The sequence below is a fragment of the Streptomyces sp. NPDC004031 genome (assembly GCF_053604375.1).
Genome location: NZ_JBSGHL010000036.1, coordinates 1 through 82,055 on the forward strand (window position 1 = coordinate 1; position 82,055 = coordinate 82,055).

The 82,055-nt window shown below is 75.4% G+C and carries 70 protein-coding genes, 2 tRNA genes, 1 pseudogene and 1 riboswitch; of the genes and pseudogenes, 40 read left to right on the forward strand and 33 right to left on the reverse strand.

Annotation, left to right across the window (positions count from 1 at the left end; all coding sequences use genetic code 11):
- From ccrA to ACWERV_RS22530, 4 genes are all read right to left on the reverse strand, one after another.
- On the reverse strand, positions 1-889 hold an 889-nt coding region (gene ccrA / locus ACWERV_RS22515), incomplete at its 3' end, for a crotonyl-CoA carboxylase/reductase (RefSeq protein WP_452935733.1).
- A 366-nt stretch (positions 890-1,255) separates the two neighbouring features.
- Positions 1,256-2,047 carry a TetR family transcriptional regulator gene (locus tag ACWERV_RS22520; protein ID WP_452935736.1) on the reverse strand — a complete coding sequence of 264 codons (792 nt, stop codon included), beginning with the start codon at positions 2,045-2,047 and terminating at the stop codon, positions 1,256-1,258.
- A 124-nt stretch (positions 2,048-2,171) separates the two neighbouring features.
- Positions 2,172-4,049, reverse strand: coding sequence for a 3-hydroxyacyl-CoA dehydrogenase family protein (locus tag ACWERV_RS22525; RefSeq protein WP_452935739.1), 1,878 nt, complete (start codon positions 4,047-4,049; stop codon positions 2,172-2,174).
- A gap of 358 nt (positions 4,050-4,407) precedes the next feature.
- Positions 4,408-5,484 carry an Rv2578c family radical SAM protein gene (locus ACWERV_RS22530; protein WP_452935742.1) on the reverse strand — a complete coding sequence of 359 codons (1,077 nt, stop codon included), beginning with the start codon at positions 5,482-5,484 and terminating at the stop codon, positions 4,408-4,410.
- 131 nt (positions 5,485-5,615) lie between these two features.
- Between ACWERV_RS22530 and ACWERV_RS22535 the strand changes: the two genes are divergently transcribed.
- Together ACWERV_RS22535 and ACWERV_RS22540 are read left to right on the forward strand one after the other, a co-directional pair.
- A complete protein-coding gene (locus ACWERV_RS22535) occupies positions 5,616-6,065 on the forward strand; it encodes an SRPBCC family protein (protein ID WP_398178848.1) in 450 nt (149 codons plus the stop codon).
- A 310-nt stretch (positions 6,066-6,375) separates the two neighbouring features.
- Positions 6,376-8,844 carry an MFS transporter gene (locus tag ACWERV_RS22540; protein ID WP_452935902.1) on the forward strand — a complete coding sequence of 823 codons (2,469 nt, stop codon included), beginning with the start codon at positions 6,376-6,378 and terminating at the stop codon, positions 8,842-8,844.
- 267 nt (positions 8,845-9,111) lie between these two features.
- On the opposite strand, the gene ACWERV_RS22545 is transcribed toward ACWERV_RS22540, so the two are convergent.
- Positions 9,112-10,713: an MFS transporter gene (locus tag ACWERV_RS22545; RefSeq protein ID WP_452935745.1), complete on the reverse strand. Its 1,602-nt coding sequence runs from the start codon at positions 10,711-10,713 to the stop codon at positions 9,112-9,114.
- Positions 10,714-11,066: 353 nt separating this feature from the next.
- Here ACWERV_RS22545 and ACWERV_RS22550 point away from each other — a divergent pair, with 353 nt between their 5' ends.
- From ACWERV_RS22550 to ACWERV_RS22585, 8 genes are all read left to right on the forward strand, one after another.
- On the forward strand, positions 11,067-13,610 hold the full coding sequence (locus ACWERV_RS22550; protein ID WP_452935748.1) for a SpoIIE family protein phosphatase: 2,544 nt from the start codon (positions 11,067-11,069) through the stop codon (positions 13,608-13,610).
- Positions 13,611-13,673: 63 nt separating this feature from the next.
- Complete coding sequence (locus tag ACWERV_RS22555; RefSeq protein WP_452935751.1) at positions 13,674-14,396, forward strand: methyltransferase domain-containing protein; 723 nt, start codon at positions 13,674-13,676, stop codon at positions 14,394-14,396.
- Positions 14,397-14,407: 11 nt separating this feature from the next.
- A complete protein-coding gene (locus tag ACWERV_RS22560; RefSeq protein ID WP_398178859.1) occupies positions 14,408-15,244 on the forward strand; it encodes a M55 family metallopeptidase in 837 nt (278 codons plus the stop codon).
- 48 nt (positions 15,245-15,292) lie between these two features.
- Complete coding sequence (locus ACWERV_RS22565; protein ID WP_452935753.1) at positions 15,293-16,687, forward strand: M20/M25/M40 family metallo-hydrolase; 1,395 nt, start codon at positions 15,293-15,295, stop codon at positions 16,685-16,687.
- Entirely contained in the window at positions 16,684-18,675 is a 1,992-nt protein-coding gene (locus ACWERV_RS22570; protein ID WP_452935756.1) for a prolyl oligopeptidase family serine peptidase, read from the forward strand. The genes ACWERV_RS22565 and ACWERV_RS22570 overlap by 4 nt, the downstream gene beginning before the upstream one ends.
- On the forward strand, positions 18,672-19,586 hold the full coding sequence (locus ACWERV_RS22575) for a S66 peptidase family protein (RefSeq protein WP_452935759.1): 915 nt from the start codon (positions 18,672-18,674) through the stop codon (positions 19,584-19,586). The genes ACWERV_RS22570 and ACWERV_RS22575 overlap by 4 nt, the downstream gene beginning before the upstream one ends.
- Positions 19,587-20,352: 766 nt before the next feature.
- A complete protein-coding gene (locus ACWERV_RS22580) occupies positions 20,353-21,588 on the forward strand; it encodes a M14 family zinc carboxypeptidase (protein ID WP_452935761.1) in 1,236 nt (411 codons plus the stop codon).
- Between the two features lie 163 nt (positions 21,589-21,751).
- Positions 21,752-22,000 (forward strand): DUF1049 domain-containing protein, encoded by a 249-nt coding sequence (locus ACWERV_RS22585; RefSeq protein WP_452935764.1) that lies wholly within the window; start codon positions 21,752-21,754, stop codon positions 21,998-22,000.
- Between the two features lie 61 nt (positions 22,001-22,061).
- Here ACWERV_RS22585 and ACWERV_RS22590 read toward each other — a convergent pair whose 3' ends face one another.
- The gene (locus tag ACWERV_RS22590) at positions 22,062-22,580 is read right to left on the reverse strand and encodes a GNAT family N-acetyltransferase (RefSeq protein WP_452935767.1); all 519 of its coding nucleotides are present in this window, start codon (positions 22,578-22,580) and stop codon (positions 22,062-22,064) included.
- A gap of 85 nt (positions 22,581-22,665) precedes the next feature.
- Here ACWERV_RS22590 and ACWERV_RS22595 point away from each other — a divergent pair, with 85 nt between their 5' ends.
- The 6 genes from ACWERV_RS22595 to ACWERV_RS22620 all read left to right on the forward strand — a co-directional run bounded on the left by ACWERV_RS22595 (position 22,666) and on the right by ACWERV_RS22620 (position 27,673).
- Positions 22,666-23,496 carry an exodeoxyribonuclease III gene (locus ACWERV_RS22595; protein WP_452935770.1) on the forward strand — a complete coding sequence of 277 codons (831 nt, stop codon included), beginning with the start codon at positions 22,666-22,668 and terminating at the stop codon, positions 23,494-23,496.
- 484 nt (positions 23,497-23,980) lie between these two features.
- Positions 23,981-24,409, forward strand: coding sequence for a tRNA (N6-threonylcarbamoyladenosine(37)-N6)-methyltransferase TrmO (tsaA, locus tag ACWERV_RS22600; RefSeq protein WP_452935773.1), 429 nt, complete (start codon positions 23,981-23,983; stop codon positions 24,407-24,409).
- An 87-nt stretch (positions 24,410-24,496) separates the two neighbouring features.
- Positions 24,497-25,243 carry a Mut7-C RNAse domain-containing protein gene (locus tag ACWERV_RS22605; RefSeq protein WP_452935776.1) on the forward strand — a complete coding sequence of 249 codons (747 nt, stop codon included), beginning with the start codon at positions 24,497-24,499 and terminating at the stop codon, positions 25,241-25,243.
- Positions 25,244-25,298: 55 nt separating this feature from the next.
- Complete coding sequence (locus tag ACWERV_RS22610; protein ID WP_452935779.1) at positions 25,299-25,994, forward strand: alpha/beta hydrolase; 696 nt, start codon at positions 25,299-25,301, stop codon at positions 25,992-25,994.
- 111 nt (positions 25,995-26,105) lie between these two features.
- Positions 26,106-27,035 carry a L,D-transpeptidase family protein gene (locus ACWERV_RS22615; RefSeq protein WP_452935781.1) on the forward strand — a complete coding sequence of 310 codons (930 nt, stop codon included), beginning with the start codon at positions 26,106-26,108 and terminating at the stop codon, positions 27,033-27,035.
- 245 nt (positions 27,036-27,280) lie between these two features.
- The gene (locus tag ACWERV_RS22620) at positions 27,281-27,673 is read left to right on the forward strand and encodes a nuclear transport factor 2 family protein (protein WP_398178898.1); all 393 of its coding nucleotides are present in this window, start codon (positions 27,281-27,283) and stop codon (positions 27,671-27,673) included.
- A gap of 30 nt (positions 27,674-27,703) precedes the next feature.
- Here ACWERV_RS22620 and ACWERV_RS22625 read toward each other — a convergent pair whose 3' ends face one another.
- From ACWERV_RS22625 to ACWERV_RS22635, 3 genes are all read right to left on the reverse strand, one after another.
- Positions 27,704-28,798: a phosphatidylinositol-specific phospholipase C domain-containing protein gene (locus ACWERV_RS22625; protein WP_452935784.1), complete on the reverse strand. Its 1,095-nt coding sequence runs from the start codon at positions 28,796-28,798 to the stop codon at positions 27,704-27,706.
- A 167-nt stretch (positions 28,799-28,965) separates the two neighbouring features.
- Positions 28,966-29,289, reverse strand: coding sequence for an AzlD domain-containing protein (locus ACWERV_RS22630; protein WP_452935787.1), 324 nt, complete (start codon positions 29,287-29,289; stop codon positions 28,966-28,968).
- Positions 29,286-30,011: an AzlC family ABC transporter permease gene (locus ACWERV_RS22635; protein WP_452935789.1), complete on the reverse strand. Its 726-nt coding sequence runs from the start codon at positions 30,009-30,011 to the stop codon at positions 29,286-29,288. Before ACWERV_RS22635 ends, ACWERV_RS22630 begins: the two co-directional genes overlap by 4 nt.
- 79 nt (positions 30,012-30,090) lie before the next feature.
- Here ACWERV_RS22635 and ACWERV_RS22640 point away from each other — a divergent pair, with 79 nt between their 5' ends.
- Together ACWERV_RS22640 and ACWERV_RS22645 are read left to right on the forward strand one after the other, a co-directional pair.
- Positions 30,091-30,663 carry a helix-turn-helix domain-containing protein gene (locus tag ACWERV_RS22640; RefSeq protein ID WP_452935792.1) on the forward strand — a complete coding sequence of 191 codons (573 nt, stop codon included), beginning with the start codon at positions 30,091-30,093 and terminating at the stop codon, positions 30,661-30,663.
- A 29-nt stretch (positions 30,664-30,692) separates the two neighbouring features.
- Positions 30,693-31,535 carry a crotonase/enoyl-CoA hydratase family protein gene (locus ACWERV_RS22645; protein WP_452935795.1) on the forward strand — a complete coding sequence of 281 codons (843 nt, stop codon included), beginning with the start codon at positions 30,693-30,695 and terminating at the stop codon, positions 31,533-31,535.
- Positions 31,536-31,575: 40 nt separating this feature from the next.
- On the opposite strand, the gene ACWERV_RS22650 is transcribed toward ACWERV_RS22645, so the two are convergent.
- From ACWERV_RS22650 to ACWERV_RS22660, 3 genes are all read right to left on the reverse strand, one after another.
- Positions 31,576-32,733: a phosphoribosylaminoimidazolecarboxamide formyltransferase gene (locus ACWERV_RS22650; RefSeq protein ID WP_452935797.1), complete on the reverse strand. Its 1,158-nt coding sequence runs from the start codon at positions 32,731-32,733 to the stop codon at positions 31,576-31,578.
- Positions 32,734-32,831: 98 nt separating this feature from the next.
- Positions 32,832-32,917, reverse strand: a riboswitch (ZMP/ZTP riboswitch).
- A 63-nt stretch (positions 32,918-32,980) separates the two neighbouring features.
- Positions 32,981-33,832: an alpha/beta fold hydrolase gene (locus ACWERV_RS22655; RefSeq protein WP_452935800.1), complete on the reverse strand. Its 852-nt coding sequence runs from the start codon at positions 33,830-33,832 to the stop codon at positions 32,981-32,983.
- 98 nt (positions 33,833-33,930) lie between these two features.
- Positions 33,931-34,647, reverse strand: coding sequence for an anthrone oxygenase family protein (locus ACWERV_RS22660; RefSeq protein ID WP_452935803.1), 717 nt, complete (start codon positions 34,645-34,647; stop codon positions 33,931-33,933).
- 87 nt (positions 34,648-34,734) lie between these two features.
- Between ACWERV_RS22660 and ACWERV_RS22665 the strand changes: the two genes are divergently transcribed.
- Both ACWERV_RS22665 and alc read left to right on the forward strand, forming a co-directional pair.
- The gene (locus ACWERV_RS22665; RefSeq protein ID WP_452935806.1) at positions 34,735-35,709 is read left to right on the forward strand and encodes an AraC family transcriptional regulator; all 975 of its coding nucleotides are present in this window, start codon (positions 34,735-34,737) and stop codon (positions 35,707-35,709) included.
- A gap of 100 nt (positions 35,710-35,809) precedes the next feature.
- The gene (gene alc, locus ACWERV_RS22670) at positions 35,810-37,039 is read left to right on the forward strand and encodes an allantoicase (protein WP_452935809.1); all 1,230 of its coding nucleotides are present in this window, start codon (positions 35,810-35,812) and stop codon (positions 37,037-37,039) included.
- A gap of 52 nt (positions 37,040-37,091) precedes the next feature.
- Here the strand turns inward: alc and ACWERV_RS22675 are convergent, their stop codons facing one another.
- From ACWERV_RS22675 to ACWERV_RS22685, 3 genes are all read right to left on the reverse strand, one after another.
- Positions 37,092-37,529: an ankyrin repeat domain-containing protein gene (locus ACWERV_RS22675; RefSeq protein WP_452935812.1), complete on the reverse strand. Its 438-nt coding sequence runs from the start codon at positions 37,527-37,529 to the stop codon at positions 37,092-37,094.
- 225 nt (positions 37,530-37,754) lie between these two features.
- Positions 37,755-38,414 (reverse strand): hypothetical protein, encoded by a 660-nt coding sequence (locus ACWERV_RS22680; RefSeq protein ID WP_452935815.1) that lies wholly within the window; start codon positions 38,412-38,414, stop codon positions 37,755-37,757.
- 31 nt (positions 38,415-38,445) lie between these two features.
- Positions 38,446-39,285, reverse strand: coding sequence for a maleylpyruvate isomerase N-terminal domain-containing protein (locus ACWERV_RS22685; RefSeq protein ID WP_452935817.1), 840 nt, complete (start codon positions 39,283-39,285; stop codon positions 38,446-38,448).
- A gap of 246 nt (positions 39,286-39,531) precedes the next feature.
- On the opposite strand from ACWERV_RS22685, the gene ACWERV_RS22690 reads away from it, so the two are divergent.
- The 3 genes from ACWERV_RS22690 (at position 39,532) to ACWERV_RS22700 (ending at position 43,393) form a co-directional block, all read left to right on the forward strand.
- Positions 39,532-41,589, forward strand: a complete 2,058-nt coding sequence (locus ACWERV_RS22690; protein ID WP_452935820.1) for a DUF5107 domain-containing protein — start codon at positions 39,532-39,534, stop codon at positions 41,587-41,589.
- Positions 41,590-41,722: 133 nt separating this feature from the next.
- A complete protein-coding gene (locus tag ACWERV_RS22695) occupies positions 41,723-42,790 on the forward strand; it encodes an RNA ligase (ATP) (protein WP_452935823.1) in 1,068 nt (355 codons plus the stop codon).
- A 186-nt stretch (positions 42,791-42,976) separates the two neighbouring features.
- The gene (locus ACWERV_RS22700; RefSeq protein WP_398178942.1) at positions 42,977-43,393 is read left to right on the forward strand and encodes an SseB family protein; all 417 of its coding nucleotides are present in this window, start codon (positions 42,977-42,979) and stop codon (positions 43,391-43,393) included.
- A 57-nt stretch (positions 43,394-43,450) separates the two neighbouring features.
- Here the strand turns inward: ACWERV_RS22700 and ACWERV_RS22705 are convergent, their stop codons facing one another.
- Positions 43,451-44,947 carry a phosphatase PAP2 family protein gene (locus ACWERV_RS22705; protein WP_452935825.1) on the reverse strand — a complete coding sequence of 499 codons (1,497 nt, stop codon included), beginning with the start codon at positions 44,945-44,947 and terminating at the stop codon, positions 43,451-43,453.
- Between the two features lie 54 nt (positions 44,948-45,001).
- On the opposite strand from ACWERV_RS22705, the gene ACWERV_RS22710 reads away from it, so the two are divergent.
- The 3 genes from ACWERV_RS22710 (at position 45,002) to ACWERV_RS22720 (ending at position 48,375) form a co-directional block, all read left to right on the forward strand.
- Positions 45,002-45,673 carry an HAD family hydrolase gene (locus tag ACWERV_RS22710; RefSeq protein ID WP_452935828.1) on the forward strand — a complete coding sequence of 224 codons (672 nt, stop codon included), beginning with the start codon at positions 45,002-45,004 and terminating at the stop codon, positions 45,671-45,673.
- Positions 45,674-46,052: 379 nt separating this feature from the next.
- Positions 46,053-47,267 (forward strand): aminotransferase class I/II-fold pyridoxal phosphate-dependent enzyme, encoded by a 1,215-nt coding sequence (locus ACWERV_RS22715; RefSeq protein ID WP_452935831.1) that lies wholly within the window; start codon positions 46,053-46,055, stop codon positions 47,265-47,267.
- 91 nt (positions 47,268-47,358) lie between these two features.
- Positions 47,359-48,375: an MBL fold metallo-hydrolase gene (locus tag ACWERV_RS22720; RefSeq protein ID WP_452935834.1), complete on the forward strand. Its 1,017-nt coding sequence runs from the start codon at positions 47,359-47,361 to the stop codon at positions 48,373-48,375.
- Between the two features lie 37 nt (positions 48,376-48,412).
- Here ACWERV_RS22720 and ACWERV_RS22725 read toward each other — a convergent pair whose 3' ends face one another.
- On the reverse strand, positions 48,413-49,039 hold the full coding sequence (locus ACWERV_RS22725; protein WP_452935836.1) for a DedA family protein: 627 nt from the start codon (positions 49,037-49,039) through the stop codon (positions 48,413-48,415).
- On the reverse strand, positions 49,036-49,830 hold the full coding sequence (locus tag ACWERV_RS22730; RefSeq protein WP_452935839.1) for an MBL fold metallo-hydrolase: 795 nt from the start codon (positions 49,828-49,830) through the stop codon (positions 49,036-49,038). Before ACWERV_RS22730 ends, ACWERV_RS22725 begins: the two co-directional genes overlap by 4 nt.
- A 490-nt stretch (positions 49,831-50,320) precedes the next feature.
- Here ACWERV_RS22730 and ACWERV_RS22735 point away from each other — a divergent pair, with 490 nt between their 5' ends.
- Positions 50,321-52,486, forward strand: a complete 2,166-nt coding sequence (locus ACWERV_RS22735) for an alkaline phosphatase family protein (RefSeq protein WP_452935842.1) — start codon at positions 50,321-50,323, stop codon at positions 52,484-52,486.
- 100 nt (positions 52,487-52,586) lie between these two features.
- Here the strand turns inward: ACWERV_RS22735 and ACWERV_RS22740 are convergent, their stop codons facing one another.
- Together ACWERV_RS22740 and ACWERV_RS22745 are read right to left on the reverse strand one after the other, a co-directional pair.
- Positions 52,587-53,348: an SDR family NAD(P)-dependent oxidoreductase gene (locus ACWERV_RS22740; protein WP_452935845.1), complete on the reverse strand. Its 762-nt coding sequence runs from the start codon at positions 53,346-53,348 to the stop codon at positions 52,587-52,589.
- Between the two features lie 95 nt (positions 53,349-53,443).
- The gene (locus ACWERV_RS22745) at positions 53,444-54,025 is read right to left on the reverse strand and encodes a TetR/AcrR family transcriptional regulator (RefSeq protein ID WP_452935847.1); all 582 of its coding nucleotides are present in this window, start codon (positions 54,023-54,025) and stop codon (positions 53,444-53,446) included.
- A gap of 96 nt (positions 54,026-54,121) precedes the next feature.
- Between ACWERV_RS22745 and ACWERV_RS22750 the strand changes: the two genes are divergently transcribed.
- Positions 54,122-54,877, forward strand: coding sequence for a Clp protease N-terminal domain-containing protein (locus tag ACWERV_RS22750; RefSeq protein WP_452935850.1), 756 nt, complete (start codon positions 54,122-54,124; stop codon positions 54,875-54,877).
- Between the two features lie 102 nt (positions 54,878-54,979).
- On the opposite strand, the gene ACWERV_RS22755 is transcribed toward ACWERV_RS22750, so the two are convergent.
- Together ACWERV_RS22755 and ACWERV_RS22760 are read right to left on the reverse strand one after the other, a co-directional pair.
- Complete coding sequence (locus tag ACWERV_RS22755) at positions 54,980-55,711, reverse strand: class I SAM-dependent methyltransferase (protein ID WP_398178973.1); 732 nt, start codon at positions 55,709-55,711, stop codon at positions 54,980-54,982.
- Positions 55,712-55,849: 138 nt separating this feature from the next.
- On the reverse strand, positions 55,850-56,677 hold the full coding sequence (locus ACWERV_RS22760; protein ID WP_452935853.1) for an aldo/keto reductase: 828 nt from the start codon (positions 56,675-56,677) through the stop codon (positions 55,850-55,852).
- A gap of 228 nt (positions 56,678-56,905) precedes the next feature.
- On the opposite strand from ACWERV_RS22760, the gene ACWERV_RS22765 reads away from it, so the two are divergent.
- Genes ACWERV_RS22765 through ACWERV_RS22775 form a run of 3 tightly spaced genes read left to right on the forward strand, consistent with a single transcriptional unit; the run spans position 56,906 to position 64,396 of the window.
- On the forward strand, positions 56,906-57,586 hold the full coding sequence (locus tag ACWERV_RS22765; protein ID WP_452935855.1) for an SLATT domain-containing protein: 681 nt from the start codon (positions 56,906-56,908) through the stop codon (positions 57,584-57,586).
- Positions 57,587-57,626: 40 nt separating this feature from the next.
- Positions 57,627-62,351 (forward strand): FtsK/SpoIIIE domain-containing protein, encoded by a 4,725-nt coding sequence (locus ACWERV_RS22770; RefSeq protein WP_452935858.1) that lies wholly within the window; start codon positions 57,627-57,629, stop codon positions 62,349-62,351.
- Complete coding sequence (locus ACWERV_RS22775) at positions 62,348-64,396, forward strand: metallophosphoesterase family protein (protein WP_452935860.1); 2,049 nt, start codon at positions 62,348-62,350, stop codon at positions 64,394-64,396. The genes ACWERV_RS22770 and ACWERV_RS22775 overlap by 4 nt, the downstream gene beginning before the upstream one ends.
- A 12-nt stretch (positions 64,397-64,408) precedes the next feature.
- Here the strand turns inward: ACWERV_RS22775 and ACWERV_RS22780 are convergent, their stop codons facing one another.
- From ACWERV_RS22780 to fdhD, 4 genes are all read right to left on the reverse strand, one after another.
- Entirely contained in the window at positions 64,409-66,235 is a 1,827-nt protein-coding gene (locus tag ACWERV_RS22780; RefSeq protein ID WP_452935862.1) for an AMP-dependent synthetase/ligase, read from the reverse strand.
- A gap of 286 nt (positions 66,236-66,521) precedes the next feature.
- Positions 66,522-67,394, reverse strand: a complete 873-nt coding sequence (locus ACWERV_RS22785; RefSeq protein ID WP_398178990.1) for a LysR family transcriptional regulator — start codon at positions 67,392-67,394, stop codon at positions 66,522-66,524.
- A gap of 103 nt (positions 67,395-67,497) precedes the next feature.
- A complete protein-coding gene (locus tag ACWERV_RS22790; RefSeq protein WP_452935866.1) occupies positions 67,498-67,872 on the reverse strand; it encodes a hypothetical protein in 375 nt (124 codons plus the stop codon).
- 78 nt (positions 67,873-67,950) lie between these two features.
- Positions 67,951-68,796, reverse strand: a complete 846-nt coding sequence (fdhD, locus tag ACWERV_RS22795; protein ID WP_452935868.1) for a formate dehydrogenase accessory sulfurtransferase FdhD — start codon at positions 68,794-68,796, stop codon at positions 67,951-67,953.
- Between the two features lie 145 nt (positions 68,797-68,941).
- Between fdhD and ACWERV_RS22800 the strand changes: the two genes are divergently transcribed.
- Together ACWERV_RS22800 and ACWERV_RS22805 are read left to right on the forward strand one after the other, a co-directional pair.
- Positions 68,942-69,295, forward strand: a complete 354-nt coding sequence (locus ACWERV_RS22800; RefSeq protein ID WP_452935871.1) for a chorismate mutase — start codon at positions 68,942-68,944, stop codon at positions 69,293-69,295.
- A 69-nt stretch (positions 69,296-69,364) separates the two neighbouring features.
- Positions 69,365-69,452, forward strand: a tRNA-Leu gene (locus ACWERV_RS22805).
- 92 nt (positions 69,453-69,544) lie between these two features.
- Here the strand turns inward: ACWERV_RS22805 and ACWERV_RS22810 are convergent.
- The 3 genes from ACWERV_RS22810 to ACWERV_RS22820 form a co-directional block, all read right to left on the reverse strand.
- Complete coding sequence (locus ACWERV_RS22810; RefSeq protein ID WP_452935874.1) at positions 69,545-70,372, reverse strand: SDR family NAD(P)-dependent oxidoreductase; 828 nt, start codon at positions 70,370-70,372, stop codon at positions 69,545-69,547.
- Positions 70,373-70,489: 117 nt separating this feature from the next.
- Positions 70,490-71,011, reverse strand: a complete 522-nt coding sequence (locus tag ACWERV_RS22815; protein WP_452935877.1) for a MarR family winged helix-turn-helix transcriptional regulator — start codon at positions 71,009-71,011, stop codon at positions 70,490-70,492.
- Positions 71,012-71,048: 37 nt separating this feature from the next.
- Positions 71,049-71,414 (reverse strand): hypothetical protein, encoded by a 366-nt coding sequence (locus tag ACWERV_RS22820; RefSeq protein ID WP_452935880.1) that lies wholly within the window; start codon positions 71,412-71,414, stop codon positions 71,049-71,051.
- Between the two features lie 174 nt (positions 71,415-71,588).
- Between ACWERV_RS22820 and ACWERV_RS22825 the strand changes: the two genes are divergently transcribed.
- Positions 71,589-71,662: transfer RNA gene (locus ACWERV_RS22825), tRNA-Met, on the forward strand.
- Between the two features lie 85 nt (positions 71,663-71,747).
- On the opposite strand, the gene ACWERV_RS22830 is transcribed toward ACWERV_RS22825, so the two are convergent.
- Complete coding sequence (locus tag ACWERV_RS22830) at positions 71,748-72,071, reverse strand: DUF6343 family protein (protein ID WP_452935882.1); 324 nt, start codon at positions 72,069-72,071, stop codon at positions 71,748-71,750.
- Between the two features lie 114 nt (positions 72,072-72,185).
- On the opposite strand from ACWERV_RS22830, the gene ACWERV_RS22835 reads away from it, so the two are divergent.
- Positions 72,186-73,820: an ABC-F family ATP-binding cassette domain-containing protein gene (locus ACWERV_RS22835; protein WP_452935885.1), complete on the forward strand. Its 1,635-nt coding sequence runs from the start codon at positions 72,186-72,188 to the stop codon at positions 73,818-73,820.
- A gap of 102 nt (positions 73,821-73,922) precedes the next feature.
- Positions 73,923-74,375, forward strand: coding sequence for a hypothetical protein (locus ACWERV_RS22840; protein ID WP_452935888.1), 453 nt, complete (start codon positions 73,923-73,925; stop codon positions 74,373-74,375).
- A 105-nt stretch (positions 74,376-74,480) separates the two neighbouring features.
- Here the strand turns inward: ACWERV_RS22840 and ACWERV_RS22845 are convergent, their stop codons facing one another.
- A complete protein-coding gene (locus ACWERV_RS22845; protein ID WP_452935905.1) occupies positions 74,481-76,424 on the reverse strand; it encodes a putative Ig domain-containing protein in 1,944 nt (647 codons plus the stop codon).
- 421 nt (positions 76,425-76,845) lie between these two features.
- Between ACWERV_RS22845 and ACWERV_RS22850 the strand changes: the two genes are divergently transcribed.
- From ACWERV_RS22850 to ACWERV_RS22860, 3 genes are all read left to right on the forward strand, one after another.
- Complete coding sequence (locus tag ACWERV_RS22850) at positions 76,846-77,664, forward strand: TrmB family transcriptional regulator (RefSeq protein WP_452935891.1); 819 nt, start codon at positions 76,846-76,848, stop codon at positions 77,662-77,664.
- 49 nt (positions 77,665-77,713) lie between these two features.
- Complete coding sequence (locus ACWERV_RS22855) at positions 77,714-78,601, forward strand: DMT family transporter (protein WP_398179024.1); 888 nt, start codon at positions 77,714-77,716, stop codon at positions 78,599-78,601.
- Between the two features lie 308 nt (positions 78,602-78,909).
- Positions 78,910-79,380, forward strand: coding sequence for an ATP-binding protein (locus ACWERV_RS22860; RefSeq protein ID WP_452935895.1), 471 nt, complete (start codon positions 78,910-78,912; stop codon positions 79,378-79,380).
- A gap of 45 nt (positions 79,381-79,425) precedes the next feature.
- Here the strand turns inward: ACWERV_RS22860 and idi are convergent, their stop codons facing one another.
- Both idi and ACWERV_RS22870 read right to left on the reverse strand, forming a co-directional pair.
- Positions 79,426-80,028: an isopentenyl-diphosphate Delta-isomerase gene (gene idi, locus ACWERV_RS22865; protein WP_452935897.1), complete on the reverse strand. Its 603-nt coding sequence runs from the start codon at positions 80,026-80,028 to the stop codon at positions 79,426-79,428.
- Positions 80,029-80,222: 194 nt separating this feature from the next.
- Positions 80,223-81,230: a cation diffusion facilitator family transporter gene (locus tag ACWERV_RS22870; protein WP_452935899.1), complete on the reverse strand. Its 1,008-nt coding sequence runs from the start codon at positions 81,228-81,230 to the stop codon at positions 80,223-80,225.
- A gap of 530 nt (positions 81,231-81,760) precedes the next feature.
- Between ACWERV_RS22870 and ACWERV_RS22875 the strand changes: the two are divergent.
- Positions 81,761-82,055: pseudogene (locus tag ACWERV_RS22875) on the forward strand (hypothetical protein); the annotation flags it as partial.

The following is an 82,055-nucleotide window of genomic DNA, read 5'->3' on the forward strand; positions in this document are numbered from 1 at the left end:
ACTCCTTCGGGTCCTGGGTGTGCTCGTCGCGCCAGAAGCGGTAGCCCTCGGCGCTGCGGTCGATGACGGCCTCGGCGCCCATCGCCCGGCAGATCTCCGCCTTCTCGGGGCTGGACACCACACAGATCGGCGTCGCACCGCCGGCGAGCGCGAACTGCGTGGCGTAGGAGCCGAGTCCGCCGCTCGCGCCCCAGATGAGCACGTTGTCGCCCTGCTTCATCCCGGCGCCGTTGCGGGAGACCAGCTGCCGGTAGGCGGTGGAGTTGACCAGGCCGGGGGCCGCCGCCTCCTCCCACGTCAGGTGCTCCGGCTTGGGCATCAGCTGGTTGGACTTGACCAGGGCGATCTCGGCGAGGCCGCCGAAGTTGGTCTCGAAGCCCCAGATGCGCTGCTCGGGGTCGAGCATCGTGTCGTTGTGCCCGTCGGCCGACTCCAGTTCGACGCTCAGGCAGTGCGCCACGACCCGGTCGCCGGGCCGCCACTTGTTCACGCCCGGCCCGGTGCGCAGGACGACGCCCGCGAGGTCGGAGCCGATGACGTGGTAGGGCAGGTCGTGCCGGGCGGCGAGCGGTGAGGTGCGGCCGTAGCGCTCCAGGAAGGCGAAGGTCGAGACCGGCTCGAAGATCGACGTCCAGACCGAGTTGTAGTTGACCGAGCTGGCCATCACCGCGACCAGGGCCTCGCCCGGACCCACCTCCGGCACCGGCACCTCGTCCAGGTGCAGCGAGCGGCGCGGGTCCTTGTCGCGGGTGGCCAGGCCGGCGAACATCTCCGCCTCGTCCTTGTGCACGGTGACCGCGCGGTAGGACTCGGGCAGCGGCAGCGCCGCGAAGTCGGCGCTGCTGCCGGGGCCTTCGGCCGCGATCACGGCGTCCAGGATTTCCTTCATGTGACTCGCCTCCGGCGAAGCGTTCCGGTCGGGTGGGACGCCGGCGGAACGCTGGGGTCGGGTGGGGTGAGGGTGCCGTCGTCGGTCCGGCGAGGACGGAACGGGTGGAGCGAAGGAACCGCGCGGTGGCGCGGGAATGCCTGTGACGCAGGCGTCCGGGCCTGGGGGACAGCCGGCCTGCGGAGGGTACCGAGGGCCGTCCGCCCGGACTGGGGATACCGTATGGCACCGCGTGCCAGTCGTAAAGACACTGCGTGCCATATTTTTTCTTTTCAGTGTCACCCGGTGCGCGCGGGCAGGCAACAGCGGCCGTCCGGGTGCACCCGGACGGCCGCTGAACAGGGATTTCCCGGGGTGGGCGGCCCCTCAGGCCTTGCGGAGGGCTTCCTCGATGCTGCGCAGGATCTGCGCGGGCGAGGCGTCCGTACGCGCCACCGCGACGACGACCTCGTCCTGCCGGGTCACCGTCGCGGGCCGGGCGGCCGCGCCGCGGGACGGTATCCGGCCCGCCCCGACACCGGTGCCGAAGGTCGCCTTGATGACGTCGAAGGCGTGCTCCAGCTGCGCCTCCACGTCACCCTTGCCGTCCGCCCGCAGCCAGCGGCGCAGCACGTGGTTGTGCGCGGCGACCACCGCGGAGGCCGCGACCTCGGCGAGCAGCGGGTCGTCGTCGCCGTACCCTTGCGCGCTCTCGTCGAAGTGGCCCAGCAGATAGCGGGTGAACAGCCGCTCGTAGCGGGCCACCGAGGCGATCTCGCGCTCGCGCAGCGTCGGCACCTCGCGCGTCAGCCGGTAGCGCTCCACCGACACCTCCGGCAACTGCGCGTACATCCGCAGCACTTCGGTGATGCCGCGGCACACCGTGTCCAGCGGGTGCTCGTGCGGGTCGGCGGAGTCCAGCACCGCCTGCACGCGCACCAGCGTGTCGTCGTGGTCGGGGAAGATGGCCTCTTCCTTGGAGCGGAAGTGCCGGAAGAAGGTCCGCCGCGCCACGCCCGCCGCGGCGGCGATCTCGTCGACGGTCGTGGCCTCGTACCCCTGTGTGGCGAACAGGTGCATCGCGGCCGCCGCCAGGTCCTGCCGTACGCGCTGCCGCTGGGCGGCGGCGCGGGGGACGTTCGCGCCCTCGGGGACGCCGGACTTCGCGGACTGGGGCATGTGGGGAACGTAACACGGCGGACCGCCCCGCCCGGCACCCGGGGGAAAAGAGCCCCAGCTCCGGGCGGGAGGGGCCGCGTCCCCCACGGGTCTCCGGCGCGGGCGTCCGGCACGTCCGGGGCGCTCAGCGGCGGGCATACTCGCGGAAGCCGCGGCCGGTCTTGCGGCCCAGGCACCCCGCGGACACCAGATGCTCCAGCAGCGGCGCGGGCGCCAGGCCCGGGTCGCGGAACTCGTCGTGCAGCACCTGCTCGATCGCCAGCGACACGTCCAGGCCCACCACGTCCAGCAGCTCGAAGGGCCCCATCGGGTACCCGCCGCCGAGCTTCATCGCCGCGTCGATCGCGTCCACGCTCGCGTAGTGGTCCTGGAGCATCTTCACCGCGTTGTTCAGGTACGGGAAGAGCAGCGCGTTGACGACGAAGCCCGCCCGGTCGCCGCAGTCCACCGGGTGCTTGCGGATCCGCGCGCACACCGCGCGCAGGGTGGCCCGCACGTCGTCGCCGGTCAGGACGGTGGAGACGACCTCCACCAGCTTCATCGCGGGCGCCGGGTTGAAGAAGTGCATCCCGGCGACGTCCTGCGGGCGCCCGGTCACCCGGGCGATCGCCACCACCGGCAGCGAGGAGGTCGTCGTGGCCAGCACCGCGCCCGGCCTGCACACCTTGTCCAGCGTCCGGAAGAGCTCCTGCTTGACGAACAGGTCCTCGGCCACCGCCTCCACCACGAGGTCGGCCTCCGCCAGTTCGTCGTACGCCCCGGCGGGCGTGACCAGCGCCGCCGCGGCGTCCCGCTGCCCGGCGTCCAGCCGCCCCCGGGCCACCGCGCGGTCCAGCGCCGCCGCGACCCGGGCGACCGCCTGCTCGGCCTTCTCCGGGCTGCGCGCCGCCAGCCGCACCGGGAAGCCCGCCTTGGCGAAGACCTCGGCGATGCCCGTCGCCATCGTCCCCGACCCGGCCACGCCCACCGTGCGGACCTCGCGCGCGGGGGCCGCGTGCGCCGCCCCGCCCTGCGGGGTGCGCGGCTCGGGCACGACCGCGGAGCTGCCCGGCGCCTCGTAGGCGTAGAAACCGCGGCCCGACTTGCGGCCGTGCAGCCCCGCCGCGGCGAGCTGGCGCAGCACGGGCGCGGGGGAGTGCAGCCGGTCGCGGGTGGCCTCGTACATCGCGTCCAGCACGGTGGTGGCGGTGTCGATGCCGATCAGGTCCAGCAGCGCGAGCGGGCCCATCGGCAGGCCGCAGCCCAGCCGCATCGCCGCGTCGATGTCCTCGCGGGTGGCGTAGCGCGCCTCGTACATCGCGGCCGCCTGGTTGAGGTAGCCGAACAGCAGGCCGTCGGCGATGAAACCGGGCCGGTCGCCGACCGGCACGGGCTCCTTGCCGAGGCTGCGCACCAGGGCGGTGACCGCCGCCGTGGTCTGCGGCGAGGTCAGCACGGTGGAGACCACCTCGACCAGCTTCATGGCCGGTGCGGGCGCGAAGAAGTGCAGGCCCAGCACCCGGTCGGGGCGGCCGGTCTCGGCCGCGAGCCGGGTCACGGACAGCGCGTTGGTGCCGGTCGCGAGGATCGCCTCCGGCTTCGCCAGCCGGTCCAGCGCCGTGATGACGTCCCGCTTGACGTCGTAGCGCTCGTCGACGACCTCGACGACCAGGTCCGCGGCGGCGGCCGCCCGCAGGTCGGGAAAGGTGCGGAAGCGGGCGAGCGCGTCGGCCCGCTCCTCCGCGGTGCAGCGCCCGCGCTCCACCGAGCGGGCCGTCGAGCGCTCCAGGGCGGCGACCGCGCGGCGGGCGGCGCCCGGGTCGATGTCCACGCCGATCACCTCGTGACCGGCCCGGGTCATGACCTCGGCGATGCCGGTGCCCATGGTGCCCAGGCCCACGACGGCGACGACGGACGGGGGAGCGGCCTCGGGCGAGCCGGCGCCGGGCTGCGCGGCGGGCGCGGTGAGTGCGGGGGACGCGGGTGACGAGGGGGACGCAGGAGGTGCGGAGGGACGGGACATCGCGTGACTCCAGACGCTGGGGAGCGCGGGCGCGCCGCGGCGCGCACGGCGGGATGAGGGTGGGTGGAGTCGCGGGGCAGCCGGTGTGTGGGGGCGCGCCCGCGGGATACCCGGCCGGCCCTGTCCCGGGGCCGGGCCGCGATGATGCCGGACCGAACGTGGTCGTGCGGTGCGGGCGGCTGCGTCACCAGGCCGCCGTGCACGGTGCTTTCGAGGGTAACTGGCGAGTAACTTGAGCGCTACCCCTGCGCGCATGTGATCTGGACCGCCGACAGATGAGCGCACGCAGGCGGGTCCGGGCCGCCGTCCGTACGCCACCGTGGCGTACGCGCGGACCGGCCCGCACCCGCCCCGCGGGTCAGAGCAGCGTGAGCTGGGTGTCGCCCGGTCCGCTCCCGTCCTGCCCGCGCTCGCGCGCACGGCCGGGCTCGCGCTCCGCTGCGGCTTCCCGTTCCGGTACGGCCCCGCGCTCCGCCTCGGGGCGGCGGAAGCCGCGGGCCGGGCCGCAGCCGAACTCGGCGGCGAACTCGTGCACCTGGCGGGTGATCCGGCGCTGGTACCACGTCGGCGCGTAGGCCCCGCCCGCGTACATCGTCTCGTAGCGCCGTACCAGGTGCGGGTGCTCGCGGGCCAGCCACGCCATGTACCACTCCCGCGCGCCCGGCCGCAGGTGCAGCACCAGCGGGGTCACGGATCCCGCCCCGGCGGCGGCGATCGCCCGTACCGTCGCCCGCAGCTGCTCCGGCGAGTCGCTGAGGAAGGGCAGCACCGGCGCCATCAGCACCGAGGCCGGTATCCCGTTCTCCGCGAGGGTGCGGCAGACCGCCAGACGCGTCTGGGGGGAAGGCGTGCCCGGCTCCACGCTGCGCCACAGCTCGCCGTCCAGGAAGCCGACGGACAGCGCGATGGACACCTCGGTGACGCGGGCGGCCTGCCGCACCAGCTCCAGGTCGCGCAGGATGAGCGAGCCCTTGGTGAGGATCGAGAAGGGGTTGGCGTGGTCCCGCAGTGCCGCGAGGATGCCGGGCATCAGCCGGTAGCGGCCCTCGGCCCTCTGGTAGCAGTCGACGTTGGTGCCCATCGCTATGTGCTCGCCGCGCCAGCGCGGTGCGGCCAGTTCGCGGCGCAGCAGCTCCGGGGCGTTGGTCTTCACCACGATCTGGGTGTCGAAGCCGAGCCCGGTGTCCAGGTCCAGATAGCTGTGCGTCTTGCGCGCGAAGCAGTAGACGCACGCGTGGCTGCACCCGCGGTAGGGATTGACCGTCCACTCGAAGGGCATGCGCGAGGCGCCCGGCACCCGGTTCAGGATCGAGCGGGCGCGTACCTCGTGGAAGGTGATGCCGCGGAATTCGGGCGTGTCGAAGCGGCGGGTCACCGCGTCGGTGCCGAAGAGCGCGGCCGTCGCGTCCTCCCGCCCCAGCTGTTCCCAGCGCATCGCGCCCTCCCTGTGGTCGTCCGGTGTGCCGTGCTTCTCCACAATAGAACAAAGATTCGAAGATCGGGTGTGGTTGGCTTGTGCGGCGCGTCGCACGAAGAGCGCGCACGGACACGGACCGAGGAGAACCAATGGCGCTGGTCGAGGCCACCACCGAGCGGATCGTCGCCGCGGAGCCGGAGCGCGTCTACGCGGCTCTCGCCGACTACGCGGGCACCCGCGGCCGGGTGCTGCCTGAGCAGTTCAGCGAGTACGAGGTGCGCGAGGGCGGCGAGGGCGCCGGCACCCTCGTGCACTGGCGGCTCCAGGCCACGAGCAAGCGGGTGCGCGACTGCCTGCTGGACGTGACCGCGCCCGCCGAGCGGCAGTTGCTGGAGAGCGACCGCAACTCCAGCATGACCACCGCCTGGACGGTGACCGAGGAGGGCGCCGGCCGCAGCAAGGTCGTCGCCACGACCCGCTGGCAGGGCGCCGGAGGCGTCGGCGGCTTCTTCGAGCGCACCTTCGCGCCCAAGGGGCTCAACCGGATCTACGACGAGATCCTGGCGAAGTTCGCCGCCGAGGTCGAAGCGCGCGGCTGACGCCCCCGGGCCGCCGCCCGGCATCCTTGCCCCGTCTGTCACCCGGCCGGTTTCGCGATCTTTCACTGATACGGGTGGTTTTGCCTACTTCCTGAGAATCGCCGCGCCCCTGCTTCGTTGTCGCCTCATGGCGGAGACGGTGGCGGAGCAGGTGTGACGAGGGGAGTGACGGGTGGCAGGCAGTGCGCTCACGGCGCGGACGGCGGCACCGGCCGAGGACGGCGCGGGCGGCGGAACGGAGGACGAGGGGGAGCGGAGCGCGGCCCGCAGCCCCGCCCTGCGGCAGACCGCGGGCATCGCCGAGACCGTCGTGGACGGCACCGAAACGACCACCACGGTCGTCCTGCCGGCCGCGGACGGCGGCCCCCCGCCGGACACCGGTGACGAGGCGGAGCAGCCGGGCGGGGCCGCGCCCGTCGATCTGGCACCACGCCGGGTCCGGCTGGTCTTCGTGGGCCTCATGCTGGCCCTGCTGCTGGCCGCGCTCGACCAGATGATCGTGGCCACCGCGCTGCCCAAGATCGTCGGCGAACTGCACGGCCTGGACAAGATGTCCTGGGTCGTCACCGCCTACCTGCTGGCGTCCACCATCGGCCTGCCGATCTACGGCAAGCTCGGCGACCTCTTCGGCCGCAAGGGCGTCTTCCAGTTCGCCATCCTGACCTTCGTCGCCGGCTCCGCGCTGGCGGCCTGGTCCCGCTCCATGAACGAGCTGATCGCCTTCCGCGCCGTGCAGGGCATCGGCGGCGGCGGGCTCATGATCGGCGTCCAGGCGATCATGGCCGACATCGTCCCGCCCCGCGAGCGCGGGCGCTACATGGGCACCATCGGCGCCGCCTTCGGGCTCGCCTCCGTCGCCGGGCCGCTGCTCGGCGGCTTCTTCACCGACCACGCCTCCTGGCGCTGGTGCTTCGCGATCAACATCCCCTTCGGCCTGGTCACCCTCGCCGTCATCGCGCTGGTGCTCAAACTGCCCAAACCGGCCGTCCGCCCCAAACTGGACGTGCTGGGCGCGCTGCTGCTCGCCGCGGGCTCCACCTGCCTGGTGCTGCTCACCACCTGGGGCGGCGCCACGTACGGCTGGCGCTCCAAGGAGATCCTGGGCCTGGGCGCGGGCGCCGCGGGCTGCGCGCTGCTCTTCCTGATCGTCGAGCGGTACGCGGCCGAGCCCGTCATCCCGCTGCGGCTCTTCCGGGACGGCGTCTTCAACGTCACGGCCCTCATCGGCTGCGTCGTCGGCGTCGCCCTCTTCGGCGCCGCCAGCTACCTGCCGACCTTCCTGCAGATGGTCGACGGCGCGAGCGCCACCAGTTCGGGCCTGCTGATGCTGCCCATGATGCTCGGCGTCGTCGTCGCCTCCATCGTCGGCGGCCAGCTCATCAGCCGCACCGGGCGGTACAAGATCTTCCCCGTCCTGGGCGGCGCGCTGTCCGCCGTCGGCATGTGGCTGCTGTCGCTGATGGGCGCGGACACCCCGCAGGTCACCTACAGCGTCTACATGGCCGTGCTCGGCCTCGGCATCGGCATGGTGCTGCCGGTGCTGGTGCTCGCCGTCCAGAACTCCGTGCGGCCCTCCGACATCGGGGCGGCCACCAGCGCGAACAACTACTTCCGGCAGATCGGCGGCTCCGTCGGCGCCGCGATCTTCGGCACGCTCTTCGCCGACCGGCTCGGCAAGCGGCTCGCCGTCGAACTGCCGCACGGCGCCCGGCTGCCCGACCCGCAGTCGGTCACCCCGCAACTCGTCCGCACCCTGCCCGCCGCGGTGCGCGACGGCTACATCCGGGCATACGCCGACGCCATGCCGCGGATCTTCCTCTACCTGGTGCCGGTGCTCGTCCTCGGCTTCCTCTTCGCCTTCCTGCTCAAGGAGAAACCCTTGGTCACCCAGCACGGCCCCGGGGCCGCGACCGCCACTGCCACCGCGTACGACGGCCCCCTCGGCGGGCATCCGGACGGTACGGCGGGCGACGCGTCGCTGCCCGGCGCCCGCTCCGCCCCCTTCGCCGCGCCGCCGCACAGCGGGGTCGCCGTGTGCGGCACGGTCCAGCACTCCGACGGCAGCGGGGTCGGCCGGGCCGCGCTCACCCTCATCGACGGCACCGGACGCCAGGTCGGACGCGGCGCCACCGCCACCGACGGCCGCTTCGCGCTCAGCGCGCCCGGCGGCGGCAGCTACGTGCTCATCGCCGCGGCCGGCGGGCATCAGCCGCAGGCCGTCACCGTCACCGTCGGCGAGCACCCGGTCGACCTCGACGTCGTCCTCGGCGGCGCCGGACGGCTGGCCGGCGCGGTGCGCACCGCCGACGGCACACCGGTACGGGAGGCCGTCGTCACCCTCACCGACGTCCGTGGCGACGTCGTGGGCACCGCCCGCAGCGGCCGCGAGGGCGAGTACGTCCTGGCCGAACTGGTCGCCGGCGAGTACACGCTCGCCGCGAGCGCCCCCGCGTTCCGGCCCGCCGCCCTCCCCGTCACCGTCCAGGCCTCCCGCGAGACCCGGCAGGACGTCGAACTCGCGGGCGGCGCGGTCCTGCGCGGCACCGTCCGCGCCCCCGGCGGCCGCACGGTCGAGGACGCGCGCGTGACCCTGCTGGACGCCGCGGGCAACGTCGTCGACTCCGTCACGACCGGCCCCGACGGCACCTTCCGCTTCGTCGACCTGGCGGCGGGGGAGTACACCGTCATCGCGGCGGGGTACCCGCCGGTGGCCACGGTCCTCCAGGTCGCGGGCGGCGGCCGCACCGAACGCGACCTCCAGCTCGGCCACCCGGACTAGCCCGCCCATACCCGAGCCCCACCGCGCGGGGCGCCCGCGCGGTGGGGCACCCGTTTTCAGGGGCGCGGGGGACTGCGCGACAAGCCACATCCGTGGCGCGGGTCGTCACCGGCCCCGAGGGCCAGTTCGGTCCTCCCCCAGAGCTCCGCCTGGGAGGTGCCCCCAGGGCCACCGGCCGGTGGGTGGTTGCTCGCGCAGTTCCCGCGCCCCTGAAAACGCCCACCCCCCGCGGCAGCGGAAGCGCACCGCCCCGCGGGAGGGCGGAGGTCAGTTGCTGGGCTTGGGGCACTGCGTGCCCCGGATGTCCGTGTAGGAGCCGCCGATACGGTACGTACCGGCGGACGGCACGTACAGCCGCGTCCACTCCCCGTCCGCGGCAAGGCACCCGTGCTGGTTGTCCTTCGCCCCCTCGATGCCGAGCACCGGCGACCAGGGGATCCTCAGCAGCACGCTGCCGGCGTTCGGCATGGAGACGGTCAGCTCGGCCGGTCCGGCCTCCTCGACCGTGGCCGGCGGGTCGGCGAGCGGCTGGACCTCGCCCGCGACCTTGAAGACCTGCCAGTTCTGGTCGCTCCACACCGGGTGGAGCCAGTCCGGGGCGGAGCGGACGATCTTCGCCTCGGCGACGGCGGCGCCGTCCGGCTCGTCGGCGGGCAGCACGACGTAGTAGACGCTCCAGTGCTCCAGCCACGCCTTGTACGTGTCGGCGTTGAGCGTGCCGTCGTAGAAGAGGGGGTTGCGCTCGACGTCGGCCTGCCGGTTCCAGCCGCGGGCCAGGTTGACGTAGGGGGACAGGCCCGAGGCCTCCCAGTGGGAGCGCAGCGGGACGACCTCGACGCGGCCCCGGTCGGCCTCGACCTTCTGGAGTTCGGCGATGAGCGGCGGGGCGTGCCGCACCGTGGAGGTGACGGCGGTGGTGTTGACCTGGTCCACGATCGGCTTGGTGACCTGCCAGGCCGCGATGCCGGCGAAGGCCAGCCACAGGGCCACCAGCCGGTAGCCGGTCCACTTGCTGTCGCGGGCCACGAGGAGCATCACCGTGCCGCCGAAGAGCAGCGCGAGGCGCTCGACGTTGCTCCCGATGGGGGAGGGGATGATCCAGGTCAGCGCGACGCCGATGGCGTAGAGCCAGGAGCCTGCGTGGACCTCGCGCCACTTGCGCGGCACCACCAGGGCGGTGACGACGGCGATGGCGAACGGGATGATCGCGAAGTACCAGGCGAAGGGCTGCACCCCGTAGAAGGGGAACAGCAGCGATGTCGCGCCGACGACCAGCGGCGGCACCGCGGTGAGCACGTAGGCGTCGACCCGGCGGCCGGTCAGGAACAGCGCGGCGGCCAGCACCAGGACGAACAGGCCCGCCACGGGACTGCACATGGTGGCCAGCGCGGTCATGGTCGCGGCGGTGGCCAGCTGCGGGGAGCGGCCCCGCAGATTCTGCGCGGCCGGGAAGAGCACCAGCGTGGCGACCATCGCGAAGAGCATGCCGAGTGCGAAGGTGACCCGGCCGGAGACGACGTCACACCAAAGAGCGAACGTCGTCCACAGCACCGGCACCATCGGACGGCGGATGCCGGTGCGGACCAGGAGCGCCGCGCCGACCGTGCCGGACAGCGTGCCGGCGATCACCGCGGTCGTCCGCACGCCCAGCGCCGCCATGATGTACGGCGAGAGGATGCTGTAGGAGGCGGGGTGCATCCCGCCGTACCAGGAGAAGTTGTACGACGCCGACGGGTGGGCCCGTATGAAGTCGGTCCACGCATACTGCGCGGCCATGTCGCCGGAGTCCTTGGCGAGGTAGAAGGCCCAGAGCAGGTGAAGTACGGCGGCCACCGCGGTGGCCACGACGACCGGATGGCGTACGTTCACGCGGCGCAGCAGGTCCCTGGGTTTCCGTGAAGCGGAAACCCGCGCAGGCTGCCAGGTCGTCACAAGGCCTCTTCCGTCAGGGGGCGGTTGCGTTGCCCCGGCCGGGCGCTTCCGGCGGGGTCGGACCCCGACGCTCCAGCGGCCCGGATCGGAGTTCGAACACAGACTTCGGACGCTAGCACGCCGCGTGCGGTTGCTCGCGCGCGGGCGTACGCCGGATTCGGCGGTTGCGGCCCGCGCCACACGCTACCGGTCGTACCGTGGTATCGGCATCGCAGATCTTGCGCCGTACGGGTGGCCTCACCTGCCGGTGAAGGGGTCCGCGGCTGCCGGGGGAAGGAGCCCGACCCAGCATGGACGCCCGTATTCCGCCGGATTTCTCCGGCCGGATCCCGCTCGCGGTGATCGTCGTGGACGCGGCGGGCACGGTGTCGCACTGGAGTACGGGGGCGCGCCGGCTCTTCGGCCCCTCCCGGGTGGAAGCCGTGGGACGCCCGGCCGCCGACCTGCTGCCCGTGGCCGGCGCGCTGGAGAGCGCGGCGCCGCAGGAGCCCGCGGGCGGACCCGCGTACCCGTCCGGCGGCGGACCGGACCTCGGGGGCCTGGGCGAACTTGGAGGACTGCGCGACCTCGGCGGGCTGGGCGAACTCGGCGGACTGGGGGATCTCGGCGGACTGGGGGATCTCGACGATCCGCTCACCGGCGCGGGCCCCTACCCCACGGCGGGCCGGGCGCGGCTCTTCGGCGAGAAGCCCGCGCCGGGTGAGGCGCTCGACGTGCTCTGGTGGGCCTATCCGCTGGTCGGCCCGGGGTCCGAGCGGCTGCTGGTGCTGGCCGCGGACGCCGCCCCGCTGCTGGCCGCGCTGCCCGGCGCCGCGCAGGCGGCCGGCCTGGCGGAGGAGGGCGAGGGGACGGGGGCGGCGCCTCGCGTCGCGCCCGGCTTCGCCCTGCACACCGAATTCGCCGAGGCCGACGAGCTGGCCGGGCAGCTGCCGGAGATCCTGCCCGGGATGAACCCGCTGGACAGCGCGCGGGTCGTCGCCCAGGTGCTGGAGCTGGGCTACCCGGTGCTGGAGATCAGCCGGCACGAACGGGTGCCGGTCACGCCGGACTGGGGTGTGCCGCGCCGGGTCGAGCGGCAGGCCCGGCGGCGGGCCGCACAGCAGGCGGCCGCGGCCGACCCCCGCTCCGTACCGGCCGAGGACCTGGCGCCGGACCTGGAGCACGCGGCGGTGCGCGAGCACCTGGAGTTCCTCAACGAGGTCAGCCGCCGGATCGGCACCTCGCTGGACCTGGCCCGTACCGTCGAGGAGGTCAGCCAGGCGGTCGTGCCGCGCTTCACGGACGTCGCGGGCACCTATCTGCGGGAGCAGGTGCTCGCCGGTGAGGGCTTCCCGGACGGGCCGCCGGACGTCACCACCATGTGGTATCGCGTCGCGGTCGAGCACACCGACGAGCCGGGCCGCTGGGACGACGTCGTGCCGGTCGGCGAGTCGATGCCCTTCCCCGCGCAGACCCCCTTCTTCCAGTGCATGACCACCGGCGAGCCGGTGCTCGTGCCGCGCATCGGTGAGGAGCTGGGCCGCGCCATCGCCGAGCAGTTCCCCAAGCGCGACATCAGCCCGCTGATCACCCACCGCTCCATGCTGGTCGTGCCGCTCAAGGCGCGCGACGTGGTGCTGGGCTTCATGATCCTGCTGCGGCACCGCGAGCGGCCGCCGTTCGACGACATGGACCGGGTGACCGGCGCCGAGCTGGCCGCCCGCGCCGGGCTCGTGCTGGACAACGCCCGTATGTACACGCACCAGGAGAACGTCGCCGACACCCTCCAGGACAGCATGCTGCCGCACATCCCGCCGCGGATGCCCGGCTGCGACGTGGCGACCCGCTACCTGCCCGGCACCCGCCTCGGCCGGGTCGGCGGCGACTGGTTCGACGCCGTCAAACTGCCCGGCTCGCGGCTCGCGCTGGTCGTCGGCGACGTCATGGGCCACGGGCTGAACTCCGCGGCGATGATGGGCCAGTTCCGTACCGCCGTGCAGACCATGGCGCAGCTCGGCCTGCCGCCCGCGCAACTGCTGCGCACCCTGGACGACCTCGCGCAGCGGCTCGGCGAGCAGTATCTGGCGACGTGCCTGTACGCGGTGTACGACCCGGTGGAGTCCGAGGTGCTGATCGCCAACGCCGGGCACATCCCGCCGGTGCTGGTGCGCGCCGCGGACGGCCGCAGCGAGCTGCTGGAGCTGCCGACCGGCGCGCCGCTCGGCGTCGGAGGGGTGCCCTTCGAGACGGTGCGCGTCCCCGTCGCGCCCGGCGACCGGCTGGTGCTGTGCACCGACGGGCTGGTCGAGGTGCGCGGGCAGGACATCGGGGCGGGCCTGGCCGCGCTGTGCGAGAGCGCGGCGCACCCGGCCGCGTCCATGGACGACGCGTGCGACACCGTCATCCGCGCGCTGAACCGGCGCGGCGGCCGGGGCGACGACGTCGCCCTGCTGATGGCCCGGCTGAACGGCATCCCCCGTTCCGACGTCGCCGCGTGGGAGCTGGCCGCCGAGCCGCGCGAGGTCGCCCGTGCCCGCGCCCTGGTGCGCGGGCGGCTGCGCGAGTGGCGGCTGCCCGAGACGGCCGAGACCGCGGAGCTGCTGGTCGGCGAGGTCGTCACCAACGCCGTACGGCACGCGCACGACGGGCCCGTGCGGCTGCGGATGGTGCGGGCGGACGACGCGCTGCTGGTGGAGGTGTCCGACGACGACCACGGGGTGCCGGTGCTGCTCAGCGCGGGTCCGCAGGACGAGGGCGGGCGCGGGGTGCGGATCGTGAGCAGGCTCGCGCGCGAGTGGGGCACCAGCCGCTCCGCGCGGGGCAAGACGGTGTGGTTCGAGCAGGCCCTCCGGTAGGCGCGGCGGGCCCCGCCCGCCCACCGGCGAGTTCGTAGGTCACGGCGTGGGGAGTGTGGTCGCGTGAACGTCTCCGGCAGGTACGCGAAGGTGTGGGAGAGCTTCTGGGAAGCCGCCCCCGGCGGGCGCGGCGGCGTCCTGTGGGACGCGGAGCCGGAGCTGACGGTGGGCCGGCACCTGGCCCACTTCGCCGCGCACTTCGACCCCGGCCTGCCGCTGGTCGACCTCGGCTGCGGCAACGGCACCCTGACCCGCTGGCTGGCCGGACGCTACGACCGGGTCGTCGGTGCGGACCTCGCGCACGCCGCCGTCGCCCGCGCCGCCCGCGACGACCCGCACGGGCTGGCCGCCTACCAGCAGCTCGACGCCGTGGACACCGACGCGGTGCGCGCCCTGCACGACGAGCTGGGCGACGCCAACGTCTACCTGCGCGGCGTCCTGCACCAGAGCGAGCCCGCCGACCGCGCCCGGCTGGTCGACGGCATCGCCACCCTCACCGGACACCGCGGCCGGGTCTTCGCCGTGGAGCCGGCCGAGGCCGCCAAGGGGGTGCTGCTCACCATCGCGCAGGACCCCGCGGGTCCGCCGCCCAAGCTGGGCGCGGTCCTCGCGCACGGCATCGCGCCCGGCGAGGTCGCGGACGCCGCGCTGCCCGGCTACTTCGCCGCCGCGGGCCTGACCGTGCTCGCCGCGGGCGAGGAGCCGCTGGTGACCGCGGAGTTCCGTGCCGACGGCGCCAGGATCGAGCTGCCGTCACAGTGGCTGGTGGCGGGCATGGCCGCGTAATGTGACCTCGCATGCGGAAGATCCTCGTCTCGGCCGACATGGAGGGCGCCACCGGCGTCACATGGCCGGCCGACGTGCTCCCCGGCACCGAGCAGTGGCAGCGCTGCCGGCACATGTTCACCTCGGACGTCAACGCCGCCGTCGCGGGCTTCCTCGACGCAGGCGTCGACCAGGTGCTCGTCAACGAAGCCCACTGGACGATGCGCAACCTGCTGCTGGAGCAGCTGGACGAGCGCGCGGAGATGCTCACCGGACGGCACAAGGAGCTGTCCATGGTCGAGGGCGTCCAGCACGGCGACATCGACGGCATCGCCTTCGTCGGCTACCACACGGGCGCCGGAACCGAGGGCGTCCTCGCCCACACCTACCTCGCCAACTCGATCACCGGCGTGTGGGTCAACGGCGAGCCCGCGAGCGAGGGGCGGCTCAACGCCCTGGTCGTCGCCGAGTACGGGGTCCCCGTCGTCCTCGTGACCGGCGACGACCGCACCGGCCTCGACGCCCGCTCGTACGCCCCGCAGGCCGTGACCGTCGCCGTCAAGGACTACGTCTCGCGGTACGCCGCCGTCTGCCGCCCGCCCGCCAGGACCGCCGCCGACATCCGCGCCGGGGCCGCGCGGGCCGCGGCCCTCGCCGTACGCCACGAGCCCGTGCAGGCGGGCCCGTTCACGGTGGAGCTGGAGTTCGACGCGTGGCATCTGGTCGGGGCGGCGACCGCGGTCCCCGGTGTCGAGCGCACCGGCGAGCGGCGCGTCACGTACACCCTGCCGACGATGTACGCGGCGCTGCGGGCCTTCAAGGCCGTCACGACGCTGGTCTCGCAGGCGGTGGAGGAGCAGTACGGCTGACCGCCGCGGGGCGGACCCGGGGCGTACGACGACAGAAGCGGGAGCGGCATGGCTGAGCAGGCACGGGGGGCGGTCCGGGAGCGGTCCGGCGGCGTGGACGACACCGCGCTCGCCGAGGTCGAACGATTCACCAGCGACCTGATCCGGCTGGACACCACCAACCGCGGCGGCGGCGACGGCAACGAGCGCCCCGCCGCCGAGTACGTCGCCGAGCAGCTCGCCGGGGCGGGGCTCGAACCGCGGATCCTGGAGCGCGCGCCCGGCCGCAGCAACGTCGTCGCCCGCCTGGCCGGGACCGACCCCGGCGCGGACGCGCTGCTGCTGCACGGCCACCTCGACGTGGTGCCCGCCGAACCCGCCGACTGGACCGTGCACCCCTTCTCCGGCGAGATCCGCGACGGGGTCGTCTGGGGCCGCGGCGCCATCGACATGAAGAACGCGGTCGCGATGACGCTGGCCGTCGTCCGCTCCTGGGCCAGGACCGGGCACCGCCCCGCCCGCGACGTCGTCCTCGCCTTCACCGCCGACGAGGAGGACAGCGCCGCCTACGGCTCCGACTTCCTCGCCACCGAGCACGCCGCCCTCTTCGAGGGCTGCACCGAGGGCGTCAGCGAGTCCGGCGGCTACACCTTCCACGCCGGGGACGGCCCGGACGGCACGCCGCTGCGCATCTACCCCGTCGCGGCCGGGGAGCGCGGCACCTCCTGGCTGAAGCTCACCGCGCGGGGCACCGCGGGCCACGGCTCCAAGATCAACCACGCCAACGCGGTGGCCCGGCTCGCCGCCGCCGTCGCCCGCATCGGCGAGCACCGCTGGCCGGTCCGGCTCACCCCCACCGTCGAGGCCGCGCTCACCGGACTGGCCGCCGTCCACGGCGTCACCGCGGGCCCGGCCGACCTCGCCGACCCCGACGCGCTGCTCGACCGGCTCGGCGCGTCCGCCCAGTTCGTGCGGGCGACCGTCCGCAACAGCGCCAACCCGACGATGCTGGAAGCCGGTTACAAGGTCAACGTGATCCCCGGCAGCGCCACCGCCCACGTCGACGGCCGCGTGGTCCCCGGCGGCGAGGAGGAGTTCCGCGCCACCCTGGACGAGCTGACCGGGCCCGACGTGGAGTGGTCCTACCACCACCACGAGGTGCCGCTCACCGCACCCGTCGACACGCCCGTCTTCGCCGCCATGCGCGAGGCGCTGCTGCACTTCGACCCCGGGGCGCACGTGGTGCCGTACTGCATGTCCGGCGGCACCGACGCCAAGCAGTTCTCCCGGCTGGGCATCACCGGCTACGGCTTCTCGCCGCTGCGGCTGCCGCCCGGCTTCGACTACCAGGCGCTCTTCCACGGGGTGGACGAGCGGGTGCCCGTCGACGCGCTGCACTTCGGGGTGCGCGTCCTGGACCGGTTCCTGCGCGGGACCGGCACGACCGAGGAGAGGACCGTATGAGCAGCGGCACCTACGGGGAGTGGGAATCGCCGATCGACGCGGCGACCGCCGCCTCCCACGACGGACGGCCCGACGACCTCGGGCTGGTCGGCGCCGACCTGTGGTGGACGGCCCCGCGCCCCGCCGAGGGCGGCCGCCGCGCGCTCGTCCGGCGCCGCCCGGACGGCACCGAGGAATGCCCGCTGCCCGCGCCCTGGAACGTCCGCAACCGCGTCATGGAGTACGGCGGCACCCCCTGGGGCGGCGCGGTCGTCGGCGGTGAGCCGCTCGTCGTCTTCACCCACCAGGCCGACCAGCGCCTCTACGCCTTCCACCCGGACCGCCCCGGCGAACAGCCCTACCCGCTCAGCCCGGTCTCCGCCGTCGGCGGCGGGCTGCGCTGGACCGAACCCATCGTGCACGCCGAGCGCGGCGAGGTCTGGGCGGTGCTGGAGGAGTTCACCGGGAAGGGCCCCGCCGACCTGCGGCGGCTGCACGCCGCCGTCCCGCTCGACGGCTCCGCCGCCGAGGACCGCGCCGCCGTCCGCGAGATGGGCCCCGTCGAGCATCGCTTCGTCACCGGCCTGCGCCCGTCACCCGACGGCGGCCGCGCCGCGTGGATCGCCTGGGACCACCCGCGCATGCCCTGGGACGGCACCGAACTGCGCGTCGCCGACCTGCGCGACGACGGCACCCTCGGCCCCGCCCGCACCCTCATCGGCGGGCCCGAGGAGTCCGTCGCCCAGGTCGAATGGGCGCCGGACGGCACGCTGCTCGCCGCCACCGACCGCACCGGCTGGTGGAACCTGCACCGCGTCGACCCGGACACCGGCGAGGCGGTCAACCTGTGCCCGCGCGAGGAGGAGTTCGCCGGGCCGCTGTGGCGGATCGGGTCGCGCTGGTTCGCGCAGGTCGAGGGCGGTCCGATCGCCGTCCTGCACGGCGTCGGCGCGCAGCGGCTGGGCATCCTCGACCCGGCGACCGGCGAGATCACCCAGCCGCTCGGCCACTGGACGGAGTGGACCCCGACCCTCGCCGTCGCGGGCGGCCAGGTCGTCGGCATCGCGGCGAGCGCCCGCAGCGCCCACGAGATCGTCCACGCCCCCGCCGTCCCGCACGCCCGGGTCGAAGTGCTCACCGGAGCGCACCACGACACCGTGGACCCCGCCTACCTGCCCGAGCCCGAGGCCCGCGTCTTCACCGGCCCCGGCGGGCGCGAGGTGCACGCCCACGTCTACCCGCCGCGCCACCCCGACCACCCCGACGCCACCGCCGACGGCCCCGCCCCGTACGCGATCTGGGTGCACGGCGGCCCGACCAGCCGCACCCAGATGGTCTACGACCTGGAGGTCGCCTACTTCACCTCGCGCGGCATCGGCGTCGCCGAGGTCAACTACGGCGGCTCCACCGGCTACGGCCGCGCCTACCGCAACCGGCTGCGCGAGCAGTGGGGCGTCGTGGAGGTCGAGGACTGCGTCGCCGTCGCCGAGGGCCTGGTCGCCGAGGGCGCCGCCGACCCGCGGCGGCTGGCGATCCGCGGCGGCAGCGCGGGCGGCTGGACCAGCGCGGCCGCTCTCACCACCGTGTCCACCTTCGCGTGCGGCGCGATCAGCTACCCGATCCTCGACCTGATCGGCTGGTCGCCCGTGGGCGGCGAGACCCACGACTTCGAGTCCCTGTACCTCGAATCCCTCATCGGGCCGCACCGGGAGGTGATCGAGCGCTACCACGAGCGCTCACCCGTCCACCACAGCGACCGGATCACCGTGCCCTTCCTGCTCATGCAGGGGCTCGACGACCCGATCTGCCCGCCCGTGCAGTGCGACCGCTTCCTCGAAGCGCTCGCCGGACGCGACCTGCCGCACGCCTACCTCGCCTTCCCCGGCGAGAGCCACGGCTTCCGCCGCCTCGACACACTCGTGACCTGCCTGGAGGCCGAACTGTCCCTCTACGGCCAGGTCTTCGGCTTCCGCCCGCCGGGCGTCCCGGTGCTGGACCTCACCCCGTGACCGCGCGGCCCCGCAGGCTGGTCCCGGGCGACCGGGTCGGCATCGTCGCGCCCGCGGGGCCTGTACCGGCCGGCATGCTCACGGAAGGGCTCGCCGAACTGCGCGCGTGGGGCCTGGAACCCGTCCTCGCCCCGCACGTCCTCGACACCCACCCCTCCGGCTACCTCGCGGGCGCCGACCGAGCCCGCGCCGAGGACCTGCGCGACGCGTGGTGCGACCCGGACCTGGCCGCCGTGATCTGCGCCCGCGGCGGCTACGGAACCCAGCGCATGGCCGACCTCGTCGACTGGGACGCGATGGCGGCGGCCGACCCCAAGGTCTTCGTGGGCTTCAGCGACGTCACCGTGCTGCACGAGGCCTTCGCGACCCGGCTGGACGTGGCCACCCTGCACGGCCCGATGCCCGGCACCCCCGGCTTCCTCGCCGACGCGGCGGGCCGCGAGCACCTGCGCCGCACCCTCTTCGCCCCCGAGGAGGCCCAGGTGCTGCACGTCCCGGCCGCCACCGCGCTGGTGCCCGGCCGCGCCACGGGCGTCACGATGGGCGGCTGCCTCAGCCTCCTCGCCTCCGACCTCGGCACCCCCACCGGCCGCCCCTCCGCGGCGGGCGGCATCCTCTTCCTGGAGGACACCGGCGAGGAGCCCTACCGCCTCGACCGCTTCCTGACCCAACTGCTGCGCAGCGGCTGGCTCGACGGCGTCGCGGCCGTCGTCCTCGGCTCCTGGGAGGGCTGCGGCCCCTACCCCGACCTCCGCCGCCTCTTCCTCGACCGCCTCGCCCCCCTGTCCGTCCCCATCCTCGAATCCCTCCCCTTCGGCCACTCCCTCCCCACCCTCACCATCCCCCTCAACACCCCCGCCACCCTCGACACCCCCACCTCCACCCTGACCTTCCCCCCACCCCTGACCTAGCCCTCGCCCGGCCAGGGACGCGCTCAGCCCTCACGGGTCCGGGTTGAGGTACGCACCTGTGCGGGCGCGGCGGCTCGGTCAGGGGCGCGGGGAACTGCGCGAACAACCCCCACCGGCCTGAGGTGAGGTACGTACCCGTGCGGGCGCGGCGGCCCGGTCTGGGGCGTGGGGAACTGCGCGCTCAGCCCCCGCGGGCCCGGGGTGAGGTACGTACCCGTGCGGGTACGGCGGCTCGGTCAGGGGCGCGGGGAACTGCGCGAACAACCCCCACCGGCCTGAGGTGAGGTACGCACGCGCACGAGCGCGGCGGCTCGGTCAGGGGCGCGGGGAACTGCGCGCTCAGCCCCCACCGGCCCGAGCGCGTACCGCCCACTGCAAGGGGCAGCACGCCGCCCCTGCCAGCCCGCCCGGCAAGGGCATCGCACATCGCCCAGATGCTGTAACCGCACCCGCGCGGCCGGGCCCGGCCGCCCCCCGCCCGGCCCAGGCCCGCGCGCACGCGCAACGTCGTATCCGCCCCGGCCCGGCGGCAAGCCCACCGCACTCACCGCGCGGCGCGCGGGGCCCCTGCGGCAGCGGGGGCTGCGGGGGCGGCGCCCCACCCCACCCCGCCCCACCCCCCGCGGGAAGCGGCGTAGCACCGTTGACACCCCCGCACCGCCGTGTCGTACTAACGGGATCGCACTCGATGTCGTGAGCCGGTTCCGGGACACGCGCCTTCGCGCCCCGGGCCCATGGGGGGATTGCGGTGACGGGGATGACGGGGATGCGCTATCCGACCACCGGGGAGATCACTGCGGGTGCGCGTACGATCGCGCTGAGCTATCCGGAGGTGTGCCGGCTGGGCAGGGTGGGCACCTCGCGCGCGGGCCGCCCGCTGCTGATGCTCTCCGTCGGCCACGGCGACCGCAACGTCCTGGTGGTGGCGGGCCCGCACGCCAACGAGGCGGCGGTGGGCGGTGCGACCGCCCTGCGGCTCGCCCGCATGATCGCCCGGCGGCGCGCCGACGGCGACGACGACGGCAGCAGCTGGCACTTCCTGCTGTGCATCGACCCGGACGGCGCCGCCCTCAACGAACCCTGGCTCTCCGGCCCGTACACGCTGCGCGGCCACTACGAGCACTTCTTCCGGCCCTGCACGGCCGAGCAGCCGGAGTGGCTGCCGGCGAGCGGTGCGGGCGCGGCCCCCGCGCTGCCGGAGACCCGCGCGCTCGTCGACGTCCTGGACGCGCTGCGTCCGGTGCTTCAGTGCTCGCTGCACGGGATCGACGTCGGCGGCAGCTTCGTGCAGCTCACCAGCGAGGTGCCGGGGGTGCCGGAGCGGATCGGCAAGTCCGCGGCGGAGCTGGACATCCCGCTGGAGAGCGGTTCGTCGGACGCCTTCCAGTGGCCGAGCCCGGGTCCGGGCGTCTACGTGATGCCGCCGTGCGGCGATCCCGCGATCGGCGACGGCGCGCACTCCACGTGGGTGCACGCGCAGCGCTACCGCGGGGTGACGGCGATCGTCGAGGTGCCGATGTGGGCGTGCGACCGCAGCGCGGACACCACCCCGCACCCCGACGCGGACCGGGCCCTGCGCAGGGCGGGGGCCGCGCTGCGCCGCGACCTGCCGGCCGTGGCGCGGGTGCTGGACGCCGTGCTCCCGCGGCTGGGCCTCGAGGACGCGGACTGCCCGCTGCTGCGCACCGTCCGCGAGCTGGTCGGGCTCGGGCCCGCGCTCACCGCGGACTGGGACCCGGCGGTGCGGGCGCCGGGCGCGGCCCCGCTGCCGGACATGACGACCGCGCGGGTGACCAGCATCGAGGTCTTCGCCCAGCGCATCCCGCTGCGGGCCGCGGCGATGCTCCGCCGGGTCGCGGACGTCCCGCAGGTCGCCCGGCTGGTGGACACGTGGTGCGAGGCGTACGAGCGGGCGTACCGCCCGCGGTGGGTGCCGGTGGCCGACCAGGTCGAGCAGCAGGCGCGCAGCGTGCTCGCCGTCTACGAGGAACTGTCCGCCTGACGGCCGCGGCACCACCGCCCATGCCCCGCCGGCCCGGCCCGCCCCTCACCCGTTCGGAGCACTGAGCGGTCGTACCGGCGGCGCGGGCCGGGCCCGCCCGGGACGATGGGCCGCAGGGAGTGCGGGCGAACCGCAGCGGACCCGGCTGAGGGCAGGTGGGCGTATGGCACCCGACAAGTCCGACCAGGCGTCCCGCGGCGGCCTGCGCGACCGGCTGACGCCCGGCAGGATCGTCGTGCTGGTGCTCGGCGTCCTCGCGCTGGTCTTCATCTTCGAGAACACCCGGGACGTGCGGATCCGGCTGCTGATCCCCGAGGTCACCATGCCGCTGTGGCTGGCGCTGCTCATCCCGTACGTCATCGGCTGGCTGTGCGGCCGTTTCCTGCGCGGCTCGCGGCGCCGCCGCCGCTGACCACCGGGCCCGCGCCCGCGCCCGCCCAGCCGTCGCCCCCGCCCTCGCCGCCGTCAGGCCGTCACGCCGTCCGCACCGCGCGGGCGGCCTGCGGGACGCCGAGGGCCTTGCCCATGCAGATGCTCAGCTCCTCGTGGCGGTAGTAGCCGAACTTCTCCACCGGCACATACCCGCACGACGTGTACAGGGATATCGCCTCGGGCTGGAGCGAGCCCGTCTCCAGCACCATCCGCGTCCGCCCGGCCGCCGCGGCGCTCGCCTCCAGCTCGGCGAGGATCGCTCGGGCCAGCCCCCGCCCGCGCGCCTCCTTCACCACGAACATCCGCTTGATCTCCGCGTCGCCGTCCGCGTGCCCCTCCGGCGAGGCGTCCTGCGCGCGCCAGCCGCCGCTGGCCACCGGCTCGCCGCCGGTGTCGTACGCCACCAGGTAGAGCCCGTGCGGCGGGTCGAAGTGGTCGGCCGCCATCGGCGTCAGATCACCCTCGCCGTAGCGCTCGGCGTACTCCTGCTGCACCAGCTCGTTGAGCCGGACGGCGGCCGGCTCGTCGTATCGCGTCTTCCTGATCTCCACGTCCGCCATCGTAGAGGGTGGGTCCGACAATTCGTCGCACAGGTGTACGACCTGCGCTTTCCGGCGGGTGACGGCTGCGGGTATCGTCCCTGCGGTGACCATCGTGACCACCGTGAACGTCAACGGGCTGCGGGCCGCCGCGCGCAAGGGCTTCCTGCCCTGGCTGGAGCGGACGGCGGCCGATGTCGTGTGCCTCCAGGAAGTCCGCGCGGAGCCGGACCAGCTCCCCGTGGAGCTGCGCGACCCCGAGGGCTGGCACGCCTACCACGCGCCCGCCGCGACCAAGGGCCGGGCGGGCGTCTCGGTCTTCTCGCGGGTGGCCCCGACCGCCGTACGCGTCGGCTTCGGCTCGGCCGAGTACGACGCCTCCGGCCGCTACCTGGAGGTCGACCTGCCGGGCGACGGCACGGTCGGCGGCTCCGGCCCCGGCCTCACCGTCGGCAGCCTCTACCTGCCCACCGGGGAGGCGGAGACCGAGCGGCAGGACGCGAAATACCGCTTCATGGCCGAATTCCGCGGCTACCTCGACTCGCTGCGCGACCGCGCCGCCGCGTCCGGCGGGCACGCGCTGGTCGTCGGCGACTGGAACATCGCCCCGGCCGAGGCCGACCTGCGCAACTGGCGCGGCAACCGGAAGAACTCCGGCTTTCTCCCCGAGGAGCGCGCCTGGGTCGCCGAGCTGCTCGGCGCCGAGGGCGGCTGGACGGACGTCGTCCGGCAGCTGCACCCCGATGTGGAGGGCCCGTACAGCTGGTGGTCCTACCGCGGCCAGGCCTTCGACCGGGACACCGGCTGGCGTATCGACTACCACCTCGCCACCCCGAAGCTCGCCGCGGCGGCCGCCACCGCCGTCGTGGAGCGCGCGGCGACGTACGCCGAACGCTGGTCCGACCACGCCCCGGTCACGGTCGCGTACACCGTCTGACGCCCGACACATGGCGCCCGACACCGTCCGGGTGCGCCCTGTCCGGGTGCGCCCGTCACACCGACGGTCGCCGTACCGGCCCCATGCCCGGCGCGCGTGCGCTCCGGCGGCCGCGGTCCGTGCCGCACCGGGCCCGGAGCCCGCGCGGCAGCGGGACGGCGGTCGCGAGCGGAGGACGCGGGCGGTGACCGACAGACGGACCTTCGCCAGGAGGGTCGGCCTCGGCCTGGGCGCCGCGGCCGTACCGGCGGGCACCGCGAACGCCGCCGCCCCGGACGGACCCGGTCCCGCGTCCGTCCTCCCGGACCCGGCGGCCGGTCCGGGCGCCCCGCCGGGGTCGGGCACAACGCCCCGCGGGAGCCCCCTGGGGCCCCCGATGCCTTCGCCCGAGCCGTGGCCGACGCCGACCGGCCGCGCGCCGCCCGGCGCGGCCCGCACTGACGTCACGTCACACGGCAGGGCGTGACGGCATACGCTCGGCGGCATGAACGACGCACCGTACGCCGTCGAACCGGTCGGCCGGGTCGAGTCCCCGCTGACCGCGCGGGAGGACGCGCCGCGGCAGGGCGACGAGGGCGCGCCCGACGCGTGGCTGGTGCTGCGGCCGGACGTGGCGGACGGGCTGCGCGGCCTGCGGCCCGGCACCGAGGTCCTCGTGCTGACCTGGCTGCACCTCGCCGACCGCGACCGGCTCGTGGTGCACCCGCGCGGCGATCTGTCCCGGTCCCCGCAGGGCGTCTTCACCACCCGCTCCCCGGACCGCCCCAACCCCGTCGGACTGCACCGCGTCCGCGTCATGGAGATCGAGCCGGGCCCGGACGGGCCGCGGCTGCGGGTGACCGGTCTCGAAGCGCTGGACGGCACCCCGGTCGTCGACATCAAACCGCTGCTCGGTGACATCGCCGACCGCTGACGGCGGCGCCCGCGCACCGCGGCACCGCGCTCGCGCGGGCCCGGAAATTCCCGGGGCCGTCCGGCGCGCCGGTGGCATCCTGGCGCCGTGAACCGACCACGAGTGACCGTCAGAATCCCCGCCGGCCTGCGCCTTTTCCTGCCGTCCGACCGCCGCGCCGCGTCCCTGCCGCTGACCACGGACGGCACATCCTCGCTCGGGCACGTCGTCGAGTCGCTCGGCATCCCGCTGACCGAGGTGGGCGGGCTGTCCGTCGACGGGCACGACGTGTCCGTGCGCCATGTGCCGGCCGCGGGCGAGGTGATCGACGTGCGCGCGCCCGCCCGCCCGCAGCAGGTGCCCGGTGCGCCGCTGCGGTTCCTGCTCGACGTCCACCTGGGCACACTGGCGCGCCGGCTGCGGCTGCTGGGCGTGGACGCGGCCTATGAGAGCGAGGACATCGGCGACCCGGCCCTCGCCGCACTGTCGGCGCGCGACCGCCGGGTGATGCTCTCCCGGGACCGCGGCCTGCTGCGCCGCCGCGAGCTGTGGGCGGGCGGCTACGTCTACAGCGACCGGCCCGAGGAGCAGTTGCAGGACGTGCTGGAGCGTTTCGAGCCGGACCTGGCCCCCTGGACGCGCTGCGTCGCCTGCAACGGCGAGCTGCGGGACGCCGACAAGGACTCGGTGCGCGACCGCCTCGCCGACGGCACCCGCAAGACCTACGACGTCTTCGCCGAATGCCCCTCCTGCGGCCGGGTCTACTGGCGCGGCGCCCACCACGCCGAACTCGCGGCCGTCGTCGACCGCGCGCTGCGCGAGCACGCGGAGCGCCGCGGACGCCGCGCGGGATGACCGGCCGGGCCGTCTGACGTCAGGTCAGGTGTCCCGATGGCGGTACGGTGGCGGCATGGCGACATATGTGCTCGTTCCCGGCGCGGACGGCAAGGCCTGGTACTGGCACCTGGTGGCGCGGCAACTGCGCGACCGGGGCCACACCGTGGTCGCCGCCGACCTGCCCGACGACGAGGCGGCCGACCTCGACGCCTTCGCGGACGCCATCGCCGCGGCCGTGCGGGACGCGGCGCCGGAGCCCGCGGCGCCGGTCGTGCTGGTCGCGCAGTCCCTCGGCGGCTTCTCGGCGCCGCTGGTGGTCGACCGGCGGATTCCGGTCGACCGCATCGTCCTGGTCAACGCGATGGTCCCCCGGCCGGGTGAGACCGCGGGGGCGTGGTGGGGCAACACCGGGCAGCCCGCGGCCAGGGCCGCGTACGCGAAGGCGACCGGGCGCGACCCGGACGCCGAGTTCGACCCGCGGACCGACTTCTTCCACGACGTCCCGCCGGAGGTGACCGAGGAGGCGCTCGCGGCGCCGCCGTCCGGACCGCCGCCCGCGCTCTTCGTCCAGCCCTGGCCGCGTTCCGGCTGGCCGGACGTGCCGACGCGGTTCCTACAGGGCCGCGACGACCGGTTCTTCCCCCTGGAGTTCCAGCGCGAGGTGGTGCGCGACCGGCTCGGGATCGAGGTCGAGACCCTGCCGGGCGGGCACCTGCTCGCCCTCAGCCGTCCGCGTGAACTGACGGCACAGTTGCTCGACGAGGCGTGACGCTGCCGCTCTTCACCCGCCCCGGGTGCGAATGTGGACGTGCTGGGTAAAACGGGCGTCCGTGGGGGCTGGGTGACGGGTGGGAGCCGGGTGTTTGCGAGGATCGTACCGATGACTGCCACTCCCTCCGACGCGTACGCCGACCGACGGCAAGGCCCCGGGCCCGCAGCTCAGGCCCCCGGCGAACCGGACGGCGCGGGCGGAAACCGCGGGGACCAAGGCCGCAACAGGCACCGCAGGCCGCGCCGCCGCGCATGGCGCGCGGGGGCCGCGGCCGCCGCCGGCGTGGTCGTGCTCGCCGCTGTCGGCGCGGGCTACCTGGCCGCCACCCGGCACTCCGCCGCCACGGCGGAGGACCGCGCCGCCGCCGCCCCGCACGCCGGGGTGCCCGCGCGGGCGGAGGGGCCGCCGCCCGGTGCCGCGACCCCGGCGGTGTCGCCCCCGGGCTCGCTGCCCGCCATCAGCGGACTCGGGCCCAGGACCCGCGCCGAGATCCCGGTCGCCAGCCGCCAGGTGCTTGTCGCCTCCGGTGCGGCGAAGGACTCCTCCGACACCGTCGTGACGCTGTGGACGAAGACCGCCAACGGCCGCTGGCTGCCCGGCGCCGCCTGGCCCGCGCACAACGCGCTGCACGGCTGGACCGCCACCCACCACTCCAACGACCTGCACAGCCCCATCGGCGTCTTCACCCTCAGCGACGCGGGCGGCTTCGAGCCCGACCCGGGCACGAAGCTGCCGTACCACCACGACAGCCGCTTCCGCGCGGGCGGTGTCGGCTTCGACGGGGAGGCCCTCGACGAGGCGTTCGACTACGTCATCGCGATCGACTACAACCGCGTGCCCGGCAACTCCCCGCTCGACGGCAGCCAGCCGCTCGGCGCGAGCCGCGGCGGCGGCATCTGGGTGCACGTCGACCACGGCGGGCCCACGCACGGCTGCGTCAGCATCTCCGCCGACCACATGGTCGACCTGCTGCACACCCTGCTCCCGGCGGATCATCCGGTCATCGTGATGGGCGACCACGGCTCGCTGTCGTCCTGAGGCGCCCGCCGCCCGCGGGCGGCGGATCGGCAGGTCACGGGCACAGCGGGCCGACGGGGTGTCAGCTCCCGGTCGCAGGAGCGGCGTTCGGTTACTCCTGGGGGAGTACGCCGTTGCGGTGACGGCGCTGACCGGGGGAGTAGCGGGAAACCATGCCGTGGGCCGATGTCACATCCGCGCCGGTCGGGGAGTCTTGAGGGCAGGACGGATCGCCCGACGTCCCCGGGTGCAAGGGAGGCAACGGCATGGACGACGACCGGGAGCTGGCCGGCTTCGCGCGGCAGTGGGCCGAGGCGGAACGGCGCGGGGACACCGCCGCGCTGGACGCACTGCTGACCGACGACTTCACGGCGGTCGGCCCGCAGGGCTTCGTGCTCGACAAGAAGCAGTGGATAGACCGCTACGCCTCGGGCGCCCTCATACACGACTCCTTCACCTGGGAGGACGTGACGGTGCGCAGGCACGGCCCGGCCGCGGTCGCGGTGGGGGTGCAGGGCCAGCAGAGCATCTACGACGGGCGTGACGCGGACGGCCATTTCCGCGTCACGCAGATGATCGTCACGGACGGCGCACGGTGGAGGCTGGCCGCTGTGCACCTCAGCCCGACCGGCTGCCGGAGCGGGCTGGAGGACGACTGACCCCTGGGCGGGGCGGTGTGTCGGCCGGGCTCAGCCGCGCGGCAGCACCGTCGACTGGACCTGGGTGAGGCCGCGCCAGTCGTTGGAGGCGACCGTGGCGTGGGCCTTGGCCAGCTGGGCGACCCTGGCCTGCGCGTCGGCGGGCGCCGGGTTCACGTCGTCCAGCGCGGGTGCCACGTTCTGCGCGTCGGTCATGAAGAGCAGGTAGTGGTGGGTGTCGTACCAGGAGGTGTCGATGCTGCCGTTGAGATAGGCGGCCGCGTCGCCGTCGAAGGCCACGAACCACGGACGCAGGGAGGTGTCGGAGTAGCGGGTCCGGGGGTCGCCGGACTGGGCGTTGTGGACCGAGGGGAAGACGTTGGCCTGCGCGGTCTTGCCCTGGGTGTGCAGGTCCCGCAGATAGCCGGCGTACTCGCTGTCCGTCCACAGCGAGTCGGTCGGGTTGGACTCCTCGACCGTGCCGGGGATGACCTCCAGCACCACCTTGCCCGCGAGCTGGGCGCGGGTGGGCCAGTTGCCGGCGGTCGCGGCCTCGTCGAGGGTGGCGTACTGGCCGCCGCCCGGCTTGGCGAGCAGGTCGGCGGGCTTGAAGACCAGGCTGCCGAGGTGGGCGCTGATCGACTGGTCGAGCTTGGCGGGGCTCATCCCGAAGGTCGACTGGAAGCCGGCCTTCATCTCCAGCTTGACGTACAGCGGGCCGTGGCCGGGGTGGGCGCCCAGCCACACCCGGATGTCGTCGAGGCAGCTCTCCAGGTCCTTGTTGGCGCCGCCCGAGTAGAGCTGGGAGGCATTGCCGGCGTTGACGCAGTTGTTGCTGTTGCCCAGCGGGTTGGAGTGGCTGACCTTCCACTCCTGGGTGACGAAGTCGTCCCAGACGTCGAGCTCGATCATCGACGTGCCGGTGTCGAGCGCCTGGGCGAGATATGTGAAGGAGGCGGGATCGTAGCTGTTGTGCAGGCCGGACGTGGTGGCGCCGGACAGCGGCAGTGCGTCGGTGTCGGCCGAGGCGGCCGGGCCGGTGGCGGTGAAGGCGAGGCAGGCCGCGAGGGCGCCGAGCAGGGCGGCGCGTCCCGTCCGCGCGGCGGCGCGGCGGAGCGGAAGGCGGCGGGTGAGCGGACGGGTCACGTGTCCTCCTGTGGGGGATGGCTCTCCGTCAGGACGGTGACGGAGAGGCGTGAAGCGACGGAGACATGACACGTAACACGACCTGCATTCCTGCTGTCGCCTCCGAGTTCGGCCAACTCCTGGAGGCGGAGGCGGAGTCGGAGGCGGTGCGGTGAGCTGAGGCCCGGTCAGGGCACGGAGAGGAGGCGCAGTACGGCGGTGGCCGCCGCGGCGGCGAGGACGACGACGAGGAAGGGGGCTCTGCGCCAGGCGCACAGCGCCCCGACGGCGACACCCGCGGGCCGGGCCGGGCCCGCCAGGGCGTGCCCGTCGGTGAGCGCCGAGGTGGCGACGAGGGCGGCGAGCAGCACGACCACGGCGGTCGCCAGCAGACGTTCGAGCGCGGGCGGCAGGGTGACGCGCGAGCGCAGCGCCGGACCGGCGAAGCGGAAGGCGAAGGTGCCCGCGCCGAGCACGGCGGTGGCAGCGAGCAACTGGGCGCTGCCGCTCACCGGACGTCCTCCGGGGCGGCGGGGCGTCGGTGCCCCCCGGCGGCGACACCCGCGAGGGCGAGCAGCACGGGCAGCCCCGCGGGCAGGAAGGGCGCCGTCGCGAGCGCGACCAGCGCGCCGGTCAGCGCGGCGCGGCGGGTCCCGGCCGTGCGCAGCGAGGGGAGCAGCAGGGCGAGCAGCACGGCGGGGAAGGCCGCGTCCAGGCCGAGGGCGTCGGTGTCGTGCAGGGCGTGGCCACCGTAGACGCCCAGCAGCACGCCGGCGTTCCAGCTCGCGAACAGGCCGGTGCCGCACAGCCAGTAGGCCGTGCGCCGGTGCGGCGGCTCGCGCTGCGCCAGCGTGAAGGCCACGGTCTCGTCGACCATCAGATGGCTCCCGGCGATGCGGCGCGGCCAGCCCGCGCCGAGGGCGTCGCCCACGGCGAAGCCGAAGGGGAGGTGGCGGGCGTTGACCAGGAGCCCGGCGGCCACCGCGGCGACCGGGTTGCCGCCCGCCGCCACCAGACCGACGAAGAGGAACTGCGCCGCGCCCGCGAAGACGACCACGGACAGCAGCACCGGGAGCCAGGGCGGCAGCCCGAGGCCGACGGAGAGGGCGCCGAAGGACACGCCGACCACGGCGTCGGCGGCGCAGACCAGGGCGATGTCCCGGGCCAGGCCCGGGGCGTGAGGAAGGAGGGAGCGGGGGAAGGGCAGCCGTCTTGTTCGCTGTATCGAACGCATCGCTGCCTATACTGAACATCTGACGAAGCGTTCGTCAAGGAAAACGCATCGACCGATAGAGCGAACGAAGGGAGTGGACGTGCCGCAGGACGGGGCCCCGCGCGGCGGGCCGCCGCTGGACGTGATCGCGGCCGGGCTGCAGCGGGAGCGGCGGAGGGCCGGGCTGTCGCTCGCCGAGGTCGCCCGGCGGGCGGGCATCGCCAAGTCCACGCTGTCCCAGCTGGAGTCGGGCACGGGCAACCCCAGCGTGGAGACGCTGTGGGCGCTCAGTGTCACCCTCGACGTACCCTTCGCCCAGCTCGTGGATCCGCCACGGCCCCAGGTGCAGGTCATCAGGGCCGGTGAGGGGCCGGCCTTCGCCGCCGAGCGGGCCGAGTACGTCGCCGTGCTGCTCGCTTCCTCACCGCCCGGCATCCGGCGCGACATCTACCTGGTGACCGCCCAGCCCGGCAGCGCGCGGGAGTCCGACCCGCACATGCCGGGGGTCGTGGAGCACGTGGTGCTCAGCACCGGGCGGGCGCTCGTCGGCGTCGCGGAGGAGCCGGTGGAGATCGGGCCGGGCGACTACATCGCCTACCCGGGGGACCTCGCCCATGTCTTCCGGGCCCTGGAGCCTGGCACCTCGGCGGTGCTCGTCCAGGAGCACCGCTGACCCGACGAACGCAGACGGAAGGAGCCGCCGTGCCCGGACAGGCCGAGGGGCAGGAGCAGGGACAGGAGCAGGACCAGGAGCAGGAGCAGGCCGCCGTCCGCACCGAGCGGAACGGGCCGGTGACCACGGTCGTGCTGTCGCGTCCCGCGGTGCGCAACGCGGTCGACGGCCCCACCGCACGCGCGCTGGCCGACGCCTTCCGGGCGTTCGACGCCGACGAGGAGGCCTGCGTCGCCGTGCTCTGGGGCGAGGGCGGCACGTTCTGCTCCGGCGCCGACCTGACGGCGATCGGCACCGAACGCGGCAACCGCGTCACCGACCCGTCCGATGCGCGGGGCCCCGACGCCGACGGGCCGATGGGCCCGACCCGGATGCGGCTCGGCAAGCCCGTGATCGCGGCCGTCGCGGGCCACGCGGTCGCGGGCGGGCTGGAGCTGGCGTTGTGGTGCGACCTGCGGGTCGTCGAGGAGTCGGCTGTCCTCGGCGTCTTCTGCCGCCGCTGGGGCGTCCCGCTGATCGACGGCGGCACGGTACGGCTGCCCCGGATCGTCGGCGCGGGCCGGGCCATGGACCTGGTGCTCACCGGCCGCCCGGTGGAATCGGCGGAGGCGCTGGCCATCGGCCTGGCCGACCGCGTCGTGCCCGACGGCACCGCGCGCGCGGCGGCCGAGCGGCTGGCCGCCGAGATCGCCGCCTTCCCGCAGGTGTGCCTGCGCCAGGACCGGCTGGCCCTGCTGGAGCAGGAGGGCCTGCCGCAGGACGAGGCGCTGGCCGTCGAACTGGCGCACGGGCGGGTCTCACTGGCGCAGGCGGCGCGGGGCGTGGCCCGCTTCACCGCGGGGGAGGGGCGGCACGGCGCCTTCGGCGGATGACGCGGGCGGCGCCCCTCCCGGCCGCTTCCCGGGGCGGGCGTCAGTGCCGGAAGAGCCGCAGGCGGGTGTGGACCAGGGTGATGCCGTGCTCGCGGCAGGCGTCGGCGACGTCGCCCGAGCGGATCGAGCCGCCGGGCTCGGCGATCCAGCGCACCCCGTGCCGGGCGGCGTGGTCGACGTTGTCCCGGAAGGGCAGCGCGCCGTCCGAGGCGAAGGCGACCGACGTCAGGCCCGCCGCCCAGGCCCGCCGCTCACCCGCGCCCAGGTCGTCCGCCGGTACGGCCAGCGCCCGGCCGAAACGGGTGCGCTCGTCCGCCGTCATGTCGCCCTCGGCGAAGCGCACCTGCCAGTTGACGCGCTCCTGGCGGCGTACCGAGGGCAGGAAGTGCAGCGCGGGCACCGCCGGGTGGCGGCGCAGCCACCACAGGTCCGCCTTCGCGCCCGCCAGTCGCGTGCAGTCCACCCGGGACTGCTGCCCCGCCCCGATGCCCAGCGTGACCCCGTTCCGCACGTAGCAGACCGAGTTGGACTGGGTGTGGCGCACCACGGCCAGCCCCAGCAGCAGGTCCGCCGCGGCGGACGCGGGCAGCGGCCCGCCGCACACCACGTCGTCCAGCAGCCCGGCGTGCAGCGGCACGTCGTCCCGCGCCTGCGTCAGCCGCAGCCCGTGCAGCTCGCGCTCCTCCTGCGGCGGCGCGACGAAATCCGGGTCCGCCTCGATCACCAGGAAGCGGCCCTTCTTCTTGCGGCGCAGCGCGGCCACCGTGCCCGGTTCGAAGCCCGGCGCGATGATGCCGTCGCTCACCACATGGCCCAGCAGATCGGCCAGTTCGGCGTCGACCGGGTGCGACACCGCCGCGAGGTCGCCGTAGGAGGACTTCGGGTCGGCGTCCCGCGCCCGGACGTAGGCGCTGGTCAGCGCGCCCGCGCCCGGGTCGGTGCGGTAGAGCGCGGCGGCGCCGGCCTCCAGTGGTCCGGCGAGCGCCGCCCCGGCCGGCGAGACATGCTTGAAGGAGGCCGCGGCCGGCCGGCCCAGCGCGCCCGCGGCCTCCCTGACCAGCTGCCAGCCGCTCAGCGCGTCCAGCAGGTTGATGTACGACGGCTCGCCGTTCAGCACCCTCAGCGGCCATGCCCCTGCCCGCACGGGCGCGGCGCTCGCCGCCGTCTGCTGGGGGTTCGTTCCGTAGCGCAACCGCATGTCCAGGCCTCCTCGCTCGGAGCCCGGCGGGGTGCCCCGCGGCCGGGCCCGAAGCGTACGGGCTCACGGTGCGCGGGAGACGGCCGGGCCGCGTCGGCGGAAGGCGCCCAGGCGGTCGACGCTCACGCGAACGGACGGCCGCTCCCCGGTGGTTGGCCCACCCTCGCCAGTCGCGGCCACGGCCGACTCTAGCGGAGCCCCGGGCCGCCCGGCAGGGGAGCGGACCTGTGGGACGCGGCCGCCCCGCTCAGCGGTCCCCGAGCCCTGCCGCGAAGGCCAGCACCAGTGCGGCGACGCGCTCCGGGGCCTCCAGGATCGAGGTGTGCCCGACGCCCGGCAGCGGATCGACGCGGATGCCGGGCACCGCGCCGTAGTCGCCGTACGCCGCGGGCGCCCAGCGGCCGTCCAGCTCCCCGTAGACGGCCTGGGCGGGTGTGCCGAGCGCCGCCAGCCGCTCCGGCACCGGCTGCTCGGCCAGGTAGCCGTAGGAGGCGCGCATGGTCGTCAGGAAGGAGCGGAAGCTCATCTGGCGCAGTTCCTCGGCCAGTATCCGCGGCGCGTCGCTGCCTTCGGGGAAGCTGCCGCCGGAGAAGGCGCGGATCTGCTCGTCGGTCGGCGGCCACCGCACCTCCGCGCTGACGGCGCCCGCGTCCTGCGCGGTGAGGGCGTCGATCCGCGGGCCCGTGTTGACGAGGGCCAGCCCGCGCACCAGCTCCGGGTGCCGTTCGGCGAGGGCGACCGCGGTGTAGCCGCCGCTGGAGTGGCCCACGACGACGGCCGGTGCGGCCTCCAGCAGCTCCAGCACCCGCGCCGCCCGGTCCGCCTGCTCCGGGATGCCGTACCCGCCGTCCGCCGGCTGCGCGGACCGCCCGTGGCCCAGCAGGTCGATCCGGACGACGCGGTGGGCGGCGGCCAGCGGCGGCACCATGGCCTGCCACGACAGGGAGGACGCCCCCGACCCGTGGACCAGCAGCAGGGCGGGGGCGTCGCGGGGGCCGTCCTGGCAGACGTGGATGTCGCCGCCGTCCAGCGGCAGCAGCGCCTGCGCGGCGGTGACGGGGTCTTCCGTGCGAGGTGATGGCGCATCAGGAATCGTCATGCCGACCATTGTCGGGGCCGTGTCGGGCCCCCGCGGGCATCGCCCCCCAACGGGGGCGCGGCGCCGCCCTGTTCGTCCCGGGCCCGGCCCGCCGGGGGTCACGCCCGGCCCGCACCGGCCGCCACCCGCATCGCCCAGGCCAGGCAGCCCAGTGCGGCGGTGCTGACCAGGGTGCGCGCGATGTTCCAGTGGATCCAGGCGGATTCGAAGCGCGCCCGGACCGCCGCGATGTCGTGGATGTGTCCGGGCGCGCCCGCGTCCGCGAGCTTGTTGTTGAGCGGCACGCTGCACCCCATGGTGATCAGCAGCGACAGCGCGTAGAGCGCCACACCGGCGACGATCCACGGCAGCGCCGGGCGCCCCGGGCCGCCGCGGTGCAGCACCGCCGCGACGATGCCGAGCACCAGCGCGCCGCCGAAGGCGAGGGTGAACCAGCCGTTGAGGATGGCGACGTTGATGCGCTGCATCGCCTCCACGAGGGCCCGGTCGCCGGACCTGCCGAGGCCGGGCATCACGGCCACGGAGAAGGCGAAGTAGAGGCCGGCCATCAGCCCGGTGGTGAGGGTCGCGGCGAGCAGCACGAGGCCGCTGAGGGTGCCGTTCACGGCTGCTCCTCGGGTGGTCGGGCGGGGGTCGGGCCGCGGTACGGGCCGGGGCGTGGGTCCGGGCGCGACCCCCCACGGCCCGGCGGCGGGCGCGCCGCCCTGCGGGCCGGGGCCCGGGGACTGCGGCGGCCCGAAGAGGGCGGGTGCGGCGGGCGTCCGCGGTGCGTACGGGGCGGGCCGGGCCGGGGGCGTCTGCGGCGTCTGCGTCATGACCTCAGTCAATCCGCGCGCCCCACGGCGCGGCCATCGCCGAAAAGCTCATCCGCATACGCGTGCGTCCACGCCTAGGCTGTGCGCATGGATGCCCTGGCCAGCCTGCTGGACGGTCCCCGCGCGCACGGCGCCTTCCTGCTGCGCTCGGTCCTCTCCCCGCCCTGGTCGCTGCGGATCGCCGACCGGGCGCCGCTGACGCTCGTGCACGTGGTGCGGGGCGACGCGTGGATACGCGCCGACGACGTTCCCGCGCGCCCGCTGCGTCCCGGGGACATCGCCGTCGTCCGCGGCCCCGAGCCGTACACGGTCGCGGACGGCCCGGACACCGAGCCGCGGATCGTCATCCATCCCGGGCAGGTGTCCACCACCGTCGACGGGGTCGAGCTGTGCGAGCGGATGGACCTCGGGGTGCGCACCTGGGGCGACGTCCCCGCCGACCCCGCACGGCCCGGCGAACTGCCGCCCGGCTGCGGCGTCCTGGTCACCGGCACCTACGAGATGGGCGGCGAGATCGGCGGACGGCTGCTGTCCGCGCTGCCGCGCGTGCTCGTGCTGCCCGCCGGGGCGTGGTCCAGCCCGCTGCCCGGCCTGCTCAACGACGAGGTCGTACGCGACGAGCCGGGCCAGGAGGTGGTGCTCGACCGGCTGCTGGACCTGCTGCTCATCGCGGTGCTGCGGGCCTGGTTCGCGCGCCCCGAGGCCGCCGCCCCCGCCTGGTACGCCGCGCAGGCCGACCCCGTCGTCGGGCCCGCGCTGCGCTTGCTGCACGACGACCCCGCGCACCCCTGGACGGTCGCGGACCTCGCCGCGCGCACCGGCGTCTCCCGGGCCGCGCTCGGCCGCCGCTTCACCGAACTGGTCGGCGAGCCGCCCATGGCCTACCTCACCGGCTGGCGGCTCGCCCTGGCCGCCGACCTGCTGCGCGCGCCGGACGCCACGATCGCCGCGGTGGCCCGCCGGGTCGGCTACGGCAGCCCCTTCGCGCTCAGCGCCGCCTTCAAGCGGGTACGCGGCATCAGCCCGCAGCAGTACCGGGAACGTACCGCCGTGGCCTCGTGACCCGGCCGTACCCGGCGCACACACGTACACCGAGCCCGCACGGGCACACCGCACAGGAGCACGGACCGGCGAGCGGACACCACGGAAGGGGCGGAACAGCATGACGCAGACGGACACGGGAACGGGTGCGGGGACCGGCAGCGGCCCCGCGGGCACCTTCACCGCGCTGACCGGCTTCACCGGCGGCGCCCTCCCCTACGCGGGCGGCCACCCCTACGCCGACTACCGCGCGGCCACCGGCGCCCACACCGGACTCGCGGGACTCGTGGACCTCGCCGACCGCAGGCTCGGCGGCGGGGTCATGGCCGCGGGCGACGAGTTCTTCGCCGAACGCGAGAACCTGCTGCTGCGCGCCCCCGCCGCCTTCGAGCCGGAGCGCTTCGGGCGCAAGGGCAAGGTCATGGACGGCTGGGAGACCCGGCGGCGGCGCGGCCCTTCCGCCCGCCTCCCGCACCCGCAGCCCGGCGACCACGACTGGGCGCTGGTCCGGCTCGGGGTGCCCGGCGTTGTCCGGGCCGTCGTCGTCGACACGGCGCACTTCCGCGGCAACCACCCGCAGGCGGTGTCGGTGGACGCCGTCGCCGCGGATCCGGCGGCCGCGCCGGAGGACCTGCTCGACCCGGCGGTGCGCTGGACGGAGCTGATCGGGCACGCCCCTGTGGGCGGCCACGCCGAGAACGTCTTCGCCGTGCACCACGAGCGCCGCTTCACGCACATCCGGCTGCGCCAGCACCCGGACGGGGGCGTCGCCCGGCTGCGGGTGCTCGGCGAGGTGGTGCCCGACCCGGCGTGGCTCGCGGCGCTCGGGACGTTCGACCTGGTCGCGCTGGAGAACGGCGGCACGGTGCTGGACGCCTCCGACCGCTTCTACTCGCCGCCCGAGAACACCCTGCTGCCCGGCCGCCCGCAGCGGATGGACGACGCCTGGGAGACCCGGCGGCGCCGCGACACCGGGCACGACTGGATCGGCTACCGGCTGGCGGGGCAGGGCGAGATCCGCGCCGTCGAGATCGACACCGGCTGTCTGAAGGGCAACGCCGCGGGCTGGGCGGAGCTGTGGGTGAAGGACGCCCCGGACGGCGACCAAGCCCCGGGCGCGGGGAGCGCGGAGAACGGCGGGAGCAGCCGCGACGGCTCCTGGACGCCGCTCCTGGACCGGGTGCGGCTGCAACCCGACACCGTCCACCGCTTCCTGACGCCGCCGACGTCCGCCACCCACGCCCGGCTGGACATCTTCCCGGACGGCGGCGTCGCCCGGCTGCGCCTGCACGGCTCGCTCACCGAGGAGGGCGCCCGGCGGCTCGCGGCCCGCCGCACCGCGCTGTCCTGAAAACGGCGGGGCGCACGGAACGGTGCCGCGCGGCGCGGGCCGGGCGCCCCGCTCAGCGGGTGCCGAACAGCTCCAGCAGCGCGTCCTTGCCGAACATCCGCGCGGTGTCCACGGCCGAGGGCGCGCCCGCGTCCGGGTCGGCGCCCGCCTCGACGAGCGCGGTGACGACGTCGTCCTCGCCCTTGAAGACCGCGCCCGCCAGTGGGGTCTGGCCGCGGTCGTTGGCCCGGTCGGGCTCCGCCCCGCGCTCCAGCAGCGCCCGGACGGCGGGCGCGTGGCCGTGGTAGGCGGCGAGCATGAGCAGCGTGTCGCCGCGGTCGTTGGTGAGGTTCACCGGCACCCCGGCGTCGACGTAGGCGGCGAGCCGGTCGGTGTCGCCCTGCCGGGCCAGGTCGAAGACCTGGGAGGCGAGCTGGAGGACCTCCGGGTCGTGCGCGGGCTCCTGGTCGGCCACGGGCGCGGGGCCCCGGCCGGGCGTCGGCTCGGTCATGCCGCCAGCCTAGGGCCTGTCGTGTGGATTTCCGTGGAGGAAGGAGCGGGGTCCGGTGCTCCCCCAGAGCTTCGCCTGAGAGGTACCCCCAGCTGCAAGGCGGAGGAGGGAGGCAAAGCGGAGCTTTGTTGACCGACGACAACGCTGGGGGCACCTCCCGCCGAAGGCAGGGGGAAGATGTGCGTGCCGGGGCATGCGACGCCGCGGAGATCCACACGACAGGCCCTAAGCCGGGCACGGGCCCGCGAAGAAGGAGATCACCACGCGCTGCGGCGCGCCGTCACCCGCTCGGATGTCCAGCGGCACGCACGCCCGCCCGTCGCCCGCGACGAAGAAGGCCCCCAGGTAGGAGGTCGCCGCGCCGGGGCAGCCCTGGAAGGTCACCGCGGGGGTCGGCGCGAGGCCCTGGTCGCCGCCGAACTCCAGCCCCGCGCGGGCCCGCTGCTCGGCGCCGATCACGACGGTGACCGGGCTGCCGCTGCCGAGGACGGCGCCGATCATGTAGTGCCAGCCGTCCGCGTCGTGGACGCCGTACGCCTCCTGGTCGCCGTCGGCGAGCCCGCGCAGCCCGTGCAGCGTCAGCGTCCCGACCGTGACGTCCTTCGCGGTCGGCGCGGCCGGTGGCGCGGCGGGCGCCCAGGGGCGGTCCGCGGTTCCGGCGGTGCCCTGGACGGTGCCGGTGGTGTGGCCGTCGCCGCAGGTCACGGGCCGCGGGTGGGCGATGCTGCCGACCGGCGGGCCGGGTGCGGCTGTCGGGAGCGAGGGGTCGTGTGTACCGCCGTGGCCGCCCGCCGAGCAGGCCGCCACGAGCAGCAGGCAGACCGCCGGTAACGAGGAGAGGATCGTCCGGCCCTTCGGGGCCGTGTGCCGGTGCCGTCCTGACATGGACATCACCCCCAGTCAGGACGGTACGTGCTCAGCCCAGCGGCGACCAGACCGCCAGTTGCCGCACCAGGGCCGCCTCCCCGGTCACCCGCAGCGTCGGCGTGCCGTCCCACGGCAGCCGGCGGTGCAGGGCGAGCAGCAGATCGCTCGCCGGCGCCGAGACCGTCGCGTCCGCCTCCGGACGGCCCGCGCCCGCGCGGCCGCGGACCGCCGAGGCACCCGTCGCGTCCAGGATCAGCGTCCAGGCGCGGCCCTCGTCGGCGACCAGCGCGACCCGGGCGGGGGAGTCCGGCCAGCCGTCCATCGCGCCGAAGGTGACGGACAGCAGCTCGTCCAGCGCGTCCAGCGCCACCCCCGGCGGCACCGGCTCGGCGGCCCCCGCGGCCGCCTGCGCGTCCCGCGCGTGCACGGCCGCCTCCCGCACCTGCTGCCGCGCCACCGCCCCCGCCGTGCCGCCCGTCCCGGACTCCGCCCACCACGTCCAGCACGGCGCCCCGGGCCCCGCCGCCCGCAGCGCCCCGACCAGCGCCGCCGTACCGGCCGCCGACCACTCCAGCAGATCGCCCGCGGGAGTGCGGTGCGGCACCTCCGCCTCGGCGGGCGGCCGCCGCGCGGGACCCGCCGCGACGACCGCGGCCCAGAACCGCTGCGCCGCCCCCACGTGCGCCACCAGATCCTCGGCCGTCCAGTCCGGGCACCCCGGGATCCCCGCGTTCCGCGCCGCCCCGCGCGCCGCCGACCGCAGCGCCGCGGACCGCTCCTCGATCAGCTCCAGCCGCCCGTCGAAACCCTCGGGCGGACGCGGCGGCCCGGCGGGCGCGGTGTGGGGGAAGTCGGCGGACGGCGGCGGTGACGGCGGTGACGTCTGCATAACCTCCGTTGTAGCAGCGAACGGCGACACCCCGGCCCCCGCCGGACACCCCCGGCGGCACCGGCCCGGCCCCGCAACGGCGGGCGGCTTGCGGGGCTTTGGCCAAATCCGGCCACAGGGGGCCTGTTCACAGCGCCGCGAAGGCTGTTCCATGGTGATCGTCAGACCCGCGGGACGCACCCGCCCCGCGGTGGCCCACCGCAGCCGCGCGGTGCGGCCCACCAGCGAGAACCGGATGAGGTGGCCTTGGCTACGACCGTGACCGGCACGACGGTGCGCCTACCGGCCGCCCCGCTCGGCCCGGAGAATCCGCTGCCCGCGCTGCACCCCGACGGCGAACTGCACCGGATCGACCCGGCCGACCTCGCGGGGCTGCCCGCCGACATGGCCCGGCAGATCGGCTACGCGCCGCTGCGCACGGTACTGCCGGTGCGCGTCCTCGACGGATACGGCCGCGACCGCGCGCCCGCCGACCTCGACGCGCTCGTCGTCGAGAACTCACGGCTGCGCGCCACCGTGCTGCCCGGCCTCGGCGGCCGCCTCCACTCGCTCGTCCACAAGCCCACCGGCCGCGAACTCCTCTACCGCAACCCGGTCTTCCAGCCCGCCGACTTCGCGCTCGCCGGGGCCTGGTTCTCCGGCGGGGTCGAGTGGAACCTCGGCGCCACCGGCCACGCCGCGCACACCTGCGCCCCGCTGCACGCCGCCAAGGTGCCCGCCCCGGACGGCGGCGAGATGCTGCGGCTGTGGGAGTGGGAGCGGCTGCGCGACCTGGCCTTCCAGATCGACTTCTGGCTGCCCGAGGACTCCGACTTCCTCTACGTCGGCATCCGGGTGCGCAACCCGCACGACCGCACCGTGCCCGCCTACTGGTGGTCCAACACCGCCGTCCCCGACACCGACCGCACCCGCGTGCTGGCCCCCGCGCAGGCCGCCTGGCACTTCGGGCACCAGCGCCGGCTGCGGCAGGTCGGCCTGCCCGTGCCCGCGCCCGGCGGCCCCGACGTCAGCTACCCCGGCGGCTCCGAGCACGCCGCCGACTACTTCCTCGACATCCGCGGCGACGACCGCCGCTGGATCGCCGCGCTCGACGGGGACGGGCAGGGTCTCGTCCAGACCTCCACCGACCTGCTGCGCGGCCGCAAGATCTTCTGGTGGGGGCGCGGCAGCGGCGGCCGCCGCTGGCAGGAATGGCTGACCGAACCCGGTACCGGCGGCTATCTGGAGATCCAGGCGGGCCTGGCCCGTACCCAGTTCGAGCACCTCCCGATGCCCGCCGACACCGATCTGTCCTGGCTGGAGGCGTACGGCCCGCTGGCCGCCGACCCCGAGCGGGTGCACGGCGAGGACTGGGCCGCCGCGCGCGCCGAGGCCGCCGCCCGGCTGGAGGCCGCGCTGCCGCGGGCCGCCGTCGACACCGCCTACGCCGACTGGCTCGGGCAGGCCGACGCCGAACCCAAGGAGATCCTGCACACCGGATCCGGCTGGGGCGCCCTGGAGGCCGAACGCGGCCATCTGCGGCTGCCCGGCACGCCCTTCGACGCCACGACGCTGGGCGAACAGCAGAAGCCCTGGCTCGAACTGCTGCTGGCCGGCGTCTTCCCGCGCCCGCCCGCCGGGGCCGCGCCCGGCCCGTGCCTGGTCGCGCCCCAGTGGCGCGAGCTGCTGGAATCCGCCGACACCTACCCCGGCAACGAGTGGTTCCGCGACTACTACCTCGGCATCGCCCAGTGGGCCGCGGGCGACCAGGCGCAGGCCGTCCGCAGCTGGGAGCGCTCGCTCGCCGCCCACCCCTCGCCGTGGGCGGCCCGCGCCCTCGCCGTCGCCGACGTCACCGAGGGCCGCACCGCGCAGGCCGCCGACCGCTACACCGCCGCCTGGGACGAACTCGCCGCCACCGCCGGGCAGTACGGGCCGCAGGTGCGCGACGTGCAGCGCGCGCTGCTGGCCGAGGCCGTGCCCGTGCTGCTGGCCGCGGGCCGCCCCGCCGAGGCCGCACGGCTGCTCGCCGCCCCCGCCCTCGACGGGGGCGCCCCGCTCGACGACGGCCGGATCCGGCTGCTGCGCGCCCGTACCGCGCTCGCCCACGGCGACGCGCCCGCCGCCCGCGCCCTGCTGGACGCCGGGATCGTCCTCGCCGACCTGCGGGAGGGCGCCGAGGAACTGAGCGACCTGTGGACCGCGGTGGCCGAACGGCTGGTCGCCGGGGAGGGCGAGATCACCGACGCGGTACGCGCCGAGGCCCGCGCCGCGCACCCGCTGCCCGCGCACTACGACTTCCTGATGCGCCCCGAGGAGAACTGAGGGCCCGTCACCGGCCGCCCCTCCCGCGGCGAAAACCGTTGGCCCGTGCGTCACCCGCGCGGCCACAGTGGTCTGCGCGCCCCCGGCCCGTCCGGGGGCGACCACCACCACACCACCGGGGGAGGGGACAGCCATGTCCACACTGCGGGTGACCGCCGAGCGGCTCACCATCACCGAGCACCCGAACGCCGACGCCCTGGAGCTGGCGCAGGTCGGCCTGTACCGCGCCGTCGTCGCCAAGGGCGCTTACCGCACCGGGGACTTCGCCGTCTACATCCCCGAGCAGGCCGTCTTGCCCGACCCGCTGATCGGCGAACTCGGACTGACCGGACGGCTCGCGGGCAGCGCCGCCAACCGCGTCAAGGCGGTACGGCTGCGCGGCGAGCTGTCCCAGGGCATCGTCTGCCGCCCGGCCGCGCTCGGCGGCACCGACCTGGAGCGCGCCGCCGCCGAGGACCAGGACTTCGCGGAGCGGCTCGGCATCACCAAATGGGTGCCCCCGGTGCCCGTGTCGATGAGCGGCGACGTCGAGTCCGCGCCCGACCTGCTGCCCTGGATCGACATCGAGAACCTCAAACGCCACCCCGGCATCTTCGCCCCCGGCGACCTCGTCACCGTCACCGAGAAGCTGCACGGCACCGCCTGCTGCCTGACCTACCGCGCGGACGACGGCACCCTCCACGTCACGTCCAAGGGCCTCGGCTCGCAGCACCTCGCCCTCAAGGAGGCACCCGGCAACCTGTACTGGCGCGCCGTCCGCGGCTACGGCCTGCCCGAACTCGCCGCGGAGCTGGCCCGCATCCTCGGCGCGGCCAGGATCGGCATCTACGGCGAGGTCTACGGCGGCGGCGTCCAGGACCTCGGCTACGGCGTCGACGCGCGCCGCGAACTGCCCGGCTACGCGGCCTTCGACGTGTGCGCCGACACCGGCGGCGCGCTGCGCTGGCTCGACCCCGCCGAGCTGCCGGTCGGCGGCCTGCCGCTCGTCCCGCGCCTCTACCGCGGACCCTTCGACCTCGACCGGGTGCTGGAGCTGGCACAGGGCCGCGAGACGGTCACCGGCCGCGAGGTGCACATCCGCGAGGGCGTCGTCGTCCGCACCGCCGAGGACAAGTACAGCCCCGTCCTCGGCGGCCGGGCCGTCGCCAAGGTCGTCGGCGACGCCTACCTCACCCGCAAGGGCGGCACCGAGTACGAGTGAGCCCCGCGCGGACCCGGCCCTCCCCGGCCGGGCCCGCGCCGTTTCCGGCCCGGCTTCGCATGGACCGGCCAGGGACGGGTACGCGGCGGGGGTCAGCGAGACAACCGCACGCGTAAGCCCGACCACGCGGCAGCGGGTCCGGCCGCCGGCCGCGCACCCGCCCCGCGGCGAGAGGACACCTCAGCGATGACCGACGACATGAGCCCCGACGGCGCCCTGCCCCCCGCCCAGCGCGCCCTGCACGAGATCGCGACCGGCAGCGAGAACGTCGTCGCGCTCAGCACCCTCGCCGTGAGCGACGTGCTCCTGCCGGTGCCCGGCACCGACGAGCAGCCCAGCGGCGCCGAACTCCCGCGGGAGATCCAGCTGCCCGTCTACGAACAGGACGACGGGCGGCAGCTCGTCCCCGTCTTCACCTCCGAGACCCGGATGGCCGAGGCCCTGCCCACCACCCGCCGCTACCGGCTCGTCCAGCTCGCCGCGCTGAGCGGCGCCTGGCCCTCCGACGAGCTGATCCTCTCCATCGACACCGGCAACGCCGACTCCCTCAGCATCTCCGGCCAGGGCGTCCGCGCCCTCGCCGGACTCGTCGGCGGCAACTGACGACGGCACGGCGGCCGACGGCGGGTCCGGGCCCCCCGGGGCCCGGACCCGCCGTGCTCAGCCCCGGCCCCGGTAGACCACGAGACCGCTCGGCACCTTGTCGAGGAGCATCTCGCGCGGCGCCGCGGCCACCTCCCCGTCGCACGCCAGATGCACACCGTCGCCCGGCACCCGCACCCGCAGCCGCCGGACCAGCGCCGTCTCGTACACCGGGGTCCTGGCCAGCACACCGGTCAGTGCCGCGCCCAGCAGCCGCGCCCTGGCGAACCGCCCGCCGGACACGATGCGCACGTCCAGCCGCCCGTCCGTCAGATCACGGCGCCGCACCGGCGCCGGGCCCAGGCTCGAATACCGGCAGTTGCCCACGAAGAGCAGCCACACCGAACGCTTGCGGCCGTTGATCTCCACATCCACCGGACGGCACGTCCGCAGCACGTGGACCGCCGCCAGCACACTCGCCGGCCACGCCCCCACCCGCCGCGACCAGCGCTCCCGCACCCGCACCAGATCCGGGTACGAGCCGATGCTGAGCGTGTTCAGGAAGGGCTCGGCCACCTCGGACGCGCCCGCGCCCAGCGCCGTCGTGGCCGCCACGTCCACCGCCCCGGCCTGCTGCTCCAGCACCGCCGAGGCCGTCTCCTCCACGCTGCGCAGCCCCAGATCCCCGGCGAAGTGGTTGAACGTCCCGCCCGGGAAGACCGCCAGCGGCACCCCGTACCGCAGCGCGAACGCCGCCGCCAGCCGCACCGTGCCGTCGCCCCCGCACACCCCCAGCGCCCCGTCCCGCGCCGCCGCGGCCTCCGACGCCTTCTCCAGCAGCTCCGCCAGATCGTCGTCCTCGGTGCACTCGCCGACCCAGGCCTGCGGCAGCGCCGCCGCGATCCGCACCGCGGGCGCCGTCAGCAGCGGCGGGGGGCCCGAAGCAGTGTTCACCACCACATGGAGCCCGCGCCCCTCCGGCAGGAACGGCACCCGCGCGGCCGGCCCCCGCTCCGGCACACCCGGCTTCGGCGGCACCAGGGCCCGCACCACCAGCGCCGCACCCACCCCCAGCGCACAGCCCGCCAGCACATCGCTCGGGTAGTGGACCCCGGTGTAGACGCGGGAGAAAGCCACACTCCCCGCGATCGGCGCGAGCGCCGCGCCCCACCCCGCCGACTCCAGCGCCGCCCCCGCCGCGAAGGCGGCCGCCGACGCCGAGTGCCCCGAGGGGAAGGACGACGTCACCGGCTGGCTGCGCAACCGCCGTATCACCGGAACGGCGTCCAGCAGCGGCCGGGCCCGGCGGAAGGCGCCCTTGCCCGCGGTGTTCGCGACCAGCGACGCCAGGGCCAGCGACCCCGTCGCCCGCAGCGCCGCCCGCCGCCCGTCCCGCCCGCCCGCGACCGCCATGCCCGCGGCCAGCGCGCCCCACAGCATTCCGTGGTCCGCCGCCCGGCTCAGCCGCGGCAGCACCGACTCGGCACCGGGCCAGCGCTGCCGCGCCACCGCGGTGAACAGTGCCGCGTCCCGGGCCATCCAGCGGCGTCCGCCGCGTACAGGGTGTGCAACCATGCCGGGTCGGTTACCCTCCGGCGGCCCTCGCACGCACCCGGTACGCTCACCTGGGTGAACCACGGCCCCGTACAGCCCCCCGACCTGGTCATCTTCGACTGCGACGGCGTCCTCGTCGACAGCGAGCGGCTCGCCATCGACATCGACGTGGAGATGGTCGCCCGCCTGGGCTGGCCCATGTCACGGGACGAGGCGATCGAGCGCTTCGTCGGCCGCTCCTTCGCCGACATAGGCGCCGACATCGCCGCCCACCTCGGACGCCCGCTCCCCGACGGCTGGGACACCGAATGGCGCCGCCGGGTACGCGCCGCCCTCGACGCCGACCTCACCGCCGTCGACGGCATCGAGACCGCCCTCGACGCGCTCGCCGCCCGCGGGGTGCCCATGTGCGTGGCCTCCAGCACCGGCCACGAGGGGCTGCGCCGCACCCTCGGCAAGACCGGCCTCTACGACCGCTTCGCCGGCCGCGTCTTCAGCGCCTCCGACGTCCCCCGCGGCAAGCCCGCCCCCGACCTCTTCCTGCACGCCGCCCGCACCCTCGGCGTCCCGCCCGCCCGCTGCGTCGTCGTCGAAGACAGCCCCCACGGCCTCGCCGCCGCCCGCGCCGCCGGCATCCCCGCCTTCGCCTACACCGGCGGCGGCCTCACCCCCACCCACCGCCTCACCGGCCCCACCACCACCCTCTTCACCGACATGCGCACCCTCCCCGCCCTCCTCGGCCTCTGACCCGGCCCCCCAGGGACCCGAGGAACTGCGCGCCCGGCCCCAACGCCGGGTGGTTCGCGGTCCGCACCGCGAGCGCCACCCCGTGGCGCACCAGGGGCGCGGGGAACTGCGCGCTCAGCCCCAACGCCGGGTGGTTCGCGGTGCGCACCGCGAGTGGCACCCCGTGGCGCACCAGGGGCGCGGGGAACTGCGCGCTCAGCCCCGACGGCGGGTGGTTCGCGGTGCGCACCGCGAGTGGCACCCCGTGACGCGCCCCGCCGCGGCGCCAAGCCCCCCGCGGAAGCCAAAATGCGCCGAGCCCCCGCAGGGGCCAAGGTGGGGACGTGGGGCGTCCACCACCATGGGGGCGACCCCGCGGAGCGCCGAGCGGAGGTGCGCCATGGCGATCACCGTGCCGTACGGGGGCCGGCCGGACCCCGGGCTGCCCGTGCCCGCGTACTGGGAGGCGCATCTGGCCGCCGCCGCGCCCGGCAGCGAGGAGGCGGGCGGCGGGCCGCGGCTGCGCGAGGCCGCGTGCGGCTACTTCACGCGGCGGGGCCTGTGGAGCGGCCCCGGCCAGGTGCTCGCCGCGCCCGGCGCGGAACCGCTGCTGCTCGCCCTGCTCGCCGCCGCGGGCGGCGACCCCGTCCTCGCCCGTCCCGCACCCGCGTGGCAGGCCCCCGTCGCCGCGCTCGTCGGGCGGCCCGTGCACGCCGTGCCGAGCGCGCCCGAGGGCGGCGGCGTGCCGGACCCGTTCGCGCTGCTGGAGACCGTCCGCCGGGCCCGCGCCGCGGGCGCCGACCCGCGGCTGCTCGTGCTGTCCGCCGCGGACGACCCGACCGGCACCGTCACCGCGCCCGAGCTGCTGCACGAGACGTGCGAGGCCGCCGCGGAGGCCGGGCTCCAGATCGTGTCCGACGAGACCTACTCCGACACCCTGCACCACCGCGACACCGTGCTGCTCAGCCCCGCCGAGATGCTGCCCGACCACACGGTGGTGCTCACCGACCTGGGCGCCACCCTCGTCCCGTCCGGGGTGCCCGTCGCGCTCGCCCGTTTCCCGGCGACCGCGCACGGGACGGCGTGGCGGCAGCGCACCGCCGCGGCCCTGGCCGCGCTGCGCGCCGTCCTCCCGGCGCCCGTCGCCGCGGCGGCCGGGTACGTCCTGACCGAGCCCCCCGAGGTCACGGACTTCGCGGCGGCGGCGAACCGGCTGCACGCCCGTACCGCCGCCGCGGCCCACCGGACGATCACCGGCGCGGGCGGCGTGTGCCGGCCGCCGAAGGCCGGTTTCCAGCTCTACCCGAGGCTGGACGCCGCCGGGCTCGACGCGCCCGCCCTGGAGGAGCGGCTCGGCGCGGCGCTGGGCCGTACCGTCCCCGGCGGCCACCGCTTCGGCGACGACCCGGCGGAGCCCCGGGTCAGGATCGGCACCGGCGCGCTGCACGGCCGAACCGACCGCGAACGCCGCGTCGCGCTCGCCGCCGCCGACCCGCTCGCCGTCCCCCATGTGGCCGAGGCGCTCGCCGCGCTCGGCGCCGCCGTCGGGGCGCTGACCGGCACGGACGAGGTCAGCGGTTCGGCGGGCGTGGGATCGCGGGGCGCCCGGGGCTGACTTACGTTCGAGGCGTCCGTACCCGTTTCCCCTCGCAGACCGACCCGCCGGAGCACCGACCGTACGAAACCGCACCCCGCACGGAGTCCCGATGACCGATCAGAGCGAACGGATCCCGGCCACCACCGCGACCGCGCCGCGCCCGCCGGGCGAGCGCCGTGCCTGGCCGAAATCCTTCGCCGACCGGCTCACCGAACCCCGGCCGGGGCTGCGCACGGTCGTCCGCGCCGTCCGCGAGTGCATCGTCCGCCCGCCCGCGCACACGCTGCGCCAGGTGCCGCTGCTGCCCGTCGCGCCGGGGCCGCTGCCCGACGCCCCGCCCGGCACCCTCGCCGTGACCTGGGCCGGGCACGCCAGCTGGGTGGTGCGGATCGGCGGGCTGACCGTGCTCACCGACCCCGTCTGGTCGCACCGCATCCCCGCCACGCCCGCGCGCGTCACGCCCGTCGGGGTGCCCTGGGAGGAGCTGCCGCGCATCGACGCGGTGGTCATCAGCCACAACCACTACGACCACCTCGACGCCCCGACGCTGCGCCGGCTGCCGCGCAGCACCCCGCTGCTCGTGCCCGCCGGGCTCGGCACGTGGTGCCGCCGCCGCGGCTTCTCCCGGGTGACGGAGCTGGACTGGTGGGAGGCCACCGAGATCGGCGGCGTCCGCTTCGACTTCGTGCCCGCGCACCACTGGAGCAGGCGCACCCTCACGGACACCTGCCGCTCGCTGTGGGGCGGCTGGGTCCTCACCGACCCGGCGGGCCCGCGCCTGTACTTCGCCGGCGACACCGGCTACGGCGACTGCTTCGCACGCATCGGCCGCGCGTACCCCGGGATCGACGTGGCGCTGCTGCCCATCGGGGCGTACGCGCCGCGGCGCCTGCTCAAGGCGGTGCACGTCGATCCGGAGGAGGCCGTACGGGCCTTCCTCGACGTCGGGGCCGCGGTCATGGCACCCATGCACTGGGCGACCTTCCTGCTCTCCAGCGAGCCGCCGCTCGAACCCCTGACCCGCCTGCACGCGGCGTGGGACGCCGCGGGCCTTCCCCGCGCGTCCCTGTGGGACCTCCCCGTCGGAGCCTCCCGCCGCCTGGCCCCGCCGGGGACGTGCGGGTGACGCCACGGTCGGCGCAGGTGCCGCTGCTCGGGCGCGCTCAGGCGTGCCGGCGGCGGAGGAGGGCCGGGACGCCCGCGATGGCGAAGGTCAGACCGACCGCGAGGGCGACACCCTGCCAGGGCTCGGGGAAGAGCGAACCGCCGAGGATCCCGATGAGCTGGTAGGTCGCCGCCCACGCGAGGCACGCGAAGACGTCCCCCCGCACGAACCTCCGCAGCGGCATCTCCGCGAGCAGGCACGCGACCATGACCGGGATCCGCCCCGCCGGGACCAGCCGGGAGAGCACGAGCACGGCCGCCCCGTGCTCGTCCAGCCGCCGCTGCGCCGTCGCGAGCGTCCGCTCGTCCGCGCGCTCCTCGAGCCGGTGCAGCCACCGCGACCCGCCGCGCGACCGGGCGCCGCGCAACCCCAGCAGATAGAGGCCGACGTCGCCGATGAGCGCGGCGAAGGAGGCGACACAGAAGACGCCGAGCAGCGCGAAGGGGTCGGTCTGGTGGAAGGCCACGACCGCCGCGCTGGACACGATCGCCCCGGTCGGCACGACGGGCACGAGCGAGCCCAGCACCACGAGCAGGAAGAGCGAGGGGTAGCCGACGACCTGCTGGGTGCTCTCCGAGGACGGCGGGCGGGTGGTCGTCGCGGCGGTGGCGAGGAAGGCGATCACCCGGCGGTCCCCCGCGAGCCGGGGTCCGGCACCTGGACGGTCGCGCCGTGCGCGAGGCAGTGCACGGCGACGCGGGGCGCGGTGCGGGCGGCGAGCCGCACGAACTCCTCGCCCGGCGAGTGGAATTCGTGCGGGCGCACCGCGTCCATCCCGATCGGCCAGAACGTCCCGTAATGCACCGGCACGGCGACCCGCGGCCGCAGTCGCGCGAGGGCCTGGGCGGCACGCGCCGGGTCGAGGTGGCCGTGGCCCAGGAAGGGGCCCCACCCTCCGACCGGCAGCAGCGCGGCGTCGCAGGGTCCGACGGCCTCGGCCATGTCGTCGAAGAGCCCGGTGTCCCCGGCGAAGTACGTCCGGGCCGCCCCCTCGACGACGTACCCGAGCGCGGGCGCCCGCTGCGGCCCGAACGGCACCCGCCGCCCGTCGTGCGCGGCGGGCACGGCCCGTACGGTGACGGGCCCGGCCTCGTACGTGTCGCCCGCTTCCACCTCGGTCAGCCGAAGCCGGTCCCGTACCCGGCGCAGCGCGGGCACGGCCGCGGCGGCGCCGCGCGGCAGCAGCACCCGGGTGCCCGGGGCGAGCCGGGCCAGCGATCCGACGTGCAGATGGTCGGCGTGCAGATGCGAGACGAGGACGACATCGGCCCGTGCCGCCCCGGCGGGCGGCACCTCCCCCCGGCGCCGCCGCAGATGCGCCAGCCGCCGCGTGAACAGCGGATCGGTCAGCACCGTCACCCCGGAATCCCGCACGCTCACCATCGCGTGCCCCCACCACGTGATCTCCACGCCCACCACCCACCCTCCTCCCCGCACCGTACGCCGCCCCACCCGGCACCCTCCACCGGCGGTGTGTTCCCGTGACGACGGGTGGGTCCACTGTCGTGGGGGCAGGGGCGCGGGGAACTGCGCGAGCAACCCCCACCGGCGGTCCGGCCCGGCGACGACGGGTGGGTCCACTGTCGTGGGGGCAGGGGCGCGGGGAACTGCGCGAGCAACCCCCCACCGGCGGTGCGGTCCGGCGACAGCGGGTGGGTGCACCGTCGTGGGGGCAGGGGCGCGGGGAACTGCGCGGGCAACCCCCACCGGCGGTCCGGTCCGGCGACGACCGGTGGGTGCCCCCCGGTGGGGCAGGGGCGCGGGGAACTGCGCGAGCAACCCCCCACCGGCGGTCCGGTCGGGCGACAACCGTCGCACCCCCCCGGGCCGGGAGGCCGGAGCCCCGGGAGGGGGTGGGGAAGGGACGTCCGCGCAGGTCCCGGGAGGGATATGGCAGGGTGGAGCCGTGCCTCAGCCGGGTGGGAAGCGGGAACGGGCCGCGGGGCGCACCGCTCTGCGGGCGGTCGGGCGCGTCGTCGTCGTGTGGACGGTGGCCTCCGCCACCCTCGCCGTGCTGGCCTGGCTGCTGCCGGACTTCCGGCTGAAGGCCCCGAGCGGCGACAGCCCGACGCAGATCGCCGTGACGGCGGCGTACGGCGCGGGCGCGTTCGGCGTGCTGAGCGCGCTGGTGTGGCCGCTGCTGGTGAGAGCGCTGCTGCTGGTGCCCGCGCTGGTGCTGGGCGCGCTCGTGTTCTTCCTCAACGGCTCGTTGCTGCTGGTCGCGCTGGACCTCACGCCGGGCGGCCGCGGCGAGGTCACTCCCGCCACGGCCGTGGTGATCGCGGCGGTGATGTCCGCGGCCTCCTCCGCGACGAGCACCGCGCTCGCCGTGCGGGACGACGCCGCGTACGGGCGGCGCCTCGCGCGGCTCGCGGGCCGGCGGCGGCGCAGGGCGGGCGACCCACCGCTGCCGACGTCGTCCGGCACGGTCTTCCTGCAGCTCGACGGCGTCGGCCACGACGTGCTGCGGGCGGCGCTGACCGGCGGTTCCCCGGCGATGCCGACGCTGGCGGGCTGGCTCGCCGACGGCACCCACCGGCTCACCGCGTGGCGGACGGACTGGAGCAGCCAGACGGGCGCGAGCCAGCTCGCGATCCTGCACGGCAGCAACCACGACGTGCCCGCCTTCCGCTGGTTCGAGAAGGAGACCGGCCAGGTCATGGTGTGCAACCGCCCGTCCAGCGCGGCCGAGCTGGAGCGGCGGGCGGTCGCGCGTACCGGCTGCCCGGGGCTGCTGGCCGCGGACGGCGCGAGCCGCGGCAACCTGTTCACCGGAGGCGCCGACCAGTCGGCGCTGGTGATGTCGGTGGCGGCGCAGCGCGGCAAGTTCTCCCGCTCGCGCTCCGGTTACTTCGCGTACTTCTCGGACCCCGCCAACGCGGTGCGCACCGCGTGGTCGTTCGTCGCCGAGGTGGTCCGGGAGATCGGTGAGTCGAGCGCGTCGCGGCTGCGCAGGGACCGGCCGCGGATCGGGCGCGGCGGCCTGTATCCGGTGCTGCGGGCCTTCGCCACGGTCGTGGAGCGGGACGTCGCGGTCGCCGCCGTGGTCGGCGACATGCTCGCCGGGCGCACGGCCGTCTACGCCGACCTGGTCGCGTACGACGAGGTGGCGCACCACTCGGGCCCGCACAGCCGCGACGCCCGCAAGGTCCTCGCGCGCCTGGACCGTTCGATCCGGCTGGTCGCCGATGCGGCGCGGTACGCCCCGCGCCCGTACCGCTTCGTGCTGCTGTCCGACCACGGGCAGAGCGGCGGGGCGACGTTCGAGGACACCTACGGCGAGGGGCTGCGCGAGGTGGTGCGCGGCGGGTGCGGGCTGCCGCCGGTGAGCCGGGGGCGCAGCCGCCGCACGGGCAGCGAGGCGCGGGCGGCGGCCCGCAGCGCGCTGCGGCGGCCGGAGCGGGGGCGGCGGGCGCCGGAGGAGGCGGAGTGCGAGGGGCCGCGGTCCGAACCGGTCGTGCTGGCCTCGGGCAACCTCGGCCTGGTGGCCTTCCCGGACATCCCGGGGCGGGCGACGCTGGAGGAGATCCGCCGCCGCAGCCCGGACCTGCTGCCCGCGCTGACCGCGCACCCGGGCGTCGGCTTCGTCCTGGTGCGCAGCGCCGAGCGCGGACCGCTGGTGCTCGGTGCGGACGGCGGCGAGCACGAGCTGGCCACCGGACGGGTGACCGGGCCCGATCCGCTGGCCCGCTTCGGTCCGGGCGCGGCCGCGGCGGTGCTGCGCGCGGACGCCTTCCCGCACATCGCCGACCTGATGGTCAACTCCGCGGTCGACCCGCGCAGCGGCAGCGTGCACGCCTTCGAGGAGCAGGCGGGTTCGCACGGCGGGCTGGGCGGCCCGCAGTCGCACCCGTTCCTGTTCTCGCCCGCGGATCTGCCGCTGCCGCGGACGCCGGTCGTGGGCGCGGAGGCGCTGCACGGGCTCTTCCACGGATGGCTGGCCTCCGCGCGGCAGCCCGCGTCTGCCGCGGACTGCCCGCCCCGCGAGGCCGCCGCCCGCCCCGCCCGCCATCCCGTCCCCACCGCACAACCCCCCGCCCCCCGCACCCCGGACGCGGCCGCCCATCCCTGACCGCCGGGCGGGAACGGTCGCGCGGGGTGGCCGTACGTCCGGCACGGGACCAGGCGCGGAGCCCGGTCCGGTCGTGGCTCCGCCCGCCGCGGCCTCGTGGCTACGCCGTGGCGCCGCCGTCCAGGACCAGGTCGGTGCCGACGGTCGCGCCCGCCTCGGGGGAGGCGAGGTGGAGGACGGCCGCGGCCACCTCCGCGGTGCTCGCGGCGCGGCCGAGGGGGAGTTCGGTGCGCAGGCGTTCCGCCTTGGCGGCCGGGGTCTCGCCGGGGCGGGTGGACATCGGGGTGTCCACGGGGCCGGGGCTCACCGCGTTGATCCGTATGCCCTCGGCGATGTGGTCGAGCGCCGCGGTGCGGGTCAGCACGCTGACCGCGGCCTTGCTCGCGGCGTACGCGCCCAGGCCCGCGGCCCGGCGGTGGGCGCCGATGTTGGAGGCGATGTTGACGATGGCGCCGCCGCCCTCCTTGCGCATGCGCGCGATCTCGTACTTCATGGACAGCCACAGCCCGGTGACGTTGGTGTCGAGGGTGCGCCGCCAGTCGTCCTCGGCCATGTCGCCGACCGGGCCGGGGGAGAGGAAGACGCCGACGCCGTTGACGGCGACGTCCAGGCCGCCGAGCCGGTCGGCGGCCTCGGCGACCATGCGTTCGGCGTCCGCCGGGTCCGTGATGTCGGCGGTGACGGCGACGGCGGTGCCGCCCGCGGCCGTGACGAGGGCGACCGTCCCGTCGAGCGCCTCCCGGGTGCGGCCGGCGACCGCGACCCGGGCGCCCTCACGCGCGAAGGCGAGGGCGACCTCGCGCCCGATACCGCTGCCGCCGCCGGTGACGAGCACGGCCTGGCCGGTGAACCTGTCGGACATTGCGTCTCCTGTAATGAGAACGAGCATTCTGGAAAGAGGGCACACGTCACCCCGCGGCGCGGGCACACCGGGGGTAGGGGAAGAAGCGGGAGCCGTCAGCCGATGAGTGCGAGCACCTGCTGTGCCGCGTCCCGCGCCCGCTCCGGGTCCGCACCGGCCTTGCCGACCACCCGCATCCCCTGGAGCAGTACCAGCAGCAGCCGGGCCAGCCCGCGCGGATCGCGCCCGGCGGGCAGTTCGCCCTGGGCGCGGGCGCGCAGCAGCGCGGAGGTCAGCGCGGTCTCCAGGAGGGCCCAGCTGGCCTCCACCCGGCGCGCCGCGGCACTGTCGTGCGGGGCCAGCTCGACCGCGGTGTTGGTCATGAAGCAGCCGCGGCGCAGTTCGTCGCACGCGGATTCCGCGGCGAAGCGCTCGACCAGCGCGCGGACGGCGGGGAGGGCGGGGCCGGGCCGGGACAGCTCCTCCAGCAGCACCGGGTCGCACAGTTCGCCGTAGCGGCGCAGTGCGAGCAGGTAGAGGTCGTGCTTGCTGCCGAAGGTCGCGTAGATGCCGGCCCGCGCCACGCCGAGGCGTTCGACGAGCGCGGACATGGTGGTCGCCTCGTACCCGCGCTCCCAGAACAGTTCCAGGGCCGCCTGGAGTGCGGCGTCCGGGTCGAACTCCTTGGTCCTCGCCATGGTCAGGACCCTAGGTCATTGCAGAACGCCCGGTCAAGAAAGACCGATCGTCAACGCAAGGTTGACGATGCCCCATCGTCAACCTACCGTTGACGCATGGACAAGCATCCCGTACGGCTCGACGACCTCATCGACTTCGTCAAGAACCAGCACCCCGGGAGCGACCCGCTCCAGAACCTCGAACACGCCGTGACCGTCGCCGCGCACCTCGACGACGTCGCCGACCACCTCATCGGCCACTTCGTCGACCAGGCCCGGCGCGCGGGCGCGTCCTGGACCGACATCGGGCGGCACATGGGCGTGACCAAGCAGGCCGCCCAGAAGCGCTTCGTGCCCAAGGGGCCGGAGGACTTCGACCTCACCGAGTCGGGCTTCACCCGCTTCACCCCGCGCGCCCGCAACGCCGTCAGCGCCGCGCAGGAGGAGGCCCGCGCCGGACGGCACGGCACCATCGAGCCCGAGCACCTCGTGCTCGGCCTGCTCGCCCAGCCCGACACGCTCGCCCTCCAGGCCCTCGCCGACCTCGGCGCCACCCCGGACGCGGTACGCGCCGCCGTCACGACACCCGGTACCGAGGACGCCCCGCCGACCGGGAACCTGCCGGTCGGCGCCGCGGCCAAGAAGACCCTGCAGCTGATCCTGCGCGAGGCCCTGCGGCTCGGCCACAACTACATCGGCACCGAGCACATCCTGCTCGGTGTCCTCAGCGACGACCAGGAACCGGCCACCCGGGCGCTCACCGGCATCGGCGTCACCCACCCGGCCGTGGAGCAGTGGGTGCTCGCGACCCTGGCACGGATCTCTTGGAAGAGCGACGCACAGCCCGAGCCCACCGGCAGCGACACCCCCTGAACGCCCGCCCGCGACAGGGGGCGAGGGGATCAAGGGGGCGAAGGAACAAGGGGGCGAAGAGACACAGTGAGACACAGGGGGCCTGGCGCCGGGCCCCCGCGCTCAGCTCTTGCGCAGCGCCAGCAGCCGGTAGACCGGATCGCCGCGCGGCACGTCAGGGTCGGGCAGCGCGGCGATCCGCGCGGCCAGCTCCTCCTGCTCCACCTCGTCCAGCGACAGCGCCGACGCGAAGTAGCCGCGGGCCACGTCCGCCGCGGCCCCCAGGGGGGACTTGCCCTGGCCGTGCCCGGTGAAGCGGGCCTCGCCCGCCCGGCCGAGCCCGTGCTCGCAGGCCACCGCCCGCACGCGCTCGTCGGCGTCGTAGGCGGTCCGCCGCACCCGGTAGGGCGCCATCAGGTGGTCGACGTCGCTGTCCACGTCGTGGCCCGAGTCCTTGTCGACCGTCGTCACGAACACCCCGCCCGGCCGCAGCACCCGGGCGCACTCGGCTATCACCCGCGGCGCGTCCGGCAGCAGGTGCAGCAGCCACACCGCGCACACCGCGTCCAGCGACTCGTCGGCGAAGGGCAGCCGGTGGCAGTCGCCGAGCACCACCGAACCGTCCGTGCGGCGGGCCGCGAGGCGCGCCATGCCGTGTGCCGCGTCCACGCCGAAGACCCGCAGGCCCGGCCGCACCAGCCGTTCGGTCAGCAGTCCCGTCCCGCACCCCACGTCCAGCAGGGTGCGGGCGCCCTGGGGCACGAGCGCGAGGACGGCCCGTGCCGCCGCCCGCGCCCGCGGCTCACCACCGCGCGTCGCGTCGTAGCGCGCCGCCTCCACCTCGTAGTCCAGCATGCGGACGATGGTAGAGCCCGCAGGTGAACACCCGCCTGCCCGGGGGCTTGCACCTGTGTTACGTCCCGGTGCGCGGGCCGGCCGGGCAGGCGGGCGTACGGCGGCGGCCCCGGGGACGGGGCGGCCGCCGGGGCCGGATCAGCCGAAGGCGTCCGGGTCCGGGCCCAGGCGCGTGCCGTCGTCGAGGGCGGCCAGCTCGGTCAGGTCCTCCGGGGTGAGCGCGAAGTCGAAGACGTCGATGTTCTCCCGGATCCGCGACGGCGTCACGGACTTGGGGATCACCACGTTGCCCAGCTGGAGGTGCCAGCGCAGCACGACCTGCGCGGGAGTCCTGCCGTGCCGCTCGGCAACCCGGGCGACGACCGGGCTCTCGAGCAGGCCCTTGCCCTGGCCGAGCGGCGACCACGCCTCGGTGGCGATGCCCAGTTCGGCGTGCACCGCGCGCAGTTCGGACTGCGCCAGCTGCGGGTGCAGCTCGATCTGGTTCACCGCGGGAACGGTCGGCGAACCGTCGACCAGCCGCCGCAGGTGCGCGGGCTGGAAGTTGGACACACCGATGGCCCTGGCCCGCCCCTCGGCCGCGATCCGCTCCAGCGCGCGCCACGTCTCCGTATACGCGTCGCGCCGCGGCTGCGGCCAGTGGATCAGGTAGAGGTCGACGTGGTCGAGCTTCAGCTTCGCCAGCGAGGTGTCGAAGGCGCGCAGCGCGGAGTCGTACCCCTGGTCGCTGTTCCACAGCTTCGTGGTGACGAACAGCTCCTCGCGCGGCAGCCCGGAGGCGGCCAGCGCGCGGCCCGTGCCCTCCTCGTTGGCGTACAGCGCCGCGGTGTCGATGCTGCGGTAGCCGGCGTCGAGCGCGGTCGCGACCGCGGCCTCGGCTTCGTCGTCCGGCACCTGCCAGACGCCGAAGCCGAGCTGCGGCATCGTGACGCCGTTGTTGAGGGTTACGTCGGGGACCTTGCTCACAGGAGGTCGGGCCTTCCTTGCGTCGGTTGCGGTGGGCGTGCGGCCGGGCGGGGCCGTACGCGTCGGCCCGCGGCCCCGGTGGGCCGGGCGGACCGAGCACGTACAACCCGGCGCCCGATCGCCGCATTCCCCCGCCCCGCGGTGATCCCAGCCGCTACCCTCACGCGCGGGGGCCGGGCGCGGCCCGTGCGCGTGAGGGGAGCAGGACCGATGACGGGGCGGGAACCCATGGCGGAACCCATGGCGGGACAGGGCGTGCCGGACGGCGGCGCGCCCGCGGCGCCGCGCGCGCCGTGGGCCCGCCGGGACCTCCGGGCGGAGCCCTTCCCGGCCGTTCCCGCGTCCGCCGCGACCGACCCGGCGGTGCAGCGCGAGACGCTGGCACGGCTGCGCGAGTGGGCCGAACGGGACGCCGAGACCGCGATCGCCTGGTACCTGGTGGACAAGCGGAACAAGCGCATCGGCTCACGTCTGCTCCAGGGCCTCGCCATCGCCTGCGCCGTGGCCGGCGCCGCGGTGCCGCTCGGCACGGCCGCCGCGGGCGGCTCCGGCCAGGGCTGGGGCTATGTGCTGCTCGCCGTCGCCGCGGGCTGCAAGGGCTTCGACCACTTCTTCGGGCTGAGCGCCTCCTGGATGCGGGACATCGCCGTCGCCCACGCGCTGCGCACCGAACTCAACGCGGTACGGCTGGAGTGGGCCGCCGACGTGCTGCGTGCGGGCCCCCGCGCCGCCGACCCGGGCCTGCTGCTGGAACCGGCCGAGCTGGAACGGCAGCTGGCGCTCGTCACCCGGCTCGCCGTCTCGGTGCGCGCCCACATCGACGGCGAGACGGCCGAGTGGCAGGCGGAGTTCAGCGCGGGCATCAGCGAGCTGCAGGGCCAGCGCACGCTTCCGGGGGTGGAGCGCTGAGCGGGACGGGCTTAGGCACCGCGGGCGGGACGGCGGGCCGGTGAGCAGGATCCTCACGGTGGTGACGCCGGACGGCGCCGAGCACGACATCGAGCTGTACGCGCCCGAGTCCGCGCGGATGTGGGACCTCGCCGGGCGGTTCTGCCAGGAGTGGGACGCCTTCGCGCGCATCCCCGAGAGCACGCGCGCGCTGCCCGTCTACCCGTCCCGCGCCGGGGTGAGGGCGCTGCGGCTCTACGTCGGACGCGAGGAGCTGCCGCCGGAGCTGGTGCTCGGGGAGTCGCCGCTGCGCGACGGCGTACGCGTCGGGCTGGGCAGACCGGTGGAGGCGGGGCCGTACGAGCCGCGGCCGGACGGGCAGGTCCTGGCGACGGTGCGGATCGTGGCGGGGGAGGGCGCCGGGGCGGAGACCGGGGTGACCGGCGCGAACCGCAGGTCCATCGAATGCTTCCCCGGCGACCTCGCCGCCGGCGACAGCCTCGTGGCCGACTTCACCGGTGAGTTCGTCCGGCGGGGCGCCGCGGAGGCCCCGCTGCTCGTCCTGGTCGGGGGCCGCGTCGTCAGAGCCGTCGGCCGACCGGCGGTGCCCGGGTGGGAGCCCCCGGGGCAGGGCACGACGTGGGAGGAGGACACGCTGCTCATCGTGGGGAGCAGCTGCCTGCGGTGGTCCCGGGAGGAGCGGCCGGAGCCTGCCGTCCTGCCGCCGGGCGACCACGGCACGCTGCTGCTCGACCCGCGGGCCCGCTCCTCGGACCGCCCCGTCCTCGACTCCCTCCCGGACGTCCTGCTGCCCAACGCGCCCAGGGACAGCTGGTGGCAGACCCCTTCGACCCGGCGGGTCAACACCCTCCTGCGATCGAGGAACCTGCTGGCCCGGCTCGTCCGGAGTGCGGCGGACGGTGTGCCGGTGTGCTGGCCGACAGGAGATCGCGCGCTCCCGCCGTTCATGTTCACTGCCGCCGTCGCGGAGCAGCTGGGGTCGGCCTACCCCGACCCGGCGTCGCTCGCCGGGGCGGTCGGCTCGCGGAGCGGGGAGCTCTGGCAGCGCGGCCCGCGCGACGCCGACTTCCTGGCGCTGCGCTGCGGACTGCGTACCGCCCTGCCGGTGACCGCCGAGGGGCAGGACGAGCCGGACCGGTACTGGCAGCTGGGCAGCCAGGCGCTGCCCGCCGTCGCCGTGCTGCCGCGGCACGGCGTCGTCGGTGTCGTCGGCGCGGACGACCGGCCGCGGCGGCTCGCGGGCTGGCTCGTGCTCCAGGCCGCCGCCCACCACAGCCCCGAGGACGTCGTCGTACGCGTCCTCACCGATGCCCAGGGCGCCGCCGACTGGCGGTGGACGCGCTGGCTGCCGCGCTCCTCCTCCGCGCTCGACGAGGACCGCGCCCCGCGCGTGCACGCCGACCCCACCTCGGTGGCGCGGCAGATCGACACGCTGCTGCGGCTGGTGACCGACCGGCAGAACCCCGCCGCCGCGGCCGTCCCCGGCGCCCCCGCGGCGGAACGGGACAGCGGGGCGCCGGACGGCACGGCCGCGGGCACCCCCGCCGGACGGCACGGCCCCTCCGTGCTGCTCGTCCTGGACGGGATACGCCGGCTGCGGACGCTGCCGGGTGTCGGGCGGCTGCTCCAGGAGGGGCCCGCGGTCGGGGTGCACCTGGTCTGCCTGGGCACGGAGGCCCGGCAGCTGCCCCCCGGGTGCGGCTACCTGGTCGACATCGGCGACGGCACCGGCTCGACCGCCGGTCCGGCCGACCACGTGACGCGGCCGCTGCTGGCCGACCTGCCGCGGCCCGGCTGGTTCGAGGCGGCGGCCCGCGCGCTCGCCCCGCTGCGGGACGCCGAGGCCGTCCGGCGGGCCATGGACCTCGCGGCCCTGCCGCTGCCCGAACTGCTCGGGCTGGACGTCGCGGACGCCGACGGGGGCGCCGGGACCGTCGAGGCGCGCTGGTCGGCGGTGCCGCGTGCGACGGCGGCGGTCGTGGGGCAGGCCGCCGCGGCGCCGTTCGAGCTGGACCTGCGCGCGGACGGCCCGCACGCGCTGATCGCGGGGCGGCCGGGCTCCGGGCTGACCGCGTTCCTGCGCAGCTGGGTCGTCTCGCTCGCGGTCGCCAACCGCCCCGACGAGATGATCTTCGTCCTGTTCGACGACCGCGGCGGTGACGCCTTCGGACCCGCCACCGGGCTGCCGCACGTCACCCGGGTCGTGACCGACATCGACGACCGCGAGGCCGAACGCGTCCTCGGCCGGCTCTTCGCCGAACTGCGCGCCCGCGAGGCGCGGCTGACCGGGCATTCCGTGCGCACCCTGGACGACTACCACCAGCTGCGCGACCGCGACCGGTCGCTGCCGCCCCTGCCCAGGCTGGTGCTGGTGGTCGCCGAGCTCGCCGACCTCGCGGGCGGCCGCCCGGAGCTGCGCGCCGGGATGCTGGACGTCGCCCAGCGCGGCCGCTCGCTCGGCATCCACCTGGTACTGGCCACCCAGCGCCCCGCGGGTGTCGTGACCACCGGCATCAGGGCGACCACCAACCTGCGGATCGCGCTGCGGCTCGGCGACGCCGCCGAGAGCGCCGCCGTCCTGGACGCGCCCGACGCGGCTGCGATCCCCCGCTCCAGCCCCGGACGCGCCTTCGTCCGTACCGGGGTGCAGGAACTGACCGAGTTCCAGGCGCCCGTCGCCGTCGACCTGGGCTCGCCTGCGGCCCCCGTCCCCGCGTTCACCGTCCACGACCTCGACGGGCCCCGCCCCGCCCCCGGGCACGACGGCGCCGCACCCGGGCAGCGCCCCGCCGGGCCGTCCGTCCGGACCGACCTGGACCTGCTGGTGACCGCCGTCTACCGGGCCGCCCTGCGCTCCGGGGTGCCGCAGCTGCCCGGCCCGCTGCCCGAGCCGCTGCCCGCGGTCGTCACCCTGTCGGAGCTGCCGCAGGCCCCGGCCGGCGTCGCCTACGGGCTGGAGGAGCTGGCCGACGAGGTCGGCAAGCAGCCCGCGCTCTTCGACGTCGCGGGGGAGGGGCTGCTCGCCGCGACCGGCGGGCCGCGCACCGGCAAGTCGCAGTTCCTGCGCACGCTCGCCGCCGCGCTCGCGCAGCGGCACTCCACCGCGGACGTCCACCTCTTCGGCATCGACTGCGGCAACGGCGCCCTCCAGATGCTCGCCCGGCTGCCGCACTGCGGCAGCGTGGTCACCCGGGGCCGCCCCGACCACCTGGCCCGGCTCGTAGGCCGGCTCACCGCCGCCCTGCACACCCGGCGGCAGCTCTTCGCCGAGGGCGGCTTCACCGACCTCGCCGCGCAGCGGCAGGCCGTGCGCTCCGACCGCCGGCTGCCCCACCTGGTGCTGCTCATCGACCGCTGGGAGGGCCTGCGCGAGCTGTCCGGCCGTATCGACGGCGAGCGGCTCGCGGAGGACCTGCGGCTGCTGATGCGGGACGGCGGCCCGGTCGGCATCCGCGTCGTGCTGACCGCGGACGCGGCGGGCCTGGACGAGCGCACGGCCGCGCTGGTGACCGACCACCTGGTGCTGGACCGCAGGGACAAGGACGACTACCGGCGCTTCGGCGTCGATCCGCCGCTGGGCCACCTCCAGCCGGGCCGCGCCCTGCGCGCGTTCAGCGCGTGCGAGGTGCAGGTCGCGCTGCTGGACGGCGGCCCCAGCTCGCGCGCGCAGAGCGACGCGCTGGACGCGCTGGCCGCCCGGCTGCGGGACCGCGACACGGACGTGCCGCACACCCGGCGGCCGTTCGCCATCGACGACGCGCCGCGCGCCGCCGAGCAGTTCCAGGTCGGCCCCGGCACGGGCCGCCCGGTCGGCCGCGAGGACGTCCTGGCGTGGCTGCGCAACCGGCAGTCCACGGGTGCCTCGGCCGCGCTGCTCGGGCCGCGCCGCTCGGGCAAGTCCTGGGTGCTGGAGGAGCTGTCTCGGCGGCTGGCCGCCGACGGCGGACGCGAGGAGGTGCACCGGCTCACCGTGCCGCCGCCCAGCTCCCCGGTGGACACCCCCGACGCGCTCGCCGGCATCCTCGACCGCGCGGTGCGCGACGCCGCGAGCCCCGCCGAGGCGCTGCTCGACAAGGCCGCGTCCGGCGGCGCCCCGCTGGTCTTCCTGCTCGACGAGGTCGGGCGGCTCGCGGACTACGACCCGGTCGCCGTCTCCTGGCTGCGCGACCTCGGCCAGGCCGGGGCCTGGCTGCTCTACACCGGCACCGAGAAGGACTGGCGGACGGTCGTGCGCAGGGCGCTCACCGCGCCGGGCTCCAGCTTCGGCAACGACGTCAACGCCCGGTTGCTGGGCCCGCTCGACGAGGAGGCCGCGCTGGACTTCCTGTCCGGCACCGCCGCCAACCTGGGCGTCGCCCTCGACCGCGACACCACCGCCGCCGCCGTCGTCCGCACCGTCGGCAGCTGGCCGTTCTACCTCCAGGTCGTCGGCGACGCCGTCGTCCGCGCCGTCCAGGGCAACGACCTGAGCCCGCTCACCGGCGACGCGGCACTCCGCTCGCTCGTCGAACGGCGGCTGCTCGACGAGTGGTCGCTGCACTTCCAGTCCCGCTGGGCCGAGATCGGCCCCGCCGGGCGCGCCGCCCTGCTCGCCGAGCCCGGCGCGCTCCCGGCCGGTGCCACCCCCGCGCAACGCCAGGACCTGCGCGACGCGGGGCTGCTGCGGCCGGGCGAGCAGTGGCTGCACGACCCGCCGCTGCTGGACTGGATCGCCAGGAACGACATCTCGCTGCGTGACGGGGAAACAGGGGAGTGGGCCCAATGAGCGTCTTCCGGCCGAGCCAGTCCTACCGCGCCGACCTGGACGTCAGGCTCGGCAACGGGCGGATGCCCAGCTGGATCCGCCCCACCGCCGAGGGCGCGGAGCCCAACAGCGCGGCCTGGCTGGCTGTCATGCCGCGCCGGGCGGGCAAGACCTGGCTGGCCCAGGGCATCGCCGCCGCCCGCCCGGCGGGCGGCACGGTCCGGGTCGACCTGCGGTCGTCGGCGTCGGTCCGCAAGACCCGGCTGGGCTGCCTGACCGAGGGCAGACCCGCGCCGCCGGTCGGCCCCGGGCAGCTCGTCGTCGTCGACGAGCCCGCGCTCGCCCGGCCCGGCGGCCCCGGCGTCGACCCCGCCGTGCTGGCCACCGGACTGCACCGGATCCACGACACCGGCGCCACCGTCCTGGTCCTCGCCACCCCCGCCGAGAGCGCGCTGCTCGTCCCGCACCTCGGACCCGACGTGCCCAAGGACCTGCTGCGCCCGCCCGTGCTCGACGCCGACGAGTGCGCGCGGATGGCCGCCCGCGCACCGCAGTGGGCGCCCGCGCTCGTCGAGCGGCTGCGCGCCCGCGACCCCGGCTGGCTGCACACCACCTTCCTGCTCGAACTCCTCCTGCACACCGCCGAGGAGCAGCCCGCGCTGCGCACCGGCGACGACGGCTACGCCCGGCTGCTGCGGGCCGCCGCCGAGGAGGCCGACGACCGGCACGAGTACATCCGCCAGTGGTTCCGCGGCGGCCTCGCCGAGAAGCACCGCGCCGCCCTGCGCGCCGCCCGCTGGCGCGCCGCGGGCCTGCCCGCCGGCGCCGCGGGCCGCCCCGGGCAGGACACCGCGCTGTACGCGTACGGGGCCGCGCCGGGCGCCGCGGGGCCCGTGCCCGGACACCCGCGGCCCGGCGGATCGCTCGCCGACGACCCGGTGCTCGGCCGCCACCTGCCCGACGTGCTGCGCGTCCACCACATCTCCGACCTGCACCACGGCGGGCGGCTGTCGGACACCGTCGACACCAAGGACCGCACCGGCGCCGGGCAGGCCATCGCCGCCCTCGCCGGGGCGGGCACCGCGCTGGACAGCTACCTCGACCACGTGCGCCAGCTCGCCGCCCAGGGCCGCGCCCCGCACCTGCTCGTCGTCACCGGCGACCTCGTCGACCGCCCGCTGGACGGGCACGGCGAGCGGGCGCGTACCTGGCTCGCCGAGCTGGCCGCGCTGCTCGCCCCGCACCGCGACCTGCGGGAGGGCGACCCGCGGGTGCTGCTCGTCGGCGGCAACCACGACGTCTCCTGGGACCTGGCCCTCGACGCCTCCCCGCAGGCCCGGCACCGCTGGTTCGCCGCCGCCTTCGACGGGCTGCCGCACCCCGACCTGCACCTCGCCGACCCGGCGCGGCGCCGCCTCTACGTCGGCTACCCGGACGTCGGGCTGCGCTTCGCGCTGCTCGGCAGCGCCGAGTCCGGCGGCGAGGCGGCCCACGACGCCGACCGCGAGCGGCTGCGCGCCTTCCAGCAGCGGTACGTGGCCGCGAGCGCCTCGCAGGACGCCGACATCGCCGCCGTCGTACGGGACTTCGAACGGCACGACCCCGGCGTGGTGGCCCGCGGGGTGCTCGACCGGCTCGCGCCGCAGCCCGGCGTCGTCACCCTCGCCGCGCTGCACCACCCGCTCTCGCCCGTGCCCGCGGTCGAGGTCGCGCCCTACTCCGGGGTCGTCAACGCCGGACAGGCCAAACGCGCGCTGGCCGCCGCCCGTACGTCCCTGGTGCTGCACGGCCACACCCACCTGGGCTTCGCGGCCGCCGAGCGGCTGCTGGACGCGGGCCCGCCGTGGACCATGCGGATCGCCGGCGCCCCCGCGCTGGCCAGCCGGGAGACGGAGGAGCGCAACGGCTACAACGAGGTGTTCGTGGCCCGCGAGGGCGGCGACCACACCCTCGCGCTGCGCACCGTCCGGCTCGACGGCGGCCAGTGGACGCCCGGCCCGGCCCACGCCTTCCGGCCCGGCGCCGCCGAGGAGCACGACCTCGACGCGCTGTGCGCGGACGCCTGAGACCGCGGCCCGTCACGCCCGGTAGAGCGCCTCGATCTCCCGGGCGTACGCGGCCTCGATCGCCCGCCGCTTCAGCTTCAGGGACGGCGTCAGCAGCCCGCGCTCCTCGCTGAACTGCGCGGCCAGGATCCGGAAGGTGCGGATCGACTCGGCCTGCGAGACCAGGGTGTTCGCCGCGACGACGGCCCGCCGTATCTCGTTCTCCAGGTCCGTGTCGTGCACCAGCTCCCTGGTCGGCAGCCGCGGCTTGCCGCGGATCGACAGCCAGTGCGCCACCGCCTCCGGGTCCAGCGTCACCAGCGCCGCGACGTACGGCCGGTCGTTGCCGACCACCACGCACTGCCCGACCAGCGGGTGCGCCCGCACCCGGTCCTCCAGCGCGACCGGCGACACGCTCTTGCCGCCGCTGGTCACCAGGATCTCCTTCTTGCGCCCGGTGATCGTCAGATAGCCGTCCTCGTCGAGCATGCCGAGATCCCCGGTGGCGAGCCAGCCGTCCTTGAGGACCTCCTCGGTCGCCTTGACGTTGTTGAGGTAGCCGGTGAAGACCTGCCCGCCGCGCAGCCAGATCTCGCCGTCCTCGGCGATCAGCACGGCCGTGCCCGGGACCGGCAGGCCGACGGTGCCGAAACGGGTCTGCTCGGGGGGATTGGCCGTCGCCGCGGCCGTGGTTTCGGTCAGCCCGTAGCCCTCGTAGATCGTCACGCCCGCGCCGCAGAAGAACAGGCCGAGGCGCCGCTCCATCGCCGAACCGCCGGAGATCGCGTGCCGCACCCGCCCGCCCAGCGCGCCGCGCACCTTGCTGTAGACGAGCTTCTCGTACAACTGGTGCTGCATCCGCAAGGACGCGCTCGGGCCCGGCCCCAGGCCGAAGGCGCGCGCCTCCACCGCCTCGGCGTGCCGCACCGCGACCTCCACGGCCTTCTCGAAGGCCGCGAGCTTCCCGCCCGCCTCCGCCTTGCGCCGCGCCGCCTGGAAGACCTTCTCGAAGACGTACGGCACGGCCAGCACGAAGGTCGGCCGGAAGGACGCGAGTGAGGGGATCAGCTCGGCGGCGGTCATCCCGGGCTGGTGGCCGAGCCGGATCCGGGCCCGGACGCACGCCACCTCCACCATCCGCCCGAAGACGTGCGCGAGCGGCAGGAAGAGCAGGGTGGACGGCTCCTCGCCGGGCCTGCTGGAGAAGACCGGCTCCCAGCGGGCCACGACGTTGTCGGTCTCGGCCATGAAGTTGCCGTGCGTGATGACGCAGCCCTTGGGGCGGCCCGTGGTGCCCGAGGTGTAGATGACCGTCGCGGTCGCGCCCGGTGTCACCGCGAGCCGGTGCCGCTCGACGACGTCGTCCCCGATGTGCCGCCCGGCCTCGGTCAGTTCCTCGACACATCCCGCGTCGAGCTGCCACAGCCGGTGCAGCCGCGGCAGTTCGTCCACGGCGGCGCCCACCGTCATGGCGTGGTCCTCGTGCTCCACGACCGCGGCGACCGCCTCCGAGTCGTGCAGCATCCAGCGGACCTGCTCGGACGACGACGTCGGGTACACCGGCACCGGCTGCGCGCCGATCGACCACAGCGCGAAGTCGAAGAGCGTCCACTCGTAGCGGGTGCGCGACATGATCGCGACCCGGTCGCCGAACCGGACGCCCTGCGCGAGCAGCCCCTTGGCGACCGCGAGCACCTGGTCGCGGAACTCCGCGGCGGTCACGTCCTGCCACCCGCCGTGCTCGTCGGCGCGCGCGAGCACCACCTGGTCCGGGGCCTGCCGCGCGTTCCCGAACACGGCATCCGCCAGACCGCCGGCCTGGGGCGCCGTGACCAGCGGGGGGACGGTGAACTGACGCAACGGGTGCTCTCCTAGGTGCCGGTGCGGCCGTAAGCTACCCGATCCCCGGCCCCGGCGGGAGAGGGCGGAAAGTTTCGCCGAATCGGACGTCTGTGCTGGTGGAACGGGGGTTTCCGGCGGTCACAAGGCAACCGGCGGCCTCCCGCGTCCCGGGGGCGGCGGCGGACGGGTACGGATCTCCACCAAATCTGCCCGCCCCGGTCACGCCCACTCCACCCCACAGGTCGGCTCCCGCCCCGCCCGTCCCAGCCCTCCCGCCCGTACAGCCCTTTCCGGGCGGGCGCGGTCAGAGCAGCGGCCGGTGCAGCAGGCCGCCGCCCGCGAGGATCGCCCCGGCCAGCGCGTCCGCCGACTCCTGGACGCGCGAGGCGCGCCGCCCGTGCCGCAGCACGAAGTCGACGCCGCCCAGGTCCGGCAGCCCGCCGGCCCGCGACTGGACGCGCACCAGCCCGGCCGGAATCAGCCCTTGCGGATGCGCCATCACCCCCAGACCCGCCCGCGCCGCCGCGACCAGGCCGCCCAGCGAGCCGCTCGTCCCCGCCGGCTGCCAGGCCCGGCCGTGCCGCTCCAGCACGTCCAGCACCCGCACCCGGGTCAGCGCCGGCGGCGGGTGCGCGATCAGCGGCACCGGGCGGCGCGGGTCGAGCCGCAGCCGCTCGCCGCCTATCCACACCAGCTTGTCCCGCCACACCAGCCGCCCCGGCCCGTCCGGACCCGAGCGCTTGGCCAGGCACAGGTCGAGACCACCGGCCTCCAGCCGCTCGTGCAGCACACCGGACAGCTCCACGGTCAGCTCCAGGTCCACCTCGGGGTGGTCGTGCCGGAAGGCGGCCAGGATCTCCGGCAGCCGGGTCGGCACGAAGTCCTCCGACACCCCGAACCGCAGCCGCCCGCGCAGCCGGGTGCCGGTGAAGTACGCCGCCGCCCGCTCGTTGGCCTCCAGGATCGGCCGGGCGAAGCGCACCATGGCCTCGCCGTCCTCGGTCAGCTCCACCGCGTGCGTGTCGCGCAGGAAGAGCCGGCAGCCCGCGGCCTCCTCCAGCCGCCGCACGTGCTGGCTGACGGTGGACTGGCGCAGGCCGAGCCGGTGCGCCGCCTGGGTGAAGCTCAGCGTCTGCGCGACGGCGAGGAAGGTCCGCAACTGGGCGGGCTCGAACATGGCGGCACGTTATCGCGGGCCGTGATGGCGGTCGCGTCGGTAACCGGCCATCCCTGGACACCGGCCCGCGGGCGCGGGCGCGAACCCTCCGCCCGCGCCGCCGTCACAGCCGCAGCGCGGCCACCAGCGTCACCGCGAGCGCCCACGACGTGAAGAGCCCGTACGCGAACAGCTCCCGTCCCCGGTCCCCGGCCCGCACCTGCCGCAGCAGCACCCAGCCGAAGAACAGCGTCTCCGCGCCCGCGCCCGCCACCCCGTAGACCGGGTGCCACACCCCGGCGACGACCGCGGCGGTGGCGGCGGTGTGCAGGACCCCGGCGGCGGTCGGCACCCACCGGCGCCGGCCCTGCCGCAGCCCGAGCCGCGTCAGGTCGTCCAGCCGCTCCACCCCCGGCCCGAACCGGGTCAGCGCGGCGAGCGCCGACGGCACCACCTCCAGCAGCAGCAGGACGGTCAGGGCCGCACTGAGGACGAACACCGGGGGCTCCTTGCCAGGTGCGAACCGGCCGGTCGGCGCCGGTCGGCGGGCGGGCGGCCGACAGGGTGCGGCCGCCGCTCAGTGTGCCCGGTCGGACGCCAGTGCGATACGGTCCTCGCCCGCGTAGACGTTCATGGAGTCGCCGCGCAGGAAGCCGACCAGGGTCAGCCCGCTCTCCCGGGCCAGGTCCACCGCGAGCGAGGACGGCGCCGACACCGCGGCCAGCACCGGTATCCCTGCCATCACCGCCTTCTGGGCCAGCTCGAAGGACGCCCGCCCGGACACCATCAGGATCCGGTCCGCGAGCGGCAGCAGGCCCTCCCGCAGCGCCCGCCCGACCAGCTTGTCGACGGCGTTGTGCCGCCCGACGTCCTCGCGCACGTCCAGCAGCCCGCCCTCGGCGTCGAACAGTGCGGCGGCGTGCAGCCCGCCCGTGCGGTCGAAGACCGCCTGCCCCTCGCGCAGCCGTTCCGGCAGCCGGGCCAGCAGCGCGGGCGTCAGCCGCGGCCCGCCCGCCGGGTCCACCGGCAGCCGGGTCGCCGTCCGCACCGCGTCCAGGCTGGCCTTGCCGCACAGCCCGCACGACGACGTCGTGTAGACGTTGCGCTCCAGCGTGATGTCCGGCACCGGCACCCCGGGCGCGAGCGTCACGTCCACGACGTTGTAGGTGTTCGCGCCGTCGGCCGTCGCCCCCGCGCAGTAGACGACGTTCGCGACCTCGTCGGCGGCCGCCAGCACGCCCTCGCTCACCAGGAAACCGGTGGCCAGGGCGAAGTCGTCGCCCGGGGTGCGCATCGTGATCGCCAGCGGGCGGCCGTTCAGCCGGATCTCCAGCGGCTCCTCCGCCACCAGCGTGTCCGCCCGGTGCGCGGCCGTCCCGCCGCGGATCCGCAGCACCCGCCGCCGCTCCGTGACCCGTCCCATCCGGCCCTCTCCTCCCGCGCTCCCGCCGCGCCCCGCGGGCCGCCCCGTGCGCCCCGCGGTCCCGGCCCGGTACCAGGCGAGGGTGTCATAGGGTGATCAGGACCGCGCAGCGAGCACCACGGACTCCCAGGATGGCAGAACCGAGATGAGCGACCAGCCGACCGCCGAGCACACCCTGGAAGGCGACGCGCAGGCCCTGCAGCGGTTGCGGGAGCTGCGCGGCAGCATCGACAACCTGGACGCCGCCCTCGTCCACCTGCTCGCCGAGCGCTTCAAGTGCACCCAGCAGGTCGGCGAGCTGAAGGCCGCCCACGACCTGCCCCCCGCCGACCCGGCCCGCGAGGCCGCCCAGATCTCCCGGCTGCGCCGCCTCGCCGAGGACGCCCGGCTCGACCCCGCCTTCGCCGAGAAGTTCCTGAACTTCATCATCGACGAGGTCGTCCGCCACCACCGCGCCATCGCCGCCCGCCCCCAGCAGCCCGGCGGGAATCCCAGGTGAGAAGCACTCCGGATCCTTGGTAAGGTTGACCCAGTCACCCCGACCCAGGCGGTCGGGGCGGTCGACCCGGTCCGGGTGGCGGAATGGCAGACGCGCTAGCTTGAGGTGCTAGTGCCCTTTATCGGGCGTGGGGGTTCAAGTCCCCCCTCGGACACCAGCGAAAACCCCAGTTGATCTGGGGTTTTTCTGTTTTTCCGGGCCGCTTCCAGGGCGTTTCCCTGGCGTCTCGCGGGCGTCTTCCGGGCGACCTCAGCACGGCAGCGCCGCGAGGAGCCCGGTCGTCGTCGCGTGCAGGCGGGCGGCGGCCGCGGGGGAGAAGGCGGGGGTGCCGGTGGGGACACGGCGGCCCTCCAGGACGGCGGTCAGCCGGGCGGGCGGGGCCGTGAGGAAGGGCAGGACCTGCGCGACGGCCTCGGAGACGGGCTTGCCGGTCGCCTTGAGCGCCGCGACATGGGCGGCGGACGACGGGTCGTACTCACCGGCGAAGCTCGTCGCGACGACGCCGGGGTGGTTCACGACGTAGTGCACGGCAGTGTCGGCGTAGGTCTCGGCGCAGTGCGTGGCCAGCAGGTCGCAGAGGGCGCCGCCGTGGCCGAGGGCGCCGGCCCCGGGGTAGCCGCGGCGCAGCTGGAGGTCGTCCCAGCGGACGGGTCCGGCCAGGCCCACGGCGCCGAAGGAGAGGACGACGGCCCGCTCGGCGCGGCTGAGGGGGCCGATCAGGCCGTGGCTGAGGAGATGGCGGCTGAGGTAGTACAGGGCGAAGGTGCTCTCGAAGCCGTCCGGGGTCTCCGCGCGGGTGGAGCGGTGGTAGCGCGCGCCGAGGACCAGCAGGTCGAGCGCCGGGTAGGCGGACGTGACGTGGTCGACGACGCGGTGGTTCTCCGCGACCAGGCTCAGGTCGGCCCGCAGGAAGCGCGCCCGGTCGGCGGCGCCGCTGCGGGCGGCGGCGGCCAGGAACGCCTCGCCCTTCGCCGGGTTCGTGCCGACGATCAGCACCTCGTGGCCGCGTGCCAGGTAGGTGTCGGCGAGGGCGCGGCCGATGCCGTCGGTGCCTCCGGTGATGACTGCGGTGGGCATGACCGTCCTTCCGGGTGCGCGGTGGCCCGCGCGGGGTCAGATGATTTGATTTGATCAATCAAAGCATCTGGCGGAGCGGTCCGGCAACAGCCGCCCGGGGCGGGGGAGCGCGGCCGGTCAGACCGACGGGCCGCCGTACCCGGCCTCGGCCCCCGCGGCGAGCATGTGTTCCTGCACCCGGAGCAGGGTGTCGGCCGCCCGGCCCAGCTCGTCGGCCGCCGCCCCGGTGAACGCCCCGGCCAGCAGCTCGCAGCGGGCGGCCCGGACGCGCGCGAGGACGTCGCGGCCGTGCGCGGTGATGGCGATGACGCCGGAGCGGGCGTCGGCCGGGTCGGGGAGGCGGCTCACGAGCCCGTCGGCCCTCAGGGGGCGGAGCTGGAGGGACACCGTCGATATGTCGATCCGCAGGCAGTCGGCGATGTCGGACACCCGCATCGCCCCGGCGACGTCGAAGTGCTCCAGCAGCCGCAGCGCGCTCGGCGGGACGTCGCACCCCGACCGCCGGGCGACCTCGGCCCGGACGTACTTGCTCTCGCTCCAGCGGACCACCGCCGACAGGGCCACGTCGAGCCGGGCCAGCTCCGCCGGCGGCGGGGTCCGGGGGGCGGCCCCGGAAGCAGGGGCGGGGGAGGTGGCCATGCGGCCAGGTTACAAGGGGGAGAGGACGCCGGGACGGTCAGCGCAGATCGGTGATCTCGGGGGCGTAGACGGTGCCGAGCGGCTCGGGGCCCACGTACTGCTGGCAGTTGCACTGGCGGGTCTCGAACTGCAGCGGCTGCCGGTCGGCGTCCCACAAGCAGGGCGTCTCGACGTCGGCGTGGCACTTGCCGTCGTCCCTGCCGTGCATCGCGAGGTGGTGGGTGCAGCCGCAGATCGGCTCCGGCGGGCGGTTCGCCGACGCCAGCGCGCTCTGCTTGCGCTCCTCGGCCTTGATCACGTCGAGCTTGCGTTTGTGGCGCCGGTCGGTCGCGTCCTTGATCCGCTCGCCGATGGTGCCGCCGCCGAACAGCACCACCGGAATGATCCACCACAGGTTGCCCATGCCCTGACCCCCGTCGTTCGGTGCGCCCAGCATATCGCCGCAGGCGGCCCGCCCGGCAGGCCCCGCGAAGGCCCTGTGGACGGGGCCGGACAGGATCCGACGGGGTCGGACGGGACGGCTGCGGGCAAACGATTTGGCGTAGACGTGCCGAGCCCGTAAGGTTGGGTTCACCGACGCGGGGTGGAGCAGCTCGGTAGCTCGCTGGGCTCATAACCCAGAGGTCGCAGGTTCAAATCCTGTCCCCGCTACTGAAGGAAGGGCCCGGTGCCGTCACGGCACCGGGCCCTTCCGCGTGCCCGCGCCGTGTCAGCGGCCCCGTCTGCCCGCCCGGTGTCAGCCGTCCCGTCTGTGCGCGCCGTCCCGTCCGGCGCCCTGGCGCGCCCGCTCCCGTTCGTGGACGGGCTCGTACGGCGGTACGTCCCGGCCCGGCTGGTAGTGCGGCCCCTGCCGCATGTGCCGGACGACGATCACGCAGTCCACCGCGGCCAGTGCGGCGATCGCCGCGCAGAGGGCGGCCCACCCGGGCTGGTCGAACAGGGCGAAACCGACGGCGGCGCCGATCCCCCAGACCAGGCCGCACAAGGCCAGCCCGAACCGCAGCCGCAGCGGACTGCGTGCCTGCGTCGGTTCGTATCCGGTCCTTCGCATCTTCGGCATATCGGCTCCCGCCTTCCAGGCTGCCTCGCCGCGGCGCCCGGCGGAAGCCCCTCCCCGCGCCCCGGCGGTAATGGCGTACGCGTCCCGGCGCGTCGGCCGGTAGGTTGGGGGGCCGTGAGTGCCACCCTCGTCGCAAAAGACATCGCCGCCGGTCACGGCGCCCGCCGGCTCTTCGACGGGCTGGACCTCGTCGTCGCACCCGGTGACGTCGTCGGGCTCGTGGGCGTCAACGGCGCCGGCAAGTCCACGCTGCTGCGCCTGCTCGCCGGGCTGGAGCCCCCGGAGCGGGGGGACGTACGGCTCAGCCCGGTGAACGCCACCGTGGGCCACCTCCCGCAGGAGCCCGACCGCAGGGACGAGTCGGTCCGCGACTTCCTCGCCCGCAGGACCGGTGTGACCGCCGCCCAGCAGGCGCTGGACGCCGCCACGCAGGCCCTGGTCGACGAGGTGCCGGGCGCCGACGACGCCTACGCCGAGAGCCTGGAGCGCTGGCTCGCCCTCGGCGGCGCCGACCTCGACGAGCGTGCCGAGGACGCCGTCGGGGCGCTCGGCCTGGGCATCGGCCTCGACCTGCCGATGACCGCGCTGTCCGGCGGGCAGGCCGCCCGCGCCGGGCTCGCCTCGCTGCTGCTGAGCCGCTACGACGTCTTCCTGCTGGACGAGCCGACCAACGACCTGGACCTGGACGGCCTGGAGCGGCTGGAGAGGTTCGTCTCGGGCCTGCGCGCCGGTACGGTCCTGGTCAGCCACGACCGCGAGTTCCTGGCCCGCACGGTGACCCGGGTCGTCGAGCTGGACCTCGCGCAGCAGCAGGTCGCGGTCTACGGCGGCGGCTACGAGGCCTACCTGGAGGAGCGGGCCACCGCGCGCCGGCACGCCCGCGAGGAGTACGAGGAGTACGCCGACACCAGGGCGGGCCTGGAGGCGCGGGCCCGGATGCAGCGCGGCTGGATGGACAAGGGCACCCGCAACGCGCTGCGCAAGGCCCCGGACAACGACAAGAACGCCCGCCGGGCGCGTGTCGAGGGCAGCGAGAAGCAGGCGGCCAAGGCGCGGCAGACCGACCGGATGATCGAGCGGCTGGAGAAGGTCGAGGAGCCGCGCAAGGAGTGGGAACTGCGGATGTCGATCGCCGCCGCCCCGCGCTCCGGCGCGGTCGTGGCGACGCTGAACGGCGCGGTCGTGCACCGCGGCGGCTTCCGCCTCGGCCCGGTGGACCTGCGGATCGACTGGGCCGACCGGGTCGCGATCACGGGCGCGAACGGCTCCGGCAAGTCCACCCTGCTCGCCGCGCTGCTCGGCCGGCTGCCGCTGGACGAGGGCACCGCGGCGCTCGGCCCCGGGGTGCGGATCGGCGAGGTCGACCAGGCCCGCGCCCTCTTCCGCGGTGACGAGCCGCTGCTCGACGCCTTCCGCGCCCCGGCGCCCGACATGGAGCCGGCCGAGATCCGCACCCTGCTGGCGAAGTTCGGGCTGAAGGCCGACCACGTGATGCGCCGGGCGGCCACCCTCTCGCCCGGCGAGCGCACCCGGGCGGCGCTGGCCCTGCTCCAGGCTCGCGGGGTCAACCTGCTGGTCCTGGACGAGCCGACCAACCATCTGGACCTGCCCGCGATCGAGCAGCTGGAAGCCGCCCTGGCGGAGTACGAGGGCACCTTGCTGCTGGTCACGCACGACCGGCGGATGCTGCACGCGGTGCACACCACCCGGCGGATCGAGGTCGCGGACGGGCGGATCACCGAGCGCTGACCGTACGCCCGGCCGACCGGGCGGGAACCCGATCGGACCGGGCCGCGTCCCATCGCCGACGGACACGCCACGGCGTGGCGGGAGCGGCGAGAGGGGATCGTGATGCGCCATCGGCTGCGGGTGGACGGGACCGTGCTGCCTGCCGTGCTCGTGGCGGCGGCTCTGCTGGTCGCGGGCTGCGGCTCCGCGTCGGGTCCGGGCGGCGGGGTCCGCACGCTCCCGGCGCCGACCGGCGCGGACACGTCCGCGGGCACGTCCGCGGGCGGCGCGGCCGGGGACTGCGGGGACGCCTTCGTGGACCTCGCCGGCCCGGACAAGCCCGCCGGCACCGTGTGCCTGAAGGTCGGATCGACCCTGCGGGTGCGCAACGGCCCGGCCGCGCAGGCCGGCACGGTGACCGGTGACGCGCTGCGGGAGGCCGGCGCCGGGGTCTACCTCGGGGTGTCCGCCGGCCGCGCCGAGCTGGGCGGCACGAGGCGGGCCTGCCCGGACGTGCCCGGCCGGGTGAGCTGCATGTCGATCGTGCCCTGGCACCTGACCGTCGACGTCCGCTGAGCGCCTCCCCGCGGTGGGTGGACGGCGACGGGCCCGGACCGGCAGTGGGGGCCGGTCCGGGCCCGTCGCGCACACGCGGTGCGGCGTCCCGTCAGGAGGCGGGGGTCAGCTCGCGTTGAGAGCGGTGTCGTCGAGCAGGAAGGACGTCGCCAGGGTGGAGTCCTCGGCGCCGGTGAACTTCAGGGTGACGGTCTTGCCGACGTAGGAGCTGAGGCTGACGCTGTGCTGCACGTAGCCGGTGCCCTGGTTGACGTTGCTGTAGCTGGCCACCGTGGTGCCGTTGGCGGTGACGGTGAACTTGTCGTACGCCGTGCTCGTGCCCTCGTCGGAGGAGACGTAGAGGTAGAAGCTCAGGTTCGCGGTGGAGCAGCTGGCGGGGATGGTCACCGACTGGGAGAGCGTGTCGGTGTGGGTGCTGCCGTAGCCGTCGAACCAGGCCTTGTAGGAGCCGGAGTGCGCCGGGGCACCGGTGCTGCTGTCGATGACGCCGGAGGACGAGGTCCAGCCGGTGCTGCCGCTCTCGAAGCCGGGGTTGGCGAGCAGCTGGCCCGCGGTGCAGGTGCCGCCGCCGCCGGACGTGGTGACCGCCCAGCTGAAGGACGCCGAGCCGGAGGCGCCGGTGGAGTCCGAGGCGGTGACGGTGACGGAGGAGGTGCCGGCCGTCGTCGGGGTGCCGGAGATCAGGCCGGTGGAGGAGTTGATGCTCAGGCCCGCGGGCAGGCCGGAGGCGGAGTAGGTCAGGCTCTGCCCGGAGGCCGAGTCACTGGCGTGGATCTGCAGGCTGACCGCGGTGCCCACGGCGGTGGACTGGCTGCCGGGGCTGGTCACGGTCACGGTGTTGCCGCCCGTGGAGCCGCTGTTGGTGAAGGCGGACGTGCCGTTCGGGGTGCCGAGGCCGGTCGGGCCGTCGTAGCCGGTCGTCGCGGTGCACAGGTAGCTGCCGCCGCACGAGCCGTTGCTGCCGCTGGTGACGTCGTTCAGCGCGCCGGTGTGGGAGTACGGGTACGACGCCGGGGTGGTGCCGGAGGCCGGGGTGCCGGCCAGGGCGTAGACCGAGGCGATGATCGGCGACGAGGCGCTGGTGCCGCCGTAGACCTGCCAGCCGCTGGCCTGGTAGCTGTCGTAGACGGCCAGGCCGGTGGCCGGGTCGGCGACGGCGGAGACGTCGGCGACGGTGCGCTTGGAGCAGCCGGAGTCGGTCTGCCAGGTGGGCTTGGCGTCGTAGGACGAGCAGCCGGAGCCGGTGCCCTCGGTGCTGGAGGTGTTCCAGACCGACTCGGTCCAGCCGCGGCTGGTGCCGCTGGCGCGGTTGAGCGCGGTGCCGCCGACGGCGGTGACGTACTTCGACGCGGCCGGGTACTCCGCGCCGTAGCCCTCGTCACCGGAGCTGACGGTGATGGCGACGCCCGGGTGGTTGAAGTACGACGAGTCGTAGCTGGTGTCGGAGGAGGACTCGCCGCCGCCGTAGCTGTTCGAGACGTACTTCGCGCCGAGGGAGACGGCCTCGTTCACCGCGGTGCCCAGGTTGGCCATGCTCGCGCTGGTGGCCTCGACCAGCAGGATGTGGCACTGCGGGCAGACCGCGCTGACCATGTCGAGGTCGAGCGAGATCTCACCGGCCCAGCCGGAGTCGGCGGTCGGGTAGCTGGTGCCGCCGGTCTGGTTGACCTTCTTGAAGCAGCCGTTGGCCGTGGTGCAGGCGGGCAGGCCGTACTGGCTGCGGTAGGTCGCCAGGTCGGCCTCGGCGTTGGGGTCGTCCTGGGCGTCGACGATGGCCACCGTGGCGCCGGAGCCGGCCGACGACGGCAGGGCGTAGGCGCTCTGCAGGTCGGTCGGGCCGTAGCCGGACGGCGTGGCGTCGGGGCTGATGCCCATGTGGTGCACGACGTCGGTGCGGGCCAGCGCCAGGCAGGACATACCGTCCGGCGTGCTCGCTTTGGCACACAGATGCGCGGTGGTCGAGCTCGCCGAGCTGCCGGTCGCGCCGGTGGCGGCGGTCCCGGTGGTGGGTACGGCGGCCGCGGACGACGGGGCGGCGGCGGCGAGCATGCCGCCGGTGATCAGCGCGCCCGAGGCGACGATCGCCACCGCGGCGCGGCGGACGGCTCGTCTGATCGGGCCGGGACTTGTCAGCTGCAATGAACTGCCCTCCGTGGGGGATCGGCTCCCGAGGGGCCGCCGGGACGGTCAAATCTGTCAGGGTCATGACAAGTAACCATCGGGCGGTAGAGCCCGGGACATTCGTGTGGCGCACGTTCACCGGTGATCACGTCGACGAGAGTTGTCAACGTCCGTTCACTGCCACCACGTTCAGTGGTGGCCACGTTGAAGGTAGTGAAACCCGCGCCAAGGGACCACCGGGTAATGGCAAAGCCTTTCTCTCGAAACCGTGGTCACAGGGGCCCCGCCCGCTCCCCCGAACGATCAGGGACGTATACGTTGTGACCCGATGAACACCGAGGAAGAGTCCGTGGGAGACCTTGTCGCGCTGGGTCTCGCGCGCTATGAGGCGCGGGTCTACCTCGCCCTGGTGCGCCGTGAGTCCTACACCGCCGCCGAGGTCGCGCGCGCCGCCGACGTACCCCGGCAGCGGGTCTACGACGTGCTGGACACCCTGGTCCGGCGGCGGCTCGCCGTCGCGCACCCCGGGCGCGTGGCCACCTTCTCCGCCGTCGACCCGGAGCTGGCCGTCGCCCGGCTGATGACCCTTCAGCGCGAGCAGCTGGAGCGCCTCGACCGGGTCTCCACCGCGCTGACCGCCGCGCTCGTACCGGTCTGGACGGACGGCCGGGACCAGACCGTGCCGCTGGACTACGTCGAGATCCTGCGCGACCCCAAGGCCATCGCGGAGGCCTTCGCCGACATCCAGGCGCACGCCCGCGAGGAACTGCTCAGCTTCTGCAAACCGCCCTTCGTCGCCCCCGCCGCCAACACCGCCGGCATCCGCGCCACCCGCCGGCTGCACCGCTCCGGCGGCACGGTGCGGGCCATCTACACCCGCGACGCGCTCGACGACGCCGAGGTGCTGGAGAACGTACGGCGCTTCGGCGCGGCCGGCGAGGAATGCCGCTTCACCGACGAACTGCCGCTCAAGCTCATCGTCGCCGACGCCCGGCTGGTGCTGTGCGACATGCCCGACCCGGTCGCCGGAACCGGCGCGACCACCGCGCTCTACATCGAGCACCCCGCCCTGGCCGCCTGCCTGCGGCTGGCCTTCCTCACCGTATGGGGCACCTCCCGCACCGCGTCCGGCGCTCTCGCCCCCGACACCGGAGCCATCCACTCCTGACACGCGCGCGTACGCCCCTGACCACGGGCTCCGGAGCTACAGTGAGCGCGTGGCCGTGTTCCTGCTCGGCTTGGGCGCCGCCTGCTGCCTCGGCTTCGGTTTCGTGCTGCAGCAGCGCGCGGCAGCCCGTGCCCCGCTCGCGGACTTCCTGTCCTTCCGGCTGCTGCTCGACCTGATCCACATGCCCGACTGGCTGCTGGGCGTCGGGCTCATGGTGTGCGGCCAGGTGCTCGGCGCCATCGCCCTCGGCTACGGCGAGATCTCGCTGGTCGAGCCGCTCACCGCCACCAACCTGCTCTTCGCCATGGCGCTGTCCCGCAAGCTGTCCGGCCAGCCGCTGGGCTGGAACGGCTGGCTCGGCGTCGCGCTGCTCGCCCTCGGCGTCACCGCCTTCATCGTCGCCGGACGCCCCAGGGGCGGCGGCGCGGAGGCCGGTGCGCTGCGGCACTGGCTGGTCTTCGGCACCGTCGCCGGGATCGCCCTGCTGCTCACCCTCAAGGCCCGCCGGCTGCCCCGGTCCGGCGAGGCGGCGCTGCTGGGCCTGGCCGCGGGGCTGCTCTACGGGCTCCAGGACTCGCTCACCCGGGTGTGCGGCCAGATCGTCCAGGACCAGGGCATCGACCGGCTCCTGGTGTCCTGGCAGCCGTACGCGGTGGGCGGGCTGGGGCTGACCGGCATGCTGCTGGTGCAGAGCGCCTTCGAGATGGCACCGCTGCGGATGTCGCTGCCGTCGCTCACCGCCGCCCAGCCGATCGCCGGCATCGTGTGCGGGGTGGGCTTCCTCGGCGACCGGCTGCGGGTCACCACGGGCGCGCTGGCCTGGGAGGCCGCGGGGCTCGCGGCGATCGTGGTGGGCGTGGTGCTGCTCGGGCGGCACCCCGCGATGCCCGCCGGAAGCGCCGAACGCGAACCCGTCGGCGCGACCCGGCTGCGCTGACGCCCTGCCGCCCCCGTCACCCGGCCCCTGTCACGCGGCCCGCCCGTTCCGGTCCGTACCACCGCCCGGTCCCGGCGGGGGCTCCGCGGGCGTGGTGGTCGGGTACGGCGCCGAGACGGTCGGAAGCCGTCAGAGTGCTGGCACACGCGGTCGAAAGCAGTCGCGAAACGCCCAAAGATGCGGACCTTACGGTTTCCCGCGCTGGTGGGGAGCGGTTTTCACGACACTCGTGGCATGAGGGCGGAAGCCGCCGGACGACCGGCGGCGCCTGCGGGGACTCACAACCGAAGGCGATGGTGGGTGCGGTCATGGACGTCCGCGGGAGGATCGCGCACGACCAGGTCCCGGCTCCTGGGCCGTACGAAGGTGTGTGGCGCTTCACCGCCGCCGCCGTGGACGCCTCGGTGCCCCAGGTACGGCACGGGGTGCGCACCCTCGTCACGGACCTCGGGGTGCCGATCGACGACGACATCCTCTACGGGCTGCTGGTGATCGTCTCCGAACTGGTCACCAACGCCGTCAAGCACGCGGCCGTGCTGTCGCCCGAGCTGGGCGTGGAGGTCGCGGTCGGTCCGGACTGGATCAGGGTCGCGGTCGAGGACCAGCACCCGTACCGCCCCAAGGCGCTGGAGACCGACCACGCCAGGACCGGCGGCCGCGGGCTGCTCCTGGTCAAGACGATCACCTCGGAGGCGGGCGGCAGCTGCGACGTGGCGCAGACCGCGTCCGGCGGCAAGGTGATCTGGGCGGCCATGCCCCTGCGCCCGCCCGCCCCCTGACCCGCTGGCCCGTCACCCGCCGGAGCCGGCGGCACCCGCGGGCGGCTACCAGCCCGCGCCGCCCCCGGTCACCTCGCGCACCGCGGGCAGCGCCGCGTCCAGCACCGTGCCGAACCACGCCGAGAAGGTGCCGTCCGCCCGCCGCTTGGCCAGCTCCTCGGGCGTGACGAAGGCGGTGTCGTCGATCTCCTCCGGGTCCGGCCGCAGCTCGCCGCCCACCAGTCCCACGAAGAGGTGGTTGAACTCCTGCTCCACCAGGCCCGACGCCGGGTCCGGGTGGTTGTAGCGCACCGTGCCCGCCTCGCGCATCAGCACCGGCGCGGCCCCCAGCTCCTCGGCGGTGCGCCGCGCCGCGGCGACGAACGGCGGCTCGCCCGGGTAGGGGTGCCCGCAGCAGGTGTTGGACCACACGCCGGGGGAGTGGTACTTGCCCAGGGCCCTGCGCTGGAGCAGCATCCGGCCCTCGCCGTCGAAGAGGAAGACCGAGAAGGCACGGTGCAGCCGGCCCGGGGCCGTGTGCGCCGACAGCTTCTCGGCTGTGCCGATCGTCACACCGCCCTCGTCGACCAGTTCCAGCATGATCGGCTCCGCGGCCTCGTCCGTGGACGGCGGCGTGGCGGGGGTGCCGGCGGCAGGGCTGGTAGGCATAACCATCCTTCGTGTTTCGACGACGGGTCCTCAGTCTGCCTCACCCGGACACCCACTGATCGCGCACTCCGCGGGACCCGTCCATGGTGCGGCTATACCCGCACGTCAGGGCATGCGCCGGGATATGCCGGTGACACCGGCTCACGGTGGTGCGGGGGTGGTACGGGGGCGCTGCGCGGGGGCGCGCGACGCCCTCAGTGGCACAGCCGCGCCTCGTGCTCGGCGTGCCCGGCCGGCTCCAGCTGGAAGGTGCAGTGCTCGACGTCGAAGTGGGTGCCGAGGCAGCCCTGGAGGTCGTGCAGCATCTTCTCGTACCCCACCTCCTCCAGCACGTCCTGGCTGACCACCACGTGCGCCGACAGCACCGGCATCCCCGAGGTGATGGTCCAGGCGTGCAGGTCGTGCAGGCCCTCCACGCCCTTGAGCGCCTCGATGTGGTCCCGCACCGCCGCCATGTCCACATCCCTCGGCGCGGCCTCCAGCAGCACGTCCACCGCCTCGCGCAGCAGCCGCCAGGTGCGCGGCACGATCAGCACGCCGATCAGCAGCGACGCCACCGCGTCCGCCTCGCGCCAGCCGGTGGTGAGGAAGACGACGGCCGCCACCACGACCGCGAAGGAACCCAGCGCGTCGGCCATCACCTCCAGGAAGGCCCCGCGCACGTTCAGGCTCTCGCGCTGGCCGCCCATCAGGACCAGCAGCGAGACGGTGTTCGCGGCCAGACCGATCAGGCCGAACACGATCGTGGCGCCGCCCGCGAAGTGCTCCGGGGACACCAGCCGGGAGATGCCCTCGGCGAAGATGAAGGCGCCGACACCGAAGAGCAGCACCGCGTTGAGCACCGCGGCCAGGATCTCCGCGCGCGCGTAGCCGAAGGTGCGCTGCTCGCTCGCCGGGCGGGCGGCGATGTGCACCGCCAGCAGCGCCATCGCGATGCCCGCGGCGTCGGTGGCCATGTGCCCGGCGTCGGCGAGCAGCGCGAGCGACCCGGTGATCAGGCTCCCGGCGACCTCGGTGGCCAGCACCAGCACGGTGATGCAGAGCGCCACCAGCAGCCGCCCGCGGTGCTCGGCGGTCGCGGTGCCGAGCCCGTGCGCGTGGCCGTGCCCGTGTCCGTGGCCGCGGGCACCCCCGTGACCGTGGCCGTGGCCGGCCCCGCCGTGCCGGGTGTCCTCGGCGGGCTCGCTGTGTGCTGCCCCCATCGGCGCGTCCCCTTCCCTTTTGCGCTGCCGTGTGCCGTTCTGGAATCGGCCGACGCGGAAGGTGCCCGGGGTACAGCGAACCTCCGGCCGCGGCGGCCAGTCAACACCGGTCACCCCTGGTGGGCAAGCCGGTACTGGAGACCGTTGTCATGTGCGGTGACCTGCGATGATGTGCCACGCGGCAGGGCTGCGGGAAAGGCCGTCGAGGTCACCCGGACGCAGTAGTCGCGGGGGTGGTTGTCGGGGCGCCGCCGATCGCGCATGATGATCACGCCGTACGCGCCAAGTTTGGGCCAATACTCGGTGAACGACTCTTGTCGTCCATCCGATAGCCTCGGCCGTCGTGCCGGGCGGTCCGCTGCGCCGCCGCAAACCGCCCGCGAGCACGGCCTTCGCACACGTTCAGGGAGTGGGTTCCTCTGCCGACCGCAATTCTCACCGGTCCGCCCGCCGCAGGTTCGCCGTCGCCGCTGGCCGACGACCTGCGGGCGCTGGGGTTCCAGGTCGTCGAGGCGGACACGTCCGGCGCCGTGGCGGCCCGGATCACCGGAATCGCCGCGGGCGAGCGGGTGGCCGTGGTGGACCGCCGATTCCGCGGGCACCGGCACGCGCTGCGGCTGGCCCTGACCGACCCGCGCTTCGACGCCGCCGCCGTGACCGGCGCCCTGACCGTACGCCCCGCCGCCCGCCCCGCCCTGCTGCGCGCCCTCGCGGCCCCGGCGCCGGGCGGCCTGGTCACCGCCGTCCGCACGGCCAAGCAGTTCCTCACCTACGTCGCCTCCGGCCCGTTCCAGTACGCCGTCGCCGAGGCCCTCGCCCTCCCCG

Coding starts and splice junctions, on each gene's coding strand:
- ACWERV_RS22520 (WP_452935736.1), bottom strand. CDS start 2,047: ATGCCCCAGTCCGCGAAGTCCGGCGTCCCCGAGGGCGCGAACGTCCCC.
- ACWERV_RS22525 (WP_452935739.1), bottom strand. CDS start 4,049: ATGTCCCGTCCCTCCGCACCTCCTGCGTCCCCCTCGTCACCCGCGTCC.
- ACWERV_RS22530 (WP_452935742.1), bottom strand. CDS start 5,484: ATGCGCTGGGAACAGCTGGGGCGGGAGGACGCGACGGCCGCGCTCTTC.
- ACWERV_RS22535 (WP_398178848.1), top strand. CDS start 5,616: ATGGCGCTGGTCGAGGCCACCACCGAGCGGATCGTCGCCGCGGAGCCG.
- ACWERV_RS22550 (WP_452935748.1), top strand. CDS start 11,067: ATGGACGCCCGTATTCCGCCGGATTTCTCCGGCCGGATCCCGCTCGCG.
- ACWERV_RS22560 (WP_398178859.1), top strand. CDS start 14,408: ATGCGGAAGATCCTCGTCTCGGCCGACATGGAGGGCGCCACCGGCGTC.
- ACWERV_RS22565 (WP_452935753.1), top strand. CDS start 15,293: ATGGCTGAGCAGGCACGGGGGGCGGTCCGGGAGCGGTCCGGCGGCGTG.
- ACWERV_RS22570 (WP_452935756.1), top strand. CDS start 16,684: ATGAGCAGCGGCACCTACGGGGAGTGGGAATCGCCGATCGACGCGGCG.
- ACWERV_RS22580 (WP_452935761.1), top strand. CDS start 20,353: ATGCGCTATCCGACCACCGGGGAGATCACTGCGGGTGCGCGTACGATC.
- ACWERV_RS22585 (WP_452935764.1), top strand. CDS start 21,752: ATGGCACCCGACAAGTCCGACCAGGCGTCCCGCGGCGGCCTGCGCGAC.
- ACWERV_RS22590 (WP_452935767.1), bottom strand. CDS start 22,580: ATGGCGGACGTGGAGATCAGGAAGACGCGATACGACGAGCCGGCCGCC.
- tsaA (WP_452935773.1), top strand. CDS start 23,981: ATGAACGACGCACCGTACGCCGTCGAACCGGTCGGCCGGGTCGAGTCC.
- ACWERV_RS22610 (WP_452935779.1), top strand. CDS start 25,299: ATGGCGACATATGTGCTCGTTCCCGGCGCGGACGGCAAGGCCTGGTAC.
- ACWERV_RS22615 (WP_452935781.1), top strand. CDS start 26,106: ATGACTGCCACTCCCTCCGACGCGTACGCCGACCGACGGCAAGGCCCC.
- ACWERV_RS22620 (WP_398178898.1), top strand. CDS start 27,281: ATGGACGACGACCGGGAGCTGGCCGGCTTCGCGCGGCAGTGGGCCGAG.
- ACWERV_RS22635 (WP_452935789.1), bottom strand. CDS start 30,011: ATGCGTTCGATACAGCGAACAAGACGGCTGCCCTTCCCCCGCTCCCTC.
- ACWERV_RS22650 (WP_452935797.1), bottom strand. CDS start 32,733: ATGCGGTTGCGCTACGGAACGAACCCCCAGCAGACGGCGGCGAGCGCC.
- ACWERV_RS22655 (WP_452935800.1), bottom strand. CDS start 33,832: ATGACGATTCCTGATGCGCCATCACCTCGCACGGAAGACCCCGTCACC.
- ACWERV_RS22660 (WP_452935803.1), bottom strand. CDS start 34,647: ATGACGCAGACGCCGCAGACGCCCCCGGCCCGGCCCGCCCCGTACGCA.
- ACWERV_RS22665 (WP_452935806.1), top strand. CDS start 34,735: ATGGATGCCCTGGCCAGCCTGCTGGACGGTCCCCGCGCGCACGGCGCC.
- alc (WP_452935809.1), top strand. CDS start 35,810: ATGACGCAGACGGACACGGGAACGGGTGCGGGGACCGGCAGCGGCCCC.
- ACWERV_RS22675 (WP_452935812.1), bottom strand. CDS start 37,529: ATGACCGAGCCGACGCCCGGCCGGGGCCCCGCGCCCGTGGCCGACCAG.
- ACWERV_RS22680 (WP_452935815.1), bottom strand. CDS start 38,414: ATGTCAGGACGGCACCGGCACACGGCCCCGAAGGGCCGGACGATCCTC.
- ACWERV_RS22685 (WP_452935817.1), bottom strand. CDS start 39,285: ATGCAGACGTCACCGCCGTCACCGCCGCCGTCCGCCGACTTCCCCCAC.
- ACWERV_RS22695 (WP_452935823.1), top strand. CDS start 41,723: ATGTCCACACTGCGGGTGACCGCCGAGCGGCTCACCATCACCGAGCAC.
- ACWERV_RS22700 (WP_398178942.1), top strand. CDS start 42,977: ATGACCGACGACATGAGCCCCGACGGCGCCCTGCCCCCCGCCCAGCGC.
- ACWERV_RS22705 (WP_452935825.1), bottom strand. CDS start 44,947: ATGGTTGCACACCCTGTACGCGGCGGACGCCGCTGGATGGCCCGGGAC.
- ACWERV_RS22715 (WP_452935831.1), top strand. CDS start 46,053: ATGGCGATCACCGTGCCGTACGGGGGCCGGCCGGACCCCGGGCTGCCC.
- ACWERV_RS22720 (WP_452935834.1), top strand. CDS start 47,359: ATGACCGATCAGAGCGAACGGATCCCGGCCACCACCGCGACCGCGCCG.
- ACWERV_RS22740 (WP_452935845.1), bottom strand. CDS start 53,348: ATGTCCGACAGGTTCACCGGCCAGGCCGTGCTCGTCACCGGCGGCGGC.
- ACWERV_RS22745 (WP_452935847.1), bottom strand. CDS start 54,025: ATGGCGAGGACCAAGGAGTTCGACCCGGACGCCGCACTCCAGGCGGCC.
- ACWERV_RS22750 (WP_452935850.1), top strand. CDS start 54,122: ATGGACAAGCATCCCGTACGGCTCGACGACCTCATCGACTTCGTCAAG.
- ACWERV_RS22755 (WP_398178973.1), bottom strand. CDS start 55,711: ATGCTGGACTACGAGGTGGAGGCGGCGCGCTACGACGCGACGCGCGGT.
- ACWERV_RS22765 (WP_452935855.1), top strand. CDS start 56,906: ATGGCGGAACCCATGGCGGGACAGGGCGTGCCGGACGGCGGCGCGCCC.
- ACWERV_RS22775 (WP_452935860.1), top strand. CDS start 62,348: ATGAGCGTCTTCCGGCCGAGCCAGTCCTACCGCGCCGACCTGGACGTC.
- ACWERV_RS22785 (WP_398178990.1), bottom strand. CDS start 67,394: ATGTTCGAGCCCGCCCAGTTGCGGACCTTCCTCGCCGTCGCGCAGACG.
- fdhD (WP_452935868.1), bottom strand. CDS start 68,796: ATGGGACGGGTCACGGAGCGGCGGCGGGTGCTGCGGATCCGCGGCGGG.
- ACWERV_RS22800 (WP_452935871.1), top strand. CDS start 68,942: ATGAGCGACCAGCCGACCGCCGAGCACACCCTGGAAGGCGACGCGCAG.
- ACWERV_RS22810 (WP_452935874.1), bottom strand. CDS start 70,372: ATGCCCACCGCAGTCATCACCGGAGGCACCGACGGCATCGGCCGCGCC.
- ACWERV_RS22815 (WP_452935877.1), bottom strand. CDS start 71,011: ATGGCCACCTCCCCCGCCCCTGCTTCCGGGGCCGCCCCCCGGACCCCG.
- ACWERV_RS22820 (WP_452935880.1), bottom strand. CDS start 71,414: ATGGGCAACCTGTGGTGGATCATTCCGGTGGTGCTGTTCGGCGGCGGC.
- ACWERV_RS22830 (WP_452935882.1), bottom strand. CDS start 72,071: ATGCCGAAGATGCGAAGGACCGGATACGAACCGACGCAGGCACGCAGT.
- ACWERV_RS22840 (WP_452935888.1), top strand. CDS start 73,923: ATGCGCCATCGGCTGCGGGTGGACGGGACCGTGCTGCCTGCCGTGCTC.
- ACWERV_RS22845 (WP_452935905.1), bottom strand. CDS start 76,424: ATGCTCGCCGCCGCCGCCCCGTCGTCCGCGGCCGCCGTACCCACCACC.
- ACWERV_RS22860 (WP_452935895.1), top strand. CDS start 78,910: ATGGACGTCCGCGGGAGGATCGCGCACGACCAGGTCCCGGCTCCTGGG.
- idi (WP_452935897.1), bottom strand. CDS start 80,028: ATGCCTACCAGCCCTGCCGCCGGCACCCCCGCCACGCCGCCGTCCACG.
- ACWERV_RS22870 (WP_452935899.1), bottom strand. CDS start 81,230: ATGGGGGCAGCACACAGCGAGCCCGCCGAGGACACCCGGCACGGCGGG.